The organism is Paenibacillus sp. JGP012 (assembly GCF_014203995.1).
Taxonomy (GTDB): domain Bacteria; phylum Bacillota; class Bacilli; order Paenibacillales; family Paenibacillaceae; genus Paenibacillus; species Paenibacillus silvae.
In genome coordinates this window covers 1-108,623 of record NZ_JACHKG010000021.1, presented here as the reverse complement: position 1 = coordinate 108,623, position 108,623 = coordinate 1, and the positions used below count along the sequence as shown (strand labels likewise).

The window sequence follows — 108,623 nt, the reverse complement described above, 5'->3', positions numbered from 1 at the left end:
AGTACATTGAGTTCTATTACAACCGCAAGCGAATGCATGGCGCGCTAGGTTATCTTTCCCCTGCTCGTTTTGCAATGAAATTTACGGACAAATCCATAGCGTAGTGTCTACTTTCTTGACATAGGTCCACAGGAAACCTTATTCGGGCGAATCAGAGCAAAAATAGGCATTCAACTCGTGTTTTCAGCGAAATAAGGTCTCTGAGAATCGTTACAATTCCAGAGAACCCTATTTCGCTCAAATAAGCTCATCTGGAATCGTTAAAATAGTTGGCGAACACTTCTCCTCCATCAAGCCCTCCGTCCAGTACTTTCAGCAAGTGCTTTCACCAAGCCCTCCATCCGACACTTTCATCCAGCACCTTTCATCGAGCACCCTTCATCAAGCTCTTTCACCAGGCTCACTTTCCACCACTTTCTTCAAACTCCTTCAGCCCGCTCCTCCACTCCCCCCTTATTCAAGCCCTTTCTAGACTCTACAGACACCCAGTCATAATAACGCTTACATATTAACGTTGACTCCTCTACCCACGCTCACCATAATACTAAATATGAGACCTACACACAGACCCCCTTTATTACGTAAATCTGACGGATTTCGTCGACAAAAACTAATTGTGCTCCCCGAATCACTGTTGCAGGAAGCTGCTGCTTCTCCAATCACATCAGGTTTATATGTGACAGACATCGGTTATTTTCATAAAGCCGAGCATCATTACCGCGACCGCCCGGAAGGATGTGATTCACACATCCTGATGTATTGCACGGAAGGCTCCGGGTGGTACTCCACTGGTTCCGGCAAAACATGTACCGTACAGCCCGGTAACCTGATCATTCTGCCAGCACTCGTTCCTCACGTCTATGGGGCCAACACAGAGGCCCCGTGGAGTATTTTCTGGCTTCACCTGCGCGGAAATCATGCCCACACATACATCGCACCCTTGTTAACACAGCAGGAGCAGATATCCACGATGCCGCCGGCGAAGGCGCAGCGATGGCTGGAGCTTTTTCATGAATGCTATGGTGTACTGGAGACCGGATATTCCTTACAGACCTTGACCTTTGCTTCCCAGATTGTCGGGTATATGCTCGGCCTGCTCGCTTACGGTCCTTATGCTCCTGGAACAGACAACGGTGTGATGAGCAGTAAACAGGCAGCAGAGCATTCCGTGCAATATATGCTGGAGCATCTGGAGAGCGGAGTGACACTCAAAGAGCTTGCAGCTCATGCCCGCTTGTCCGTTCCGCATTACTCTCAATTGTTCAAACAAGTGACAGGGCATTCACCAATCGATTATTTTTTGCGGCTGAAAATCCAGCATTCCTGCCGATATCTCGATTTTACCGATTGGACCGTCAAGCAAATCAGCTCCGAGCTGGGTTTCAGTGACCCGTACTATTTTTCTAGACTGTTCAGCAAAATCATGGGACGTTCGCCAACTGATTACCGAAACCAATCCAAAGGATAATGTTAAGGAAAATTGCAGCAACCTTTTGAGCAGAAGGGTCGTCTATAGGGGCAAATCACTTTAAAATAAAGGGAAAAGAACTTCCCTGGAAAAGCGAGGCGACACCCAGATGAAGAAAAATATCATTGCTGCTTTCACCGCAGGAGCTCTGCTCACGCTCACATTAAGTGCAGGTCCTCTCCATGCTGCGCCAGCCAAGTTTACTGATATTCAGGGCGTACCGGGGGCAGATAAAATTGAATCCCTCCATCAGGAAGGATTGATCAAGGGGGTCAGTGATCATTTGTTCAAGCCGGAAGAACAGCTGAATACAGCTCAAGGGGTCCAACTGATTGTGGACGGACTGGACCTCAACCTGAATGCGATTCGTTTTATCAAAATGCCTGTGCCTAGCGATTATTTCACGACTGTCAAAGACGGCGTCTGGTACAGTGATGCTTTTATCCGTGCACAGTACAACAGCATCAAGCTGCCGCAGGATATCGATCCGTCCAAACCGATGACTCGCGAACAGTACACCGTGTTCCTGATGCAGGCGATCGAGGCTAAAGGCGGTCTGCCGATGATCAAAATCCAGCCAGTAGATATTACGGACGAGAGCGAGCTTACCCCGGATGCCCAGGGTGCTGTACAACGTTCCCTTGTACTAAAAATCAGCACACTGGATGCGAACGGTCAATTCCATCCGCAACAAGCCATCACCCGCGCTGAAGCTGCGATAATGATGTATAACGCAATTGAGCACATGAACTCCTTCACGACACCGCAAATTCCAGAAACGCCGGAGAAATAGCATGTATCTTTGAATAAAAGGTTAAAAATCGCAAACCCCCGCATCTTTCTTCCCTAGGAAGGGTGCGGGGTTAATGGTTTGTGTTGTATATTATTTCGCAGAATATGAATCATCTTTCACGTTCTTCTTTAGCGAGCCATCCTCCTGAAACGGTTCTATAATCATCAACTGGTGTTCCACTAGAAATCGCATCAATACCGTTGTTATTGAAGTCACCTGCTGTCGATAGGACAGACTTTGCTTCTTTTTAACATCGTGGGATAACTGTATCTTGATATACTCCTACCTGACAAAAGCAAAAAGCGAGTACACCTCGTTAAGAGTAATGTACTCGCTGGGAATAAGCATCTATAATGTCCGAATCAAAGTTGGACTTTAGAAAGAACCTTTTACAACCACTTCGGACAGTGGGAAACGGCCTGACGGACGAGCCGGCTCAGCAGCTTTACCTACAGTGATCAGCAATGTTGGCACAAAACGTGCAGGAATGTTGAACGCTTCGATCAACTGCTGCGGATTGTATCCACCCATTGGGCAAGTGTCGTAACCGAGGGAGCGTGCCGCGAGCATAATGTTCTGGGAAGCAAAGGATGCATTGCGAATCGCTTCATCACGAGCAATTTGCGGGTTTTGGTAAGCACCGTTAATTTGACCCACCAATGCGTCACGAACTTCAGCAGGCAGTGCACCAGCTTCAACAGCCTGATCATAGATGAATGTATTGCGGTTTGCTTCCAGGTCACCCAGTACGGCAATCGTTACAGAGCTGTCAACAACTTGTGTTTGACCGTAAGCAATCGGAAGCAATTTTGCTTTGTCTGCTTCGGATTCAATCACAAGGAATCTCCAGTGCTGCAGGTTCCAGGAAGACGGTGCTTCGGAAGCTGCCGTCAGAATGGCATTCAGGTCTGCCTCAGGCATTGCAAAACCTTTTTCATACTTTTTAACCGCGTGGCGTTCGCTAATGACGCGAAGTGTTTCATTTTTTTCAGTAGCCGACATGTGTTCCACTCCTTAGTTCTGTTTGGATTATCTATTTTTTACGTTCGCAAAGCACGCCTTGAAAGCCAATCCGCCCCAAGCACAGGCCTTCCGAAAATAACATCAGCGCAGACGAACGCATCCGATCTGTGTTCACGTTATGCCCGGAATGACCGTCATTCAAATTCACCTTACACCGAGCATACGCCTGTCCTGCAAGTCACTTATAGAAATGATCTTTGGGCAGGTCAGCATCCTGTTATTAAAAATATTGTTAAATGCAAGTCCAGCCCAGCCGCACTCCGTCAAGACTTCTCTTGCTCTTGCTTTGGCCCTGAACATGCCTTCATGGACAAAGGACTTTCTCCACGCTCAATGCTTTGCTGCACGTCAAGAATCGATATGCGGTCGAAATAAGCACTCAGCGCCTCTTCCCCTCCATCGTATATGGCACCCATTACCCCCTGCATGTTGGAGGATACTTTACACGGTGAACCTGATTCACCCGAACACCAGCTCGGGCCAAGAGAACCTCCAGCTACGAGCCTGTACAGCTCCCCAAGCTTGATCTCCTCGCTCGGACGGCTGAGCAAATATCCACCATGAGCACCTTCCTTTGTGGTCAGGTAACCATGCTTGCGCAGAACACTAAGTACCTTGCGGACTCTGGCCGGATGTGTACCCACACTTTGAGACAGGTCTTCACTGTTGGCCATGCACTCGCTTCTCATGGATAGAAAAACAAGACAATGTACCGCAATGGTAAATTCGCTGTTCATAACTTACTCCCTTCCCGGCCTAATGCACCGATGAACTTCAATCCAAGGTAAGTATAACTGTCATTATAGGAATAACAGTTATGTTTGTCAACACTTGTATCCGGATATGCTCCAGGGATGAATTTTCCTGATATATCAATACTTACAGCCTCCTTGCGATCTGCTCAGAACTCCTGAAAATCTCGCTCCAAATCACGGCGCTCGAAAGCTCTTTGCACAAAAAAAGTGAGCCTTCCGCTGCGCGAAGGGCTCCAATAAGATAGACATATGAAAGGGCTTACGTGATTATTATAATCGGTAAATCGGGATTTGAAAACGCTTTTTTTGTAAAGTGTGATTTTATTGTTTTTTGACGTTTGGCTGAGCCCATTTTATAACTAACGAGCAGAATTCTAACGATTCTCAGAAACGTTATATGCCCGATATTCAGCGTTTTGGAAATCTAACGATTCCCACAAACGCTATTCCATCAAAAACAGGCTGGAATTGCTGAAATGAGCCGATAATCTATGAAATAAGGTTTCTACGAATCGTTACATTTCAAATAGATGGAAAATAAGGCAAATAAGCTTCCTGGGAATCGTTAGCGACATGAAGCATCTTGTGAGTCCTCTGTTACCTCACTATTACTTCACTTTTACTTCACTGTTACCTCACCGTCTCCTCCCTCATCCAGTCTCCCTTTTTATATCCACATCATCGAATAAACCCTCGCTACGCGGGAACAATAATACATATTTTTCAAATTGCAACAATGCTCATTTAAAAGCCAGCCGTTCCAAAGACATACATTCTAGCGGGCACTTCGGTTTGTGCTATAATAGGAACTGAAAAATCCGGTTACACCGCACTTCGGGAATTCCGGATTCCCGAATAAACATCTTATTCCAGAAAGAGGGCGTTTACGTGGCTCAAATCTCTCCGTTTTATTTGCAAATCGGGGCGACCGTTGGCATGCTTGTTATGGCTCTGCTGGCCATCTTCATCCGTATGAAAGCCAGCCACAGGCCAGTCACGATCCGTAAAATATTGATTCCACCGCTCGGCATGAGCACAGGCTTTTTTATGTTTGTTGTACCCGAGACCCATGTTCCGCTATTATGGGCGCTCATCGCACTGCTGGTGGGCTGGTTTATTTTCTCGTATCCGCTCATTCGCAGCACCCGGTTTGAACGCGTAGGCGAAGAGATTTTTGCCACACGCTCCCGCAGCTTTGCCTTTATTTTACTGGGACTGCTGGCTGTACGGCTCATCCTGCATGAAGTAATCCAGCAATATGTCACCATTCCGCAAACGGGTGGTTTGTTCTTCCTGCTGGCCTTTGGCATGATTGTGCGCTGGCGCGTATATATGTATAAGCATTACAAGGAAGTGCTGGCTGTTCAGCCCTAGACTTATATACAGATGCTTTCCAAACGACTGACAGATGCGTGAAGCTTCAGATGCATACAGCAAGAACTACAAATAAAGACACGTCCGCCGCACCCGCCGTGCGCATAGAACGTGTCTTTTTGCTGTTTCGGTTATATACTCTGAGATTTTTCTTATAAGAGTTTACTGTTTTGCGATTTGTGTTTGATCGTTCATACTTCTTATGGTTTACGGTTTACAGCTAAGGTTTGATGCTTGACCGTCTCTGACTCTCCTCAGCTCCTAACTTCTACTCAGGGTCAGCAACCTTCACCAGCTGCTTGCCCAGATTGTCGCCTGAGAAAAGACCCATGAATGCTTCCGGGGTGCGTTCGAAGCCTTCCACAATATTTTCCTCATATTGCAGCTTGCCTTCCTTGATCCATTTTGCCAGCTTCGCCCGGCCTTCCTTGAAGGACTTTGTATAATCTCCCAGCAGAAAACCTTTCATCAGCGCTGTATTGGTTAACAGCAGCGTTTGCGGACGCATGCCGATATCCGGCTTTTCCAGATTGTAAGACGAGATTTGTCCGCATAACGGAATACGCGCATTACGATTAATATGGCGCAACACCGCATCCGAGATGTCACCGCCAACGTTGTCGAAATACACGTCAACCCCGTTCGGGCAAGCTTTTCCAATGGCTGCCGACATATCCTGCTCCGTCTTGTAGTTGAGTACAACGTCGAAGCCCAGCTTATCTTTCAGATAAGCACATTTTTCGTCAGATCCTGCAATACCGACTACATGTGCTCCGACAATTTTACCGATCTGCCCCGCAATCATGCCCACAGCACCTGCCGCACCGGAGACTACAACCGTCTCGCCGTCTTTGGGCTTGCCGATATCCTCCATGCCAAAATATGCAGTAAGTCCCGTCAAACCCAGTGCACCCAGATAAACGGTAATCGGAGCCTCGTCTGTATCAATCAACGCCAGATCACCTGTATTCACAGCAGCATACTGCTGCCAGCCCCACATCCCGGTGACCAGATCGCCTTTACGCAGGTTGGGCTCGGATGACTCCACCACCTGTCCGATCGTTCCACCTTTGATTACTTCATTCAGCGCATATGGCGGCGCATACGATTTTGTATCCTTCATTCGTCCTCGCATGTACGGATCAACCGACAAATATAATGTACGCACCAGCACTTGTCCGGCTTCCGGCTCAGGAAGCGGTGCTTCTACAAAATTAAAGTTCTCTCGGGTAGGAGCACCTTCCGGGCGGGACGCCAGCACGATCTGTTTGTTTACTGTCATCAAAAACAACCTCCTGATTACCCAGCGGCTCTAAGGCAGCTCGATCAAGCCGCCATGAAACGACATACCGCTGGCTCTATGTCTAACCTGCATTGTTCAAAGCTTTATTGCTAAGGCTTCAAATCCTTCTTTGCTCAAGCTTCAAACCTTCATAATAGTTTAAACCGAAACAGGCGGATCACAAACGTGGGCCGCCTGGAAATATGCAAATATGTTGTGCCGATCAGAATACACTTGTATCAAACAACCCCAACTTTATTGTGCAGTCAGGATAACGGGCCCATCTGCCGTAATGGCAATGGTATGTTCATATTGAGCCGACAGACTTCCATCCAGCGTACGCGCAGTCCATCCGTCCGAATCGAGCTTGCTGCGGAACGTTCCGATGTTCAGCATCGGCTCGATTGTAATAACCATGCCCTCCTTGAGACGTGGTCCACGATGCGGCGGGCCGTAATGAGGCACCTGCGGCTCTTCATGCATCTTCTCTCCGATTCCGTGCCCGATAAATTCACGAACGACAGACAGTCCCTCACCTTCAGCATACACCTGAATGGCATTGGAGATATCTCCGATCCGGTTGCCCACAACCGCAAGCTCAATGCCTTTATACAGAGAGCTTTTGGTCACATCCAGCAGATGCTGTGCTTCTGGGCTTACATTACCTACAGCATACGACCAAGCCGAGTCAGCCAGCCAGCCGTTCAGATTAACGACCATGTCGATAGTAACGATATCGCCATCTTTCAGCACGTATTTTCCCGGGAAGCCATGACAGATCACGTCATTAACCGACGCACATGTCGCATAAGGATACCCGTTATACCCCTTTTGCTCTGGCGTGGCGCCATGTTTCTTCATAAATGCTTCGGCAAACTGATCGATTTCCTGTGTTGTGATCCCCGGACGAATCATTTTGGCAATCTCCCGATGGCACGCAGCCAGAATCTCGCCAGCTTTTCTCATATGTTCAATCTGTTCGTTCGTCTTTATAATAATCATTCCAACTACTCCTTGTCCGTTATGATCGTATCCTGTCTTCTATTGTAACGCGAAACACTGAAAATAAAAAATTCCGATGATAAAGCAAGCATCCTATTATACGCCAACCTGCCCGTGAATGAATACTTTTTTCTCATAAAAACACGAAACCCCATCAAGACAACCTGCGTATTAGCCTAAAACAGCTGAACACGAAAGGATGAACGCTCATGTTCAAGAAGATCATAGGCAAACTTATAGACTCCAAATCCTCTTCTCACCATAAACGCTACAGTTCCTCAGACAGACGCTCCTACAAAAAATACAGCAGCTCCTCAGGCAAACGCTCCTACAGGCGCTACTCCTCCTCAGACATGAAATACAGGGATCAGCGCCACGGTTCCGGTTATTACAAGAGCAGAAAGTACAGTTCCAGTTAAACAAACATCAAGACAAGCTCCTCTGAAAAAAACACCTCCCGCTCGTGATCCTGTCACTCAAGTTCAGACACAACAAAGGAGTGTTCCCTGCACCGTACTATACACGGTCAGCGGAACACTCCTTTATTATAAACATAGCACGTAATTTGTACCGTGCGTGGTTGTATTGTGTGCAGTTCGCATTCCCCCACTCAGAACTCGACTCCAAGCGAACTGCTTCGCTGTATAGTCGCATTTGGCCAAATTCAGCCCTTCTCTGTATAACTATTCACCTACAGCAGCAGCCTCAAACGATTCATTTCGCGCTGCAGCTCTGCTGCTCCTCCCTCGTACGCAGGACGTAGCCCGAGAAGCCGCTCCAGCATCTCATGTAAAGCAGGCGTAAGCCGAAGCTCTTCCTGCCAGCTGGCAGGCTCATGGCCTTTTTGCGGTTCATACGATGAATATAACAAGAAAAGCAGAAAATGACCGATATCCTGCAAGTCCTGATCCGGTACGGCTTGCTCGTCTTCAGGCTCAGGCACATCCTTCAACCGACGTTTCAGCTCAGGCAACAACGGCTCCCCCAAGCGTCTTGCCAGGCCAAAGTCGATCAGATGCACCCGCCCCTCCCGTAAAATAACGTTAGGAATCCGTACATCCCCGTGGATATATCCCTGCTCATGCACATGGGCTACAGGAGCCAGCAGCTGAAGGGCAAGCTCCACACATTCCCGTTCTGTATATTGCTGCCCCTGCTCAAAAATCAACTGCTCCAGCGTCTGTCCACGAACATACTCCGTCACCATATAGTGCCGTCTACGCACCGTAAACGTGTGCAGCAGCTCGGGAATCGTCGGATGCTGCAGATGCTGAAGCACATCCGCCTCCCGGTGTAACAGCTGTACAGCAAGTTTCCCCTTGCTGGGCTTCGCTTCCTTCAGAGCCACTTCCTCTCCCGTCTGCATATCCGTACACAGATAGGTCAGCCCGTAACTCCCCATGCCAAGCAGCTCCTGTATAACATAACGACTCCCTAATATCGTTCCCTGACGACCAGGACGGTCTGTCCACAGGCCAATCCACCTTTGCCAGACTCGACGCAGCTCCACATTGCCTCCTACGCCAGCTTCCGATCTCTGTCCCCTTTTCTATATTGGCAAACAGACAGATCAGCGGCTGGACTTCATGTTGTATTGGAGCCATTATATCAGGCTGAGCGGGTGAAATCACGATCAACGATTGAATAACGCCTAACACAAGTTTCCTTATGTCTCTGTATACTCCCTTTCGCTGGCTGTGCTTGCTCGTCGCCTCTTATGCTTCTTTCGCTTCACTGTACTTTCTCACTGCTCCTTATGCTTCCTTATGTTTTTTGGGCAGCAAGCCAAACAACATGCGAAGGGAAGAGATTTTGGACTTGCGCTTCCGGCCCTGATAACTGCGCAGATTCGTCACCAGCTCGCGGTCCCGTTCCTCCTCCAGCTTGTCATTCATCCATTGGCGCTGCTTCTCCATCTGCTCCTGAAGCGCAAGATGGGTTTCCGCGAGATGCTGAAGTGTTAGCTCCAACTCATCCACCCGGTGCTGGAGCAGCTGCACACGATCATCCTGTTTCGGTTCTACGGCACCATAGGTGACTTCACTTACAAGCTGGCCGAGCCCTTCGTAGGATCGAAGCTGTGCGTGCTGCTCCAGTCCTGACGGAGCTAACGAATCAGGCGACATGGTTTCTGACTGTTCCAACGCAGAGTCCTGCGAAGATGCTGCCGCAGGTGGCAGATCACTGGCGGCTGCACACTCCTGCTCCGAGCTTCCCTCCAGGACTTGCTCAGGTACACCTCCGTTCTTGCCTCCTGCCGGGGACAGCACAGTGACCACCGCATCCACCAGTGGCATATTATGCTCCCTGAGCTCTGTCATCAGACGTTCAATGCACTCGATATCATCGGATTTGAACAATCTGGATTTATTCGCAGACCGTTCGAAGCGATATCCCTGCTCCTCCAATGCTGCCGCATATTTACGAAGAGTACTGGCGCCTATTCCCAGGCTCTTGGCCGTTTCCGTTGTTGCTCCTGCTTCTTCAATCATCGTTAATTCCCTCCCGTAACAAAGTGTTTTCGGTACGCTTCCATGATATGAAGTTTTTTGGCTTCAACGTCTCTGTAACAAACTGTCATCGGATCGGGTAACCTTTCTCCTGCACACGAGTAGACCTGTAGTCAGATATATCTGCCCATCATCCATACGTGCACCTCTCTTGCTTGTCGATATGTATTCGTGAATTAATCTGCAGATCCCTTTGACGGTTTAGTTCTATTTCTGCGGATTGGTAAGAACTTTTGTCAGGTATATATTTCGTAAAAAAAGCCCTTCATCCGACAAGCTGCGGGAATGCTGTCATGTCGAAAAGGGGATATGCAAATGCCGTCTAAATTTTGGCATATGTATTTGATGTCAATATTGTTAACTCCATTACTCCAATACGCTCCCGCGACAGAGGGATTCATTGCTGTATTGCTTTTCCATGTGTTATCTTATGTAACGTGGAATTGAATTTTAGCATAAAATAAAGGACTATACTTAACATAATAATGATCAAGTAACGGATTAAATCCAATGTAAACGGAGGCTGAAGGCAGTGTTAGGCAAATCAGGTAAAGTAGCGGTGATCGGAGCAGGTCTGGTTGGTTCAAGTTGTGCATATTCAATGATTAATCAATCGATCTGCCGAGAAATTATGATGGTTGATCGGACGTATGATCGGGCTGTTGCACAGGCGTTGGACTTTTCCCATTGTATGGACTTCACGCATAACCGGACCAAGGTGTACGCAGGTACGTATGCTGATTGCGGCAGCATGGACGTGATCATTCTGACCGCAGGGGCTAATCCGAAGCCTGGACAGACGAGACTGGATGTGCTGGAGGAAGCGGAGTCCATTGCCAAAGACATCGTCGTTCCCATTATGAACAGCGGTTTCAACGGCATTTTTGTGGTCGCCGCCAATCCTGTAGACATCGTTACGTATATGGTATGGAAACTATCCGGGCTGCCGCGCGAGCGTGTCATTGGAACCGGAACCTCCATTGACTCATCCCGGCTCAAAACGCTGCTGTCCGAGGTATTCTCCATCGACCCGCGCAGTGTACACGGTTACGCACTGGGGGAACACGGGGAATCCCAATTTGTTGCCTGGTCTCATGTGACAATCGGTGGCAAACCGATCCTGCACATTCTGGAGCAGCACAAGGAGCGCTTCAAACATCTCGATCTGGACGATATCGCCAAAAAAACAAAGGATGCCGGCTGGGAGATTTTTACCCGCAAAGGCTCAACCCAGTTCGGCATCGGTAATGCCCTCGCCCATATTACCCGCTCCATCCTGAACGATGAGCATAAAATCATTGCCGTCTCCGCGATTCTGGAGGGAGAGTATGGACAACATAATGTCTGTGCAGGTGTTCCTGCCATCATTGGCGAAGGCGGCATACAGGAGATTATCGAACTGAATCTCGATGGAGCGGAATATGACAAGTTTAATCGCTCCTGTGAAATTTTATCAGGCAATATCAACCGTCTGACCATCGCCTGAATTCTGAGAATTGAATAGGGAGTCTGGGTAGGGAGCAGCCGCCCTCACTCCATGCGTACAATCAAAACAACCAAAACAACCTCAATATCCACCACACCGTCTGTGGATATTGAGGTTGTTTGATTCTATGTTAATTCGGAGCTAGCCGTGGTTCATCGGAAGGGCCCCATTGCTGCAAGACACGCTTTAACTCACTCAGCATCACCGGTTTGCTAATGAAATCTCGCATGCCGATTTCCAGACAAGCTTCCTTATCTTCTCGTTTCGTATTGCCTGTTACAGCGATAATCGGAGGAATCCGATCCTCCGGAATAAGCCTGTGTAACAGATCGGTGGCCTTGAGCCCATCCATTACAGGCATGTGAATGTCCATCAGCACGATATCATAAGCATTCTGGGAGATCGCGTCAATGGCTTCCACACCGTTGGTACACACATCGGCCTGATAACCCAGCTTCTCCAGATATTCCTGCAGAATTTTTCGATTGACCGGATGATCCTCAGCCACAAGAATACGCATGGCTACCTTGTCACTTTGACGTGTACGGTCATGCTGGAACTCACTTGCCGATTTCTTTCCAGAAGCTTCCACCCGTGCGGCAGGAATCGCGAATCGGAAAATGGAACCTTTACCCTCCGTGCTCTCTACACTGATCGTTCCACCCATAATCTCCACAAGCCTTTTGGATATCACCAGCCCCAGCCCTGTACCGCCGTACTTGCGGTTAATGACTGGATGCAGCTGGGAGAACGACTGGAACAGCTGATCCAGCTTATCCGCAGGAATCCCGATCCCTGTATCCTCTACAGCAAAATCAAGTACCGTATCTTCCGGTCTGCTGCCCTTGATCATATCAACCGTCACATCAATGCTTCCCTGATCGGTGAACTTGAGCGCATTGCCAACTAGGTTCACCAGAATCTGGCGGATTCGCATCGCATCCCCTGCCATGTAGTCAGGAATGCTTGGATTCAGACGGAAGCGAATCTCCAGATGTTTCTCATCTGCGCGCGGCTTGAACAGCTCCGCGACCTGCTCCAGCATCTTGCGCAGCGAGAACGGCTCATAGGCCAGTGCCATTTTACCGGATTCCAGCTTACTGAAGTCGAGAATATCATTCAGAATATTCAGCAATGCATCGCCACTCTCCTGAATGATCTGTGCGTACTCTCGTTGCTCCTCAGACAAGTCCGTGCCTACCAGCAGCTCGGTCATGCCCACGATGCCGTTCATCGGTGTGCGAATCTCATGACTCACAAGGGACAGGAATTCCGATTTTGCTTGTGCAGCCAGCTCGGCCGTCTCCTTGGCACGAACAATCTCGCGCTCTCCAGTAACGTCATTGAATACAATAACTGCACCACGAATCTGTCCCTCATCAATGATCGGAGTCACCTGATATTGAACCAGGAAGCTGCTGCCGTCTTTGCGCCAGAACACATCTTCCATCACCGACCGGGCATGTCCATCCATTACCGTCATATGGATCGGGCACTCTTCTTTAGGAAAATAGCTGCCATCGGCTCGGGAGTGATGGATAATAGGATGTGAGCTTTTGCCGATAAATTCATCGGCTTCATATCCAAACATTGAAGCAGCCGCCGGATTCATAAACATCGTAACGCCGTCTGTATCCAGGCCGTAAATGCCTTCCGTTACGGTATTCAGAATCAACTCATGCTGCTTGCTCAGCTCCTGAATCCTCTCCGTGTACTCCTTGCGCTCCGTAATATCGGATACAATGCCGTAAACACCGACCATTTCCTTATCTACAATAATCGGAACATTTGTTACTGATACTTCAATCTTGCGGCCGCTTGAACTAACAACGCGTGTCTCGTAATATTGAGGCTCTCCTTGCTTCACAAGCTCAAAGAAGGCCTCTCCTTTGTTCTTCTCACTCTTCTCCAGATTCGACAAGAATGATCGTCCGATCAGCTTGCTGCGCGGAATGTCCAGCATCTGCACCATATTGCTGTTCACTGCGCTGTACTCGCCTTCCAGGTTCAAGGAGTATACGGCAGCGGGATTGTATTCGAACAATGACTTGTACCTCTGGCGGCTTTCGCGCAGACGCCGATCTGCATCCTTATGCTGAGTGATATCGCGGCTGATGCTGACAATCTGGCTCACCTCGCCCTGCTCTCCCGCTACAGGCTTCGCCAGTGTCTCCATCCAGATATAGTGTCCTTCCTTATGCAGCACTCTCATCTTGCATCCATTTCCAACACTCGAAAGCGCCAGAAGATCAGGATAATCTCCCGGGTAACAGTAGGACTTGAGGGATTTTCCCGTAACTTCCCCCGGCTCGTATCCCAGCAGCGTATAGACCGATGGAGAAACATATAACAATGTGCCGTCCGTAGTACAGGTAGTTATCAGGTCTTGTGCATGTTCTGCGAGCACCTGATACTTCTCCTGTGTCTCCTGCAGTTCCCGTTCCATTTTCACCTTGTCGGTCACATCCTTGGCAATGCCGTAAATGCCGACAACCTCTCTATCTTCGGTTATGGGTATATAAGTAACCTGTGCATGCTTCACAGAACCGTCTTTATGATAAAACGCCATGGATTCACTGACCGAATGTCCAGCCAGCACCTCTTCAATGAATTGCTCTCGTCTTGTCTCACTTTCAGGCGGGCTGATGCGATCCCGACTCACCCCTGCAAGCTCTCCAATCTTGTAGCCGGATAACCGTTCGAATGAAGGGTTTGCATCGATATGGTTTCCTTCAATGTCCATGACATAGATGGCATCCGGGTGATTGAAAAACAATGACCGGTAAGAGCTTCCCTCAGAAATAATTCGTTTCAGGGTTTCCGTTTTATTCAATTCCAAAGGCCTACCCCTCTTTTCTCAGCCAAATCTTCTTTTCACCTTTATTTCATTATACGCCACTCTTGGCTGTAACAAGGCTTACCCTCGAATAACCATGTAAGACCGACTAGAAACAGCTTTTTTTATTTTACCAGATTCTTATCTCATTTTGCCTATATCCTATGATAAAATCCACAGCTATCATGATGAAAAAAATGGATCATCTGGAAGCTAACAATAAAAAAATCTCCTGAGATTGCCCGCATACGAATAACGATGCGGCAGTCCCAAGAGAGATATTGAATTTAGCAAAACCGTTGTGACAAGCCCTTTATACTTCCTTTTTGGAAAAATAGATCATGCCAATGGCGATAAACAGAACAGCACTGCCTCCTACTACCGATAAAAGTGTACTTAGCGGAACATTGTATGCCCCGAATCCTGCTCCCTCGATCGGAACCATCAGAATCATCGGCTGAGCCCATGGATAATAGGGTCCATACGTAGCTGAATTCGCAACCAGAATATTCGGAATGGTCAGTGCAAAATTTAATGCCAATGGTGCGGCGAAGCTGCTCCAGATCAGAGAGACAAACATCTGCAATGCAGCCAGCGGTACACAAGCCAGAAAACCGAGCAGCAATCTGCCCAAAATCAGACTCCATGGGATAGGATCTGCCATGCCCTGGATCATGCCTGTCAGCAGAATACTACCGAGCATCAGCAGCTGTGTGCCAGCAACCAGAGCCATTACAATGGTGAATTTCCCCCAATATACACCTGCTCGTGTAAGTGGTAGAACCAATAACTGCTTCCAGCCGCCGCCTGCATGCTCGAATCGGCATACAAACGAAGTGAAGACACCTGTCAACATCGGCAGCAGCAGCATCCCATGCAGCATAACCATCACTGACATCAAAGCATTCCAATCCCCCGTAGAGGACAACAGACCGATAAGCAAGGAAATGAGCGGACTGATCAGTACAAGGAGCCAAACCGGCGATTTAGCCATTTTCAAGCGTTCAGCAGAAAGAATACGAAAATAGGTCGTCGTAAAGCTCATGTCAGGCCACATCCTTTCTGCTGAAGTGCATCATGCCAATCAGCATAATCAGGATTCCCAAGCCTGCGCCCATGCCCGCGTACAAGTAGGGATTCGGTGAACTCCATGCCATTTGCGCCCAAGCCAGTGGAAAGTGTGGGGAGATGGATAAGGAGAACATGCCAGTAATGGCAAGAATAATGCCAAATGTAACCGGCAGCGCCTGGTTTTTGGATACCAGCGTAAGCCACAATTCAATGGACAATACCGGGAGCGCACCGGCCAGAGGCATTAGTCCGAGCTTCAGCGCCTGTGCCCAAGGTATTTCTTTGGCATCGAAGCCAAGCACCAGTCCTAATCCAACAACACCAGCCGTCAGCAGCAGACTGGAGATGATCAGCAGCACGCAAGCCAGCAGGAACTTTGCCAGATAGACCGCGGGTCTGGAGATGGGCAGTGCGAGCAGCTGCTTCCACGAGCCCTGCTCATGCTCGATTCCGGCAACCATGGAACTGAGAATCGTCGCACCCAGCATCAAAGCGAGCGGTACAAAAACAATAACGTTTTCCAGCAAACCTCCCCACAGATTGCCTGCGTACTGCTCTTTCAAATAATCCAGCCGTAAACCGAAATTCAAGGCCTGCATGGCCGTTAATCCGATCGGGGCCAGAAATACCAGAAACCAGATGCCTTTCCCACGTATCTTGAGCCAATCCGAAGATAATGCACGCCCGGTCATACAGACGCCCCCTCACCAATAACACGCAGGAACAGATCCTCAAGAGACTGGCGCTGTTCTTCCACCCGATACACGTCATGCTCCTGTTCAATCAGGCGGCGAATGAGAAGGGCAACTGCACTGTTGTCCATATAAGGGAATGTTAATGTTGCCCCCTGCTGCGAACCGAATTGTCCCTGCTCACGAGCCAGCTTCATTGCCGCCTCCGGCTCTGATACCATAAGTCTGATAGTGCTGCCAGTCTGGCTTTGCAGACTGGCAATGGTATCCTGCAGCACCATTTTGCCATCCCGGATGATGCCAACACGGCTGGCCATCTGCTCCACTTCACTCAGCAAGTGACTGGAGACCAGTACGGTAATGCCATGCTCCAGCGGCATACGTTTGATGAGCTCACGGATTTCCTGAATCCCCGCCGGATCAAGTCCGTTGGTCGGCTCATCCAGTATGAGCAATTCGGGATCACCCAGCAGTGCACTGGCAATACCCAGACGCTGCTTCATACCCAGGGAGTATCCTTTGACGGCCCGTTTGGCATCTTTGGTCAGATCGACAATAGACAATACCTCGTCAATTCTGGACTTGGGCACATTGATAATGCGGCGCAGCACTTCAAGATTCTCCACCGCATTCAGATGTCCATAATAGGATGGGTACTCCACCAGAGAACCTACACGGCGCAAAATATCCATACGTTCCTTGCGAATATCCTTGTCAAAGACACGGATGACTCCCTTGGTTGGTTTGATCAAGCCGAGCAGCATGCGGATGGTTGTTGTTTTACCGGCACCATTCGGACCGAGGAAGCCGTAGATATCTCCCTTTTTAATATGCAGATCAAGCTCACGGACCGCTGCACGGTCCTTGTATGTTTTCCATAAATTTGCCGTTTGAATAATATTTTCACTCACTATTAATCACCTCGGAACTATCGTAACCCTCCAAGGTTAAAGCAAGCCTACGTGCAAGTTTAAGTTTGGTTTAAAAAGAGGCTCGGTATAGAGGCGCGAAATGATAGAGCACTCGTTTATTCTCCTGAACGCTTATCCTTCTCTCCCACTGTACAGATAGGTACGGACACCCGCCTCGGAACTGTCTACCCGTTTGCGCAGGCCCATCTCGCGAATTAACAAATCGACGATCGACAGTCCAAGTCCTGTACCCTTCGTTCCTGAATCGGCCTGAATCCCCGGCCCATGATCCTCAATGACCACAGCGGTTTGGTCCTGCACCTGCTCGGTCGATATGCGGATATATTTGCCGCTCGCAGCGTGACGAACAACATTTTGAAACAGATTATCCAGTACACGCCTCATTCCCTGCTCATCCACATCCCACATCAACGGAGCTTCCGGCAGATCAATATCAATCTCAAAGTTCTCCTTCTCCCACACGGGATACCAAGAAGCCACAGCTTCTCTGACCATACGCAGCACATCCTTCTGCTCCAGCTTCAGCGTGTACCTTCCGCTCGTAAGCAGATTATAGGAAAGCATATTATCTATAAGCTCACTGAGATCCTGCATCTTCTTCTCCATGCGGCCTAGTGCTCGAATGCCCTGCTCGCTGAGATTTTCTTTGTGCAATGCATGCATGTGACCGCGGATAACCGTCAGGGGTGTGCGCAGATCATGAGAGAGACCCGCAACCAGCCGTTTGCGAAGCTGCTCTTCCTCCCGCTCCCGCTGGAGGCTGTCCGTTAACCGATACACCATCTGATTAAAGGATTCCTCCAGATGCCCGATTTCATCCGATCTTCGGATATGGACCGGATTCGGAATACCCTCATGATCCGGGGCAGCCATCGCCGTCTGAAGGCGAACGAGGCGCTTGCGGATTTGAGCGAAAAACAGAATAGACATCACGATGAATAAAACAAAAACAAGCAGCATAACTACGCCAAAATAAATGAATTCTACTACCCCGCTACTGGAAGTTTTTTGAATGAATTTTCGAGGGACCTCGATCACCATGAAACCTTGTCCTTTGTTTTCATTTCCACCTCCAATATAAGCAACAACGGTTAGCGGATTGCGATAGGGCGCCTTCTTCATGAACTGTATGGCATAATTCGCCGTCCATGCTGCAGGAATTAGGGTCTCTTCCTCCTCTCCAATTGCGGAAGGCCACTTCAGTGTGACATCGGTATCTGAGGTCCCGGGCATGACCTGTGAAGTGTGTGATGACTTTGACTTCAACACCCGGGCTTCTTCGCCACCAAGAATCAGCACCGTTCTGCCTTCTGCATTCACACGGTACATGGCCGATCTGGGATACTTCTCCTGCAGCTGTTTCATTCGTGTATTAATCATCTGATCCGACGCCCCATCCAGCTTTTTGGATTCACTAGCCCACAGATTGGTAATGTTATCAGCGTTACCGTAAGGTGCGTCTATACTATCGCTGGTATTGCTGATGACCACAATGAAAACCGATGCTACCAAAGGAACCACAACAGGCACAAACAACACAGCCGCCAAAATGAGAAGCATATATCTTGTCATCAAAGAACGTCCGAACTTCATTTTGGGCCGGACAGAGGGCTGTAATGTCGCGTTCCGTTCCATTCTCTTTGCTTTTCGTTGCCGGAGCCAGCTAATCATGGCTTCTTCACTCGGTATCCTACACCACGCACCGTCTGAATGATGACCGGGTTCGCCGGATCAAGCTCCAGCTTCTCCCGCAGATGCCGGATATGTACCATTAGTGTCTTGTCTCCATCCAGATAAGGTTCGTTCCATACCGCCTCATAGATCTGCTCTTTGGTACGGATCATCCCCATATTTCTGAGCAGATACGAGAAAATGTGAAACTGTTTGCCTGATAAAATAATTTCTTCTCCCGTCTGCTCGTTAACGATCCGGTTATCCTTCTCATAGATCGCCAGATGATCGAGCTTCAAGACATTATTGCTGGATACAGCCGCACCTGCCTTGCGCAGCTGCACCTCAATGCGGGCAGCAAGCTCGTCTGGATGAAATGGCTTGGTCACATAGTCATCGGCAAAATCAAGCCCATGCAGCTTGTCGTCAATCGACGTTCTGGCCGAGAGCATGACGATCGGCACAGCAGGGTACTCTTTTTTCAAACGCTGACCTATTGTAAATCCATCCAGTCCTGGCAGCATAACGTCCAGTATCACCAGAGAACAGCCCGCTGCCGCCTCAACAGCACCCTCTCCGCTGCCGAGCCACGTGACCTCATAACCGCGGTCCTCCAGATCCTCTCTTACCCACGCCGCAATCTCGGTATCGTCTTCAATGTATAACAATTTGTTTTTCATATATGTACTCGTTTCCTTTCACTACCCTTTGGGTTAATGATATATCTGGGCAGATTTGGCATATCCGCATCACTTCATCATTACAGATGACCTGCCTTCAGAGTTATTATAACGCAATCCGTGTTGACGTAATATTAACCGAAACATTCAGCTTCACAATAGTCGGATAAGCATTACATATACCACACTTGCTTCTGCATATCCTATACACATCTGACGGGAGGAATTTCACATGCTGCTCGAAGCCATCTTTCACCAACCCAAACGGAACTGGGCCTATGCCTATGACCAGGATACCATTCACCTGCGCCTGCGTGCCAAAAAGAATGACTTGACCGAGGTTTATGCCCTGACCGGGGATAAATATGCGTGGGAGGAAACACGGGATATCGTGCCGTTGACCAAATTCACGTCAGATTCCATGTTTGATTATTACGAGGGGGAAGTGAAACCTCCGTATCGTCGATTGAAGTATGCTTTTTTGCTTAAAAATGGGGATGAACAGATCTGGATGACCGAGACGGACTTCCAGGACGAGGAGCCGGATGATCCGGGCCGGATGTTTCAGTTCCCTTATATTCATGCAGGAGCTGTATTTACACCCCCGGCTTGGGTGAAGGATGCAGTATTTTATCAAATTTTCCCCGAACGCTTCGCGAACGGTAATCCTGCAATCAATCCCGAGAAGGCTGAACCATGGGGCGGTGAACCTACACCGTTCAATTTCTTTGGCGGCGACCTGCAAGGGGTGATGGATCATCTGGATTACCTTAGCGAACTGGGCATTAATGCAATCTACTTCACTCCCATCTTTGAGGCTACGACAAACCATAAATACGATACCGAAGACTACCTGCGCGTAGATCGCCACTTCGGAGATGCGGATACGGTGAAACGTTTGGTTAAGCTGTGTCACGAACGCGGCATTCGTGTACTGCTGGATGCGGTATTTAATCATTCCGGCAAAACATTTGCCCCATTCCTGGACGTGCAGAAGCACGGCGCGGCATCCAAATACAAAGACTGGTTTCATATCCACGAGTTTCCGCTGGACGTGAAGGAAGGCATTCCAACTTATGAGACGTTTGGCTTTGAACCACATATGCCCAAGCTGAATACCGAAAACCCCGATGTCAAAGCCTACTTGCTTGAAGTAGCCGAGTATTGGATCAAGGAAATCGGCACGGACGGCTGGCGTCTCGATGTAGCCGATGAAGTGGATGATGCTTTTTGGCGTGATTTCCGCCGTGTCGTGAAAGCAGCCAATCCCGACGCCTACATTCTGGGCGAAATATGGAATGAGTCCTCTGCCTGGCTGCAGGGCGACCAGTTTGATGCCGCGATGAATTATCCGTTTACGGCAGCTGTGAATGCTTTCTTTGTTGAAGATAAGATGCACGCCGAACAATTCGCCAACTCCATAGGCCGCCAGTTATCCCGCTATCCGCTTCAGGCCAGCGAGGTGGCGTTTAACTTGCTGGACAGTCATGATACCCCCCGCCTGCTTACCTTGTGCGAGGGAGATCAGCGCAAGATGAAGCTGGCCGCATTGTTCCAGTTCAGCTATATGGGAGCACCCTGCATCTATTATGGTGACGAGATTGGCCTCGACGGGGACCATGATCCGGGATGCCGCAAATGCATGGAGTGGGATGAAGCGAAGCAGGACCGGGAACTGCTCAGCTTTTATCAAAAGCTGATTGCCCTTCGTCATGCACATCCGGCATTGCGTGCAGAAGGCACGGTTCGCTTCCTGCAAGCCCGTGCGGGCGGCAGTCAGCTCGTTATGGAACGCAAGAGTGATACCGAGCGCATTCTGGTGCTGTTCAACCGCTCAGAGGAAACCGCCATCGTTGAGCTGGAGGCAGGCGATCAGCCCTGGACCGAGCTGTTTGAAGGCAATCACCGCACCGCTATAGACCAAGGGGTTCTCGCCATTGAACTGCCTGCCTATGGCTATGCCGTTATGCGTACGGAACTGGCGGAGCAATAATAATAGCCAGATTCTTCACCTGGCATGGATTAAGTATATGTTCACAACGACGCTACAGGTCGACAAACGGGGCAGACAGTCCATATAAAAAGCGTTCATCATAACCTGATCTGCTACACAGGTGGATGAACGCTCTTTTGTCATGTGTTTTTTTGTATTCGGTTTGTCTTGTTTTGCCTTAATCCGTACCTGGGATATCAGGTTTGTCTTCCGGCTCTGCCCGCTTCGCCTTCGGTTTCGCCAGCTTTTCCATCATTTTGCGGCCTGTAGGGGTCTGGGCAAGCCCGCCCTGCGCTGTCTCACGATGACGGCTAGGCATCGCACTGCCCACCTCCAGCATGACATCAATCACTTCATCGGAAGGAATGGCGCTGCGTACGCCTGCCAGAGCCATATCCGCCGCAGCCAGTGCGGTAACGGCGCCGAGTCCGTTACGCACGATGCATGGAATCTCTACCAGGCCAGCCACCGGATCACAGATGAGGCCCAGTGTATTTTTCAAAGCCAGCCCGACCGCATGCACGACCTGCTCCGGCGTGCCGCCGCGCAGCTCCACCATCGCACCCGCAGCCATACCGATTGCAGACCCTACCTCGGCCTGGCAGCCGCCCTCCGCACCGGAGATAAATGAGTTGTTGGCAATGACGTACCCGATAGCCCCGGCACAGAACAGTCCGTTCACCAGATGTTCATCCGTCCAGCCAAAGCGTTCCTGCGAGCTGATGAACACACCCGGAATAATACCGCAGGAGCCCGCTGTTGGCGTAGCCACGATACGCCCCATAGAAGCATTCACTTCCGATACACACAGAGCGTAGGCCATAGCAAGAGCAGAAGCTTCACCGGAGCAGGTCTCCCCCTGGCGAATGTATTCGGCCATCTTTTTCCCGTCTCCACCAGTCAGTCCGCTGCGTGATGTTGTATCCTCTGTAAGCCCCTTGCGCACCGCTTCCTTCATCACCTGGTAGTATTCAGACATCTGCTTCACCACGTCTGCCTCCGGTGTGTTCGTCTCCTGCACCTGCTCCTCAATCATTAGCTGCGCAATTGTTTTGGACTCGGCTGTGCAGATCGCGTTTAATTCATGCAAATGTTTAAACCGCATTCGGGTCAACCCCTCTCTTCAGATCAATCACTCGAATGTCCAGCACATGATCCAGCGAACGCAGTTTTTTCAGAACCTCTTCACTCGGAGGAGCATCCATCTCCATCGCCGTCAGCGCCTCTCCATCCCGTGCCTTTCGATCCACCTGCATATACCCGATGTTCACTCCAGAGGAGCTAATTGTTGAAGTGACCGAGGCCAGCACGCCTGCTTTGTCTGCATGACGCAATACTAACGTTGGAAATTCCCCACTGATCTGCACGCGAAAATCATTCAGCGCATGCACCGACACACTGCCGCCGCCAATGGAAGCCCCCATTAATGAGCACTGCCGTTCACCATGCCAGAGTTCAATCTTAACCGTGTTAGGGTGGGGAGCAGGTAGACCGCTCGTATAAAATTCAACCTCCATGCCCGCTTCGGCTGCATACTGCTCTGCATCCGGTATCCGCGGATCATCCGTAACATAATCGAGCAGGCCGCCAATGAGTGCCAGATCGGTCCCGTGTCCCTGGTACGTATCTGCAAATGATCCGTACAGTGTGAGCCGCGCACGCTCCGGTGTGCATCCCAGCCATTGGCAGGCAATACGGCCCAGCCTTGCAGCACCCGCTGTATGTGAACTGGATGGTCCTGTCATCGACGGACCGATAATTGAGAAAACATCTTTAAATCGCACGTTGTAACCCTCCAATTGGTTTCGTCATCGTTATCCAGACAAGACCCGCCATAATGTTCCTGATTTACTGAATGATGACATCAAAAAAGGACAGAAGAAGGCCGTTAGCCCTCTCTCTGTCCTTGATACCTGAGAGTTTCATGATCGCAGCAGCATCAGAACAAAGTCAAGTACGTTCCTGTACCAACCTGTTTTCCGAGCTGACCAATCATATTCCCCTTGGGTGGCGCTTCTTCTGCGCACTCTCCAGAGCTGCGTCCAACGATGGTACATTTACCTGAGAGATTAACCGCTATGCCGGGTGCATAACAGCTTGCTCCTTCGGTGCCTGAACCCGGCCTGTACATTATGTGCAGTCCGCTCAGGTCTCTCCCGCTCGTTATCATTCGCTGTATTCTGTTATTTCATTACGAATCACGCTTTTGGCATTCATTCAATCATATACAGATTAATATGTCGCTCAATTTATGTCAACTAAAGTGACGCAACATGCCTGTTGTAATAAAAAGGAATCCCTGACTGTCAGAAAGTAAGGATTCCTTCGTTTCTATAATAATATGCATTGTTCACTGATTTTGTTCAAGGCTCCCTATTCACAGGATATTATTTGCTTGACTTTGCAAGCTGGAGTGCATCCGCCCACAACTGCAGCTTCTCCTGTGTCCAGGAATCATTTTCTCCCATGATCGAATATCGCAGACCTGCCTCGCTCCATGACAAATTGCGAATCATCGCCATATACGAGCCCTCTGTCTCACGAACCTTCACGTTCTTTTCATCAGGCAGCAGTTTTTCATCTACATTTTCCTCAGGTGCCTGGAATACGGTTATACTGATCTCGGGCTTGTTATTCTTCACATAATATAACGTCACCTCATCCCGGCTTTCACTCACGGACGAAGTCATCTCGATTCTCGACAATTCCAGATCCTTCCCTGCATATTGCAGGAACGGCTGACCCACTGCCTTCTCTGCTTCTTCCAGTGTTATTTCCTTGTTATTCATCACATCATTCATCTTTTTGATCTCAACGTCTGCAGGGATGTCCAGCGTAAACGTCTTGTCCGTGAATTCAGGATTGTAATCAATCAGGTCATACAGCACCTCCGATTTGGTATCCCCGTACGTACTGGTCGCTTTAATAACCATCCACTTCTTGGGGTCTATCCAATATTCGGACGATATCGACAGGGATTTTTCATCCTTGGGTGTTAGTTCAATGTGGATTACCTCATGACCTTGAATCGTTTCCTGGCCCAGCGTCTTCACGTTGTGGGAATCACGCATCCGTTCCAGTTGATCGACAAGCATCTGCTTTTGGGTTTGGTTAGGTTCTTGCTGAAACGAGGAGGAGTCCATTGAAAAAGCGGTCTTGGCCTCTTTCTCATAAATCAGAATCTCTGATCCGTTATGAACTGCATAACTTACATTTCCATCTTCCTCTGTCTCAACCCGCTGCTGTCCTATTTTCCCGTCTACCCATTCCTTCACCTGTACAGTATTTGTGATTTCCCCATCCGTCCACATCTTCAAAAGACCTTCCGCATAGTAGGAAGCCGGCTCTGACTCGGCAGCAATAATCTTCTCAATCATGTCATCCCCTGACATGCCAAGCACCTCCTTTTCCGCACATCCTGCTAACATTGAAGTGGCAATCAAGGCAGCTCCGAGCAGCTTCCATCCTTTCTTCATCATAAACGATCATCCTCCTTCTATAATTTCTGTGTATCGTTACAGTTCCGGCAATCGGCACACAGCCGCAGTCCCGTATTGTTCCGAGGACCACATGCGCATATCCCCTCCATGCTTTAATGCAATCCTTCTGGCTATGCTTAATCCCAAGCCTGAGCCTCCTGCGAAGCCGTGCCTCTCCTGCTTGTGATATTGAACATACGGCTCGAAGATTCGCTTCAGCTGTTCTGGCGGAATTGCAGGACCTTCATTCTGAATCACCAGGATCGTTGCCCCGGTTCTGTAAGGGTCAAGCTCCGCTCTGAGTAACGGATCCATCCATTCGGGGAGTTCCTCCACTGAATCAATTACAGCGAGTCCGATTCTACCTTCGGGTGGAGTATAACGAAGTGCATTATGCACCAGATTATCGGTCAGGCGCATCAGTGATTCAGGATGAATCGAGTAGAGATGATTCGTGCGTACAGACACCTGCATGTTGTAATGATCACGTTCCGCAAGTCCTCCGTAACTGCCCAGCAGCATCTCGAAAAACTCTTCCCCTTCCACCTCAACCATAGCCAGTTCCGAATCACTGGAGCCAAGCGCTGTATACATCTCAAGCTCACCGATCATCTGTTTCATGCGCTCAACATTCCTTGCAATAACATCTTTATACTCCTGTCTCTCCAATCGTTCAGAACGGTTGTCCATACTGATTGCCTCCGCATAAGCACTGATGGACATCAACGGTGTTTTCAGGTCATGAGACAGAGACGCTACAATCATCTCTTTTTCTTTTTGCTGCTTCTCCACCTCTGCCTGAGTCTGCCTGACCGTTTGCTGCATCGAATCGAACTGCTGTAGCAGCGTACCCATCTCATCGTTCCGAATTTTTGCCCGTACACCATCCGGTTTTTCTCCACGGGCAAACGCATGCATCCTGTCCATCAACACTTTCATGGGGGAGAAAAGCTTCCGGGATAGCAGCCACAGCACCGTCCCATACAACAGTACAAAGAATAACACTGCTCCGCCGACAACCCAGGTTGTTCGAATCGATATGCCTTCAAGCCAATCCTGACGCAGCATCGTTATCTCATAAATGCCCACCAGTTCTCCATGATTCCAGACCGGCTTCTTCAGCGAAAATGTACGGTGACGAATCTGCAGGTTGTACAGGTTCCGGTATAATTCAGAGCTTCTTATCGTGTATCCACCTGATGACCATGTATCCCCGCCAGAACTGTACACCCGAATGCCAGAGGGCAGATACAGATTGAAACTCACCTGTTCACTGGCAAGCTCAGGGAGAATTTGATGATGCTCGGGAGACTGCAGCTGGTACAGCTCTGGATTATCCAGCGCCTTCTCTATGGGAGCGAAACGTCCGGATAACTCCACGTATTCAGCTACTGCGCGCTGACTTTCATAATAGTTATACAAGGAAAACAATGCCCAACCCGCGGCCACAGGCAAAAACATGACAATCAGGAACGCAAGCATCAGCCAATATTTCAGCTTCATTCGATCCGCTCCCCAATAAAGCGGTAACCGCTGCCCCATACCGTTTGAATCCAGCGCGGCTGATGCGGCTCATCTCCCAGCTTTGCCCGCAGGCTTTTCACGTGTACAGTGACTGTGCTTGAGCTTCCCTCTGCCGGCTGGCCCCACACATGTTCATAAATTTCCGTTTTCGTGAATGCCCGGCCTTGATGCGAAGCCAGCAGCATAAGCAGCGCTCCTTCTTTTCCTGTCAGCTGCAGCTCGGTACCATTAAGCATTACCTGCTGATTCAGCGGGTGGATGGATAAACCGTCATTGTACTGCTGAAGAACAGAACTGGATGAGGAACCGGGTTGGCTCCCCTGATATCTACGATATCTGCTCAGGTGGGCTTCAATCCGGGCTGTAAGCTCAGCCAGACTGAAGGGTTTCGTGATATAATCATCCGCACCCAGGCCGAGCCCCTTCAGTTTGCTTTCCTCCTGGTGACATGCACTCATGATTAATACGGGAACATCACTGATTAACCTGACATGTTTGCATACGGTGAATCCGTCCATCTCCGGCAGCATCAGATCAAGCAGAACAAGCTGATACTCCCCCTTTCTGAAGTCCTCCCAGCTCTCCAGTCCACTTGATGCCCAGGTTACGGCATACCCTTCACGGCGCAGATGATCCAGCAGAATACGGGCTATTTCCGGGTCATCCTCTACCAGCAGTATGTTATCCTTGTCTGTCATTGCGCTTTCATCCTCCCATGCCTAAAGTGTAGCGAACAATCCATAAGATTCTGTAAAGTTAATACTTTCTTTATAAATGCCTGTAGTTTTAGAAGGAAAACAACCCCATTACAATGCTTCAAGCCTCGCATTTTTGTCATTTCAGGCCAAATCTCATTATAGATGTTACCCCAAATGCTGGTAAAAGTTTATTGAATTTAGACAACTATGGTGTTAAGATAAATTTAAACAATGTTTTAAACATTGTTTAAATATGACAAGAAGGGAACAAAAAGCTGTGGACAAGAACAATGAAACCAAAGAAATTATTCTTCAAACTGCCCTTGAGATGATCAAACAGGAAGGATTCGAGAAGATCACCATTCGCAGCATTGCTCAACGTTCGAATACAAACGTATCACTGGTGAATTATTACTTTGGCTCCAAGGATAAGCTGATTAGCGAAGTGATACAGATTCTGCTCTCGGGTTTTCAGGAGTCTTTTGAGGTACTGGATGACCTTACTTTGCCACCCGAGCAACGCTTGAAGCGTTTTTTGCTGCATTATGTACAGGGGATAGAGCAGTACCCTGAGCTGCTGTCGCGGGTCATTACAATGGGCGCAAATTTATTTGCTTCACAACAGGAGTATGGAAAGTTTATGCGGATGACTGGATTCGACAAAATCAAGAGTCTGCTTAAAGAGCTGACCAACGAACAGGATCAAGACATTCTAATGATGATAGTGATGCAAGTCTTCGGTGCCGTGTTCATGCCTGCACTGATGAGACAGACTCTTGAGGCTGGCTCAGGCATCGAAATGAAGCCTGTCGAATGTCAGATTGACCTGCTGCTGGAACGTTATTTTTTCAAAAAATAAGATGTGAGGAGAGATTACTCATGAATATGCTGCGTAAATACTGGCCTGATCTGGGGATGCTGGTCGCGGCAGTAACCGCAATAGGCATAGTTATGAATCTTCGTTCCATGTCGGAACTAAGTATGATCTTGTGGCTTAGCTTCATCGCCATTCTGGTGCATCAATTTGAAGAGTATCGCTGGCCCGGCTATTTTGGCGGTTTATTCAACATCGTTATATTCAAAAGTGAACAACCCACACGTTATCCGCTGAACCCGCAGTCGGCCATGGTCATTAACCTGGTTATCGCCTATGTTTTTTATCTTCTGCCCGTCTTTTTCCCAACCTTCATCTGGCTGGCACTGGCCCCGATCTTTATGGGCTTTTTCCAGTTTATCTGGCACGGTCTATTCGCCAATATCAAAGCCAAAACATGGTACAATCCCGGCCTGTTCGCCGTGCTGGTTTTTCATTTTCCAATCGGAGGATGGTATCTGTATTACATTACAGAGCACAAGCTGGCTGGCACCACCGACTGGATCATCGGATTGGTGTACTTTGTAATCGCTGTGTATCTCCTCATTATTAAAGGAAATATGTGGCTGAAGGATATCCATTCACCATTTCATTTCTCCGACAAACAGCTGGGACCTTATCACAACAAATGACTGCATCATAAAATAAAAAATACCCCATAGAGAGACTTATCAAATGTCTGCTCTATAAGGTACTGTTTAAGGTGTTTTACTATGAAATTTCCTACACCAATCCAGCAATCATTAACCAAAACGACCCATAATATATTCCTGTGTCAAACGGTTGTCCGGATTGGTAAAGATATGCTCCGTATCCCCATGCTCAATCAGGCTGCCCAGGTAAAAATAAGCCGTATAGTCCGAGATGCGCGCTGCCTGCTGCATATTATGCGTAACAATGACAATGCGCAGCTCCTGCTTCAGCTCGGAAATTAATTCTTCTACCTTGCCTGTTGATACCGGGTCAAGGGCAGATGCCGGCTCATCAAGCAGCAGAATCTGCGGATCTACGGATAACGCCCGGGCGATACAAAGGCGCTGCTGCTGACCACCCGACAGTGCCAGAGCGGAATCATGCAGCCTGTCTTTTACCTCATCCCACAGAGCAGCGCGGCGCAAGCTTTTTTCCACAATCTCATCCAGTGCTTTCTTATTCTTTGTACCACGGTAGCGGGGGCCAAACGCGATATTGTTGTAGATGGATTTATGAAAAGGGTTAGGCTTCTGCCACACCATACCAATCTTCTGACGAAGCTTGATTACATCGGTACCCGGTTCATTCAGGTCGCTGCCATCCATCCAGATATGTCCCTCCGTGCGAGAACCGGCAATCTCATCATTCATCCGGTTCAATGAACGGAGAAAGGTGGATTTTCCGCAGCCGGAAGGCCCGATCAGAGCTGTTACACTGGACTCCGGGAAGGTAAGGCTGATCTGTTTAACCGCCTGGAAATGCCCATAATATATGCTTAACTGTTCCGTACCAAAAGGTATGGCCATGTCGGTTCCTCCTTATTTCGAAGCTGTCATCCGGCGGTATACAACACGGCCGATCCAGCGTGCACTCAGATTAAACGCAAGCACTAGAATAACCAATACGGCCGATGCACCTGCCGCGATCTCCTTGGAATCTGGTCCAATGCCCTCGCTGTTGACTTTCCAGATATGCACAGCCAATGTTTCAGCAGGGCGCAGCGGATTAATTGGCGATCTCGGGCTTGTCGGATTCCAATCCGTGAAGTCCAGCGGCGGGCTGCTCATTCCGGCGGTGAACATCAGAGCAGCAGCTTCACCGAAAATCCGCCCAGAGGCCAGAATCGTTCCCGTGATCAAACTTGGCAGTGCCACAGGCAGCAGAATTGACGTAATGATTTTCCATTTGGACAAACCAAGAGCGAGTCCCGCTTCCTTCTGCTCCTTCGGAACAGCACGGAAGGCTTGCTCCGTCGTACGCACCATCAGCGGCAGGTTGAAAATAGCCAGCGCCATAGCACCCGATAAGAGAGAGAAACCAAGACCGAACGTATTAACAATCAATAATAGTCCGAACAAACCAATAACGATAGATGGGAAGGAAGACAGCACTTCAACAACCAGACGAATGAAACTTGTAATCCGTCCCGGTTTGGCGTATTCCGCCATATAAATACCACCGCCCCAGCCGAGCGGGATCGTAATAATTAACGTGAGCACAAGCAAAAATATAGAGTTAAACAATTGCGGTCCAATACCGCCGCCGCCTTTGAGCAGTTGTGGAGCACTCGTCAGGAAATGCCAGTTGATCTGGCCGATTCCCCGGAAAAGAATGAATCCGAGCAACCCGAGCAGAAGCACCACGATGAAAAGAGCGAGTACAACAATGACACCTGTTGAAATTTTATCTACTGTTTTTGCCTTTAATTTCATACCCGGTTTCTCCTTTCAAGCAGGCGAACCAGAATGACAAAGACAAAGGTCATTACCAGCAGCACAAGCGCCATACTCCAAAGTGCATTGTTATGGACAGAGCCCATCGTGGTGTTGCCCATACTCAGCGTAATTACGCTGGTCAACGTAGACGCCGATTCAAGCAGCGATGTTGGTACATGCGGTGCATTACCGATAACCATCTGTACCGCAAGTGCCTCACCGAAGGCACGCGCCATGCCTAGAACAACCCCGGTAAGCAGCGCAGGCAGAACAGTCGGAATAATGACCCGATAGATCGTTTGCCAGCGTGTTGCACCCAGTGCATAGGAAGATTCACGCAGTCCTTTAGGAAGCGCGGACAGTGCATCTGCCATAATGCTGGTCACTGTTGGCAGAATCATGACGGACAATACAAGGCATCCGGCTGCAATCCCGACACCCGCACCGCCGAACATGCTGCGCAGCAAAGGTACAATGACACTAAGACCAATAAAACCGTAAACAACCGAAGGAATACCAGACAAAAGCTCGATCGCAGGCTGCAGTATTTTTTTACCTTTACCCGGTACGATCTCCGTCATAAAGAGTGCTGCACACAGGCTAAGCGGACTTGCAATCAATGCTGCCAGAAAAGTTGTAATAAATGAACCTGTTATAAAAGGCAACGCGCCATAGGCCGCAGGTTCTCCTGTTGGATTCCATGTTTTTCCTGTTAGAAAATCACTCATGCTTATGCCGTTCTGGAAAAATGTCGACAGCCCTTTGGAGGCTACAAAATATACGATGGAAAACATGACAACGATCAGGAAAACGACACAAATCGACGTATAGATTCGTCCCGTCCACTCTTCCCAGTAGTGCTTCTCTCTCAAGGGTCGGCGTGACTTCACCTTGCTATTCATTGCCGTTCCCCCTCCGGTCTGTTCCATAACAACCATCCTTCTATAGTGGAATTGATGCAAAATATGGGATATTTTCAGAGCAAACTGCGTAAAGAGGCAGGACCTGAGTCCGCCTCTCTCGCTATATGCGCAAGTTAAAGATTATTTCGTCACGTTACCTGCTGCATCGCGTTTAACTTTCATACCAGACACTGGAATGTAGCCCAGCTCCGTTACGTCTTTTTGTTGAATCTCATCACTCAGGATGTAGTCAAGGAACGCTTTGGTTGCAGCATCCGGCTCACCTTTCGTGTACATATGCTCGTATGCCCACACCGGATAAGCACCGGATTCTACGTTTTCTACAGTTGCTTCCACACCTTCATATTTCAGAACTTGCAGGCTGTCGTCCAGGTAGGACAGGGCCAGGTAACCAATTGCACCTGGAGTCTCAGCTACAAGCTTCTTAACTGTACCGGAGGAATCCTCTTGAATTGAACCTTGGATATCTTCAACTTTCGTACCCAGCGCAAATTTTTCAAATGTTGCACGTGTACCGGAGCTGCCTGGACGGTTTACAATAACGATCGCTTGATCTTTACCGCCAACTTCTTTCCAGTTCTTCACTTTACCAGAGAAAATGTCGATCAGTTGTTGTTTGGTCAGATCCGTCACACCTGCATCTTTATTGCTTACAGGAGCAATCGCAACTACAGCAACCTGATGATCTTTCAGTTCACTTACTTTAGCAGCGTCATCGATTTTTTCTTCTGCAAACACGTCAGAGTTTCCGATTGTAGCTTGTCCGTCAGATACTTGAGTCAGACCTGTACCACTACCGCCACCTTGCACTTGTACAGTCACGTTTTTATATTCATCAACTGCCATAAATTTTTGTCCAGCTTGATCTACCAGTGGCTGCAGTGCTGTTGATCCAACAGCCAGAATGTTACCGCTGAGTTCAGCTGCAGCAGTACCTTCTCCTGATCCATTGCTTGCGGCACCATTTGTAGTACCTGCGTCGTTTTTCGATCCGCATGCTGCAAGCACCAGTACGAACGTTAAGGTCATCAAAATAAACGGCAACTTTTTAAACATGTTTTGTTTTCCTCCCCCAATGTAGTGATGGCGTTTTGTAAATTTGTGTGATCACCATCAACTCTTTAATCATTGTAGTTTTGGTATGTCATCTGAAAATCAATGTTTTGTAAACGCAATGTTAAAAATTCGGGCTGGGTATGAATAAGATTGGAATAGCAAGATGTGTTTAAAATCGGACTTCGTGCAGTCGTTCCGGCTACGGATCGTTCTTCCGATCGCTGTTGTCTCCGAATTTTTATTGATTTTATTTTCTAAATGTAAACATTCGGAGACAAAGGCGACCGCTTCGCTTCTTCAGAATCGACTCCGTCCCCTCCACTATTTCACTCCGTTCACTAATCTAAAAGCATTCATCCCCAGCATCGTGGGGAAGTAATAAAAGCGCCAAGCGGCCGCTCCGGGAACGGACGTTGCTACAATCGCTGTTATCCCCGGATATATTGGATTCCATTCTCCCAAGGAATATATCCGTTGATAAAGGCGACCGCTTCGCTTCTCCACAATCGTTCCGTTCCCTTCGCTGCATCGGCGCTGGCTGCGCTCAGAATGCTTGAAGAAGAATTGGCTTCTTCTATATGAAAGTCTTCTATGTAAGGCAGATAGATCGAAAAAAATAGTTCAATAAACAGCAAAAAAGACTGTTTCACCCAAATGTGCATCGCACATCTGGTCAAACAGCCTTTTACGGAATCATATGTTCATTTTTAATGTTTAATATGATCAACGCATCTCTTTTACCCCAGAATCCACAGCCACAGTGCCAGCCCTGCCAAGGTAATCAGCAGCGTTGGAACGGTCAGGATGATGCCTGCCTTGAAATAGTATCCCCACGTAATCTTCACACCTTTGCGGGACAATACATGCAGCCAGAGCAAGGTTGCTAGTGACCCAATTGGTGTCATCTTCGGACCCAGATCGGAACCAATGACATTGGCATAGATCATCACTTCGCGTAGGATACCCTCGGTGTGTGCTCCTTGAATGGCGAGCAAATTAATCAATACGGTTGGCAGATTATTCATCACCGATGATAATACAGCGGCGATTACACCCATGCCCAATGATGCGGCCAGCAGGCCGTAATCGGCTATACCCTCCAGCCAACCGCTCAAATAATCGGTTAATCCAGCATTGCGCAGACCGTACACGACGATGTACATCCCCACCGAAAATACAACAATGGACCATGGCGCTTCCTTGATCACCCGCTTCAGATCAACCGCTTCGCTTTTACGTGCAAGAATACCGAACAGCAGCGCCACTGCGCCTACAATCACCGAGACAGGAATCGGCAGAAACTCACTGGAGGCATAAGCCACCAGCAGCAGTCCCAGCATAAACCAGGCGATTTTGAACACTCGCGGATCACGGATTGCTTCCTTCGGATCACGAGCAGCCGTGACATCATACGTAAGCGGAATGCTTTTGCGATAAAATAAAAACAGCATCGCCGTACTTGCCGCAATCGAGAACAGATTGGGCACGATCATACGTACCGCATATTCTACAAATGTAATTCCGAAGAAATCGGCAGAGACAATGTTCACCAGATTGCTGACCACCAGCGGCAGCGAAGTTGTATCTGCGATGAAACCACTCGCCATCACAAAAGCCAGCACCATACGCTCATCAAATTTCAGTGCACGCACCATCGCCAGTACGATCGGTGTCAGAATAAGCGCTGCTCCATCATTCGCAAACAAGGCAGACACAGCTGCTCCAAGTAAAATAGAGTACAGGAACAGCCTGCGTCCGTTCCCTCCTGCCAGCCGGGCCATATGAAGGGCAGCCCACTCGAAGAACCCGGTTTCATCCAAAATCAAAGAAATCATAATAATGCCGACAAAAGCAAGCGTAGCATTCCACACAATGGAAGCTACATCCGAAGCGTCATTTAAACTAACAACACCGGCTGCCAGTGCAAGAAGGGCGCCTCCTGAGGCACTCCAGCCTATCCCGATTCCACGCGGCTGCCAGATGACCATTGTAATTGTCAAAACAAAAATCAGTATCGCTACATATACCATAGTTCCTCCTGCTGCTATCCTGACTCGATATGCGTATCGTTCTATTAGTAAAAGTACAACGTACACTGGCTTGTAAGAACCAGACGATATATTTATACAGGTCCGCAGGAGGAATGTCTATCTTTATTTTCTGCAAGCTTATGAAAAAATGTACTTAGCCTGAATTCATCAGGACTTATCACTGTTTTTGGCTTTATCATCATTCATCTTGAACATACCCAGCAGACCTTGCAGCTGCTCTGCCATGTTATTTAAATGTGCAGAAGATGAGGCGATCTCTTCCACGGAAGCAAGCTGCTCCTGTGATGATGCCGAGACGGACTCGGTACTTGCAGCTGATTCCTGAGTGACATTTGATATGTCGTTCATCGTTTGCACAACATGGGAGGCACCCATCTCCAATTGTTTTGTCGTCTCTGACAGCTCATCCAGTGTGTGAACCGCATCCTCAACCGCTTCACGAATTTGAGCAAATGATTGTCCGGACGTATTCACAGCCTGGAGACCTTCAGCTACCCGGCTTTGAGCCGCATTCATCGCCATCAAAGCTGAATCCATATCTTGGCGTATATTGTGCACAAGCTCGCCAATCTGCCCTGCAGAGCTGCCTGATTCTTCGGCCAGCTTACGAACTTCGCCAGCAACCACAGCAAATCCGCGACCCGCATCTCCTGCTCTGGCTGCTTCAATGGAAGCATTCAATGCAAGCAGGTTGGTTTGCTTCGAGATCGATGCAATGACATCAACCATACCGCCAATTTCAGTGGTACGAATATGAAGGGATTGCACAACATGACCTAATTGCTCAACAGTCTCCTGAATAATATTCATCTGTTCCACAGCTTGTCCCGCTGCTTCATTTCCTGAAGAAGCTGCCCCGGATGTATCCCGCATCGAAGTTGTGATGGATTGTACTCGCTCTGACATCAGCCTCACATCTTCCGCCATATGATTCATCTCATCAGAGCCTTCCTTCACACTGTTTACCTGCTGCTCTGCTCCCTCGGCAAGCTCCTGAATCGCCATCGTTGAATGCTCAATCGCTTTCGTCGTTTGATCCGCACTCGCAGACAATTCTTGTGAGGATGCTGATACCTGCTCTGCTGTCTCCTGAACACCCAGAATCATCATTCGCAAATTATCTACCATACGTTCAAAGTACTTTGCCAGTTCACCGATTTCATCCTTGCGTGTACTGTCCATCTTCACTGTCAGATCACCCTTGCTGACTGCACGTGCATTTTCCTGAAGCCGTTTGATCGGACGGATCATGGAACCAGTGAACCAGATAATGTAAATGATCGCCAGAAGTACAGAAGCAAGCAAAACAATAAGCGTAGCCAAACGAATCTCCTTGCTTGCGTCCGTTACTTCACTTTTGAACATTGTTCCTGCAATTTTCCAGCCCGTTGCTTCATTGGTAGAGAAAATCATCATCTTGGCGCGTTTATCAAATATGTATTCGAACTGACCTTCTTTACTCTTATACATTTGATCCATTGCACCACTGGTATCCTTCGTGCCAACCTCCTGTACAGGGGAGACGACATAGTTCTGATTTGCATCAAGAATAATGACATATCCTTCATTACCTACCTTCATGTTGGCCTGTTCACGAAGATCTGTTAAGTCAAGTGACAGACCAATGACAGCAGATTGATCCTTTAACGTTTTGGAAATAAACACAACTGCTGCTCCGTCGGTATTTTTGGTGACCGGGGAGACTGCAACAGTGCCTGGCTGGTTCATCGCGAGTGTATACCACTCTCGTTCTCTGGGATCAAATGCTTCTCCGCGCTGACTGCTCTCTGTAGGTTTTCCCCGAACCATGACACCTTCTGTCGTACCTACAAAAATATTCAAAGCATCAGGATGTAATCCCAAATACTGAGCAAGCTTGGTCTGAAGCTCTGTACTATCATTTTCTCCTTTAATCAAAGCCGGATCGAGAGAGTCCGAGAAATAATTGATATCATAAATTTTGCTATTCACCTGACTCTCTATAATTTTATTCACGGTTTTCACGCTCTGCGTCGCACTATCGCTTAACTGCTCTTGTACCGTGTCCTCCGAGATCGTTAATGTCACGAAGCTGATTGCCAAACTTGGCAGAATCAAGACGATTAGAAAGGAAAGCAGCATTTTGTTCCGAATATTCCAGACAAATGCTTTTTTCTTACTCTTTTTATTTTTAACTGGTACTGGTTTGGATTTTTTTTCGGCTTTCCCTGCCTGATGATTCTGGATTTCATTCATTTGCATATCCCCCTTATAATTTCCAAGCCAATTTTTCTATCTATGTATGAAGTATCTTATGGCTTATGTTATATATCGGCTAACAACGAGATTTATTTGATAAAAAAGTACACGCCAAGCAGGCCACTTCCACAAGAAAGCGACCAGCTTGGCGTTACGGGATGTAACCGAATATTTATTTTGCCACTCTGTAGGACGGTCCCAGGTAAGGACCATCCGGCGGATGGGCTGCAGGTTTACCAAAATAATAGCCTTGAGCCAGCTCAATTCCTACGGAACGGCAGAAATCAAACTCTTCAATTCGTTCAATACCCTCGGCAAGTACTCTACCACCAAATTGGCTCGATACCTGAACGATATTAAGAATCTTTTGCTGTTTTGCCCGATCCTGATCACAATGATCAATCAGACTGCGGTCAATTTTGACAAAATCCGGCTCTAAACGGCTCATTAAATCAATCGTGGAATATCCTGCACCGACATCATCCAATGCTACGGACATACCGTTAGAACGATATACTTGAAAAATATGCTGCAGCGTAGACAGATGCTGGATCTGTTCGGTCTCGACAACTTCGAAAACAAAATCCTTTGGGTCCAGCGAAAGGCGTTCAATGGCTTTGAATGTATGTGTTAAACAATATTCAGGATTGTAAATCGAGGAAGGCAGAAAATTAACAAAACGTTTAACACCTTGAGGCAGGTGTCTGGCACTGGTTTCTATCGCTGTAATACGTGCAGTTCGGTCCAGAAATGAATGTAGCCCTGTTTCTCTAGCCGCTTCAAACAGTTCATATGAGCTAAAGGATCTGCCATGTTCACCCGGACGGAGCAAAAATTCAAATCCGATAATATGCTCTGAGGCATTTACGATCGGTTGCATATAGCTGCTGAATTGCCGCTCCAAAATAGTAGAAACAATATCCGCATGTTTGATTCTGGAGTGCTGCATGGATAAACTGATCCAATCCCCCCCAGCATCACTGAATGGTCTTTCCACAGCAGACTTTAACTGAACGCTCACAGCATTTGATAACGTTTTCTCCATCTCCATAATCTCTTCCAACCGATCCAGCAGATCTTGTGTGTCGGAAAAATGGAACCAGAGCATTTTCTCAGAATATTCAACATGCCTTCCCTTGGTTTGCAGCGCTTCCAGCAAAGCAGGGGAGACGGGACGCAGGTACAGCGTACCTTGACCCTCTATCGGATAGATTGGACTGCAGCCACTGCAATTCATGTAGAACCCCCTTGCCAGTTTATCAAGCTGTGTCATTAATGTTACCAGGTTTATACCCAAAGTTTGTAAATAGTATATCATGGGTCTTGAAATTAATCTCTAATGTTTTCATGACTTCTATACGACGGTTTTAGAAACAGATGTATGCGCTCATTCCACAAAAAAGACCAGCAGTCGGATGACTGCCAGTCTTCATCTGTACCCTTTATTAGACTCTATGAAGCAGGAATGACAATTTTTTGTCCAACCTTCAGGTTATGCACATTTGTAATTTGGTTTGCTTTAGCAAGTACACGCCAATCCACACCATATTTCAAGCCGATGCGGTACAGGTTGTCTCCTTTTTTCACAACATAAACCACTTTTGAATTCACTGCCGGTTTCTCCGGCTGCGGTTTAGGTGCTGGTGCAGGTGATGGTTCTGGCTTCGGTGTTGGTGCCGGATTGGTTTCTGGTTTTGGCGTAGTTGCAGCCTCCCCTGTCAGCTTCAATCCGTACTCCGCAAACCCATCTTTATTCGTACCGATAAAGGACATTGCCGGATTCGCTTCCACCAGTTCTTTCGCATCTGGAGAAGAAGCAAATACCACTTCAAGGTCATTCAGTGCTGCAGCGGTTACACCTGCAGAAGGTTTGATTGGTGCCAATGACCAGTTGCCATCTGCAGTAGGATTAATCGTTTTGTTCTCACGAATATAGTCGATAATCACTTGACGGTTTTCATCCGGTGCAGCCAGAACGATGCGTTTGCCGTCCGGGTTAGCCAGTTTGGATGAAGACGCACGATAGTTATTCGTAGCAACGATGAATTTTTGCTCTGGATCAACCGGTTTGCCTTCGAAGCTCAGGTTTTTGATACGACTTGCTGAAGCGTTGACAACCGTTGCTTTGCTGTCGTATTTAGCTGGCTGTGTGACATCAATCTGGTAGGTTACCCCATCGATAACATCGAAGTTATATGTCGGGAAATCCATATTGATCAACTGCTGCTGACCGCCTTTAGCCGGGTCGATCTGGTTGAACTGGCCTGCTGACCATTCCAGCCACTCTTTCAGCTCAGCACCATTAACCATTACAGCATGTACCGTATTTGGATATACGTACAGGTCTGCTACGTTTTTGATGGCAATTGTACCTTTAGGAATGTTGGTGTAGTATGATGCACCGGAACGTCCACCTGCTTTGAACGGAGCCCCGGCTGACAATACCGGAATATTTTCATAATCCGTACCTTGCAGCTTCTTCTCCACGTACCATTTCTGTGCATTGGTTACGATCTGAATGGATGGGTCATCCTGCACCAAAGCAAAGAAGCTATTGATTGGTGCCGTTGTTTCGCCAACCGGACCACGCACATATTCCAGCGTACCTTCATGCTCATCATGAACCGCATCCACAATCGCCTGGTCAGCATCTACCAACGGCTTTTTGTTTTCTGTGTCATAAATGGGGCGAGCTTCTGTTTTGGAATCGACAACTTTCCACTTGCCATCCACTTGCTCCAGATCCAGATCAATAATCCCGAGGTGATCACCCCAGAAACCTGGCTCCACCGCAGGAACGCCGTTAATTGTACCCTTCTCCAGGTCTACACCTTTTTTGTCTTTGAAGTCTGCACTAGGGAATACTTTGTGGGCATGTCCAAACAAAATGGCGTTAATGCCTTCCACTTGGCTCAGGTACAGGACAGAGTTCTCCATCAGATCGGTTTGAGGAATATCCTCAAAACCGGAGTGAGGAATAGCAACGATAATATCCGCACCTTCGGCCTTCATTTTTGGAATGAATTTTTTCGCGGTAGCGATAATATCCTTGGCAATGACCTTGCCTTGCAGGTTGGCGCTGTCCCATTGCATGATTTGTGGCGGTACAAAGCCGATCACACCTACTTTGATCGTATGCTCCTTGCCACTTTCATCCGTTACTTTTTTGTCCAGAATTTTGTATGGCGTGAAATAGTTTTTGTCATTGGTTTCATCCTGATCACCATCGTCTACATAGACGTTAGCGTTGATATAAGGGAAGTTGGCTCCCTCAAGCGTCATGTCAAGAAAATCGAGACCATAGTTGAATTCATGGTTACCGATATTGCCTGCATCATAATCAAGCAGATTCATCGCTTTATATACAGGGTGAGTTTCACCCTTTTTCAGAGGATCAATCTTCGCTACAAAATCACCCATCGGGTTCCCCTGAATCAGGTCACCATTATCGAACAGCAGGCTGTTCTTCGCTTCTGCACGGGCTTTCTTGATCAGCGTAGCTGTTTTCGCCAGACCATACTGATCTGTCGCTTTGTCTGAATAATAATCGTAGTTGATCAGATTGTCATGAATGTCCGTTGTTTCCATGATCCGCAATTTAACTTTGGCCGCATCTGCAGCCGACACAGGTACCGGAAATACCGCAAGCACGTTTAATGCAACGAAAGCGGCAGTCAGGCTTGATAATACTTTTTTACTCTTCTTCAAAATAACCCCTCCCGGTTATGTACATCGAATCATGCCATATTAGCAAACAACAGGCACAGAAAATAATAGATTTCATGCGTTGTGCATGCTGATAATCGGATGAGCATTCATCTGTAATTATCAGGTTAGTTTATCTCACATGAACATCTATTCATATCTGTGTGCGTTATTTACACTTCAAATCATAACGTAATGTTAAACGGTTGAAAAGCATTAATTTTTACATTATCCGTACATAGTTGGACTTGTTTATAATTTCATGCGTAATTTCGACAATTTTCTCGTTTTTTTAGCCAAAATATAGGGAATATTTCATTCAAATTTCAAATGTTACATCATTATAACACCACTTACGGATTGGTCATAATCTGCATACCAAAGAACCGCGAACCCATAAAGGGATCACGGTTGAACGGATTGATGTTATTCATCGTCTGACAACAAATCTGCGCAATCATTGAATCACAAAGACGTGGCTGTGAATTACTGCTCCCACACATGATGCTCGTGGTCTTTGCCTGTATATTCAATTCGTGAAGGGGTGATATCCAGAATGACATAGTTGGGATCATTAGGTCCATCGAACCAAGCTTTTAGCTCATCATTCCATACTTGCTCACGCAGACCTTCATTTTTGGTCACCTCACAGGTTCCCTCGATCTCCACAACTTCCTTGGAGCCTCCTGCCTCGTAACCAAGCAGCAGGCTGACATTCGGATTGTTTTCCAATTCCTCCACCTTATGTGTACGGCGGTTGGTCGCCAGGTGAATATTCAGACCATCGTTGAAAAGAGCCATATAGCGGGATTTCGGTTTTCCATTCTCAACGGTCGAGAAGCTGCAAAACGGGTTATTTTCCAAAGCCTTCACAATGTTTTGTTCCAATTCATTCTGGTTCATGGGATATGCTCCTTTCGGGTTGGGGGAATGTTTGAAAGCTTCGCTTTGAGGCTCACAACCAACAAACTTATGCAGGATGACCGTTACAGTGCCGAATCGTTCTTTCGATCGCTGATATCCCCGGATTATTATTGAATATTTTTCAGTGGGGCATCCGGTGATAAAGGCGAGCGCTTAGCTTCTCCAGAATCGATTTCGTCCCTTCCACTACTTCTGCATTGCTTCCAATGGTATAAGCAAATCAAAGCCCAAAAGCCCTTTAAACATCTTAGGTTTAATCTTGTAGTAGATTTACGTCTTCTAATCAGACATAGACTATCTGTTTAGAGTTAACAGTTACCTGTTTGATGTACAAACAGCTGTACTTATAGTGTACCCGCCTCACCTATGTTGAATCCCTGAACCCGAATGTATGCATAAACATGATGAAGATTTATTTTCATAAAAGGAACTTCTAGTTTAGATCCCCAAGATAAATACGCGGTTCTCCTTTTTTTAACAACAATTCACCGATCGTTTTGGGGTACAGGCGGATGTCCTTCAGTGCTTCAAGCGCAACCCATTCTACCGCCACCTGATGATCATCCGGATTCGAGCCTTCAAAGACAGAAGCCTTCGGATCAACCAGGCTGCATGCAAAATAAAATTCCACCTGATGGATATCCGCATCCCACTCGGCAAATTCATGATTGGCACCGATGTATTCGCGAATATGCAGCAGCTCTCCCACATGCACGGCCTGTCCGATTTCTTCCTGACATTCCCGCGCCACTGCATCCTTCAGCTCCTCGCCCTTCTCCTGCCCGCCTCCAGGAAAAACATAAGCATCGCCATACTGGTCTTTCAGACGAATCAGTAACAATCGGCCTTCCTGAACAATCACCGCTTTGGCCGAATTTCGTATGGGTTTCATCGTATATCATCCCTCCACTTTTCATATATATAAATTGAACTAAAGAAACGACATTATGCCGATTAACGGTTCATGCTCGTCAAAGAGCGCTGTAATAGGGTAAGAATACCAGCCTTGGCAGGTTGCTCAATTCGAAGATAGAATGCTAACGATCCCCATGGAGCTTATTTGCCCTGAATCGGGGACATTTGAAATCTAACGATCTCCAGAAAGCTTATTCCATTCAAAATCCTGAAAAATGAGCCTGATCAAGCTGATTTCAGCAGAATAGCGTCTCTGGGGATCGTTAGGATTTTCTAAAGCCCGAATATGCCGAAATAAGGCTTCTCCTGATCGTTAGCGCTCGCAGTAGAGTGTGGCAGACTTGCACTAGCCATGGGAGATGGGTGATATTTGACGAATGTGCCTGGATTGATGAGCATATCGGAGTGGATTGTGTACATTCTTTAGTTCAACTTATTAATCTTTATGCCATACCGCTATTTCGCTTTATAAGCAGTGACATCTACACCTTCAGCTTCCAGCATGTCACGGATCGTTTGAGCAAATGTCAAGGCATGCTCTCCATCACCATGAATGCAAACTGTATCTGCCTGAATAGGCACCTCAGCACCATCCAAAGTAATAACCTTGCCGTACTTAACCATTCGCAGCACCTGCGCCAGCGCCGCTTCCGGCTGTTCAATCAGCGCTCCATGTTGACTGCGGGGTGTTAATTTGCCATCTGAACGATAGGTGCGATCCGCGAAAACCTCACTCACACCACGCACACCGATTCGGTTTGCCGCCTTGATCAGCTCGCTTCCTGCCAGACCGTACAGATACAGCTCCGGCTGCACTTGATAAACCGCTTCGGCTATAGCCTCCGCAAGCTTGATATCGGCTGCTGCCATATTGTACAGCGCTCCATGCGGCTTCACATGATGCAATCGCCCCCCATTAGCACGAACGAAGGCTTCCAGTGCACCAATCTGGTACACCACCATATCATAGGCTTCCCGCGCTGTAATCTCCATCGTTCTGCGCCCGAACCCCTGCAAATCCGGCAATCCGGGGTGGGCACCGATAGCAATCTGATGCTTCATGGCTCGCTCTACAGTAAGCCGCATCGTTGCAGGATCACCCGCATGGAAACCACAGGCAATATTGGCTGAGGTGATTAGAGGCAGGATCGCTTCATCGGACTTCATCAAGGTACGGTAAGGCCCATAGCTCTCGCCGAGATCACAATTGATATCCAGCGTATAAGTACGCATCTATGCGCCCTCCATTTCTGCCATTTTTCTGCGAATCAGCTTATCCAGCAGCTGAATTTCCCGTTCCCTTTTTACATAGAGCCGGCGGGCTTCTTCATTGGTAATCTGTACAAAAGAAATCCGTGCCCCTGGCCTGACCTGGGCCAGAATCGGCAAATCCACGGCGGCAGCCTGTGCAATGACAGGATATCCCCCAATGGTCTGATGATCTGCCATCAGTACAATCGGTTGTCCATCCGGCGGGACCTGCACAGTGCCATAAGTAACCGCTTCGGATAAGCGATGCAGCGGTGTGTCCAGTTCCAGCCGCGGCCCCTGCATCCGATAACCCATGCGATCCGATTGAGGAGAGACCACATATGATCCGGTATAGAATTGCTCCACACTCTCCGAGCGGAAACAGGAGCTGTCTTGACCACGCATCACCCGAATGACAGGTTTACCGTAATAATCCGGCCGTTCTCGTTCCGATAAGAGCCAAGCCGGGGCTGCCATACATTTGTTTGTACCGAGATGCATTGTCATCCAGTGTATCCACTGCTGTACTTCGTCAGTAATCACCCCGGTTCCGAGCACATCCGAAGTACGCAGGGCTCTTCCGAGATAGCCGCCTAGTCCGGTTTTGAGGTCTGTACTTCGACTTCCCATCACTTGAGGCACATCAATTCCGCCAGCCAGTGCCAGATAAGCACGCAAGCCATGTCGACTTGTACCAAATCTCAATACACTACCAGCCCGCAGCAGCACAGGACGCCACATAGGCACAGGCTGTTGATCTGCCGTCACACTCAGATCGGCACCACAGATTGAGATCAACTGGTCCTTCAGCATGTGAAGCTCCGGCCCTGACATCGTAATCTCAAGTACAGCTTCATGCCGTGTATTGCCGACAAGCATGTTGGCTGCTCTGGACGCAAACGTATCCATAACCCCGCCCACAGGCACACCGTAACGGCGATATCCGATTCGGCCTTCATCCTGAACGGTTGTTAACATGCCGGGACGAATGACTTCAAAACCCATCATTCTCCCCCTTCCGCGCAAGTTCCGTGTATTGCTGCATAGTGATTGACTGAAACCGAACAACGTCTCCAGCTTCAAGCAGACTCGGTGGATTCTCTTCCGGGCGAAACAGACGGAGAGGTGTACGACCGATACACTGCCAGCCTCCAGGCGAGGTGACTGGATAGATGCCGGTCTGTGATCCGCCAATCCCCACCGTTCCCGCCTCCACTCGAAGCCGCGGAGTTGCCCTTCTGGCTGTAGCAATCCGCTCGGATAATCCACCCAGATACGGAAATCCCGGAGCAAATCCGATCATATGTACGAGGTAGTCTGCAGATGTATGTATCGCAATAACTTCCTCTATCGTTAATTGATTTTCTTCAGCCACATACTCCAGATCGGGCCCAAACGCTCCACAGTAACATACCGGAATAGTCACGATTCTGGATGCAGACGGAGCAACGCCCGTTTCCATGTCTTCAGACTTGCCAGGCTCACTATCCCTGTTGGGCTGACTCTGTTGATGTACGTGATTCGATTGATGCAGAAGCTGCAGCAACAGTCTGCATGTTTCCTCATAAGACAAACTCGACGGGTTGTAAAACAGTGTGACAGACAAATAAGAGGGAACCCATTCCACCAGTGATGTCAATGATCTATTTTCCAATAAGGCACACACTGCCATTACTCTCTGATGCACTTCTTCCGATAGTACATCACCACAGCGAATGACGATGGCCTGCTCTCCAAGTGGAGATAGCATGTCTTCGGTCCATGTATAGATGTTTGTCGTCACAGCTTCCCCCCTCTTCTTGTCTTTCCTTTAATCTTCTCTGCCGTCCATTTACAGAGTCCCTTCCCCTTGCTCCAGATGTATGCTGCAGTTATACAATTCACACTGCCACGTCTGATCGCGATGCACCATTCGTGTAATGGAGGTATTGTCCAGCTTCACGCTGATATCCTGCTCTGGCACCAATGCCCGCAGCGTATTTCGAAGCACCGCCCCGTGACTCACTACGATGACTCGTGCATCCGGGTGCTGACGAATAATTTCTTCAAGTATCTCTGTTCCACGCGCAGCACCTGAAGCCGGGTCTTCTTTGCCCAAATCGAGTAAACTCCAATCCGAACCCCATTTCACAATGCGTTCCTCTTCTGTCGTTCCTTCTAATTGGCCCCCGCCCATCTCGCGTAACCTCGGGTCCAGATGAATCTCCTGAATGCCCAGCCGCTCCCCGATGATACGAGCTGTCTCACTTGCTCGCTGCAGATCACTGGCATAGATGGCATCCCACTGTTCCTCGGCCAGTCTTGCTGCTAGCAAAACTGCCTGTTCTCTGCCCTCCTGGTCGAGCGGATTGTCGGTCTGTCCCTGCGAACGTTTTTCTTTATTCCACGCCGTGCTTCCGTGACGTATCAATGCAATCTCAGTCATTGTTGCTGTTCCCTCTTTCCCCTTCAGACATGGTTGCCGGTATCGCTTTTCTCTTCAGACATGGTTACCGGTATCGTTTTTCTCTATTGAAGCCCTGTTCTTATTGAAGCTCGTCCTCTGTAAAATGTTTTCGGGTCTTCGGCTTCGTAAACTTGCCCTCGTTATAACTGTTCGACCCGTTGCGCGGGATAGACAAACTATCCCAGGCACCTTGTTTCAGCATCTTGGCGGTATGCACAATCTGACCGACATGATAAGGATAATGAGCCAGCTGTCTCATAATTGCTTCCATTACAGTATGACCTTCGTTACGAATGTATATGATCTGCGACAGATGATCCGGAGTCAACGAGCGCAGAGCTGTCAGCAAACAGTTCCAGCCCTCTTCCCATTTGTATAGTAGCTCTTCCCGTGTATGAAAATCTCCTACAAATTCGGCATCCCGTTCACGCCAAGACTTCTCGCCGTCCGTTGTCAGCACATCGGTCCAGCGAGACAGCATATTGCCCCACAAATGTTTGACAATGACCGCAATGCTGTTGGTATCTTCATTCCACGTATGAAACAACTGCTCTGTCTCAAGCTGCTCCATAGCCCGTTCACCCAGCTGCTTGTAATACATAAACTGCTTCTCGGCAGTCTCCAGAAAAACCTGATTCATATCCATCCGTATCGCCCCCTATCGAATTATGAAATAGAAATGGAACATGCATTATGCCGGAAAAGAAAACGTGCCATCCGCATTTGGTTCAAAAACCATAACCTTGCTCACAGCATCCAGATTCAATTCACCATAGATGTGTGGAAAAAGCTCATTCAATTCATACAGATCTTCGTAGACCAGTTCTGCCTTCAAAGTGCGCTCCTCAATGCCAAGCAATAACAGATCGGTACGGCCCGCATAATACTGCCCGGCTACCCATGGAATCTGCTCCGCAGTGGAGCAATGAATGAAACCGTCCGTTTGCAGACTCTCGGGTGCATACGTGTCTCCTTTGGATACTTCCTCCCATAATGCCCGGGAAATAATACTGTAGATCATAGATTACTGCCTCCTTCGCCGCTGTCTTACAGCCTGTCTTTTATGAGAATATTATAGAACATCCCGAATGCGGGCGTACAATTTCTGGTCGGTAAATACACCTTTAATTTTCAACTGCTTACGTAACAATCCTTCTTGGACCATGCCTAGTTTCTCCATTACACGTGCCGAACCGATATTGCCCGCATTGCACTTTCCTTGGACCCGATTACAGTCCAACTGCTCAAAGCAATAATCCATAACAGGCTGCATCGCCTCCACCGCAAGCCCTTTGCCCCAATATGTACTGCCGATGGCATAGCCCAGTTCGCAGCTCTGCATGGATTCATCCAGATCGAAAATGCCACCTCTGCCAATCAGCGTGCCGGTTTCTTTCAGCACAAAGGCCCAGAGATATACCGTTTTCTGCTCATAGTTTCGCAGCACTCGCTCCAGGTACCCGATGGAATCCTCCTTGGTCTGATGGCAATGCCACAAGCTTTGCTCACTTACCTTGGGGTCGGACGCAAACGCATAATATTGATCGAGGTCATCCATCGTAAGGCGTCTGAGGTACAGCCGCTGTGTTTCAAATTCAGGTGATTCGGCAAAAAGCTTGTCAATATCCATTCCTAATACCTCCTGTTATGAATTTAAAGGCGCATGATCTTACTCAGCAAAAAACGATCCAATAGATAAACACATCCAATGCCGATCAGGTATCTGATCAAATCCATAACAAGAAATCCACGTCCCAAAATGAGAGCTCCCCATAAGGTTGAACGCAATTCGGTCAGCCAGGGCACCTGAATCATCTGGGAAAATTCAATAGACCAACTGAATATTACACTGTTCAAGACGGCTCTTGCACGACTCCACCGGATACATACCATACGTATGCCATAGTAGATCATGCCTGCCCAAAGAGCATCTCCAAAATGCTCGCGAACGAAGTCTGGCATTACGGCTCCATATGTTCTCGAAGCCAGTCCAGCTGCCATCGTAATGATTACGGCAACTAGGTACAAGCATCTTTGTTTAACTAACACCCTGTTCATGCTCTACCATCATAACCTTCCATCCAGAACCTGTGTAATAAACTCCGATTTGGCCGCCGTATACGCTTCTCTTCATTAGCTTCTACAACCTCTACGGATTCTGTTGCCCATGCAGGCCAGTTCTCCGGTTTCATCTCATCTTTCATGTCCATAATTACCCCTTAAAATGGTATTTTAAGTTCGAAAAAGGAGGCGTTATACACGCCTCCCTCCTATTATATATCATTGTTCCACTTCGCATTGACCGACATGAATCAACTCTGAAATAGAACAATATCGCTTCAATGGCCTTTCACCGCTGGCCGCAGAAGCCTTACTTGTGTTTATTATTTTACCGTTACAGGTATCGTTACTTTTTTATTGCCCCATTTGGCTGTGATGCTTGTCTTGCCTTTGGATACTGCGACAATTTTGCCATTGGCGACTGTGGCTACACCCGGTTTGGAGCTGCTCCACACCGCGCTGCTTGTCACCATCGTTGTTTTGCCAGTGTCATACTGAGCCATCACACCCAACGTTATACTAGATTGGGGAGACATCACCAGACTCTTCTGGCCCATAACCAGTTTCTGGAGCGTAGGCACTACGCTCACTGCTGCAGTTACAGTCTGGTTCTGATATGTACCTGTCAAAGTAACTTGTCCTTCAGTCAGCGCTTTGACCGTACCATTTTTCACCGAAGCTACACTCGGATTGGATGAAGTCCAAACGATGGATTTGGACAGATTAACCGTCTTGCCATTGGAGTAGGTTCCAATCACTTTCAGAGCCTTGGATTTCTTGAGGCTAAGCTCCATTGTTGCTGGTGTAACCTCCACTTTGGTGATGATATCAGTCACCGCGATAGGTACTTTAACGGTGGTCGAACCGTATTTCCCCTGCAGCAGCACCCGACCTGGTGTGACGCCTTTAATTTTACCATTTTCAAGCACAGCCAGATTATTGGATACGGCCCACACAATGTCCGAGGTAACATCCTCTTCCTTGCCATTGGCACGTGTAATCGTTACCTTCGGGAGTGTGCCTTCATTCCCTTTTACAAACGTATAGGAACTGGGTGATGCCTTGATGCTTTTGATCTTATCTTGTACCTGTACAGTGACCTGCGCTTTGACTCCGCTCACTTGCGCAATGATGGTTGCTTCACCTGCCGCGATCGCCTTGATTTTGCCCTTCGTCACCGTTACAACCTTCGCATTGCTTGTAGACCAGGTCACTCCTCCCGTAACATCCTGTTTGCTATCAAAACCTTCAACCGTCGCCATCACCTGATATGATACAGTCTCACCTACACTCATCTTCTGTGAACTGCCGCCGGTAATTTCAATTGAGATTACATCACCCGTCGCTGCCCAGGCAGACGATGGCACTGTAACGGTGAGTGCAAGAATCAGTGCAAGCATGCCTCGTAAAGCCCATTTCATTCTACTCATGTCCAGTCTCTCTCTCCTGTCATCTTTATTTTGCCTTCTCTTACATCCAATATTTTACTACAACTATACCTTATATCGGACAAGAGGTGGTTAAAGTTAAATACAGGATCAGAAAGAGGGATAGGACCCATTTCTGATTTTCATTGTATAATATACAAAAGTGACGAAATACTGTTTTAATACAAACCATGTAAGGAGGATGAGACTTGTATGATTGAGAAAAATTTGCTGGATATGGTTGCTGTTAAAAACACCAGGAAACGTATGAAGGCTATAACCTCCTCAACGTCTACCAAGATTCGCCCGGAAGATGAGATGATCTTATTGATGAAAACCGCCCGCAACCGTTTCGAAAAAGCACTGCAATCGGGACAGATCGAAATTATTAACGAACGCGAATGGAAGCTGCGTTAAGGGCATAAAGGAACGCGCGAAGATTTCGCGGGTTCCTTTATTCTTCTTTATCATGTTTTCCTCATCTTTATTATCTTTGTATCCCTTCATCTTTCTTTATCTTATACTCCTCATCGTCATATCTCTTCTTTTCGTTCCTCACCCTGCTCACACACCGGCAACACCAATCGTTCGAGTCCGCCCATGTATGGTCGCAGCGCTTTCGGAATATGAATGCTGCCATCGGCCTGCTGATGGTTTTCCAGCAGTGGAATCAGAATACGTGGCGATGCCACGGCTGTATTGTTGAGCGTATGGCAGTAAACCAGCTTGCCATGCTCATCCAGGCAGCGAATGTTCGAGCGGCGCGCCTGAAAATCATGCAGATTCGACGACGAATGAGTTTCGCCGTAAGCACCGCGGCTTGGCATCCACGTTTCGATGTCATACTGTTTGTACGTTTTCTGCGACATATCGCCTGTACATACGGCCACCACACGGTACGGCAGCTCCAACTGCTGTAGCAGTTCCTCCGCATGTCCCGTAATCTCCTGCAGCATACGCTCCGATTCCGCTGCGTCCGGTGCACACATAATCACCTGCTCCACCTTGGCAAACTGGTGCACACGGTACAAGCCTCGCACATCCCGTCCCCCCGAGCCTACTTCACTGCGGAAACAGGTCGATACGGCTGCCAGTTTTACCGGCTCCTTCACATCGATGACTTCATCCGCATAATACGAAACCAGCCGCACCTCCGATGTACCTACCAGCCACTTGTTCTCACCCTGCAGCTCATACACTTGATCCCGGCCAGTCGGGAAAAATCCGGTATTCACCAAAGCATCCTCTCTGACCATAAGCGGAACCTCAAGCGGTGTGAATCCGTGCTTCAGCAGCAGATCTAGCGCAAGCTGCTGTACTGCCCGGTGCAGCAGCAAACCAGCGCCCTTCAGCACATAACTTCGCGTTCCGCCAATTTTCACGCCGCGTGGAATATCAATCAGCCCATGCAGCTCCCCAAGCTCGACATGATCCTTTGCGGCATAGTCAAACTCGGGCAGCTCACCCACCCGCCGCAGCTCCACATTATCTTCATCCGACAGACCTGCAGGTGTATCCGGTGATACCACATTCGGCACCAGCCATTGCAGTCTGGTTACCTCCTCCTGAATCAACGCCAGCTCTGCCTCTTTCTGCTCCAACTCATCATTAAGCTGTTTCACCTGTGCCCGCATCGTCTCAGCTTGCTCCCGCTCTCCCGTCTGCATCAGCTTCCCGATCTCTGCCGACAATGTATTACGCAGACGCCGCCCTTCCTCCGTTTGCTGCAGGAGTGCTTTGCGTTCATTATCCCGCTGGATTAAAACCGCAATTTCCACTTTGATTTTTTTCCCGTCAGCTGCCGCCTGAACCTCTTCTGCATGTGCCCGAATCCACTTCATATCTAACATGGTCACCGTCTCCTTTGGCTAAAAAAATACAAAGAGCGCCCTCATCCCTTGGGACGAGGAGCGCTCTGCTCGCGGTGCCACCCAACTTGCCGAATCATTCAAATTCTTCTGATTCGGCCTCTTGGTCCGCGATAACGGGCGGTTCCGGTTAACTTGGGAAAGTTTCAATTCGCTCCCTGGCGAAAACGCCTCCGAGTTGGATTCTCTTCAACGGCATGATCCGATCTGTAATTGTGTTTACCAGTATATACGAAGACAGATTAAAATTGCAACTTCTCAAGCCCGATTTTAGTGAAAACCAGAAAAATGAGTTCTTACTGCTCATTGATCCCTGTTAACACAGGATCCTCTTACGCAGCTTTGCATTGTTAAATCAGATACAGTTATAATCATATAAAATAATTAAATGACTAATTTTCCACCAACAATTGTTTGCCTTCAGAAGGAAATACATGTTCTTTTTTGTAGTGTTTCTTGTTATTAGTATATTGGGATTTATATTTGGAGTTAGAGCGCTGTTAATCCCTGATTCCTGGCCGTTTAATCTGAATAAAAGAGAGCTCGATCACATGGATCTAACCAGCATTCGATTCAGAGGAATTTTTCTGATTGCGCTCTGTATCGTTTGCTTTACAGCTTCTCTCAGACAACTATTTATAAGTTGAACTAAAGATTTTACACAAACCACTCCGATGCCAGAATAACCTGGAGAGTAGCTGTTATCCCCAGTTTTTTTCGATTCCTTTTTCTAAAGGGGAAAATCCGGTGATAAGCGTATGCCTTCGAAGCAGCTTTCTTTCAGAAAGCTTTTAGGCGACCACTCCGCTTTTTCAGGTTTTTTCTGTCCTACGGTAAAAGGTCTGAACTCAAAATATTCCTCTATACAATAGAGTATATATTATAGAATGGAACTGTTTCTCGATGAACATGAATCCAAACAACCTGAATCCCTCAGAGGCCGAGGCTGCCAAACAAAGAGCAGATGAACTCGCCCAACAAGCTAAACGCAGTACATGGACAAGTGGCATCCTGACCACAATCGTTATTGCTGTAATTTTGATTGGCCTATTTTATTGGATTGCTTATATCAGAACTTCCTGAGTCACCCGCCTAAACAAAATTAATCTGATTTTCAAACGAAATCGGTCAATATAAATTGCCCAGGAAATACTGATAATCCACTCTTTTCCTGAGAGATAACCGCTCTATTCAACGATGGATTCAAGCAGATACAGCTGTTTTCCTGCTCTTGAACAATCTGCTGAACAAATATCGCACAAGCGGTCCTAAAACAAGCAGCTGCAATGGCAGAGCCAGACTAAAGTTACGTGCAACGGTATGAAAATACGCCCCGAATACAGATACACCATTTAATTGATCGGCAATAGAGGCAGTCACAATTCCATACAGAGACATGATCAGAACCATGCCGATGACCATAAGCAATGACATGGTGATGATGCCTTTTACTTTACCGGACTTGGCAAATGGAAGGGAAAAGGCAATTTTTTTCGCAGCAGGACCAACAATGAAGGATTCCACCAGAAATGCGATAATAAAACAGATCACGAATTGAAGCAGGATCTGCATCAAAGACATCTGGTCTAACATTCCCGTGTGCCACAGATTAAAGGTCATCATCACCAGGACCATTCCTGTACACATCATAATTCCAAAAATAACTTGTTCTTTCTTGCTTACTGGCATTACACTCATCCTTTCTATAACTTGGATCATTATAGACAATTGCACTCCCCTCTCATAAGTGAACATTATGTGAACGATTTGGCGACTAGACACATACTCGTCACTGGCCTATAATTACACCTAGTAATGCCCGTAACTTCATAGTTTCCCAGGGGAGTCGGAATTGGCCGGCTGAGAGTGTATCCCATCAAGATACTAACCCTTAGACCTGATCTGGATCATGCCAGCGTAGGAATCGGAGTATATTGCAAGAGGCACAGCTATAAGCTGAACGCCCTTCTCTCACACCTGCACGCGTCCCGGATTACGGGACGCTTTTTTTGTTTTCTTTTGACAAGCAGAAACAGAAAAATGTCGTCATCTGGATAACCCGCGAGGTATAAATCAGCCGATTTATGCAAAGGGATTGGATATGAAGCCAAGGAGTACCCCGTGCCACCCGGCCGGACAGAACGAAGGAGAGAGAATCGAATGAACTGGCGTAAAATGTTGGGAATGTTATTCATGTGTGTACTATTGGTGACCGTTGCAGCATGTGGCGGTAAAGGGGCCGAGCAGGCTGATCAGAACGGAAGCACTAGCACAGACAACAAAAGTGAAGACAGCAGCGCGGCACTGAAGGATGTCAAGGTTGTGCTCGACTGGACTCCAAATACCAATCATACAGGTCTGTATGCAGCCGTAGATCAGGGATTCTATAAAGCAGCAGGTCTGAATGTCGAGATTGTGCAGCCAGGAGCTGGCGGTGCAGATACAATGGTTGCTTCTAACGAAGTACCGTTTGGTGTCAGTTACCAGGAGAGTGTCACTCAGGCGCGCACACAGGACGTACCTCTCGTATCCATTGCGGCCGTGATTCAGCATAATACATCCGGGTTTGCCGCTCCTGTAGACCGCAAGATTAAATCGCCGAAGGATTTTGAAGGCAAAACGTATGGCGGTTGGGGCTCACCGGTTGAGGAAGCCGTGATGCAATCCATTATGGAGGGCGAAGGTGCTGACGTATCCAAAGTCAAAAATATTAACATGGGCGACGCGGACTTTTTCACAGCGGTCAAACGGGATATTGATTTTGCCTGGATTTTCTATGCCTGGACCGGGATCGAAGCAGAGCTCCGCGGTGAACCCATCGACATGTTATATGTAAAAGATTACTCCAAAGCGCTGGACTATTACACACCTGTGCTTGTGACTAATGAGCAGACGATTCAGAAGGACCCTGAATTGGTGAAAGCTTTCCTGAAGGCTACTTCCGAAGGGTATCAATATGCGATTGACCATCCTGAAGAGGCCGCGAACATTCTGATCAAGGCTGTACCTGATCTGGATAAGGAATTGGTGCTGGCAAGCCAGAAATGGCTCAGCCCGAAATACAAGGACGACGCACCGCGCTGGGGCGAGCAGAAGGAAGAAGTGTGGAAAAACTACACCGACTGGATGTTTAACAAGAAGCTATTAGATAAAGAGATTGACGTATCCAAGGCGTATACAAACGAATTTTTACCGCAGTAAAAATTTTCACTACCATTAATACCTTATGTAATATTATCGCTTCATGTAAAACGTAATTTGATATTTACACAGAAACGTAAAGTGTAGAAATACACTAACACAACTTGATAAGTTGACATTTTTGTACACCTAAACGAAGAATGTAGAACCTATTTGGAGAGCGCAGCGGTCGCCTGAAAACTCTAAGCAAGAAAGCTACATTGGAAGCTTACACTCATCCCAAAATCCCCCTTTCTATATAAGTTTAACTATTAGATTATACAAAAACGGAGAGGACAGAAAAAACCTGAAAAAGCGCAGCGGTCGCCTTTATCCCCAGATTTTCCCCTTTGGAAAAGGGTTCAAAAAAAATCTGGGGATAACAGCGATTGGAAGGTTATTCTGGCATCGAAGTGACTGTGTAAATTATCTTCAGTCAAACTTTTATAGAATGGATTCAAGGAATTTCGGGAGATAACAGCGATCGTAAGAGGGGACTGCAATCGGAGTGGCAACGTGTACAATCGCAACAACTTATCCCCCACACACGAAAGGAGTCTTGATCTCTCATGGCAAGCACGTTACTCAGCATTCAAGTGATACCGAAAACGCCAAACGGCGAGAATTCATACCCTTATGTAGACCGTGCGATTGAAGTGATTCAGCAGTCTGGCTTGAAATATCAGGTCAATGCACTAGACACCGCAATGGAGGGCGAACTGGAGGAACTGCTGGAAGTGGTCCGCAAAATGCACGAGGTGCTTGTGGAAGCCGGCAGTCCAAGCATCATCTCCCAGATCAAAATCGCACACAGTCCAGACGGGTTCAGCATGGATACACTGACGGAGAAATACCGCTAATGTCTGCCTATTTCAAAAATGTATGGCCGCCCCTTGTGGCGGTTATTCTCTTTATTGCGATATGGCAAGGGGCGGTTTCCCTGTTCCATATTGAGAAATGGATGCTGCCTGCGCCGTCCGACATCGCCCGTGAAGCAGCTTCACAGGCAGATCGTCTCGGCATGCACGCCTATGCAACGATCCAGTTAACCCTGATCGGCTTCGCGGCCGGAACAGCCGTTGGCCTGGTCATTGCGATGGTGCTGCATCTCATTCCTTTTCTCAAATCAGCCTTGTATCCTTTACTTATTCTTAGTCAAAATATTCCGACCATCGCGCTGGCACCGCTCCTGCTGATCTGGTTTGGCTTTGGCCTGCTGCCCAAGCTGATTACGATTATTCTGGTCTGCTTTTTCCCGGTAGCGGTCGCCGCTATGGACGGACTCACACGCACCGATGCTGCGATGATGAACTACATGCGTATGGCGGGTGCGAAGCGCCATCATATCTTCTGGAAGCTGGAGCTTCCTCATGCCCTGCCATCGGTATTTTCGGGCATCAAAATCGCCGCCACCTACAGCGTGATGGGTGCAATCATTGCCGAATGGATCGGTGCAGACAAAGGCATCGGCTATTATATGATGCTGCAGAAGTCAGCATACCGCACAGATCGTCTCTTTGTCGCGATCATGATTATTGTGGCGCTCAGCCTGCTGCTGTTCCTGCTCATTGCATTGCTGGAAAAGCTGCTTGTGCGCTGGCGCCCGCAAAAACGTTAAACCTGTACCACGAGTCTGTACTTAGGAGGTGATCACCGTATGAAACAGCTACAGGACAAACCAGATACAGGCGGAGAAGAGACCAAGCACGGTCACACAGCATTGACTGGAGCAGGCATATCCAATGCTCATGATGCTCGCCTTGCTTCTGTCGCCACTCAGGTTGCTGGTCCAACCGATGCTGCACCCGCGTCTAATTCAGCAGCTGCACCTGTTCCATCTGCGCTGGATATTGTGGATGTGCATGTAGCCTTCAAGGAACGGCGGCGTAAGCTGCCCGTGCTAAACGGGCTGTCCCTCACGGTGGAAACGGGGGAATTTGTCGCCATCGTTGGCCCGTCCGGCTGCGGTAAAAGCACCTTGTTCCACATCATTGGCGGTTTGTTGAATCCGCAGGCGGGCGAGGTGCGGATGAACGGCAAGCCGGTTACGGGGCAGCGCGGGCATATCAGTTATATGCCGCAGCAGCCCGCCCTCTTCCCTTGGCGGACGATTGAGGACAATGTGCTGCTCGCGGGCGAGGTGGCCTCTGCCGCAGCTTTTACTGCCTCCAATGCTCTACCGGCTCCGCGCCCCGAGGCACTTGCGGAGGCCAGGCATTGGCTGGGCAGTGTCGGCCTTGCCGGATTCGAGCGGGCATATCCTCATCAGCTGTCAGGCGGAATGCAGCAGCGTGTGGCTTTCCTGCGTGCATTGCTCAGCCCGCAGGAGCTGATGCTGCTGGATGAACCATTCAGTGCGCTCGATGCCCTGACCCGAAGCGACATGCAGCGCTGGCTGCTGGATATCTGGGAACAGAACCGCCGCTCGGTGCTGTTCATCACGCATAATATCGAGGAGGCGCTGCTGCTGGCGGATCGGGTGTATGTGTTATCCAATCGGCCAGCAGCTGTGCTGCACGAGGTTCAGGTTCCTTTTGACCGTCCGAGACGAGAGGAAATAACCGAGGACCCTGCTTTTCTCGAAAGCAAACGGCAAATTGCCCAGTGGATGAAAGAAGAACAGCAGAAAGCCCGCCTATCTTGATATTTGGATACGCGGGTTTTTTAGTTATTTTTTCCTCCATTAGGTGGTCCATGCAAGGGGAATTGGCGTTATATACTATGTAAACCGATACAAGGAGGATTCCCTCATGCACTCTCAAGCATTCGCACCGTTAATCGACGCTCATATTCATTTGGATAGATATACTCCAGAGGAACGGAATGAGCTGCTGCTCAGCTTGCCGAATCATCAGGTCGAAGCCATGATCGCCGTTTCTATGGATTTAGCTTCTGCCCAGGCGAACCTGGAGCTTGCCAAGCAGTATGCACGTTACATTTTCCCAGCCTTTGGATATCATCCCGAGCAGCCGCTGCCATCCGCAAACCAACAAGAGCAGCTCTTTCGCTGGATCGAAGAACACATTGAACATGCTGCAGCCATTGGAGAGGTCGGCTTGCCCTATTATAATCGTGAAGAAGCACGCCGAGCTGGCCTGAACTTTGATCAGAGTGGTTATGTAGATCTGCTGGAGCAGTTCATTTTGTTAGCCAAAAGGCACAATAAACCGATAGTTCTGCATGCTGTGTATGAGGATGCTGACATAGCCTGTGATCTGCTCGAAAAACATCAGTTTACGCGAGCACACTTCCACTGGTTCAAAGGAGCCAGGCAGACCATCCGGCGCATGGCGAACAACGGATATTTTATCTCCTTCACACCGGATATTCAGTATGAAACCGAGATTCGCGAGCTGGCACGGCAATACCCTGCGGAGCAAGTGATGGCAGAGACGGATGGGCCATGGCCCTTTGAAGGACCGTTTCAGGGACTTATGACACATCCGGTCATGACTCGCCAGGTGATTCAGGCCTGGAGTGAAATTACGGGTATGGGCACCGAGCGAGCAGCACGTCTGTTTTACCGAAATACGAAACGCTTCTACCGTCTGCCGGAATAACCAAAGGAAAAGCTGCCAGCATCAGCAGTCTAGCGATTGCAGTGCTATCGTACATCAAAGCAAATAGCCAGTCGATCTCATACTGAACTCTTTCCTAAGTTAACCGTTGGCAGAATCCAACGAACGAAGGGAATAGCATTCAGTCATGACCGACTGGCTCTTTTTCATCTTAAAGACAACCTCGCATTACCGCTTCAGGAAACCTCTGCGCTCCAGAAATGCTCGTACTTGCAGACGTGCCGGTTCGGTCAGACGCTTTGCCATCAATTCAGACCATGGGGTTGTGCGTTCCCCGTTCGTCCGCTCCTTCAAGTATTTCGTCGTTATAACATCGTACTCCTGAACCCCTTGCAAGCTCTGTTCAGGCTGGTAGCGGTTATGATGGAGTACAGCCTTGAGCGGCAGCCGTGGACGAATGCCCGTCTCCTGATCCGCAACTCCGATGCACATGCCATATACGGGGTATACACCATCTGGCAATTCGAGCAGTTCAGCCACTTCTTCAATACGAGTGCGAAGTCCGCCGATGTATACAATACCGAAGCCAAGGGATTCCGCTGCAAGTGCGGCATTCTGGGAGGCCAGTGCAGCATCAATTGTAGCTACCATGAAATTCTCGGTTGAATCCGCATATGTTTCCTTCTCGGGAAGGTGTCGTTTCGCTGCATCCTGCAGACGGTACAAGTCAGCACACCATACGAGAAACACCGGACATTCATTGATATAGGCTTGATTCCCTGCAAGCTCAGCCAGTTTGGCCTTCTGCTCTTGATCCGTTACAGCAATAACCGTATACGCCTGTACGTTGCTTGATGAGGATGCCATCTGTCCCGCTGCAACAATGGCAGCAAGCTGCTCTTCACTAACCGGGTCCGGCCTGAATTTGCGGACGGAGCGGTGTTTCATCATTAGTTCAATCGTTTCATTCATGGCTGTTCACTCCCAATCCTCGAAGTACGAACTCCACCGTCTGTTCGGCAAGCTCCTCTGTGTTCATGTCCTCATAATCAAAACCAAAACGGGAGTGCTTGGCCCGCTTGTGTGCGAGCGCCGCTCCCATAACCTGAAGCATGGCGTACGAAGCGGATTCAATTTTAAACAATCCCTCATCTTTGCCTTGCTGCAGGTATTCCTTCACTTTATTCCAGACCGGGTCAAGGTACTGAAATACGGTTGTGGTCCGGTGAGTGCGAAGCGTAATTTCCAGCTGCACAATGTCACTCATCTCGCGATCCGTCATCGTAAACCTCACGACCTCACCGACAATTCGGCGGATACCTTCAATTGGAGACAACGATTCTGCAGCCAGCATACTCAGAATATGCTCGGGGAAAAAATGCTCAAATAACGCGTCAAACACCTTTTCTTTGCCGCCGAAGTGATAAGATACCAGCGACACATTCGCTCCCGCCTCATCACAGATTTGACGAACACTCGTCCCGTCATACCCCTGCAGAGCAAAAAGTTTTTTGGCTGCAAGCAATATCCTTGTTTTAATATCCAATTCCGGTTCCGTCATTTGTTTCTCTCCTCTTATCCGTTCAGTGTCAGCTGCTTCAGCCCATCCCTCCGGCTTCAAGCCCTCACTTCATTCTATCTATTATATTACACCAAGCACCCCGATGAAAATCACCGGGGTGCTTGGTGTAAATGATGCGATTGCAACAGCATCTGCGCAGCTTAGCCGTTTGCTGGAGCCGGGCTTGGTGCAACCGCCGGTTTACGTCCTTTTTTCAACAATGTCACAGCCAGAGACAACACCACAGCAACGAGCAGTACAATCACGATGGAGCCTACTGCAGATTGCACGCCAGGACCTCCGAGCTGAACACTTAGAATGCCCTGAACTGCATAAGTCGCAGGCAGGTACTGACCAATTCCACTATAGAAGCTGTTCAGCAGTTCGCGTGGTACCATAGCACCCGATGATACCAGCTGAAGGGACAATGCGATGATGTTAAACAGGCTGCCTGCCGGACCAAAGCAAATCAGGAAGAACTGGGAGAAGAACATAAAGGTACACAGGAACAGCGCCTGGAATAACCAGAATGCAACAAACCCTTGTTCAATCTGTCCACCGAGAGCCACAATGAGGGAAGATCCGAGCAAGGATACCACCAGTGCAGAACCCACATTGATAACTGCCCTGGCACCGAACAGCGTTAGACGGGAAAACATCGAAGACAACATTCCCATTGCTATCTGCAAATTCATGCCCATGATCATCGCACCAACATAAGATGCGAGCACCATCATCATAGGTACCATCTGATTGTTCATGCCGTTCACCGGGTTGATGGATGTTGTTTTGCCTTCTACGCGGTTTGTCAGATTCGCCGCTGCCTGAGCGGCCTGATCCGCAGGAGCACCCGAAGCGGTCAGAACGGTCTGCACTCCTTGTGCAGAAGCTTGTTTGTTCATTGTGTTGGTTACGCTTTGTGACACACCTTGCATCATGCTTTTAATTGTCACCGGGTTGGCTTCGTTAATGGTGTATTTGATCTCGGCAGTGGAGCCAGCCGTCTGAAGGGACTCATTGAATCCGGCCGGAATGTCCAATACCATGTGCACTTGATGATGCTCCAACTGATCCAGCGCCTCAGCTGCACTCAGATTGGCAACCGTGTGGAATGGCAGCGTCTCTGCCAACCGATCGGCGATACCTTTGGATAACTCACCATCTTCGTTTACAATGGCTACGGTCAATTCATTGGTTCGGTCATTGACACCGGAATATGCAGTCATCCAGATCACGCTAAAAATAACCTGAAACATCAGTGCAGTAGCTATGCCTACAATCACTGGCGGTTTTTTAAATAATGTACGTAAAGCTTGCAGCATATAATAGGTTCCTCCATTTTTAAAATAGTTCTAATTTGATTTAAACATTCGTTTGAATCAAACAATCGTTTAAATTTTAAAGGCATATGTCTATATTGTCAATATATTTTCATGAAATCCAGAAAATTCATCATCGTTTTCATGAAATGATATGTTTATACCAAAACACTATTCTCCTTAACCCGGTTCCGATTCCATATCTTCTATCTTATCTTCCATTTGTAGTAAGAAAAATGCACGGTCCGCCGTGAAGCCAACCGCGCATTCCTATCAAGCTGTTATCCCGCTTGTTTTACACACTGTTTTCTTTACGTTTAGTGTTTTATCCGATTCAGCTTCAACCGCTGCAAACGCAGCGCATTCAGTACAACTGAAACCGAACTGAACGCCATTGCAGCACCCGCCAGCCAAGGAGCCAGGAACCCTGCTGCTGCAATCGGTATGCCAATGACATTGTAACCAAGCGCCCAGAACAGGTTTTGCTTGATATTCCCCATCGTACGGCGGCTCATCTCAATCGCATCTGCAATGCTGTTCAGGTCACCGCGCATCAGCGTAATATCTGCCGCTTCCATCGCTACGTCCGTTCCGGTTCCAATCGCCATGCCAATATCAGCAGTAGCCAGCGCAGGAGCATCATTGATACCATCTCCAACCATCGCTACCTTGCGGCCGCTCTCCTGTAATTTCTTCACTTCTGCTGCTTTGCCCTCTGGCAGCACTTCTGCCAGAACGCGCCCAATGCCCGCTTGTTCCGCTACAGCTCTGGCTGTTCGTTCATTGTCTCCTGTGATCATGATGACATCAATTCCCATAGCCTGAAGTCGTGCAATGGCTTCCCGGGAAGTATCCTTGATCGTATCCGCTACCGCAACGATACCCGCCCATTGCCCCCGAGCAGCAACGAGCATTGCTGTGCGTCCCTGCTCCTCCAGCTGATTCATCTGCTGCAGCATTTCCTCCGGCACTTCTACATTTGCATCGGCAAGCAGACGGCGGGTCCCCACCAGAATTTCCTCATCAGAAACCATAGCACGCACGCCATATCCAGGCATGTTCTCGAACGATTCTGCTGCATTCAAAAGCAAACCTTTCTCCCGAATGCCGCTTACAATTGCCTCGGCTAATGGGTGCTCCGAGCTATATTCCGCCGCTCCGACACGTTGAAGCAGCTCCGCTTCCGTCCAGTCCGGTGCGGTGATCACATCGGTTAACACAGGCTTGCCCTGGGTAACGGTTCCTGTCTTGTCGAGCACAACCGTTTGAATCTGCTGCGCAGATTCCAGATGCTCACCGCCCTTGAACAGGATGCCGTATTCCGCCGCCCGGCCTGATCCGGCCATGACAGAGGTTGGCGTTGCGAGCCCAAGCGCACATGGACAAGCGATAACGAGCACGGCGATCGCCTTTTCGAGCGAACCAGCAAAGTCACCCGGGCTTGCAAACAGATACCAGATCACAAAGGTCAGTGCCGCAATCCCTACAACAATGGGTACAAATATACCCGAGATTACATCGGCAATCCGCTGAATTGGCGCTTTCGAGCCTTGAGCCTGCTCAACCACCTTGATAATCTGCGACAGAGCTGTGTCCGAGCCTACCCGGGTTGCCCGGATGCGAAGAACACCGTTTTTGTTCAGTGTTGCGCCGGTGACGGAGTCACCAGGCTTTTTATCTACAGGCAGGCTTTCACCACTCAGCATGGACTCATCTACAGACGATAGCCCTTCTTCTACAATACCGTCCACCGGGATGCTGTCTCCCGGCTTGACCAGAACCAGCTCGCCCACAGCTACATAAGCCGCAGGAACCAGTACTTCCTCTCCGTCACGAATAACGCGTGCTTCACGCGGGGTCAATTCGATCAGGCTTTTGATGGCCTGTGAAGAGCGGCCCTTCGCCACAGCCTCGAACCATTTTCCAAGCAAAATCAATGTAATCAGAATGGCACTGGTCTCATAATACAGCTCCACCATAGGCATTGGAGCGGCAGCACCAGCAGCGCCCATATCACTGCCCATCGCCCCATGATCCATTCCTTGACCTGTACCGAGAGCAGGCAGATACCCACTCGTTAATGTCAGGTAAAGACTGTAGAAAAATGCGGCGCTGGTACCGAGTGCAACGAGCACATCCATATTCGCACTGCCGTTGCGGAGCGCCTTGTATGCACCCACATAGAACTGCCATCCGATCACAAACTGTACCGGGGTAGCCAGCAGCAGCTGGAACCACGGATTCATAAACAGCTCTGGCACATATATTCCCGAGGTAAACGAGAAATGCCCTACCATGGCCCACAATAACGGTACGGACAAGATTGCAGAGATGATCCACTTCCACTTCTTGCGCTGCAGCTCCTGCTCGCGAACCGAGGTCGATTCCTCCTGTGTTAACTGTAATTGTGCACCATAACCGAGCTGTTTGATCTTGGCCGTGATATCGGAAGGTTTGAGCGTTCCGGCGGCATATTCGATATGCCCTGTCTCCAGTGCCAGATTGACATTGGCCTGTGTCACGCCCGGCAGCCTGGACAGCCCCTTCTCGATCCGTGCAGAGCAGGCGGCACAGGTCATGCCCGTAATATCCAGATCCACGGATTCGGTCACCGTACCGTACCCCAGCGCCGCAACCTTGTCTCGCAGGGCGTTTACGTTTGTTGTTTTGGGATCATACGAGATCGTCGCCTGTTCGATGGCCAGGTTCACGTTAGCTTCATGCACACCTTCCATGTGGGAAAGACCCTTCTCCACACGCGTTGAGCATGCTGCACAGGTCATGCCCGTGATGTGCAGCGTTGTCTTCAGACCCTGCTGGGCCGCAGGGGTGTGAGCAGGCTCTGCTTGTTCGGATGCGTTCGTCATCATGTCATCTCCTTTCAAAAACTCCAAACCCCCACATACCCTGTAGGGGTATATTTCAGGCAGAAAATCAGGCTTAAACCGCCCTGTAATCATATGGCTTAAGCCTTTCACCGCTATAACGGCTATACATATTTATCTAATCTAAAATGATCCTTTGGACCACCTTACCACCTTACACCACGTCATATCCCTGGTCTTCAATTGCAGCTTTGATCTGATCTACTGTAACGGTCTGCTCATTATATTCTACAGCTACCGTTCCTGCAGCCAGATCCACCTGTCCACTTGCTCCAGCGCCTTTCACTGCTTCTTCAACGGACTTCACGCAGTGATTGCAAGACATTCCTTTGACATTCAACGTAACATTAGACATACTCTATTCCTCCCCGGATATGTTTGTATTTGGTTTTACAGCTCTATCAGCTGGTATCACCTGCGACTTACTTCATCAGCTTCCTGACAGTAACCAGCAATTCATCCACAACCTCGTGCTCACCAGCCTGGATACGTTCCACAATGCAGCTCTTCATATGCCCTTCCAGCAGAAGCTTGCCTACGGAATTCAGCGCAGACTGCGCTGCCGCGATCTGGGTCAACACATCATCACAATATGTGTCCTTCTCAATCAAACCTTTGATGCCGCGAATCTGGCCCTCGACCCGGTTCAAACGAGAGATCAGATTGCTCTTCATCTCCTGGGAATGGTGGCTTTGACGAACAGGCTTGCCGTCCTGATCGAGCTTCACCGCGTGGCATGTATCAGCTGCTTGCTGCTCAGACTGCTGTACTGAACCCGCCTGATCATTGGAGGCTGAAATTCCACCTTCATGTGCATTCGTCTGCACTGGTGCATCTGCTTGCATAACTTTGGCAGAACCCGCAGCAGCAGTGAATACACGCTCTTCGGGATGGCTTTGATGTTCCATCATAACACCCCTTTTCATTCATTCTTTCCTCAGCATAACATACCCCCATGGGGTATTCAAGAGTTTTTTATTCTTTTATAAATGAATGTTCTGTGTATGTATCGTATATCTACAACTCATATTCCATTCTGCTGCTGCGTACCTTCAGCCCCATCTGCTCATAGAAGCTCTGCGCATGTGAGTTAAACGTGGACACGGTTAACTCCAGGTGGTCTGCCTGCAGCTCTCGACCCAGATCCAGCATCGTTTGCATCAAGCGTTTACCCGTGCCATACCCCCTATGGGTAGAATCCACCACCAGTTCATGAATGTAGAGCATCTTGCGATCGGTAAAAAGGGGATGCTCCCGAATCACACTCAGCTGTGCGCTGCTGAATCCGATCAACTGCTTTGTTTCCACAAGCTCCGCGACATAACAATAGCGCTGCTCCATGGCAAGCCAATCCGCATATTCCTGCTCGCCCAGCCTGGGCTGTAAAGGCTTGTATATGTCCGGCCTTGCCTGCACATGCATCTCATGCAGATCATCCAGCAGCCTTGACACTCCGGTGTAGTCCGCCAATTGCGCACTTCGAATCTGTACGGCATTATCCATTTTCCTCTTCTCCACCCTTCCAATGATGTTTTCACAACATTATACAAGGATGAAAAAGCAGATACCACACTGGGGTACCTGCTCTGTCGATCTGTTATTCGAATAGACCTTATTTTTTGGAAGACGTCTGGTTCCCTTCATTAAAAGCAACCGGTGACGGCTTGGCTGCCCAATCATCTGCCTGCGGCTCAATATCCACACCGTTCAAAATCTTCTTTTTCTCCATCAAGGAATCTCCGTCTTCGTCCAGCTTGTTGCGAATCGCTGCTTCATCCTGAGGTTGATTGTTCTGTGTCATCGGGTGAGTCCTCCTTTTGCAATTTCATGTTGGATTCTGTTCCTGTATATAATTACCCAATGATTTCAATATCATTCGAAATACGCCAAATTGCACCCGCCCTTCTCCGCGTTCAATGGAGCAAAATTTTAACTTTTTTTGATGTAATTGATGTGATGTGTCACAAAAGCACTTCCTATAAGTGTTATATAGATGGATAGACAAATCATTATACATGGAGGTATTTATTGTGAAGCCAATCTACAAAGTCTTCAGTACTATGGCGTTAGCAGGAATCATCGCCACAATATCCATCGTCCCATTCTCCCCTTCAGCAAGCGCTGCAAAAGCAAAAGCTGAAGCATCCGCCACCGTTTCCACACCAGCAGCATCCAGCAAAACAACCGAAGCACCGGCAGCACTTATTAAAAAAGTAGAACAAACGCTCAAAAAGCTGACTCAAAAAACGTACAAGCTGGATAAAGGCAGCTATCTCGACGGCCTCGGTTGGGACTTCAATGTCCTTGGCACACCTTTCCCAAGCCAACTGCTGGTTGATCTGAAAGGCAATATTCACTCTGGATTCATTCAAGAGAATGAAATCTCCTTTTATTTTGACAACAACAAACTCAGCTACACCCAAGAGGACGTATCGATCAAGGATGTAGCCAAAGAGGACATTGAAGCAGCCGAAGAGGTGTTTGGCAAGCTTGATTTACCTGTGGATGAGTTGAACGGTGTAGTGCTGCAACACAAAGGGAACAAAGAAATTTACGAGTTTATGTATTCCAATGAAAAATACGGCACCTGGATCGGGGTGGATAAATCCTCGCATCAGGTTGTTGCTGTAAACGCAATTGGCCTCAGAGATGATATTTTTAACAAGGGGCAGGAGGTCGTAGATGAGTATCATCGAAAAATGAAGGCCATCACCGCCAGACAATTACAGGAAACAGGTGTAGCACAGGCAGAGCTGCTGCTCGGCATTGATCTGAATGGCCATATGGTGGAAAAGAAAGCTTTCCCTTCGGATGTTGCCATTTTCACAAAAGAAGGCGCTCCTACCGTGGAAGGCAACTTCAATTCCGATGGTGTTTTCTATTCCATCCATATCGTATACAACTAACAAACATCTCTGCTCGTAAAAGGTACAAAATAAAAATAGCGTCCCTGATCCGGTTCATAACGGTAGGGACGCTATTGGGCGTGCTCTGGTCTATTATTGTTACGACCGATCCTGACGAGCAAGCGCAGCGAGCGCACGAAGCGCTGCTTCGATCTCATGCTCTACAGCCTTGGCAACCGCATCCGTATGCGGATCATACTCGGCGGCAAGATCGCTGTCTGCGAAGCCGTCAATCGCCACGATCGCTCCAGCCCGCGCACCGCGCAAGGTGCTCACGATGTAGAGCGCTGCAATCTCCATCTCAGCTGCGAGCGCTCCAGCCTGCTTGTACTTGCGATGTGGAATGTCCTCCACACCTGTGAAGAACGCATCCAGCGTTACCGTAATGCCTGTGCCAACCTTGGGTGAATAAGCATCCACAGAAGAAGCTTCGTCCTCCGAAGCAATTTTACCGCTGCCCACTTCACGAACTGCCGCAACCAGTGCACTGGTCACGTCAATATTTGCAACTGCAGGGAATCCGTCGGGTACAAGCTGACGGGTCAGCCCGTCCGAGCGGACCGCTGCCGTGCTGACAATCACGCTGCCTGCCGGATAATCGGCAGTATATGAACCTGCTGTGCCTACACGAATCAGCGTTGTCACCCCGGCACGAATCAGTTCCTCGAAGCAAACGGCTGCTCCCGGTGATCCTACACCATGACTGACAACAGCAAGCTGAGCACCTTCATACGTTCCGACAAATGTGCGATATTCGCGACTGAATGCCAGCTCTCTGGCATCCTCGAGCTTGCGGGAAATCTTCTCTGCCCGGGCAGGATCACCACACACAATGGCATAAGCCGGCATATCTTCCGAATGAATCTGCAATATCGGCATCAACATGTTAATCAAACTCCTTCTTCGTCCACTCATCCTCAGGAATCGGCAGATCCTCGCCTGAGAAGCGCTGCTCCTTGAACGGGTCGGCAAAATGGTGGAAGCCATTGCTTTCCCAGAAGCCGTTGCGATCCTCTGTCAGAAATTCCAGGCCACGTACCCACTTTGCGCTTTTCCAGAAGTACAGCTGCGGCACAACCAGTCTCAGCGGGAAGCCGTGCTTGGGCGTGAGCGGTTCACCGTTATATTTGAACGCAAGCAGCACATCATCATGCATCAGCTCTTCGAGCGGTACATTGGTCTCGTAATCATGATCAGCATGGATCATGACATACTTTGCTTCCGGTTTAACCCCAAGCAGCTTCACAAATTCAGAGAACCGGATACCTTCCCACGGTGTATCAAACTTCGACCAGCGTGTAACGCAGTGAATATCACTGACTGTGTTCACCTGCGGCATCGCCTGAAGCTCCGCCAGAGAAAACACCTTCTCTTCTTGCACTTCTCCAAAAACCTTCAAGTCCCATGTGGAAAGGTCATACTCCGGCACTTCCCCTTCATGCAGAATCGGGAATTTCTCCGTCAGCACCTGGCCCGGCGGCAGCCGATCTCCGTAATCGACGCCTGCTTTCGGCGGGGGTGTTTTCGTTTTTTTCAAACGTTCAGCCTTGTTATGCATATCTCGTGATTCCTCCTTATTAACGCGAGCTTCCGCCAGCTTTCAATGCATCCTGCGCATACGTCCGGTCTTTGAAAAAGAACATCGCAACCAATGTTACAATATACGGCAGCATCATCGTGAAATGAGTTGGCAGGGAGAAGCCCTGCAGACGAATACTGAGTGCTTCCATGAAACCAAACAGCACACTGGACCCCATCACGCCGAGCGGATTCGCTTGCCCCAGCATTGTAGCAACCAGAGCGATAAAGCCGCGGCCCGCAGTCATGCCTTCCGTAAACATCGTTACCTGACCGAGTGACAGCTGTGCTCCAGCGAGTGCACACAGCACACCGCACATCAGAACCGCGCCATATTGAATGCCGCGCACCTTGATGCCGATGCTCTGTGCTGCGATCGGATTCTCACCCACGGAACGCAGGCGGAAGCCAGATACACTTTTAAATAGATAGAACTGCAGTGCAATGACAATAATGATGCCGAGATAAACGAGCGGGCTGTGACCAGAGAACACCGTACCTACCCAAGGAATATCCTTGATCAGCGGAATGTCCCATTTCGGTAGTCCCACCATATTCTTGTCGTAGTATGCACCTTTAACATCAAAGATCGCCCGCAGGGCAAACGTCGTGAGTCCCGCCGCCAGAAAGTTCAGCGATATACCGACCACAATGGCATTGGCCTTCAAGTTAATACTTATAAACGCGAAGAGTGCCGAGAATAACATCACAATGACAATCGAGAACAATACTGCCAGCAGTACGTTGCCAAACAGATAGTTACCAACAATAGCAGAGAACGCACCAATCAGCACAAGTCCCTCCAGACCCACGTTGAACAGACCGACACGCGAGCACAAAGCCCCGCCAAGCGCTGCCAGCAGAATCGGCGTCATGATGCGCAAGGTTGAGCCAAACATGGCTGCATCAAACAGTTGTTGCATTGGACTTTTTCTCCTTTCTCCGCTTCAGGAAAGAATAACCGATCTGTGCCGATACAAATAACGTCAAGACAGCCTGAATGACGCTGCCAACCTCCAGCGGTACATCCGTGTTCCGCTCCATACCCATCGCACCTGTTTGCAATGCTGCCAGCAAAATCGCGGCAAGAGCTGTGCCGAGCGGGTGAGAACGAGCGAGCAGCGTAGCCATAATACCGCTCCAAGCATAGCTGGCCGAGGATAACGAGCCGTCCAGAAAACGGTACTGTGTACCGAGCACTTCTCCGGCTCCTGCCAGACCCGCCAGACCACCGCTGATGACCATCGACAGCATCATCATGCGAATACGGCGCACACCGCCATATGCCGCAAAGGACGGATTGCTGCCCAGCATACGAATCTCATAACCGGTCACTGTTTTGTGTGTAAACCAGTAGATCAGAATCGCTGCTGCAACCGCGATGATAAAACCGGCATGCAGTCCCATGCCCTGAAACAGCTTCGGCAGCCAGATGCTCTGATCGATCATCGGTGTCTGTGCCATCGCTGCCGAGCCTGTCCGGTCTTTAAATGGATACGAAACCATGTACCCGCCAAAATAAGTTGCGATATAGTTAAGCAGCAATGTCGTAATTAACAGATTCATCCCGAAGCGCGCATCCAGCCAGCCTGCAAAAAGAGACCACACACCGCCAGCGATAATTCCCGCCAGGATGGCAGCAATACAGACGAACCAGCCCGGCCCTGGAAGATAAAGTGCCGTGAGTGCCGCACTGAGTCCGCCCAGAATCATCTGACCTTCCGCACCCATATTGAAAAATCCGGCACGGAATGCCAGCGCTACGCCAAGCCCGGCCAGAATAATCGGCGTTGCACGAGCCAGTGTATTCGTGAAGAAGTAGAAGTTGCCGAAGGCTCCCTTCCACATCTCTGCGTACGTATCTATAACGTTGCCGCCTACGACCAGAATGGCAATCGCCCCGGCGAGCAAGCCAATGAGTACGGCAAGCAGCGGCTGTACAAGTCCGCGAAGTGTTTCCTTTACCCGATTCATACCCGCTCTTTCCCTCCTGCCATCAGCAAGCTGATCTGTTCTTCTGTCGCTTCCGCTGCCGCAAGTTCTCCGGCAATCTCACCTTCGTACATCACAATAATGCGATCCGACAATTGCAAAATTTCGGACAACTCGGATGAAATGAGCAGAATGCCCGCCCCTTCATTACGTTTGCGCAGCAATTCGGCATGAATCGTTTCCATCGCACCGATATCCACTCCGCGTGTCGGTTCAGCTGCAATTAAAAACGGGGTATCCTGAGCGAATTCACGTGCTGCAATCAGCTTCTGTAAATTACCGCCCGACAGAAATTGAGCCTTCGTCTCCGCGGAGCCTGTCTTGATGCTGAACTGTTTAATCCAGCTCTCCACCAGAAGTTTGGCCGCTTTGGCCTTAATGATGCCCCGTCTCTGCAGACGGTGATGGTGCCCCATCAGTCCGTTCTCCTTCACGCTGGCATCCTTTGCTGCTCCCCACATGTATCTGTCCTCAGGAATATGGGCAAGTCCCTGCTCCCGAATTTTGCGAACCGGCCAATTTGTCGTATCTTGTCCCGATAAGAGCACACGCCCGCTATCCGGCTTCCGAAGCCCTGCAATCACCTGGATCAATTCAGATTGTCCATTACCCGAGATACCAGCAATCCCAACGACTTCACCTTTTCGAACATGCATATGAATATCCTTGAGTGCTGACCGATCCTTTGCTCCTGACAGCTGAACACCCTCCACCTGAAGCACAGCTTCACCCGGAACAGACGGCTGCTTGTCCATACGTACCAATTCACGTCCTACCATCAGGCGGGACAGTTCCTCTACATTGGTATCCTGAGCCTGCAATGTACCAGTGACTTGACCATCCCGCAGCACGGTAATCCGGTCTGCCACATCCATGACCTCTTGCAGCTTGTGTGTAATGAGCACAAAGGTTTTGCCCAGCTTCGCCAAAGACTTCATATTTGCCAGCAGCTCTTTTACTTCCAGCGGAGTAAGCACTGCAGACGGCTCGTCCAGTATAATGATGTCTGCACCCTGATGCAGCACCTTGAGAATCTCCACGCGCTGCTGCATACCCAGCGGGCATTCAGCTACTTTTTTCCACGGATCAACCGGCATGCCATATTGCCTGCCTAATTCGTCAACCTGAGCAGCAGCTTTTTTCCGATCAAACACCCCTGCTGCCGCAGGCTCACGCCCAATCACAATATTCTCGGCAACCGTAAAGGATGGAAACAGCATGAAATGCTGATGCACCATTCCGATCCCGCTGGCCATCGCCTGAGATGGTGTTGCAAAGCTAACCTCGCGTCCACGAACCTTGATCGTGCCTGATGTGGGCTGCTCCATCCCATACAGCATACGCATCAAGGTTGTTTTGCCCGCTCCGTTCTCCCCGACAAGCGCATGAATCTCTCCCTCGCGCAGATTAAAGTGGATCTCCCGGTTCGCCGTGAAGCTGCCATATTTCTTCGTAATCTGCTCCATCTCCAACAGCATATCTTGTGTTCGCTCCCCTCGGTTGATATCAGTTCAACGTGAAATGGTTACACTGGGCACTCCGATGACAGAACAACCTTTTGATCGCTGTTATCCCCGGATTTTTTTGAACTCCCTTTATAAGGAGAAAATCCGGGGATGAGCGTATGCTTCCGATGCAGCTTTCTTGCAGAAAGCTTACAGGCGAACGCTTCGCTTCTTCAGGTTTTTTCTGTCCTCTCCGTTATCGTGTAAACGTTAAGTCCAACATATATGGTCACTGTAAACAGTAGCAAAACCGGCTGCCTGGTTGGGCAGCCGGCTAACTAGATGGATTACACATTCATCAATTCATTGCTTATCCTTCATATGAAGTATGTCAGATCATATTCAAGAAGTGAGTTATATATCCTTACTACTGTTGCAAAGGATCCTTCACTACAATTTTACCGGATACGATGTCATCTTTGATCGCTTTTACTTTGTCGATAACCTCTTGTCCAACAAAAGCATTCAGCGGAGACTGACTGTCACGTGTAACGTATGTCAGGCCCACACCGTCTTCTTTCAGGCCGTAGTTCACTGCGCCTGCTTTGAAGTTGCCTTCTGCAAAATCCTTCACCGTCTCATAAGCAACCGTATCGGTTGATTTCAACTGGGAAAGCACAATATGCTCCGGATCCTCCACTGTACGATCTGTATCTTGACCCGAAGTGTAGAAGCCTTTTTCTTTGGCAGCTTCGAACACGCCGAGGTCGCCTACAGCAGATGCACCCGCAATGAAGTCAGCCCCTTTACCGAATTGCACCAGCGCCAGCTCTTTAGCTTTGGCCGGGTCATTAAATCCACCAACATAGTTCACCAGGAATTCTGCTTTTGGATTAACCGATTCCAGACCGGCTCTGAAACCTTCTGTATATTTTTTGATCAACGGCACGTCCATTGCGGCAATCATGCCCACTTTATCTGTTTTGGTAGAAAGTCCAGCTGCAGCACCCAGCAGATACGCGCCTTCATACTCACGGAAACCAACGCTGCGAACGTTAGGCAGATCAACGGTTGTATCTACAATCGCAAACGACTTGTTTGGATTCTCGGCAGCAACCTTTTTCAGTGCATCTTCTGCCTGGAATGTTGCTGTAATAATCAGATCATAGTTCTCGGCAACAGCCGCGCGAAGGTTTTGCTCAAATGCAGCAGGGTCAGTGGATTCAATCGTTTTGGTATCGACTTTGAACTCCTTGCCTGCTTTTTTGAAGCCTTCATCCATTTGTACAAAGAAAGGGTTGACCCCGATTTTTTCAGGAAGTACGAGTGCCATGCGCAGGGATTTTTCAGAATCGCCGCCTTGAGCGGTTTGAGTGGATTGTTCGTCTTTAGAAGCCGAATTCCCACAAGCAGCCAGCAAAATAGCAAGCATTACAATTGATAAGACGAACGATAAACCTCTTTTCATTTTCGAAAATTCCCCTTTTCAACATTCTTTTTTTATATCCTAGCGGATAATGTCGATCCTTGTCAATACAACTTTCAGCGTTTACACTCATATGGAACATCATCGTAAAAATAGGCTTTTCCAGCCTCTGGAAGCCTTGCCGTGAATGGCTTTTTTTTCGTTGACATCTGGCGCGACTCCGTGCTAAAGTCAATCCAATTATTATATTCTGATAGGTTTTGTCAGAATTATGGCATATTCATCTATTCTATTCAACTCATTTTTAAGGAGGCCTCTCATTTGAAAAAGTTCACGCAAATTACGCTGGCAGCCCTGCTGGCAGCTCCGGTAACACTCGGCAGCCTAAGTTTTAGTCTGCCTGCTTCTGCTGCCACAGCAACTCCGGTTCCGGCTGCACCTAAGGCTACCCTGACTGTACAAACACCAGCAGCCAAACCAGCCGCTGTCTACACCGAAAGCGCAGCAGATTTTGCTCAATTCCTGCAAGCCAAATATGGCATTCAATTGCCAAAGCAAACGACCAAAGGTGACTTTATTCAAGCGATTGCTGCCATTACAGAAGCAAACAGCACAGCCGACACTTCAGATAAGGATGCAGCACAGGCACCTGCCTTTAGCGATCTTAAACCGGGTGATGCAGCCTACGATGCAGCTGTTGCCCTGTTCCATAACGGAGTTTTGACCGGAACCGAGGTACATGCCCAGGATCAACTGAGCATTTACACAGCAGTATTCCTCGCCGTAAAAGCAGCGGGATTTAAAGAACTCGCATATACTTATCCTGCTGACAAAACAGCCAAAGCACTTGCAAAGGCTGGAATCAAGCCTAACCGTTTGCAAGGACAAGCAGGGCAGGAACTAGCTGCAGCAATTGATACAGGACTGGTTCCGGAGAGCTTGTATCCCGCGCTTGTTAAGGGCGGCGCTGCAAGCAAAGATGCAGCCAACATTTTGCTCGGCCGTGTGCTGATTAGCCAAGGTAAATATAAAAATGAAATTGGACGCTCCAATGATGCAGATATCTACTCCAAGTTGTATGCTGCCTATCGCACAGCAGATCTGATTGAAGCTCCCGAGCTGAGAAAGATTGTAGATCAGGCGCTCCGCGAGGATCTGGTTACAGGGTACAACCTTAAAGACAGCCGCTTCGACTCCAATTTTATTGATGAGCTGACGTTGACATACGGTCATGACAGCATCAACCATGCCGTGCAGCTGATCGGACTGCTTCGCAGTGAAGGCATTGAGGCGGATGTGCAGTTCCAACCGAAAACCTCTGCCTTCATTTATTTGAAAGAATGGGGCGAGCCCAAAGAAACACCGGACTACAAAGTTACACAGATTGACAATGGCAATTATATTGCCTATGCGAAGGAATATGACATTCAGTTCGAGTTCAATAACACAGCTGACAAAGCACGTTTTAACGATATCGTACTGAACTACGCCAAAAAGAACAGCAACAGCACCTCGCCGCTGATTATCAACTCCTGGTGGCAGCCGCTGTATTATTCACCAACGGCACTGGCGAACTTCCCGGTGATTACTAATAACAAAATTACGCTTGGTCATTATTATGCTCAATCCTTCTCACTGAAAGAAAATGCCAAAACGATTCAGGACGGCTTCCGCAAGCTTGCTCCTGAAGCAAAGATCACCTCGTATAACTTCTGGGTGGATCAGCCTTTCTTCAATTATTTGAATGGTGGCTCTGAATAATCAGCTTTCATATTTTTATGTCCGAACTGCTCTGTTTATAGCAAAAAATAACAACCGTGCTTACCGAATAGCATTCAGGTTTCGACCTATGTTTTCGGGAGCACGGTTTTTGTATATGGTTTTACAAAATTCTTTCTTAAAATCAGATGATCAATGCAGGAATTGCCAAAAGCAGGTCGAATTTCTTTAGGTACACAAACACGCAATCATCGTTGCGCATCTCCGCAAGAACAGGAGTTAATCATGGTATATGACGGTATTCTGATCGGCTTGATTGTTGGTCTGTTCAGAGGAGGTGTCCGATATGGACTCCACCAGTTCGCTACACTTCGGCTGCGCGGCGGCTGGATCTTCCCTCTGCTGCTGCTCTTTCAATTTGGCATTTTCTATCTACAGGAACGATGGAGCTGGATCGCATCTATTAATGGTTATCTGTTTGCTGCTGTATATGTCACCGGTCTTGTTTTTCTGTGGCTTAATCGACATCATCGGGGGTTTACACTAATCTGGATCGGGGTGTTTCTCAATTTTCTCGTGATGGCTGTCAATGGAGGCCGAATGCCTGTATCTGTGGAAGCTTCCGCAGTGCTTGGTCCCTATTATGTCGATCTGCTTCGGGAAGGTGGAGCTGTATCCAAACATTACATGATGGACGCCTCAACTCACCTGGCATTTCTCGGTGATATCATTCCGCTGTCCAATCCGTATCCACGAACACAGGTCATCAGCATCGGTGATGTTGTGATGAATGTGGGTATATTCCTGTTCATCCAATACATGATGGTGGATCGGGGCACGAAAGCGGTGCGATCCGCAAAGACAGAAACATCAGAAACATACCAACCTCAATGAACATCAGACAGACCAGACAGACTCCAAGGAAGGGAGGTCTTTCCATGAAGAAATTTGAGGGTATTAAATATTCCCGCATTGTCATCAACGCCATTATCGTAGCTTCTGTCGTTGTGGCATTAACTTCGGGATACAAGCTTGGCGGCTAGGTTCTACTGCCAACCAGACAAACAGGCTGCGAGCGGCCTGTTTTTTCTTGCTGGATTTTCGGGAGCGATCTTGTTATGTTAAACAACGTATAGTATAAACCTGTACAACAATAATCAATATAAATGCAACGAGTCACTCATACGTAAACGAGACGTTGTGCTGCAGCGTTCATTTATACCTAACATCACGAGATGACTAAACCCAAGCAGGAGATTTTTTATGAACTTTATTCGTAATCTTATCCGCAAAACAGATCGAAGCAAAATGTATGTTTTTTTGCTCAGCTGTACCGGGATTGGCGTTTTTATCTATACGAACCAGTGGTCCTATTTCCACCTGACTACAGCCGAATGGGTCATGGTCTATACTATGCTGGGAGCTGCGCTCATCCTCGACTATTTTACATTCCAGATTCCCCCGAAGGGCAATCAGCAATCCATGGATTCCTCAGTGTATCTTGCCTGTATATTTATGTTCGGCGGGGCCTTCAGTCTCTCGGTGCTGCTGCCGATCTCCATCATACTGTTAATCAAGGACCGCAAGCTCGCATGGTGGAAGCATGTTGTCAACTTCAGTATTTACAGTCTCATGATTACGGGAGCTTCCGCCGTGTTTGAGTGGACAGGCGGACAAACCGGAGCTATTGACGGGTATAACCTGCTCCCTTATTTTGCGGCCCTGGCAGCTTATTTTATGATTAATACCATCACACTGGGATTGTTCTTTCTTTTTTCAACCAAGGATGCATTGCAGCAGATGAAACGGGTATTTGTGACCGAATCCCTTCTGGTGTATCTGTGTACGCTTATTCTGGCGCTGGTGCTTACCATTCTGGTCGTGCATAACGGCATGCTCGGTCTGCTTTTATACCTGAGTCTCGGCATTCTGTTATCCCATGCCTTCAAGCAGCTGTTCATCATGTACCAGTCCATTGAAGAAAAGGCAAATTCGGATCAGCGAACAGGTCTGTTCAATCATAGTTATTTCGAAAACATGCTGGAGATCGAGCTGAATACAGCACGCACACAGGGAACACCGCTTTGTCTCGGACTGCTGGATATTGATGATTTCAAAAAATACAACGATCAGTTTGGTCACCTTCAGGGTGACAGCCTGCTGGCCTTGCTCGGAGATTTTCTGCTTCGCAAAACAGCGGGTACTCCCGTTACCGCTTTTCGCTATGGAGGCGAGGAGTTCACCCTGCTGATGCCAGGCATGGATCTCGATGAGTCCTACCGATTCATGAACAAGCTGCGCAAGCAGCTGAATGATACGCCATTTGAAGGAGTCGAGGTGCTGCCACATGGCTGTCTCTCCTTCTCCGGGGGAGTTGCCGCATATCAAGTGGATATGTATAACAAGTCTCAATTGGTGGATCAAGCCGACAAAGCACTCTACTATGCCAAAAAGCAGGGCAAAAACAACGTACATCGCCATGGAAGCAATGACGGCATGGAGCACGAGATCGATCTGGTTCAGGACGTTCGTGACATCGAGCAGCAACTTAACCTGTTTCAATATAAAGACATGGATACGTTCAAACATTCCAAGAGGGTCTACAAGTACGCGCTGGATATTAGCGAGGTGCTCAATCTGGACAATGCAGAGAAGCGGCGTTTTGTGCTCGGGGCCTTGATTCATGATATCGGGAAGCTGGAGATTCCGTGGTCCATTCTGAACAAAAAGGAAAAGCTGACCGCGGAAGAATGGGATACGATTAAAGGCCATGTGACCTGGGGCAAAAAAATGGTGATGACGAACGATCGCTTCGCCGATCTGATTCCGTATATCGAACTGCATCATGAGCGCTACGATGGTCAAGGATATCCTTATGGCCTGAAGGGGCAAGAGATTCCGAAGCTGTGCCGGATGCTGACCGTCATTGATTCCTTTGATGCCATGACAACCGAGCGCCCATATCAGGAGACAAAAAATATAGAAGAAGCCATTGAGGAGCTTCGGGCCTGCTCTGGCACACAATTTGACCCGGAGCTTGCGGAATTGTTTATCGGTTATATCGAGAAACGTACCGCTCATCAGCGATCACCGTAGACGCTCGGCTCCAAAACGCCAAAGCGCTATCCCATGCATACAGGGATAGCGCCATTTTCATTTTCATCGTGATGTTAATCTCATATCAGATGCATTGAATGCATGCTGGATTCAGTCCTGTGATGTTTCTTCGCTGCTCATCGTATTGAGTTCATGTGAGGTCTGATGCAGCTCTTTGATCATCTGCTGCAAAAACATGTTGTCCTGGCGACTGATCCCGTGCTGATTGTCTTGAATAAGCATCTGGTGAATGTTTTTCTTGAGCAATTCACTGCGGCGTTCCAATACTTCTTGACTCATGTTGTTGCGTCACTCCTTAACATGTTTTGTAATGATTTCTCGTTCTATATAAGTATAGAGGAGCTTCCTTCATAGCGAAAACGGGCAGAGCCCTCCTGAGAAGAGCACATCAAGCCTCACCTGGCCTGACAACATTTCACCCTGTGTCATTCTTAGATATGCTTCTATATACTCCATGATCCTGCCAGCATTCCTGCCAATGGCCTGGACTAGGGTCTTGGACAAGGTTGCGTTATAATGATCTGTATGAAAAAGTTACAGCCTGCTGCAGTATGATGTATCCAGCCCTTAAAAGGAGTTAAGTATATATGTCCTACAAACAGATTAAATGGATGATCCTGCTGATTCCCACGGTCACTGTGGGATTATGGGAGTATATTCGCCACCAGTTTCTGATGCCTTATCTATCGATGGATGCCGGAAACTGGCTGACACCTGTCATCGTTTACCTGGTCAGTGTAACGCTGCTGAGCCGGCTGTTCCGCATGCTGGAAAGTGCGAGGGCCGCTCTGGAGCAGGAACGAGCATCCAAAACTGCTCTTGCAGCCCGTGATCAGCTGGCGCGTGAACTGCATGATGGCATCTCACAATCCTTGTTCCTGCTCTCTGTCAAAGCCGACAAGGCAGGACGGAGCCTCAGCGGCACAAGTCACGAGCAGGAAATACGCGAGATTCAGAAAACGGTACACGAAGTCAATACATATGTAAGACAGGCAATTGCTCAGTTACGTTATGTACCTTCTCCCATCGCTGATCCTGAAGCGGTTGCCCTGCTAGCGCAGGTTGAATCCATCGTCAGCGATACTGTGCCTGAAGCAGACGTGCAATGGCATTGGACTGAAATTTCTCTCTCCCCCAAGGAACAAGTGGAGCTGCTGGCCTGTATTCGGGAAGCGCTGCTGAACGTACACAAGCATGCGAAGGCTACCAAGGTGCAAGTTCATGCAGAAGGCAACATCTCTGACTGGTCTGTTCACATACAAGACAATGGCATAGGTCTTCAGGGAGACCCGATGCTGCTCAAAGACCGCTACGGCCTGCGAATTACGAAGGAGCGAGCCGAGCAGATGGGCTGGATATTCCGGCTGGAATCCAGGCCCGGCGATACGCGAATGATCATTGGAAAGGGGCACACATAATATGGAACTGGTTCGTGTACTTGTCGTGGACGATCACGCGCATGCACGTGAAGCGATCTGCAGCATTTTATCCGAGGATAGCCTGTTTGAAGTCATTGGCACCGCGAGGAATGGACAAGAGGCACTAGAGCTGACGGAGCAATGGATGCCTGATCTTATCCTTATGGATGTGCAGATGCCTGATATGGATGGACTGGAAGCAACCAGACAGATCAAGCTTCGTTTCCCATACGTTATCATTGTGATGGTGACGGTATCCGATGATGTCACGTATCTCTTTGAAGCATTGAAGCAAGGTGCCCAAGGTTATCTGCGCAAAAATCTGTCTCCCTCCACCTGGCTGGAATACCTCCGGGCAATTGTCAGTGACGATGCACCGCTCAGCAAGGAGTTGGCCTATCGCATTTTGCAGGAGTTTCCGGCCCCTCGTCATGAGGAGGTACAGGAAAGCCCGTTAACCGCGCGTGAGCTGGAGATTTTACAGTGGGTATCAGCCGGCTATACCAATCGCGAAATTGCCGAGCAGTTAGGCATCTCCGATCAGACTGTGAAAAACCATTTGAAGAACATTCTGCAAAAGCTGCAGCTTGAGAACCGGGTCCAGCTTACCCGTTATGCGCTGGAGAGCGGGCTTGCCGGACGCAAGCCGCGTAAGTAAGCGAATGATCCGAACACACGAACACACGAACACACGAACACACGAACACACGAACAATGGATGATAACATGCGTTCAGCAGGTTATGCTGTGCACTATGTAATAGCGCAGCAGCAGCACACATGTCATTTCATGCATTTGTCACAATTATGTGGAAAACCATGATTTTTTATAGCCCAATGTAGTCATACGCCTTCATTTTGGACAAAGTTATAATGGTATAGATTGTGCGCGAATGAACAATCATGGGAATAATCTGCAAATCTATAACCCGAGGGTGATGATTTTTTGAATACTAAGAGCTTGACCCTGCGATGGAACAAGCGTCATTGGATACTGCTCAACAGCCTGCTGCTGGTGCTCTTCCTTGTGATGCCGCAATGGGCCTCTGCTCATGCTTACGTGGTCAAGGCGTCGCCGGAAGAAAATGAACTGCTCGTCACCGCACCACAGCGCTTGACGCTGGAGTTTAACGAATCACTGCAGACCGCCTTTTATGATATTAAAATTACCAGCCCGGACGGAAATCGGGCAGACGACGGCAATGTACAAATCGACCCGCAGCGCCCGCACATTCTGGAAACCGGTTTACGCTCCGGGCTAGGCGATGGCACCTACACTGCCAGCTGGAAAGCGGTATCTGCCGATGGCCATCCCATCTCTGGAGCGTATGTGTTCCATATCGGCGAACCATCAGGCTCACCTGCGGGTCTGAAGGACCTTGCATCCGGTTCGGGTGCAGCTGGCGGACCTCTGAAATGGATCGTCTCGTTTACGGACTGGATTCAATATCTTGGACTATCCGTTATGCTGGGTGTTCTGGCCTTTCTACTGCTGCGAATTGCCCCCGCATCGCTGCAGCGAGAACCGATGGATGCGCCAGGCAGTTACAAGCTGCTGTGGATCAGCTATGGTGCTGCATCCTTCGCCGCACTGGTAAGCCTTCCACTGAACACGCTGTACGAGTCTGGTGTCGATCTGAATCAATTCAGCTGGGCTCTGATGGGCAGCGCACTGAAGCTCACATCCTTCGGACAGATCTGGATGCTGCAGATGCTGATCGCCCTGCTGATCGCCGTAACGCTTTTATCCGGCTACGATCTGGACCGAACCATCCGTGTACGCATCTTGTCCTCATACGGGACATTGCTGCTTGTACTGGGCTGGCTGCTCACACACGCCATGACAGGGCATCCTGCAGCTGCTGAGCAGCGTGTGATTGCAGTGACTTTGGACTTCGCACATCTGGTGGCCGCTGCATTCTGGATCGGGGCTCTCACCGCCATGGCTGTATGCCTGCCGCTGCTTACAGATCGGCTTCCTGTCAAGGTACGTGGCGAGATTTACTGGGTTACTCTGCGCAGATTTATGACTTGGGGAATGGGTGCCGTAGCCGTTCTGGTCGCTACCGGCATCTATGGCAGTCTGGTTATTCTGCCGGCGCCAGTGCTAACCTCGCTCTTTACGACAGCCTATGGTCTTGTGCTGTTTGGCAAAATCGTGCTGCTTGTTGTGATGCTTGTATTCGCCGGGTACCATGCCAAGCGGGCAAGAGCAGCCACAGGAGCACGTCTATACCGCAGCCTGAAGGTGGAACTTGCTGCAGGTGCCATTATCCTTGCACTTGCGGCAATCCTGACCCATCTCTCTCCAGGCCAGCCAGCGTCAGCCGGACCTTACCAAGGGACAGAGACAACAGAAGACGGCTCGGTCATCACACTTCAGGTCAGCCCGAACGTAACGGGAGAGAATCAGTTTGAAGTCAGCATCAAGAGAGCGGACGGCAGTGTGGTCAAGGATCTTGAGCAGGTCACATTGTCCCTGACACATCTTGATATGGATATGGGCATCTACGAGATCACCATTCCTAAGAATGATACCGGCATCTACAAGGCAGATGATTACATCTCCATGCCCGGTAACTGGAGCATTAAGGTGCATGCTCTGACACGATCGCTCGATGCGATAGATGCCGAGTTCAATATCAAAGCAGCGAAGCCATAAAGTCATACCTTCGGTAATTAAGCAGCACAAGATATATTTTTCACAACGAATTGAGAGGGGTTTTATTTTTGAAGAAAACATCATGGGTATCCAAACTAACATCAACTGTAGCGGCAGGTGCAGCAGCATTTCTGCTGTTTGCCAGCTTTGCGAGTGCTCACGTCACCGTAAATCCATCCAATGCACAGACAAGTGCATGGCAGATGTACACCATTAAGGTGCCATCCGAGAAAGAACTGCCGACCACCAAAATTACACTGAAAATCCCGAAAGAGGTTGCGTTCAAGCAATATCAACCGCTGACGGGCTGGAAAATTTCTACCGAAAAAAATGACTCGAACGAAGTGACCTCCATTACGTGGGAGGTTGACGGAGATAACCAGGGTATTCTGGCTGGACAATTCCAGCAGTTCAACTTTGTTGCACAAAACCCGAAAAATGAAACAGAAGTGGCCTGGGATGCGTTTCAATATTACAGCGACGGAAGCATTGTGGAATGGACAGGCAAGCCTGGCGACAACAATCCGCACAGCATCACCACGATCAGTGAAGACCCGGCTGCAGCTGGAGATGACCACCACAGTTCAGGTACAGCAGGTGCCGGGCATGACAGCGCAGGTACCGCAGGCAGCAACTCAGGTAGCGCATCGAACGATACAGCCTCCGACACAGCAACGGATGGCAAGAAAGCAAATGATGACACCACTCTCGGAGATGCGCTCTCCGATACGGTAACAGGTCAACCTAACAACACGGATACGGATACGGGAACGCTGAAGCTGCAGCAAGCAACGCTGATCGTTTCCATTCTGGCTCTGATCATGTCCTTCCTGGGCATCGCACTCGCAACACGTCGCAAAAAGCGTTAATTCACAATTAAATATGCAGCTTCATTATTGAATGAACAGCTAACTCTCATGTAAAAAGGAGTCTGCGCCATATGGGAACATCCCTTTGGTGCAAGACTCCTTTTTTACATGAATGATGATGCGATGTATGCCACCCGCAATATGGCAGTACACGCTGGTTTTTAACGCTGCTGATCCGTTTGAATCATCACTTCAATGTACTGATTCAAGCTCCGCTTCTGCATTTCAATGGCTTGGATACGCTTGGCCAGGCCTGCGAAAAACTCTTCAATCTGCTGCCTCGTATGATCGGCAGATTGTCCTTTCCAATCGTTCAGACGGCTGTACAGCGCTCTTGCCTCCTGCTCATCCGCTTGCATGCGAACCAGCAGCTGTGACAGCTCTTTCTCCGCAATCCGCAGGTCATTCAGTTCCACCAGCAATTGTCCGCTCATCCGTGGTTCCCTCCCCCTCAGTGCACGTTCTTACCTTGAATGCTCATCTCTCCAGCCGGCCATCTAACATTAGTTAAAATGTACAGGGCTCTCATCAGCCTGCCGGAAAGCCTCCGCTTTTTCCTCAATAAAGTTCAGGAACTGGCTTGTATGCTTCATATGCCACGTGCTCAGCTCCTGGATGGATGCGTCTAACTGAGTCACAATAGGCTCCAGCCTGCGGCTGCGACTTGAATGTAAATATTGAGCCATACGTGTCCGCACCTGATTCAGCTCGGCATTGCATTGCTGGGCATTTTGTTTCCAGCGGGAAGCCACACTTTTCAGTTCTTCCGGCGTAACCTGGATTAGACCTGACCCCAGCGCTACTGCCATACCTCTGCCCGCACCGCCTCTTAGTCCCATCGGGCCTACCGCTTTGCTGAGCGGTCCGAGATTCTCCATAAGCCTTGGTGAATAACGTACTCGTTCACCCGTAATCGGATCATACAGCTCGTTGGAGATATAACCGTTCTTGAAGTCATACTGATCGAGGCTGTGGTAGTTTTCCCCGCCAAAGGTATTCTTGATTTTATCAATCAAACTTACGCCATTGTTGGCATCTGCATAATTTGAATCGATATAATACGTAGAACCTACATGACGATCATATCCGCCTAACGTTCCGCTAGCGACCAGATCGCCCGGACTCGCATAATTCACAACTTGACCATCGAGTTCGCCCGCTTCGACCCTGCGACGCATTTCGGGCGTCAGATTGCCCATAACCGAAGGTGCACTGAATGTAACCGCAGGAAGGCCGGTATAAGCAGAGGCATACTGTGCATCCCCACCGCCAAGAGAGTGTCCTGTCAGGGAGAAATTCAAGTCGCTGTACTTTTCTTTCATCCGGTTCGCATAATCCTCGGATTGATACATCTGGTTAGCCCAGCCCGTAGGAGACACGTTTTTTTCAATATCCTTCACTCGGTCGCCCGTCCAGTTCTGTACATCTCTTACCCGGTCTCCTGCCCAGCTCTCCACTTTGGAAACACCTGTGAAATCCTTGACATTCTGGACACTTTTATCAAGCCATCCCGGTGTCAGGTTGTCTACAACTCGTGCTGTCTCCTGCTGTCCCTTACGGATCAACTCTCCGCCCCCGATGCGTGCATCCATCACAAAGTCAGGCACCGAGCGATCCAAAGAGGCACTTCCCTCGGTTCCCCGGTAGGCAATGACTGCCTCCTTTGTCTCCGGATTATAGAACGTCACGGCATCGAAGCCGGAAAATTTATTGCTCTCTGTGCCCTCCAGCACTTGCCACCCGGGAAGCTCTGTCAGGCGGTCACCTGCCTTTTGATCCTGATAGGCTAACTCCGATAAAGTTTTATACGTTTCATCATCGATGTTCCTGCCGTTACCGTTACTCAATCACTGCACCTCCCCTTTTATTTGGCGTATGGATCATGACCTTTAGCTTTAATGACTTCTTCCAGCTCAGGACTGATCACAAGATTTTTGGTGATTTTTTTCTTGTAGTCGTACGATATGCCAAAGTTCTGATCCTCATGATCCTTCACATGCCCTTTAAGTCCGATCTGCGACATCGCCATCTCTGGCAGCAGTTCCTTGCTTGTCACCACCACATCCAGTTCAAACTTTTCTTTGAAATGCTGCACCACAACTTTCTCAGCCTCCTGGTACAACGCCTGCTTCTCACTTTCGGTCATCTTCTGACACCCTCCCAGCAATATAGTGAACACCATCATCAGTGCAAATAAACTTCTCATCCATTTCGTGCGCGGAATAGCAATTCCCCCTTTTGGCTCAAACCTATGTAAGTAAAGAGCGCCCCCTCCACCTGTTACATGCATCATAGTACAAAATCAACATAAGACACATCCGCTCACAGGAGCGTTTTCCTGAAACTTTTCTCCTAGATGATTCATGCCTATATTTGGGTGTATATTACCCGGTTCTAAGACTGTTGTACCAGTAAACCTCTAACTTTTTCCATATAAAAAACAAAAAACTTTCTTTTGAACACTGTTTGGTGTCAAAAAGAAAGCCTTCTTTGTTTGCTATGCTCCCCTGAAGCCCGAATGTTCTGAAAAGAGCCTGCTCTGCAAACGAGCGGCTCTTTTCATCTGCCAGCCAGATCGGCTCGGCCTTTCCTGTTATTCCAGTACCATCCGCAGCGCGGTCAGCACAACCCCGATAATAAATCCGGTTACTGCACCGTTAATCCGAATCCACTGCAGATCCTGCCCCACCTTGTCTTCAATCAGCGAGATGAGCGAAGCATTGTCCATTTTATCTACATTTTCACGAACGAGATTCCCGATTTTGGAATGGTTTTTCTCCAGCAGCGTGGTGACACCTTCTACAATCTTGGCATTCATACCTGTCATTAACGCTTCATCCGCACGCAGATCAGCCAGAACGTTCTCGATCGCAGGCAGCGCATACGTATCTACGTAACGACCATCCTCCATCGCCACCAGCGCTTTATCCCGCAGCTCGGTAAGCTTGTTCAGCACGGTTTCCTCGGCATTCCAGCCATCCAGCAGATTGTTCTTCCAGCCGTTAAGGCCATCCTGCACAGCTTCACTCACCGCAAGACGCATCGCCTGCGTACGCAGCATATTCAGCACTTTGTAGCGCAACGCACTGCCTTCCCGTTTCATATCCTCTACCCGGTCAAAAAGATATCCTTGAATAATGCTGCCCAGACGGTCTTCATTCAAATAACCCATAAACGCGTTCATCGCAAACTGCATGAGTCCGTTCATCTGGATACCACTGATTGCTTTCATGCCGCTTTCCCCCAGGAACAGAATGGTCTCCGGCTGCACCAGCCACTCTTCCGCCTGCTTGAGCGCATAATCCAGAGCCTGAGCATCATATCCTCGCTCCGTGACCTGTACTGCAGCCCGTTCCAGAATCGGCCCCAAGTCAAACGCCCCGGCCTGTGACTTGATCTCTTTGGCAACCATCGGAGCAATCTGCTCCAGCGGCAGTCCTGCCAAAATGCGTTTGCACAGCGTATCAATCATCGTTTTGATGCCGTCGCTGTGCAGCTCCCGCCCTAGTGTGTCCAGTACAAGCTCAGCTGCTTTGAAGCCAGCAATTTTCTCTGTAATGCTGTCCTTGTTCAGCAGATTATTCTCAACAGCAGAGACCAGACCTTCCGTCATCTTATCCCGGTTTTTAGGCAGCAGTGCCGTATGAGGGATGGGAATACCCAGCGGATGGCGGAATAGTGCCGTTACTGCAAACCAATCTGCAAGTCCCCCTACCAGCCCCGCCTCAAAAGACCCGACCAGAAGTCTACCTACGGGAACCCCCTGAAATGGCAAGGATGCTGCGAAGCCGGCACCCATAATAACGAGAGACCAGGCTGCTGCTGTTTTGGTTTTTTTAGGTTTAGCCATCATTCATCTTGCTCCTTTATCATTCATCTTGCGGCACGGGCTGTCCCCGAAATAACCGCATCTTGTCAGTTAGGATTATGTAAAAGCTTCCTGCCGCTCGACTGGACAGATCTCGATTCATGAAGAGCAGTTGTATCGAGTACGCTTCATTCTTTTTTACCGTATACTTCATCTTATCACCCGGAAGCGCTAAAACCAAACCTGCGGCTGCCGGAAAAGGATAAAACAGGAGTCTTTTCCCCTGTGACCTTACTATGCTTTTTCAAGTGCAGATAAACTTTAGTATAATAAGGGAGGACAGTCCGGTATACATACGATTGACTGCCAGTCTACAGGGTAATAACTTCCCAATTGCAGGGTAATAACATTATGTTGAACCGAAGAATCAAAGGAGGAATGACAGATCATGAAACACGTTCAGGACACAACAACACTTAATAACGGGGTCAAAATGCCTTGGCTTGGGTTTGGCGTATTCAAGGTGAAGGATGGAGACGAGGTCGTAAACGCTGTAAGAACAGCGGTAGAGGCCGGATACCGCAGCATTGATACCGCCAAAGTATACAATAACGAAGCCGGTGTCGCGCAGGGTATTCGTGAAGCCGGTGTTGCCCGTGAGGATCTGTTTATTACAACCAAGGTATGGAACAGTGACCAGGGGTATGAAAGCACGCTCGCTGCCTTCGAAGACAGCATGAAACGTCTGGAGCTTGATTATCTTGATCTCTACCTGATTCACTGGCCTGTCAAAGGCAAGTATAAAGATACCTGGAGAGCACTGGAGAAGTTATATAAAGAAGGACGTGTACGCGCCATTGGCGTAAGCAACTTCCAGACTCATCATCTGGAAGACCTCTTGATGGATGCAACCGTAAAACCCGCTGTCAATCAGGTTGAGCTTCATCCGCTTCTCACCCAGACAGAGCTGCGCGAATACTGCAGCAAACACGAAATCCAGATTGAAGCCTGGTCTCCGCTAGGGCAAGGTCATCTGATGGAGCACCCTTTATTGCAGGACATTGCTGCCAAATACGGCAAGTCCCCGGCACAAGTCATTTTGCGCTGGGACCTTCAGAACGGCATCGTGACCATTCCGAAATCCGTAACGCCTGAGCGTATTCGGGCCAATACCGAGCTGTATGATTTCGAGTTAACTGCTGAGGACATCGAACAAATCAACAGCCTGAACGAGAATAAACGTTTTGGTTCCGATCCTGACAATTTTAATTTCTAAATTATAATGATGTGATAGATTTTATAATCTCAGATGTATTCCATTTAATCACACCCGCCTTCCTTTCTGAAAGAGCGGGTGTTTTGGTATTTTGTGGAGTCCTACCGTCCGATTTGGACTACCGTCTCACTCCATTGCTTGTTCATACCCACGCCCGTTTTCCCAAAGTAAAATTAAAAGTTGTCTCTTCGATTTACGTAATAAATCAAGTGCTGAAGTAGACATCGGAATTGAGCCTATTGAGAAAACCATTGAATATTTTAATCAAGAATAAGTTTAGAAGGAGAGTAACTTGAATGCGTATAAAAGAGGTTAACTTGCTCACAGATCAAATAGAGGCCATGAAGGAGTTTTACGGTACGTTATTGGAGTTGGCGCTGCTGGAGGAGAGTACATCGTCGGTATCGTTCCGCGTAGGAGATTCCATCCTTGGATTACAGGAGGCTTCTGGTCAGGAAAAGCCCTTCTATCATGTCGCTTTCACGATTCCAACGAATACACTCGCTGAAGCCAAGAAGTGGATTCAAGCTCGAAACATCTCTTTGCTTTCCAAGGACAATAAGGATGATTTCTATTTTCCCTACTGGGATGCAACAGCTTTCTATTTCTATGACCCAAGCGGTAATTTGATGGAGTTCATCGCTCACCATTCGTTGGAAAATGCAGTCGAAGATGCCTTTGATTCCAGGCAGCTGCTATGCATTAGCGAGATTGGTCTGCCTGTGGATGATGTTCCTGATACCATAAGCCAAATGAAGGGACAGTATCACCTTGAACCCTTTGCCGGGGATGAAAAACAATTTGCCCCGATCGGTGACGCAGAAGGCATGTTTATTGTCATCGACAAAGAGAAGAAGGCCTGGTTCCCCGACGGGCGTATGCCTGGTGTTTTTGCCACTGAGGTAAAGGTTGCAACGGGGCAGACTGGGAGCATTTCGTTACAGAATGGTTTGTACTCAATTGTTTCGATTTAATTTGGAATGGTGAATTTTATGTGGACAGCTGGATGAGTAGTGACAATCCGAAGTGAGTAGCATACGCCAGCTAAATCTTTACCACGTCTGCAATAAACAGCACAATCACTACGAGCAAAAAATAATAAGAGCTGCTCAAATATCCCGATTCAGATGTCGAACATCTGGAATCGGGATATTTATTTTAGAGTGTCGAATATGCTTACCCTTTGGACACCAGCTTGAAATCATCAAAGTGAAAACCTGGTGCAACGACACAAGTAACCAGCACCGGCTCATCACCTAATGGACGTGCTGTCTGCCATACTCCAGCAGGAACAAGCACTTGCGGAGATTGTCCTGCAGCGATATCCATACCGAGAACAAGCACTTCCTCATTCTCAGGATTCTCGCCGCTGCCGCCCAATTTTAACTCAATTGGACTGCCGCTATGCCATAACCACAGCTCGTCCGACAGCACTGTGTGCCACTCGGAGATTTCATGAGCATGCAGCAGGAAATACGTTGAACTTGCTGAGAAACGCGGACCCGAGTATGCATCTGGCAGAACGGATTGCGGGATTTGATATGATGCCTTCCAAACTTCTTTATACCAACCACCTTCAACGTGCGGCTGCATATCAAGTGCAGCGACGAGCGGTGATAATTCATGTGTTGTCATAACGTCGTTCCTTCCTTCCAACTCGTTTTCGAGGGGCTCCCGATCCGGAGTCTGACCTCGTTCTCCTTACTCTAAAACAACATTCCCGATTTGTCACCTTGACAACCAGATTCCTTACACCCTCGGCCCTTATCCATAAGCCGTTAGGAGTCACCTGCTCTCCATTTTATTTTTGTATCACAAAATTCATGCAGCCCTTAATGATAGCGTTTACAAAAATATGAATTTTCCGTTATGATATGGATATCCACCTAAGAAGCGACTTGAACCCTGAAGTAGAGAGGAGCTGCATAATGAGTCTCATCGAAGATCGGATTGGACCCAAATATCGAATCGGTGAATACGCTTTTACCATTGAACATATGCGAAGACATGACGGGAGCGCAATGCCGCAGCCTCATGCCCATCCTTTTTACGAATTATATTATCTGCTTGAAGGAGAACGGGTCTACTCCATGAATGGACAGATTCTGCCTGCACGCAAAGGTGATCTTGTGCTTATCAACCCGCATGATGTACATACCACCTCCAAAGGTAACAAGCCTGGCTTCGAGCGGATACTCGTCGGATTCTCTCCTGCTTTTGCCACAGGCATGGAGCTGGGAATCTGCGGTCTGCTGCCATTCGAATGCTCCAGTCTGCTGCGCCTTCCCGAGTCCGATCAGCCTGAAATTGAACGTATTCTGTGGAAAATGCTCCAGGAGTGTAAGGAACGGCGGCCGCACTACGAGATTGCTGTCCGAAGCCTGCTGGCTCAGCTGCTTATTCTGATCCATCGAGTTCAAGCGGTTATACGAGAAGCTAATCCAGGCTCCCTGCATCCGATGCAGGACAAGATCAGTGAGATTGTAACCTATGTAAACCAACACTATACGGAACCCCTTACCCTGGAAGGTACGGCAGCCCGCTTCTATATCAGCCCTTCATATCTGAGCCGAATGTTCAGCCGTCTTACGGGGTTTCGATTCAGTGAATACCTGCGGATTGTGCGCGTGCGTGAGGCACAGCGAAGACTGCTTTCGACACAAGAACGTGTACAATTCATTGCCGAGAAGGTTGGCTTCGAGCATACAGCCCATTTTAACAAAACATTCAAACAAGTCACCGGTACAACGCCGCTTCGTTATCGCAAGGAGCATCGGTGAACGACACATCACTAAAACAAAATTCAAAAGGACAGCCGTGCTCCAGCAGGCCCCACTTCCCACTCACGGAGAAGCGACCCCACTTCTGGAGCTACGGCTGTTTATTAACAACGATGAAGCATTTATCTGCGAATGATGACGCCATTTCGAACTTCCGGCCCCACCGAGATCTGCCGACCTTCGGTATCTGCATCCGCTTCCCGGCATACAATACCTGCCGAATCAAGCCCGGTAACCAGCAGCAGCCTGCCATCGGCTCCCATTCCACGAATGCCCTCCAATGCCGCTCCCTTGCAATTATGCAGATGAATGAGCGGGCCTTCCGTAATATGTGCCTGAAGATTCGTAATCTGCAAATGTTTCGCCTGAGCACACTGGACACCAGTGCGAGCTTCAACGCTATACCCTTCAATGCTCACACTGTCCAGAGGCATCTCTGGCAGACCGCTGACAAACAGAGCCGTATCGGCACCAGCACAGACCACATCCGAGATTCGAATGTCTCTGAAGATCGGTGTCTCTTCACTGACCTCCTGCGCCAGATCACCACCCCGTGCAGAACCTTCCTGATTGGCATAGAAAAAGGAAAACGAGATCGCTTCCATAATAATATCCTTCATATAGATACGCTCGATCTGAATATCTTCTACAATACCGCCGCGTCCACGTGCGCTCTTGAAACGCAGACCGATGTCCGTACCGATAAACGTGCAATCCATCACCCGTACATGACGGACTCCGCCTGACATCTCACTTCCGATAACAAAACCGCCGTGACCATGGTACACCGTGCAATCCCGAATTGTGACGTATTCCGATGGCAGTCCAAGCTCACGCCCCTCCGCATCCTTGCCTGACTTCATGCAGATCGCATCATCACCAACATCAAATACACTTTGCTCCACCAGAACATGACGACAGGATTCAATATCAAGCCCATCCCCGTTCTGGGAAAACCATGGATTTCTTACACTCACATTTCGAATCGTTACATGCTCACATGCCCAAGGATGCAGATTCCAGGCAGGTGAGTTCTGGAACGTCGGCCCGTCCAGCAAAACCCGTGTGCAACGGCGCAAACTGACCATGTTTGGACGCAGAAAATCCCGAATGCCTTGGTAAACAGCGACATCAAGAATCTTCTCCCTATGCAGCTTCTCGGCAAGCGCTACGCCATCAAGCGCAGATTGAGAAGGCCACCAGATCTGCTCGTCTTCACCAGCCTGTTCTACAACCCCGCCTGAAGCAAGCAATCTTGTCCACTGGGAAGCAGTCATTTTGGAACGTTTAACCGGACGCCAGGCTTCACCGCCCCCATCCCAGATGCCTTCCCCGGTAATCGCAATATCTTCGAGTCCGTCGGCATCAATAGGAGATTGGCAGCGTACAGCCTGCCAGCCCTCAAAGCTTGATGCAATCAGCGGATATTGGTCAAAATCCCGACTGAAGGTGACCAGTGCCCCGGCCTCTACATGCAGTTCAATCCGGCTGCGAAGCTCAATAGGACCGGTAAGCCACACTCCAGCAGGAATGATAACTCGGCCTCCACCCGCATCAGCACATGCAGCTATAACGAGGCGAAATGCCTCTGTATTATCCGTAACGCCATCTCCAACAGCACCATAATCCGTAATGTGATACTCACGTTCAGGAATAACAGGCAGAGTCACTTCGTAAGCTTGAATATCAGACACGCTGCCTGATCCTGCAGACATTGGGGATTGATATATGTTCATGGTGCGTAATCATCCTCTCTACTGTGGTTATCTCGTTCCATCATATCAACGGCATACTGGTGCAAGGTTGAGCTTTTTTGCCATGTACAGGGTGAACTTGATGTTATTTGTTATATATATGCCTTTCTGATTAAGAAAAAGGACACCAATTAAAGTATACAATATACTTCAATTCCAATGTTTGTAATTCATTTAGAACTATTGATTCATTTTTCTGTCAAGATTCGTCACAAGTTTTCTGTTTACCTAACACATATATAACGTAATTAATGGCTATAGCCCTATAAAAACCATTACTTATGTCATGTTTTATCACAGACTAATTGCTATTGGCAGGATGACTATGTATGATTAAATAACTACTTTGCAATATTTCCTGTTTATTCCTTTTACTATCCATTGTAGAAAGGGTGTGTGTTCTTGATTGAATTCAAAAGTGTCCAAAAGCATTTTGGCCATTTCCACGTCCTCAAAGATATTGATCTTCGTATCGAAGAAGGAGAGGTCGTGGTCATTATCGGACCCTCAGGCTCTGGCAAAAGCACACTGCTCCGCTGTATCAACCGACTGGAAACCATTAGCGACGGCGAGCTCATCGTCAGCGGCATTCCCTTACATCAGAAAAAGGTGGATATCAACCTCTTCCGCCGCGACATCGGCATGGTGTTTCAACATTTCAATCTGTATCCCCACAAAAAAGTCATCGACAACATCACTCTTGCACCCGTAAAAGTACGCAAACAACCCAAAGCCCAGGCAGCAGCAACAGCCATGAAATATCTGGAGCGCGTCGGCATTGCCGATAAAGCAGACAGCTACCCTTCCCAGTTGTCCGGTGGACAGCAGCAGCGTGTAGCCATTGCGAGAGGGCTCGCGATGGAGCCCAAAATTATGCTTTTTGACGAACCCACGTCAGCCCTTGATCCCGAGATGATCGGGGAGGTGCTTGATGTCATGCGTTCCCTTGCCCATAACGGTATGACGATGGTTGTTGTTACACACGAGATGGGCTTTGCCCGTGAGGTAGCCGACCGGGTTATTTTCATGGACGAGGGCCGGATTGTGGAAGAAGCCTCCGCATCGGAGTTTTTTGACAATCCCAGAGAAGAAAGAGCGCAGCAGTTCCTTAGCCGTCTGATCCATCATTAATTTTTTGTTCATCAGAATTTCAATCTTGTTTCACAGGATTTAATCCAATTTCGAAAGGGGTCTTATACGGATGAAACTGAAAAATATATTGAAATGGCCGTCTTTGACGGTAATGTTGGTTCTTATGCTCTCGCTTGTCCTGTCAGGCTGTAACTCTGGCACAGATACACCTTCTGCAAGCGGCGGGGACGATGCAAAAGCCAAAGGAACGATCGAACAGATCAAGGAACGGGGCAAGCTCATTGCAGGTGTGAAATACGACACCAAATTGTTCGGACTCAAAGATCCGGCGAGCGGGAATGTGGAAGGCTTCGATATTGATATAGCGAAGGCGCTGGCCAAGCAGATCCTCGGAGATGAAACAAAGGTGGAGCTGAAGGAGGTCACATCCAAAACACGTATTCCGATGCTGCAGAACGGAGATATCGACATTATCATTGCCACGATGACCATCACGGATGAGCGTAAGGAGCAGGTCGATTTCAGTGATGTATATTTTGAAGCAGGACAGTCTTTGCTGGTGAAAAACGACAGTGACATCGCCGGGCTGGAGAGCCTGGATGGCGTAAAGGTGCTTGCCGTGAAAGGTTCCACGTCGGCACAGAATATTCGCGAAAAGGCACCGAAAGCGGAGGTGCTGGAGTACGACAACTACCAGGATGCCTTCACCGCACTGAAAGCAGGTAAAGGCGAAGCCCTGACAACCGACAATATCATTCTGATCGGTATGCAGCAGACGGACAACAATTACAAGCTGGTTGGCGGCAATTTTACCAGTGAACCGTATGGCATGGCAATCCGTAAAGGGGACACGGCCTTTGTCGAAGAGGTTAACAAAATGCTGAAAGAGCTGAAGGACAGTGGCGAGTATGACACGCTGCATGAGAAGTGGCTCGGCAGCAAGCCTGAGTAACGTTTTTACACCTGGAGAACGGAGGCTCTTGTTATGGGCACATTGGATTTTAGCGTACTGTTCAGGCACTCCGACCGGTTTATTGAAGGATTTCTGAATACGATTCAAGTAAGTGTGATGGCCCTGATTGGCAGCTTTGTGCTGGGGGCCGTTCTAGCAATCTTTCGGATCTCGCCAGTCAAACCTTTGAACTGGTTTGGTACTGCCTTTGTTGAGTTTATCCGCAACATTCCTTTGCTGCTGGTTGTGTTCTTCTTCTATCTTGGACTGCCTGCACTCGGCATTTCCTTGGATGGATTTGTCGCGGGCACACTGGGGTTAACGATCTACACAGCTGTATTCATCGCGGAAGCGATTCGGGCAGGTATTCAGACGGTGCCAAGGGGACAGATGGAAGCGGCACGCTCCTCCGGGCTGTCCTATGTCCAGGCCATGAACCTGGTCATTCTGCCGCAGGCCATCAAAATTGTACTGCCTTCCATCGGCAATCAATTTATCAATCTGGTTAAAAACTCTTCCATCCTGGCGGTTGTAGCCGGTATGGACCTGATGTATTTTGCCGACATTGTAAACTCGGATACGTTCCAGCCGTTAAGTGTATACACCATTGTTGCTTTATTCTATCTGACGCTGACCTTACCGCTCAGCTTTCTGGTGCATTATATGGAACGCAGATTTGGACAGAGTGATGCAGAGGCACGCAAAACCAAAGGCAAACCTGGCAAGAATAAACCCGTCGGGCAGGTTACGATGTAGGATGAATGGGTCGATGATGAATAAGGCTATGAGGCTGAATCGAGGATGATCGCAGCGCTCTTTACGCTGGCGCATGCTTCCAATCCCAGGTTGCTATGACTTTTTCGCACAGCGTGCAGCTCCCAGCACGCACTGCCCTGCTTCATGATAAGAGTGGTCAATCACTGGACATCGTTTCTTGACTCCATCACCGAACAGCATGTTTCGACTCATCTTTGGCTCATCTTTGGCCCATCTTTGACTCATCCAAGTGACTGCCTCTGTATACCGTTCATCCGCTGCAATCTGTTGAATTAAACGATTCGCCATTTGGAATTTCGCTTTGGCATTCATTGAAATTGATATCGCTCACCGAAGGAGGCATCTGATGTATGGATTTCAGCGGGGCCTATGAATGGCCTAACCTTCGTTTCCTGCTGCAAGGATTTTGGGTGACCCTGCAAGTCGCGGGGTTATCCATTGTGTTCAGCTTTATACTGGGTACATTGCTCGGAACGCTGCGTTATACACGTATTCCCGTCCTCTCACAGATTGTCGCTGTCATCGTGGACACCATTCGGAACCTGCCATTGCTGCTAATCATCTTTTTTATCCATATCGTACTGCCTCAGCTTGGTATCAAAATGCCAGCTTTCTGGTCCACAGTCGTGGGACTGAGTCTGTTTGAAGGCGCCATGATCGCAGAAATTGTGCGAAGCGGACTCAAGTCAGTAGAGCGCGGTCAGGTGGAAGCGGCCCGTTCCTCCGGCCTAAGCTACATGCAGACACTCAGCAGCATCATTATGCCGCAGGCTCTGCGCCGCATGTCTCCGCCAATGGTCAGCCAATTCATCTCACTGCTCAAGGATACATCACTGGCCATCATTATCTCCTTGCCGGAGTTGATGCGCAATGTGCAGATCCTTGGTGGTCAAAGCTTCGATTACATTATCCCGGCGTTGCTGCTGGCAGCAGTGCTTTATTTCATCATCAACTACTCCCTCTCCATCGTTGCAAGAAGGCTTGAAGCACGTATGAATTAGTGAGGAAGCGAAGTTACTCCGTTAAATGGCTGGCAGGCTGGAATTCTAACGATTCGAGATGACCTTATCTAGCCCGTTTGCAGGTATTTTGAAATCTAACGATTCGTACAAAGCTTATTTCGCTGATTATCCCCATTTCACAGGAGTTTCGGCCACTTTTCAGCGAAATAACGTTGCTAGGAATCGTTAGATTTTTCATGCCCGCCTTTTTGCCCAAATAAGGCTTCTGGGAATCGTTAGCGTTCTGCTACTCCCAATGGTTGCCACTGGTTGTCTTGTTCTTCGCTTTCGACCCTCCCCTTTGCCCCCTCGATCCTGCCTTACTGTCTTACTGTCTTACTGCCTTACTGTCTTCTCCCTCCTGCCTGCCATTCTACTTCCTCTTTTTTTCTACTTCCTCTCTTTTCTTGCTTTCTCTCTTTCCCTTATTTCCTGCTTTCTCTCTTTTGTTCGTTACCTCTTTTCCTCCCCGCACCCTTACATCACATCCTCGTTTTTTATATTTTCCCCTCCCAACATCCACCCACCCATCCTTCCATCCTTCCCACGTTCCTTAAGCCTCTTTCCTCCGTACACTCTTCACCCCGCATACATACATACATACATACATACATACATACATACATACATACTTAAATACATACCTCATTCGTTCTTCGCTTCGTCCCTTCGCTCTTTGCTTCTTTCATTCCTTCGCTCTCCGCTTCTTTCATTCTTTCTTCTTTGCTCGTTCGTTCCTTCCTTGATTCCTTCATTCCTTCGTTCCTTCCTTGATTCTCTACCACGTCCTCCCTCAGTTCCTCCCACCTCTCGCTCTGTCTAATGATCATCTCATTTCCATCCCGTTTTCCTCCCGCTCTCATCTCGTTCTCACCTCAGAACGCTACAACTCAGATCGCTGCACCACTGCGTCGCAGCTCCGTCTGCAACAGCGATATGGGCAGCATCGCAGGAGCAAGCTTCAGCTTCACTGCCAAAGCAGCCGCTGTGCCCGCAGCCTCTCCCGTTGCCATGCAGCTTGGGGTCAGTCTGGTGGTCGCATGGGCCTCATGTGTCGTAGAGATACATCGTCCTGCAGCCAGCAGATTGCTTATATTTTGCGAAAGGAGACAACGATATGGAATGTCATATGCTCCGTCACCCTGGATAAACGCCGCTGTCACGCCTTGCCCGGACGGATCATGAATATCAACAGGATAGCCACTTCTGGCGATCACATCGTCGAACTTCCGACCTGCAACCACATCCTCCTGCGTCAGCGCATAATGCCCGATCACACGCCTGGATTCCCGAATACCAATCTGTGGTGCAACAGCAGAGATGGAAGCCCGCTCGAACCCCGGAACGTCACGGCGCAGAAACTCGGCAATCATTAACACCTGCTTTCGCCCTTCCTGCTCTGCCACTGTCAAATCCATAACATCTGTTGCGTCCAGCCCCTGCACCCGGGTGCAGTTAATTAACACCTCATCTTCAGCTGGCCCGGTAAAAAATAAAACCTGATCGCGCCGAATCGGCACCGCCGCTTTCTTCCAATGCGAGTAGAAGCCGCTCACACCCGTTAACGGGATCGTGTCCAGCTCGGCAAAGGGCGTTTTCTCATAAAAATCCTCAGGATGCTCCTGCATGTACTGCTTCACACGCTCAAGATTCACACCACGCATGCGAAATTTCATGGTCATCGGCTGAGACTGGCTGTCTTCCTCCCGTCCCTTCGCTATAGCAGCACCAGCCAGATAAGCCACATCTGCATCACCACTCGCATCGACAAACACTTTCGCCTGAAGCTCCAGCTGACCGGATTTACTCGTCACTCGCACACCTTCTACCCGGTCGTCTACTACAGCAACGTCATCCACGAAGCTGTGCAGCAACAGCCGCACACCCGCTTCCTTCAGCATCTCTGCCGCAACCACCTGATAGACTGCCGGATCATATGGTGTCACACTGTGCACAAAACCAACCGTATCCCGCAGATGCCCCGGCGAACCTCCGCATGCCTGCAAGCGATCTACAATCTCCTGGGCAATCCCCCGAATGACCTGCTCACCCTGCTCCGTATGAAACGTCATCCACGGATAAACCATAGCGGCCGTTGACATCCCGCCCACGAAGCCGTAGCGTTCTATCAGCACAACGCGAGCACCCTGCCTTCCGGCGGCAATTGCCGCCGCTATTCCTGCTGGACCACCGCCAACGACGATTACATCCGATGACTCCCTTTTTACACGCTTATGCTCACCCATATGTTACCTCCCCTTTCCGCTTCTACTCCCTACTCCTGCTCCTACTTCCTACTTACTTATTCAGTCCCTCCAATCCACTTCCTCAATTCTGTCATCTCGCCTATTCCTTCAGCCCCGTCATCGCCACTCCCTCAATGAAACGCCGCTGTGCCAGAAAAAAAACAATTAATAGCGGCACGGTCGCCATCACGGTTGCACTCATTAAATACTGCCAGGCCGTTCCCACCTCATCCGTAAACAGGGACAACCCCAGCGGCAGCGTCATCAGCTCTCTCGAATTGATAAAAATCAACGGATCAAAGAATTCATTCCAGCTCGTCACAAATGTAAAAATAGTCAGCGTCGCCATACCCGGCTTGGCCAGGGGCAGCATAATCTGCGCGTAAATCCGGTACCGACTGCAGCCGTCAATCATTGCCGCTTCCTCCAGCTCAGTAGGCACCGTAAGGAAAAACTGCCGCATGACAAAGATGCCAAACACACCCCCAGCGCCAAAGATCGGCAGTAAAATCAGCGGAAGATGTGTATCAATCCAGCCCAGCTGCCGCATAAACAAGAACATCGGAATCGCAGTCACCTCATGCGGAATCATCATTGCACTCAGCAGGATGAGAAAGACCACATTCCGTCCCTTAAACGGAATCTTGGCAAAGGCATAGCCCGCAAGGGAGGCAAAAAACACCGTCCCAAGCACCACTAAGGCAGAGATATACACACTGTTCCCGTAAAAACGGTGAAATGGAATCAATCGAAACACATCGATATAATTCTGAAATTGCAAACTGTCCGGTATCCACTGCGGCGGATAGGTAAATATGTTTTGCGGTTCCTTGAGGGATGTCGAGATCATCCAGATCAACGGAACAATCATAATCAGCGAAACCACTGTTAGTACAACATATGTGCCCGCAGCGGTTCCAAACCTCCGGCCTGTCAATCTAGGCATCGCCTTCACCAAATACCCACCTCTTTCGGAGCTGCCATTGCAGCAGCGTCAGAATTAGTACAATCAGGAACAGCACATATGCGAGGGACGAGGCATAGCCGAATTGAAACAGCTTGAACGCTTTTTCCCAGATGTAATAGACCAGAACCTTCGTGCTGTTGCTCGGCCCGCCTTGGGTCATCACATAAATCTGTCCAAATACTTTGAGCGACCCAATGACAGTCATCACTACGGTCAGAAATACGGTCGGCGTAATCATAGGCAGGGTGACGTTGAAAAAAGAAGCCCTTCGACCCGCGCCATCCAGTGTCGCCGCTTCATAAAGAGAACGCGGGACTTGCTGAAGTGCTGCAATAAACAGCACCATATTCAGTCCGACATTTTTTAGCACACTGGTCACGATGACCGCCGGCATCGCCAGACTCGGATCGTATAACCAGGCTGGCCCCTTGATGCCCATCATCATCAGCAGCTGGTTAATTAATCCCGACTCTGTCGCGTACATCAGCTTCCACACGATCGCCCAGACAATTAATGACGTCATGACTGGCACAAAAATGGCCGTTCTGAACAAACCAATGCCCCGAAGGCTTTTGGAAAGCAGCAAAGCGAGCAGCAGAGCAAGTACAATATTCAGCGGTACCAGACCTGCCGTAAAGTAAACCGTATTGCCAAGCACTTCCCAGAACATAGCGTCCGTCATAATAGCCCGGTAATTGTCCAGTCCGATAAAATGATGATCCCCGAGCAGCGGCCAATCCGTCAGGCTCATATAAAAAGCAAGCCCCATCGGGAACAAGAGCAGCAGGGTAAAACCCAGCACCATCGGTGAAATAAACAGCCAGCCGGCAATCTGGGCTTCTCTGGCAAGCGGCCCTCCGCGCCTCAGCTTGTTAGAGCGGCTCACGACCCGTCCCTCCCTGAACCCGAACCATCCGAAAGTTTCGTAGGATCGGAATGGTCCATATGTCCAGCAAAAGATGATTTTGGGACAGAATGGCCGGCAGTCAACAAATCAGGAACAGACTGTTCCGATCCCGAAGGCTCCTTTTGCCCCAGACGATCTATCGCATTGCGGAAGCTGCTCACGGCTCTGCGCAGCTGATCCTCCGTCTTACCTGTGACGATGGCCCCGAGCATAATAGCCTTGATGCCGCTATGGTGCAGCACCGGCACATCCTCCGGCACCAGCTTGCGCTGGGAAGGAACCAGTACCGGCACCCCGGCCTTCAGAACAAGCTGCCGATAGTGAAGCACATCCGCGAAGCTTAGCGGCGTTCCGTATTCTTTGCCGGGTACAATTGAGGCCTCCAGCGCAGTGAAACCAAAGTGCGCAGCCGATTCCACAAGAGACACATCATAAGCATCGTTAATTGCAAACGTAGCTTCCATCCCCGGATCATGCAGCATAAAGGACGGCAGATGATGCGCATAGATCGAATAAAAGTTAAAGCCCAGACCGGCCAGGCGCTCCACATCCTCCCTGCGTGTTCCTTCAATGCTCCCTGATGGCACAACGCCGAACGGCCCTCCGAACTCTGAACGGATTGCACGAAATACCTCGGTGTATTCATCCAGCGGACCAAAATGGTTTCCACTGGCGCGATGCCCCACATTATAGTGAACCTTCAGTGCATCTGCGCCTTCCTCCTGTGCTGCCCGAGCCAGTATGAGATCATTCCCGGGCAGACTGACGATGAGTGACAGCGGTTTGTGAGCCAGCATCGTCTGTAATCGCGCCGTCTTTGAAATGTCCTCTCTATCCCAGAGATGAACAGCCTTTTGCGAATTCTGCATAATCTTGCACCTCCTGTGTCTGTTTCGTCTCCTGTGTCCGTTCTTCTTCTGGTCTGTTCTTCTTCTGTGTCTGTTCTTCTTCTGGTCTGTTCCGTCTGCTGCGGCAGCTGTACCTTTTGCATATCTGGCGGCGGCTTTGTCCGCCCAGGCCGCTCCTCATTTTCCTTTTACGATCTTTTACGATCTTTTACGATCTTTTACAATCTGTTACGACTTTTACGGTCTGTTACGATCTGTTCATCTCTCCAATATGTCCTGCTTTTTCTGCCTTGTTTTACGATTTTTCGTTTTGTCCTGGCTATGTCTCGTTACATCTATGACTTGTCACTGCTTTCACTGCCATTTCAGGGCTGTAGTATTTGCTGTACCTCAGCTTGCATCTGCTTGAGATTATCCTCGGGAGCCGCTGTCCGAGCGAATAACCGATCAAATCCTTGCAGCACCGCATTATCAATATCCTGCCAGCGAATATGCCCTGGAATCAGCCGCGCTTTTGGCATCTCATCAATAACAGCCTGCACGATATGCTCCTTGCTCGGATTGTTAGGCTGCTGGATGAAGGCATCAGAGTTCAGCACCGATGTACGTGCAGGCACAAAATACGTAGCGGTCGCCTGAGTCCCCTGTTCATTGGCAAAATACTTCAGCAGCTTCTTCGTCTCCTCCGGGTGTTTGCTATCGTTAAACATCGCATATCCCGCCTGCCCCAGCATCGGTACACTGCCCTGTGAGCCGGACGGCATAGGTGCAATGCTCCATTCAAAATCCTTAATCTCCCTTGCTTTGGACACATAGCTGTAGTTATCGAAGAACATGCCCACATTGCCTGCATCAAAGCTCACCTGCTCGCCCGCTTTCGGGTGAGATTCGTCGGTAAACATCATGCGCTCCAGCATAGCAAAGGTCTGTACACCGTACTCATCATTCCACGTAAACGCTGTCATATCTTCGTTGAATGGCCCGCTTCCATTCGACCAGGAGTAAGAGGAAAGCACCGCCCAAGTCTTCCAGTCCCGAAAAAAGTTAGCCCCATAGATGCGATTCGCCGCATCCTTGCTGGTAATCGCTTTGGCAGAAGCCTCAAACTGCTCCCACGTCCACTCTCCTTTGGCAGCCAGCGTGTTCGGATCGGTCAGCCCGGCCTTGTCAAACAGCGTTTTATTATAAAACATCACCACCGGCGGTGTGGAAAACGGCAAGCCTAACAGTTGATCTCCCTCACGGAAGAGATCCAGCGTGCTGGGAATGTAATCGTCCAGCTTAAACTGTGCATCATCCTTGAACGCCGACACGTCGGCCAGGATGTGATTGGACTTGAACTGCGGTATCATGCGCTCCGATACCCAGGCCAGATCGGGCAGCGAGCCACCAGCAGCAAGCACCGATATTTTCTGCTGATAATCGGCAAATGGTACAGATTCCATCGTTACCTTGATGCCTGGATTTTCTTTTGTAAAGCCATCAATCAGCTTGTTGTACACATCAATGTGTGCCTGGTTGCCCCACATCATGAACTTCAGCTCTACCTTGTCGCTATCTCCGCCAGAGGCGTTAGAGTTACCCGCCTTTTCACTGCTTGTGCACCCGATTAGCGCGGTAATCATAAGTAAGAGAATCAGCGTCAGTCCTGCTTTTTTCATGAAAAATCCCCCTTATGGACGTTATAGTATTCCTGTGCCACCCCAGTATATCGAAAGCGCTGCTTGCTCCTAAATCACGTCAGTTGCAGAAATGGTACGGAATTTAAAGAGGTTTTTTCGAACTGTATCCATCACGATACTCCCCTGCCGTACATCCCGCCTGTTGCTTGAACACCAGCATGAAATGTTTGGGACTATGATACCCCGATAACCTGGCAACGTCATAGATTTTGAGCCCTGTGTTGACCAGCAGCCATTTCGCTCGCTCCATTCGTGCCTCTGCGATGTAATCCGAGTAGTTGATGCCTGTCTCGGTTTTGAACAGCTGGCTCAGATAGGTCGGGTTCAGGTTGACCAGTGCAGCCATCGTCTGGAGCCGCAGATCACCATCGGGATGCTGGTGGATATGCTCCTTCACGATGCGAATAATTTTGCGAGGTTCCCCGTGATCCGGCTCTGCTGCGCAAGAGGATTCTGATATCGGAAGTGTAGAGCGGCCGTATCTGCGGTCGAGCAGCGATTGCATTTTTTGCAGACATTTTACCAGCTCATGACGTTCGATTGGCTTCAGCAGATAACTTAATACCCCGTGCTCCATCGCCCTGCGTGCATATTCAAACTCACCGTACCCGCTGATGATAAGCATCAGCAGATCAGGGTACATCTCTCTTGCCAGCGAAACCAGCGTCAACCCATCCATCTCGCGCATACGGATATCGGTGATTAATACATCGGGCACTTCGCAGCGCAGCACCTGCAGCGCCTCCGTCCCACTTGCTGCTTCCCCTACCACCTCAAACTGGGGTGAGGCCTGTACAATCAGCTCCCGTAATCCCTGACGGATCACCGTCTCATCTTCGACAAGCAGCACTTTATACATGTGTTTTAATCCCCTTTCGGTTGAAGGTGAATGGATAATGTCACAACCAGTCCTTGTCCAGGGCTTCCATCAACACTTAGTCCGCTGTCTTCCCCATATATCAAACGAAGCCTTTGAGCGATATTATGCAGCCCCAGACTATCCCCGGCGTGGCGATGCAAAACGGGATTGCTGGGTTGGGGGTGATCCATGCTCTGTCCAGAGACAAAAGCATTCAAGCGATCCAGCTCGTCCTGCTTCATGCCTTTGCCGTTATCCCGAACACTGATGAGCAGTTCCTGATCGAATAAAACGGCAGATACCCAGATCATACCGCCATTATTACCACCCGTGCTGCCGCCTGCTAGCCGTCCTTCAATCCCGTGGCAGATTGCATTTTCCACCAGCGGCTGCAGCAGCAGCTTGGGAATCGGACAGTCATGAACCTCCTCTTCGATGTCATAGATGATCTCCAGTTCACCGTTGTAACGCACCTGTTGAATTCGCACATAGGCATCGACAAATGCCAGCTCTTCCCGAAGGGGCACCATGCGATCCGCCTTATCTATGGTGTATCGCAGCAGCTTGCCAAGCGCCGTCACCATTGCAGATACCTCTTCATGTCTCTCACGGATAGCCATCATGTTAATGGACTCCAACGTGTTGTATATAAAATGAGGGTTAATCTGGCTCTGCAGTGCCGACAGTTCTGCCTCACGTTCCTGAATTTCGAGTAAATACACTTCACGGAACAGGCGATGAATCTCCTCCATCATACGGTTAAACCCTCGGCTGATCTGCCCAAGCTCGTCATTGCTGTAATGGGCAACCCGCTGGCTGAAATCACCCTGCTCCACACGAATCATGTGCTGTTTCAAGCGAATGAGCGGACGGGTAACCCTGTAAGATATCAGCACAGCAAGGGTCGCTACAGCCGTCATACATAGCAGTGCCAGTCCCATGGTGAAGGTAAGCATCTCCCTGGATTCCTTCTGAATAACAGCTATGGGCGTCAGGCTGATCACGGACAACCCGGAATACCCCGAAACATGCCTTACATGGAGATAGGACTGTCCATCCAGTTCTAGCTTTTGGTTCTCTGCATCATTCTTAAATTTTCCCTGAGATAATAAAGGCCCGTAAGCAAACAGCCCTTCTGTAGAAGCTCGCTCGAAAATAAGACGCTGCTGGCTGTCCACAATCATCAGGCTTGCCTTTTGCTCAAAATTCAGATTGGACAGCAGCTGCCCAAAGGCATCCGGGCGAATATCAATTAAAATGTAACCCAGCCGCCGAAGCGTGCCCGGATCACGCAGTTCTCTACCCACAGTGATGTATTGTACTTCCTGCTCACCTGCGTAATAGCCGGGGACATGTGGAGGAAGCAAGCGCCATTTTCCTTCCGTATCCCCAAGCTCGGCAAACCAGCTCTCCCGGCTCCCGTCCCAGACCGGTTTCACCGCAAGCGAGTCCAGATTGGAGAACAGGATACCGCTATTGCTCAGCAGATGAATGCCCCGAATCTCCGGGCGGTCATAGGCTTGAGCTGACGTGTACAGCTTCATTTTCAGATAATCATCCGACTTCGCCCACCTCCCTGAACCCATCGGGCCATCGTACTCTCGTAAAATATCAAGCACCGTCTGGTCATAGAGCGGCAAGAGCGACAAACGCTCGAAGTCCTTAAGCATCCGGTTCAGATTGGTATTGATCTGGCGCACCATATCGATGGTGAACTGCTCCGTCTTGCGATCCAGCGTCTGCGAAAAATGCGCGTAGCTCATCCCCCCCTGCAAGCTTAGCGGCAGCAGCGTCAGTGCCAGGAAGAGAAGCAGCAGCCTGGAGCGCAGATTCATGCTTTTTCGCATAGAGCTGAAGCCAAAGAAACCTCGAATAGAACGCAAAGCGCATTTGCAGCTGAAAGCATGCCTGAAACAGGTAAAGCGAAGCTTCCTGATGTAGTCCTGCAGCCTTTTTATCATGTTCATGTATCCTCCTCGCTGAGTTATTGTATGTGACCTCGCCGTGATTCCATGAGATCATTCAAATGGTTCATTCAATGCCACATTCAGAACGAATTGAGGTCATCATATCCAGTGTAGAGTCCTGCTCGCTATCCTGTAAGCTCTGGATTTGGTACGAGTTTTCAAGAAAAGATGCGGATTGAGGCAGACGCTTTGGGAAGTTTGGGGAAGAGATAGGCATACGGTTCGAGACAACACCAAAGAGCCGACTGCAAAATTGCAGCCGACTCCTTCGTTACACACATCAAAAAACCGACTGCATTACGCAGTCGGCTGTCTCTTCATATAACGCTTTTTATATTGAAATCGGTAATATTCATTGATCAATTCATCCAAAACCATGGACTGCTCGAGGACTTTATTATCCTGCATGCCATGATTCTCCGCCAAGCGACGTAACTCCTGTCTATTTCGCTCAATTCGATCTTTGATCTGCATCGGTTCACCCACAGCATGCACCCCCTCTTTCTTTCTACATCATTTTAGGATACATTGCTAAAAAATTCATATTTTATTCCTTTGCAAAGTCAAATGATTGTTTGCAAGGTAGTTTCATAAAATTTAAATTAATTCAAATCTCCTTATTGTATGATAATCAAAACAAAAAGAAATAGACCGCCCCGCTAAGGTAATGGTCTACTTCAGGTACCTATGCACAGCCACCGCGCTTAGAAGCGGCTGTTGTGAAGAGTAGGGATGTTAGCGCATCCTTGCTCTTTTTTTATTATCTCCAGTCTAGCACAGTTTGTTGCATATTTAACTCTTTACTAGTAATTATTGTCGCTCAATTTTGAGTAAAAGGGCAGTGATATAAGCATGTATTGTGCATAAAGGTTTATTACATCTTTAATGGCACACACCTCTCCCTACTTCACCTGCTCCAAAAACGCTAAGTCAGGATTCACTCCATCTCCCATTTCAATAAATGTATCATATGACCCACTAAAGGTTATTTTACCTTGATGAATAAAATGCAGAACACATTGGATATTTGCAATATCCTGCAAGTGATGGTTCGAGACCAGTACAGTGCACTCATTATGGAGTGCCAGCTTTTCGATCCTTTTTAAAATATGATAACGCATTTCAGGATCGATTCCCGCCAATGGTTCATCGAAGATGTACAATTTTCTCTTCATTAATGTGATTGCCAGAATACACAGATAACGTCTCTCCCCAACAGATAGTTGCCCAAACTCCATATTCCATACTCGCTGTACCAAATCAACCTCAGCTGGACTCATAGCTTCATCTACATAAGGTTCATTATTCACTTCAATACGGTTGGAGTGGTCAGAGTATAGAAAAAAGCGAAACAAATCCTTGGCCTTCAAGGTTAAAGGAAATAACAAGCCCTGTAGCTGGTATATGATTTCCTTCTCATCAGGGATACCTTGTATTTCTGACGGGCGTTTTATCACATTCGCGATCAAATCAAATAATGTCGTTTTGCCAGAACCATTTTTGCCAATGATCATATTAACGGTCTGTTCGGGAAACTCCACATGTAAATGATCCAGATTTTTGCGAGAGGCTTTGGGATAAGAAAAGCTCAAATCTTCAATTTTAATCATAGATCCTCCTGCTATGTCCGATGTGTTCTGGATATGACTTTCACAAACTTGAGTGCGATAAGTCCGCAGGTAACATAACAAAGTGTGATAAAGCTCATGTTGATCAGACTCAAATGTGGGAACGGGCTATCCATAAACCATTCTGCTAATAAAAAAGTTAGATTTCTTACGTATTCCATAGGGTTGATGAACACCAGAAGTAGACCATACTCTGTTGAATACGCCAGTCCCTTTGCAGATAGAAAAAACATGACCAGTAAACTCATACTGACCACCGCATTCAGCGACTCCTGCCTTACTGGAAGAAGCATGAGGATAAGCGTTAATAAAATGACCATTACAGACCCCAATATACAGCTTGTTAAAGACACGGCGAGAAACAAAGCAACCTGTCCAAAGCTACCCAGGAATATCACTCCCGATACTAGCGAGAAAAGAAGAATGGTCAAGAACAGAAAACCAATTTGGTTCAGAGCTTTTCCCCAGATAATAGGATATTTACTACCCGAGATAAATTTGAACATCTTGAAAAAACCGCTCTCCCTTAAAGAGATCAGGTTGGTCGTCACATCAATGGACATCACAAAAATAATATATGAAACAAATACACTCGTTTGGATATAGAACTCATTGATCTCAGGCCCCTGAGTAAACCATTGATAATTAAAAATAAAAAACGCAATGAGGGGAAATAACAGATACCATACGAATGCTACTTTGTTGCTTAACATCATTTTAGTAAACAGGCGGAAGTATTCACGAGTTATTTTCAAAATACAACCTCCAATTGATCCTTGATAATTAAACTGAGAAATACAATACATCAATTGCATGCTCTGTAATATTATAGAGGTTGCTACAAAAACACCTAGAACAACTTCAATAAAATAAAGCTGGATAGTATAGAAATTATTCTGTTAGATGATTTTCAACTACAAAGAGACCTAAAATCACATGTATGGACTTTAGGTCTTTAGTGTTAAATATTTATTAACACGCGTGTTGAATATCTAATTTATGTAAATTTATTTTGCTGAAACACCGAACTTAAAAAATGTTCATGTTGCATCACCAGTCGCCATTCGGC

At 48.6% G+C, this 108,623-nt stretch carries 102 protein-coding genes and 3 riboswitches; of the genes, 29 read left to right on the top strand and 73 right to left on the bottom strand.

Annotated elements, in window-relative coordinates:
- Nucleotides 1-616: 616 nt before the first annotated feature.
- Nucleotides 617-1,468 carry an AraC family transcriptional regulator gene (locus HNR77_RS21920; protein WP_184189132.1) on the top strand — a complete coding sequence of 284 codons (852 nt, stop codon included), beginning with the start codon at nucleotides 617-619 and terminating at the stop codon, nucleotides 1,466-1,468.
- Between the two features lie 109 nt (nucleotides 1,469-1,577).
- Nucleotides 1,578-2,261: an S-layer homology domain-containing protein gene (locus HNR77_RS21915; protein ID WP_184189129.1), complete on the top strand. Its 684-nt coding sequence runs from the start codon at nucleotides 1,578-1,580 to the stop codon at nucleotides 2,259-2,261.
- A 375-nt stretch (nucleotides 2,262-2,636) separates the two neighbouring features.
- Here HNR77_RS21915 and HNR77_RS21910 read toward each other — a convergent pair whose 3' ends face one another.
- Together HNR77_RS21910 and HNR77_RS21905 are read right to left on the bottom strand one after the other, a co-directional pair.
- Entirely contained in the window at nucleotides 2,637-3,263 is a 627-nt protein-coding gene (locus HNR77_RS21910; protein WP_111269259.1) for a nitroreductase family protein, read from the bottom strand.
- A gap of 284 nt (nucleotides 3,264-3,547) precedes the next feature.
- A complete protein-coding gene (locus HNR77_RS21905) occupies nucleotides 3,548-4,021 on the bottom strand; it encodes an RrF2 family transcriptional regulator (RefSeq protein ID WP_184189126.1) in 474 nt (157 codons plus the stop codon).
- A gap of 906 nt (nucleotides 4,022-4,927) precedes the next feature.
- Here HNR77_RS21905 and HNR77_RS21900 point away from each other — a divergent pair.
- A complete protein-coding gene (locus HNR77_RS21900; RefSeq protein ID WP_184189123.1) occupies nucleotides 4,928-5,413 on the top strand; it encodes a CcdC family protein in 486 nt (161 codons plus the stop codon).
- Nucleotides 5,414-5,681: 268 nt separating this feature from the next.
- On the opposite strand, the gene HNR77_RS21895 is transcribed toward HNR77_RS21900, so the two are convergent.
- The 4 genes from HNR77_RS21895 to HNR77_RS21880 form a co-directional block, all read right to left on the bottom strand.
- Nucleotides 5,682-6,695: an NADP-dependent oxidoreductase gene (locus HNR77_RS21895; RefSeq protein ID WP_184189121.1), complete on the bottom strand. Its 1,014-nt coding sequence runs from the start codon at nucleotides 6,693-6,695 to the stop codon at nucleotides 5,682-5,684.
- 255 nt (nucleotides 6,696-6,950) lie between these two features.
- On the bottom strand, nucleotides 6,951-7,697 hold the full coding sequence (gene map / locus HNR77_RS21890; protein WP_184189118.1) for a type I methionyl aminopeptidase: 747 nt from the start codon (nucleotides 7,695-7,697) through the stop codon (nucleotides 6,951-6,953).
- A 691-nt stretch (nucleotides 7,698-8,388) separates the two neighbouring features.
- Nucleotides 8,389-9,207, bottom strand: coding sequence for a serine/threonine-protein kinase (locus HNR77_RS21885; RefSeq protein WP_184189115.1), 819 nt, complete (start codon nucleotides 9,205-9,207; stop codon nucleotides 8,389-8,391).
- A 244-nt stretch (nucleotides 9,208-9,451) separates the two neighbouring features.
- Entirely contained in the window at nucleotides 9,452-10,189 is a 738-nt protein-coding gene (locus HNR77_RS21880) for a MerR family transcriptional regulator (RefSeq protein ID WP_184189112.1), read from the bottom strand.
- A 550-nt stretch (nucleotides 10,190-10,739) separates the two neighbouring features.
- Here HNR77_RS21880 and HNR77_RS21875 point away from each other — a divergent pair.
- Nucleotides 10,740-11,693, top strand: coding sequence for an L-lactate dehydrogenase (locus tag HNR77_RS21875; RefSeq protein WP_145405656.1), 954 nt, complete (start codon nucleotides 10,740-10,742; stop codon nucleotides 11,691-11,693).
- Nucleotides 11,694-11,823: 130 nt separating this feature from the next.
- On the opposite strand, the gene HNR77_RS21870 is transcribed toward HNR77_RS21875, so the two are convergent.
- The 6 genes from HNR77_RS21870 to HNR77_RS21845 form a co-directional block, all read right to left on the bottom strand.
- Nucleotides 11,824-14,532, bottom strand: coding sequence for a PAS domain-containing hybrid sensor histidine kinase/response regulator (locus tag HNR77_RS21870; RefSeq protein WP_184189109.1), 2,709 nt, complete (start codon nucleotides 14,530-14,532; stop codon nucleotides 11,824-11,826).
- Nucleotides 14,533-14,842: 310 nt separating this feature from the next.
- Entirely contained in the window at nucleotides 14,843-15,574 is a 732-nt protein-coding gene (locus HNR77_RS21865; RefSeq protein ID WP_184189106.1) for an ABC transporter permease, read from the bottom strand.
- Between the two features lies 1 nt (nucleotide 15,575).
- Nucleotides 15,576-16,292 (bottom strand): ABC transporter permease, encoded by a 717-nt coding sequence (locus HNR77_RS21860; protein ID WP_184189103.1) that lies wholly within the window; start codon nucleotides 16,290-16,292, stop codon nucleotides 15,576-15,578.
- On the bottom strand, nucleotides 16,289-17,203 hold the full coding sequence (locus HNR77_RS21855) for an ABC transporter ATP-binding protein (protein WP_184189101.1): 915 nt from the start codon (nucleotides 17,201-17,203) through the stop codon (nucleotides 16,289-16,291). The genes HNR77_RS21860 and HNR77_RS21855 overlap by 4 nt, the downstream gene beginning before the upstream one ends.
- Nucleotides 17,204-17,335: 132 nt before the next feature.
- Nucleotides 17,336-18,859: a HAMP domain-containing sensor histidine kinase gene (locus HNR77_RS21850; protein ID WP_260410756.1), complete on the bottom strand. Its 1,524-nt coding sequence runs from the start codon at nucleotides 18,857-18,859 to the stop codon at nucleotides 17,336-17,338.
- A 32-nt stretch (nucleotides 18,860-18,891) separates the two neighbouring features.
- On the bottom strand, nucleotides 18,892-19,575 hold the full coding sequence (locus HNR77_RS21845; protein ID WP_184189095.1) for a response regulator transcription factor: 684 nt from the start codon (nucleotides 19,573-19,575) through the stop codon (nucleotides 18,892-18,894).
- Nucleotides 19,576-19,807: 232 nt separating this feature from the next.
- Between HNR77_RS21845 and HNR77_RS21840 the strand changes: the two genes are divergently transcribed.
- Entirely contained in the window at nucleotides 19,808-21,568 is a 1,761-nt protein-coding gene (locus HNR77_RS21840) for an alpha-glycosidase (protein ID WP_184189092.1), read from the top strand.
- Between the two features lie 178 nt (nucleotides 21,569-21,746).
- On the opposite strand, the gene sdaAA is transcribed toward HNR77_RS21840, so the two are convergent.
- The 5 genes from sdaAA to HNR77_RS21815 all read right to left on the bottom strand — a co-directional run bounded on the left by sdaAA (nucleotide 21,747) and on the right by HNR77_RS21815 (nucleotide 27,269).
- Entirely contained in the window at nucleotides 21,747-22,673 is a 927-nt protein-coding gene (sdaAA, locus tag HNR77_RS21835; protein ID WP_184189089.1) for an L-serine ammonia-lyase, iron-sulfur-dependent, subunit alpha, read from the bottom strand.
- The gene (gene sdaAB, locus HNR77_RS21830; RefSeq protein WP_184189086.1) at nucleotides 22,663-23,352 is read right to left on the bottom strand and encodes an L-serine ammonia-lyase, iron-sulfur-dependent subunit beta; all 690 of its coding nucleotides are present in this window, start codon (nucleotides 23,350-23,352) and stop codon (nucleotides 22,663-22,665) included. Before sdaAB ends, sdaAA begins: the two co-directional genes overlap by 11 nt.
- 114 nt (nucleotides 23,353-23,466) lie before the next feature.
- Nucleotides 23,467-23,604, bottom strand: a riboswitch (glycine riboswitch).
- 4 nt (nucleotides 23,605-23,608) lie between these two features.
- A riboswitch (glycine riboswitch) is annotated at nucleotides 23,609-23,737 on the bottom strand.
- Between the two features lie 218 nt (nucleotides 23,738-23,955).
- A complete protein-coding gene (locus HNR77_RS21825) occupies nucleotides 23,956-25,047 on the bottom strand; it encodes a LolA family protein (protein ID WP_184189083.1) in 1,092 nt (363 codons plus the stop codon).
- Nucleotides 25,048-25,083: 36 nt separating this feature from the next.
- The gene (locus tag HNR77_RS21820) at nucleotides 25,084-26,550 is read right to left on the bottom strand and encodes a HAMP domain-containing sensor histidine kinase (protein ID WP_184189080.1); all 1,467 of its coding nucleotides are present in this window, start codon (nucleotides 26,548-26,550) and stop codon (nucleotides 25,084-25,086) included.
- Nucleotides 26,547-27,269: a response regulator transcription factor gene (locus tag HNR77_RS21815; protein WP_184189077.1), complete on the bottom strand. Its 723-nt coding sequence runs from the start codon at nucleotides 27,267-27,269 to the stop codon at nucleotides 26,547-26,549. The genes HNR77_RS21820 and HNR77_RS21815 overlap by 4 nt, the downstream gene beginning before the upstream one ends.
- 253 nt (nucleotides 27,270-27,522) lie before the next feature.
- On the opposite strand from HNR77_RS21815, the gene HNR77_RS21810 reads away from it, so the two are divergent.
- Nucleotides 27,523-28,128: a TetR/AcrR family transcriptional regulator gene (locus HNR77_RS21810; RefSeq protein ID WP_184189074.1), complete on the top strand. Its 606-nt coding sequence runs from the start codon at nucleotides 27,523-27,525 to the stop codon at nucleotides 28,126-28,128.
- 20 nt (nucleotides 28,129-28,148) lie between these two features.
- Nucleotides 28,149-28,775, top strand: coding sequence for an HXXEE domain-containing protein (locus HNR77_RS21805; RefSeq protein ID WP_184189071.1), 627 nt, complete (start codon nucleotides 28,149-28,151; stop codon nucleotides 28,773-28,775).
- A gap of 111 nt (nucleotides 28,776-28,886) precedes the next feature.
- Here the strand turns inward: HNR77_RS21805 and pstB are convergent, their stop codons facing one another.
- The 21 genes from pstB to HNR77_RS21700 form a co-directional block, all read right to left on the bottom strand.
- Nucleotides 28,887-29,642: a phosphate ABC transporter ATP-binding protein PstB gene (gene pstB, locus HNR77_RS21800; RefSeq protein ID WP_184189068.1), complete on the bottom strand. Its 756-nt coding sequence runs from the start codon at nucleotides 29,640-29,642 to the stop codon at nucleotides 28,887-28,889.
- A 12-nt stretch (nucleotides 29,643-29,654) separates the two neighbouring features.
- Entirely contained in the window at nucleotides 29,655-30,548 is an 894-nt protein-coding gene (gene pstA, locus HNR77_RS21795) for a phosphate ABC transporter permease PstA (RefSeq protein WP_184189065.1), read from the bottom strand.
- Nucleotides 30,545-31,480: a phosphate ABC transporter permease subunit PstC gene (gene pstC / locus HNR77_RS21790; protein ID WP_145405642.1), complete on the bottom strand. Its 936-nt coding sequence runs from the start codon at nucleotides 31,478-31,480 to the stop codon at nucleotides 30,545-30,547. The genes pstA and pstC overlap by 4 nt, the downstream gene beginning before the upstream one ends.
- 114 nt (nucleotides 31,481-31,594) lie before the next feature.
- Nucleotides 31,595-32,530: a phosphate ABC transporter substrate-binding protein gene (locus HNR77_RS21785; protein ID WP_184189062.1), complete on the bottom strand. Its 936-nt coding sequence runs from the start codon at nucleotides 32,528-32,530 to the stop codon at nucleotides 31,595-31,597.
- 428 nt (nucleotides 32,531-32,958) lie between these two features.
- Nucleotides 32,959-33,192: a hypothetical protein gene (locus tag HNR77_RS21780; RefSeq protein ID WP_184189060.1), complete on the bottom strand. Its 234-nt coding sequence runs from the start codon at nucleotides 33,190-33,192 to the stop codon at nucleotides 32,959-32,961.
- 75 nt (nucleotides 33,193-33,267) lie between these two features.
- Entirely contained in the window at nucleotides 33,268-34,560 is a 1,293-nt protein-coding gene (locus HNR77_RS21775; RefSeq protein ID WP_184189057.1) for an arsenic transporter, read from the bottom strand.
- Between the two features lie 168 nt (nucleotides 34,561-34,728).
- Nucleotides 34,729-36,816, bottom strand: a complete 2,088-nt coding sequence (locus tag HNR77_RS21770; RefSeq protein ID WP_184189054.1) for a methyl-accepting chemotaxis protein — start codon at nucleotides 36,814-36,816, stop codon at nucleotides 34,729-34,731.
- A 175-nt stretch (nucleotides 36,817-36,991) separates the two neighbouring features.
- Nucleotides 36,992-38,056, bottom strand: coding sequence for an EAL domain-containing protein (locus tag HNR77_RS21765; protein ID WP_184189051.1), 1,065 nt, complete (start codon nucleotides 38,054-38,056; stop codon nucleotides 36,992-36,994).
- A 215-nt stretch (nucleotides 38,057-38,271) separates the two neighbouring features.
- The gene (locus HNR77_RS21760; RefSeq protein WP_184189048.1) at nucleotides 38,272-40,527 is read right to left on the bottom strand and encodes a bifunctional 2',3'-cyclic-nucleotide 2'-phosphodiesterase/3'-nucleotidase; all 2,256 of its coding nucleotides are present in this window, start codon (nucleotides 40,525-40,527) and stop codon (nucleotides 38,272-38,274) included.
- 483 nt (nucleotides 40,528-41,010) lie between these two features.
- Nucleotides 41,011-41,427, bottom strand: a complete 417-nt coding sequence (locus HNR77_RS21755) for a pyridoxamine 5'-phosphate oxidase family protein (protein ID WP_184189045.1) — start codon at nucleotides 41,425-41,427, stop codon at nucleotides 41,011-41,013.
- A gap of 454 nt (nucleotides 41,428-41,881) precedes the next feature.
- A complete protein-coding gene (locus HNR77_RS21750) occupies nucleotides 41,882-42,340 on the bottom strand; it encodes an NUDIX domain-containing protein (protein ID WP_184189042.1) in 459 nt (152 codons plus the stop codon).
- A gap of 479 nt (nucleotides 42,341-42,819) precedes the next feature.
- A complete protein-coding gene (locus HNR77_RS21745) occupies nucleotides 42,820-43,596 on the bottom strand; it encodes a LamB/YcsF family protein (RefSeq protein ID WP_184189039.1) in 777 nt (258 codons plus the stop codon).
- Nucleotides 43,597-44,619, bottom strand: coding sequence for a 5-oxoprolinase subunit C family protein (locus tag HNR77_RS21740; RefSeq protein ID WP_184189036.1), 1,023 nt, complete (start codon nucleotides 44,617-44,619; stop codon nucleotides 43,597-43,599).
- On the bottom strand, nucleotides 44,609-45,397 hold the full coding sequence (pxpB, locus tag HNR77_RS21735) for a 5-oxoprolinase subunit PxpB (protein WP_311768658.1): 789 nt from the start codon (nucleotides 45,395-45,397) through the stop codon (nucleotides 44,609-44,611). The genes HNR77_RS21740 and pxpB overlap by 11 nt, the downstream gene beginning before the upstream one ends.
- 48 nt (nucleotides 45,398-45,445) lie before the next feature.
- Nucleotides 45,446-46,039, bottom strand: coding sequence for a histidine phosphatase family protein (locus tag HNR77_RS21730; protein ID WP_184189033.1), 594 nt, complete (start codon nucleotides 46,037-46,039; stop codon nucleotides 45,446-45,448).
- 100 nt (nucleotides 46,040-46,139) lie between these two features.
- Nucleotides 46,140-46,706 carry a DUF1572 family protein gene (locus HNR77_RS21725; protein WP_184189030.1) on the bottom strand — a complete coding sequence of 189 codons (567 nt, stop codon included), beginning with the start codon at nucleotides 46,704-46,706 and terminating at the stop codon, nucleotides 46,140-46,142.
- 45 nt (nucleotides 46,707-46,751) lie between these two features.
- Nucleotides 46,752-47,081 (bottom strand): DUF952 domain-containing protein, encoded by a 330-nt coding sequence (locus HNR77_RS21720; protein WP_111269294.1) that lies wholly within the window; start codon nucleotides 47,079-47,081, stop codon nucleotides 46,752-46,754.
- A gap of 51 nt (nucleotides 47,082-47,132) precedes the next feature.
- A complete protein-coding gene (locus HNR77_RS21715) occupies nucleotides 47,133-47,690 on the bottom strand; it encodes a GNAT family N-acetyltransferase (RefSeq protein WP_184189027.1) in 558 nt (185 codons plus the stop codon).
- A 23-nt stretch (nucleotides 47,691-47,713) separates the two neighbouring features.
- Nucleotides 47,714-48,118 (bottom strand): ribosomal maturation YjgA family protein, encoded by a 405-nt coding sequence (locus tag HNR77_RS21710; protein ID WP_184189024.1) that lies wholly within the window; start codon nucleotides 48,116-48,118, stop codon nucleotides 47,714-47,716.
- On the bottom strand, nucleotides 48,115-48,264 hold the full coding sequence (locus HNR77_RS21705) for a hypothetical protein (protein ID WP_184189021.1): 150 nt from the start codon (nucleotides 48,262-48,264) through the stop codon (nucleotides 48,115-48,117). The genes HNR77_RS21710 and HNR77_RS21705 overlap by 4 nt, the downstream gene beginning before the upstream one ends.
- Nucleotides 48,265-48,444: 180 nt before the next feature.
- Complete coding sequence (locus tag HNR77_RS21700) at nucleotides 48,445-49,551, bottom strand: Ig-like domain-containing protein (RefSeq protein WP_184189018.1); 1,107 nt, start codon at nucleotides 49,549-49,551, stop codon at nucleotides 48,445-48,447.
- 210 nt (nucleotides 49,552-49,761) lie between these two features.
- Here HNR77_RS21700 and HNR77_RS21695 point away from each other — a divergent pair, with 210 nt between their 5' ends.
- Nucleotides 49,762-49,965 (top strand): hypothetical protein, encoded by a 204-nt coding sequence (locus HNR77_RS21695; RefSeq protein ID WP_184189015.1) that lies wholly within the window; start codon nucleotides 49,762-49,764, stop codon nucleotides 49,963-49,965.
- Between the two features lie 116 nt (nucleotides 49,966-50,081).
- On the opposite strand, the gene serS is transcribed toward HNR77_RS21695, so the two are convergent.
- Nucleotides 50,082-51,398: a serine--tRNA ligase gene (gene serS, locus HNR77_RS21690; RefSeq protein ID WP_184189013.1), complete on the bottom strand. Its 1,317-nt coding sequence runs from the start codon at nucleotides 51,396-51,398 to the stop codon at nucleotides 50,082-50,084.
- Nucleotides 51,399-52,325: 927 nt separating this feature from the next.
- Between serS and HNR77_RS21685 the strand changes: the two genes are divergently transcribed.
- Complete coding sequence (locus tag HNR77_RS21685) at nucleotides 52,326-52,499, top strand: hypothetical protein (RefSeq protein WP_221443950.1); 174 nt, start codon at nucleotides 52,326-52,328, stop codon at nucleotides 52,497-52,499.
- A 120-nt stretch (nucleotides 52,500-52,619) separates the two neighbouring features.
- Here the strand turns inward: HNR77_RS21685 and HNR77_RS21680 are convergent, their stop codons facing one another.
- Nucleotides 52,620-53,105, bottom strand: a complete 486-nt coding sequence (locus HNR77_RS21680) for a DUF2798 domain-containing protein (RefSeq protein WP_184189007.1) — start codon at nucleotides 53,103-53,105, stop codon at nucleotides 52,620-52,622.
- A gap of 140 nt (nucleotides 53,106-53,245) precedes the next feature.
- A riboswitch (TPP riboswitch) is annotated at nucleotides 53,246-53,358 on the top strand.
- Between the two features lie 218 nt (nucleotides 53,359-53,576).
- On the opposite strand from HNR77_RS21680, the gene HNR77_RS21675 reads away from it, so the two are divergent.
- The 5 genes from HNR77_RS21675 to HNR77_RS21655 all read left to right on the top strand — a co-directional run bounded on the left by HNR77_RS21675 (nucleotide 53,577) and on the right by HNR77_RS21655 (nucleotide 58,156).
- Nucleotides 53,577-54,617 carry an ABC transporter substrate-binding protein gene (locus HNR77_RS21675; protein WP_184189004.1) on the top strand — a complete coding sequence of 347 codons (1,041 nt, stop codon included), beginning with the start codon at nucleotides 53,577-53,579 and terminating at the stop codon, nucleotides 54,615-54,617.
- 548 nt (nucleotides 54,618-55,165) lie between these two features.
- Entirely contained in the window at nucleotides 55,166-55,456 is a 291-nt protein-coding gene (locus tag HNR77_RS21670; RefSeq protein ID WP_184189000.1) for a thiamine-binding protein, read from the top strand.
- Nucleotides 55,456-56,214, top strand: a complete 759-nt coding sequence (locus HNR77_RS21665; protein ID WP_184188997.1) for an ABC transporter permease — start codon at nucleotides 55,456-55,458, stop codon at nucleotides 56,212-56,214. The genes HNR77_RS21670 and HNR77_RS21665 overlap by 1 nt, the downstream gene beginning before the upstream one ends.
- 39 nt (nucleotides 56,215-56,253) lie before the next feature.
- On the top strand, nucleotides 56,254-57,240 hold the full coding sequence (locus HNR77_RS21660; protein ID WP_184188994.1) for an ABC transporter ATP-binding protein: 987 nt from the start codon (nucleotides 56,254-56,256) through the stop codon (nucleotides 57,238-57,240).
- Nucleotides 57,241-57,346: 106 nt separating this feature from the next.
- Nucleotides 57,347-58,156 carry a TatD family hydrolase gene (locus tag HNR77_RS21655; RefSeq protein WP_184188991.1) on the top strand — a complete coding sequence of 270 codons (810 nt, stop codon included), beginning with the start codon at nucleotides 57,347-57,349 and terminating at the stop codon, nucleotides 58,154-58,156.
- Between the two features lie 186 nt (nucleotides 58,157-58,342).
- Here the strand turns inward: HNR77_RS21655 and nfsA are convergent, their stop codons facing one another.
- From nfsA to HNR77_RS21615, 8 genes are all read right to left on the bottom strand, one after another.
- On the bottom strand, nucleotides 58,343-59,086 hold the full coding sequence (gene nfsA / locus HNR77_RS21650; protein WP_184188988.1) for an oxygen-insensitive NADPH nitroreductase: 744 nt from the start codon (nucleotides 59,084-59,086) through the stop codon (nucleotides 58,343-58,345).
- The gene (locus tag HNR77_RS21645; protein ID WP_184188985.1) at nucleotides 59,079-59,675 is read right to left on the bottom strand and encodes a TetR family transcriptional regulator; all 597 of its coding nucleotides are present in this window, start codon (nucleotides 59,673-59,675) and stop codon (nucleotides 59,079-59,081) included. The genes nfsA and HNR77_RS21645 overlap by 8 nt, the downstream gene beginning before the upstream one ends.
- Before the next feature lie 161 nt (nucleotides 59,676-59,836).
- Nucleotides 59,837-60,997: a YhgE/Pip domain-containing protein gene (locus HNR77_RS21640; RefSeq protein ID WP_184188982.1), complete on the bottom strand. Its 1,161-nt coding sequence runs from the start codon at nucleotides 60,995-60,997 to the stop codon at nucleotides 59,837-59,839.
- Between the two features lie 314 nt (nucleotides 60,998-61,311).
- Nucleotides 61,312-63,861 carry a heavy metal translocating P-type ATPase gene (locus tag HNR77_RS21635; RefSeq protein ID WP_184188979.1) on the bottom strand — a complete coding sequence of 850 codons (2,550 nt, stop codon included), beginning with the start codon at nucleotides 63,859-63,861 and terminating at the stop codon, nucleotides 61,312-61,314.
- 172 nt (nucleotides 63,862-64,033) lie between these two features.
- On the bottom strand, nucleotides 64,034-64,234 hold the full coding sequence (locus tag HNR77_RS21630) for a copper ion binding protein (RefSeq protein ID WP_184188976.1): 201 nt from the start codon (nucleotides 64,232-64,234) through the stop codon (nucleotides 64,034-64,036).
- A 67-nt stretch (nucleotides 64,235-64,301) separates the two neighbouring features.
- Nucleotides 64,302-64,607 (bottom strand): metal-sensitive transcriptional regulator, encoded by a 306-nt coding sequence (locus tag HNR77_RS30695; RefSeq protein ID WP_397367337.1) that lies wholly within the window; start codon nucleotides 64,605-64,607, stop codon nucleotides 64,302-64,304.
- Between the two features lie 289 nt (nucleotides 64,608-64,896).
- Nucleotides 64,897-65,382, bottom strand: coding sequence for a GNAT family N-acetyltransferase (locus HNR77_RS21620; RefSeq protein ID WP_184188973.1), 486 nt, complete (start codon nucleotides 65,380-65,382; stop codon nucleotides 64,897-64,899).
- Nucleotides 65,383-65,491: 109 nt separating this feature from the next.
- On the bottom strand, nucleotides 65,492-65,680 hold the full coding sequence (locus HNR77_RS21615) for a hypothetical protein (RefSeq protein WP_111269315.1): 189 nt from the start codon (nucleotides 65,678-65,680) through the stop codon (nucleotides 65,492-65,494).
- 229 nt (nucleotides 65,681-65,909) lie between these two features.
- On the opposite strand from HNR77_RS21615, the gene HNR77_RS21610 reads away from it, so the two are divergent.
- A complete protein-coding gene (locus HNR77_RS21610) occupies nucleotides 65,910-66,785 on the top strand; it encodes a hypothetical protein (protein WP_184188970.1) in 876 nt (291 codons plus the stop codon).
- A 99-nt stretch (nucleotides 66,786-66,884) separates the two neighbouring features.
- Here the strand turns inward: HNR77_RS21610 and HNR77_RS21605 are convergent, their stop codons facing one another.
- From HNR77_RS21605 to HNR77_RS21580, 6 genes are all read right to left on the bottom strand, one after another.
- Nucleotides 66,885-67,670: a nucleoside phosphorylase gene (locus HNR77_RS21605; protein ID WP_184188967.1), complete on the bottom strand. Its 786-nt coding sequence runs from the start codon at nucleotides 67,668-67,670 to the stop codon at nucleotides 66,885-66,887.
- A gap of 1 nt (nucleotide 67,671) precedes the next feature.
- A complete protein-coding gene (locus HNR77_RS21600; RefSeq protein WP_184188964.1) occupies nucleotides 67,672-68,343 on the bottom strand; it encodes a sulfite oxidase-like oxidoreductase in 672 nt (223 codons plus the stop codon).
- Between the two features lie 19 nt (nucleotides 68,344-68,362).
- Entirely contained in the window at nucleotides 68,363-69,286 is a 924-nt protein-coding gene (locus HNR77_RS21595; protein ID WP_145405604.1) for an ABC transporter permease, read from the bottom strand.
- Nucleotides 69,270-70,337, bottom strand: a complete 1,068-nt coding sequence (locus HNR77_RS21590; RefSeq protein ID WP_111269319.1) for an ABC transporter permease — start codon at nucleotides 70,335-70,337, stop codon at nucleotides 69,270-69,272. The genes HNR77_RS21595 and HNR77_RS21590 overlap by 17 nt, the downstream gene beginning before the upstream one ends.
- Complete coding sequence (locus tag HNR77_RS21585; RefSeq protein ID WP_184188962.1) at nucleotides 70,334-71,833, bottom strand: ABC transporter ATP-binding protein; 1,500 nt, start codon at nucleotides 71,831-71,833, stop codon at nucleotides 70,334-70,336. The genes HNR77_RS21590 and HNR77_RS21585 overlap by 4 nt, the downstream gene beginning before the upstream one ends.
- A 394-nt stretch (nucleotides 71,834-72,227) precedes the next feature.
- The gene (locus tag HNR77_RS21580; RefSeq protein WP_184188959.1) at nucleotides 72,228-73,268 is read right to left on the bottom strand and encodes a BMP family lipoprotein; all 1,041 of its coding nucleotides are present in this window, start codon (nucleotides 73,266-73,268) and stop codon (nucleotides 72,228-72,230) included.
- A 279-nt stretch (nucleotides 73,269-73,547) separates the two neighbouring features.
- Here HNR77_RS21580 and HNR77_RS21575 point away from each other — a divergent pair, with 279 nt between their 5' ends.
- The 3 genes from HNR77_RS21575 (at nucleotide 73,548) to HNR77_RS21565 (ending at nucleotide 78,041) form a co-directional block, all read left to right on the top strand.
- On the top strand, nucleotides 73,548-74,987 hold the full coding sequence (locus HNR77_RS21575; RefSeq protein WP_184188956.1) for a hypothetical protein: 1,440 nt from the start codon (nucleotides 73,548-73,550) through the stop codon (nucleotides 74,985-74,987).
- A 243-nt stretch (nucleotides 74,988-75,230) separates the two neighbouring features.
- Nucleotides 75,231-75,839, top strand: a complete 609-nt coding sequence (locus HNR77_RS21570; RefSeq protein WP_184189142.1) for a DUF5317 domain-containing protein — start codon at nucleotides 75,231-75,233, stop codon at nucleotides 75,837-75,839.
- 369 nt (nucleotides 75,840-76,208) lie between these two features.
- Nucleotides 76,209-78,041 carry a bifunctional diguanylate cyclase/phosphohydrolase gene (locus HNR77_RS21565; protein WP_184188954.1) on the top strand — a complete coding sequence of 611 codons (1,833 nt, stop codon included), beginning with the start codon at nucleotides 76,209-76,211 and terminating at the stop codon, nucleotides 78,039-78,041.
- 111 nt (nucleotides 78,042-78,152) lie between these two features.
- Here HNR77_RS21565 and HNR77_RS21560 read toward each other — a convergent pair whose 3' ends face one another.
- Complete coding sequence (locus HNR77_RS21560; RefSeq protein WP_111269325.1) at nucleotides 78,153-78,341, bottom strand: hypothetical protein; 189 nt, start codon at nucleotides 78,339-78,341, stop codon at nucleotides 78,153-78,155.
- 308 nt (nucleotides 78,342-78,649) lie between these two features.
- Between HNR77_RS21560 and HNR77_RS21555 the strand changes: the two genes are divergently transcribed.
- The 4 genes from HNR77_RS21555 (at nucleotide 78,650) to HNR77_RS21540 (ending at nucleotide 83,010) form a co-directional block, all read left to right on the top strand.
- The gene (locus HNR77_RS21555; RefSeq protein WP_184188951.1) at nucleotides 78,650-79,480 is read left to right on the top strand and encodes a sensor histidine kinase; all 831 of its coding nucleotides are present in this window, start codon (nucleotides 78,650-78,652) and stop codon (nucleotides 79,478-79,480) included.
- A 1-nt stretch (nucleotide 79,481) separates the two neighbouring features.
- Nucleotides 79,482-80,138: a response regulator gene (locus HNR77_RS21550; protein WP_184188948.1), complete on the top strand. Its 657-nt coding sequence runs from the start codon at nucleotides 79,482-79,484 to the stop codon at nucleotides 80,136-80,138.
- A 287-nt stretch (nucleotides 80,139-80,425) separates the two neighbouring features.
- Nucleotides 80,426-82,141 carry a copper resistance protein CopC gene (locus HNR77_RS21545; RefSeq protein WP_184188945.1) on the top strand — a complete coding sequence of 572 codons (1,716 nt, stop codon included), beginning with the start codon at nucleotides 80,426-80,428 and terminating at the stop codon, nucleotides 82,139-82,141.
- A 68-nt stretch (nucleotides 82,142-82,209) separates the two neighbouring features.
- Nucleotides 82,210-83,010: a YcnI family copper-binding membrane protein gene (locus tag HNR77_RS21540; protein ID WP_184188942.1), complete on the top strand. Its 801-nt coding sequence runs from the start codon at nucleotides 82,210-82,212 to the stop codon at nucleotides 83,008-83,010.
- A 161-nt stretch (nucleotides 83,011-83,171) separates the two neighbouring features.
- Here the strand turns inward: HNR77_RS21540 and HNR77_RS21535 are convergent, their stop codons facing one another.
- The 4 genes from HNR77_RS21535 to HNR77_RS21520 form a co-directional block, all read right to left on the bottom strand.
- The gene (locus HNR77_RS21535) at nucleotides 83,172-83,444 is read right to left on the bottom strand and encodes a hypothetical protein (protein WP_111269329.1); all 273 of its coding nucleotides are present in this window, start codon (nucleotides 83,442-83,444) and stop codon (nucleotides 83,172-83,174) included.
- A 69-nt stretch (nucleotides 83,445-83,513) separates the two neighbouring features.
- Nucleotides 83,514-84,857, bottom strand: coding sequence for a Tle-like phospholipase domain-containing protein (locus HNR77_RS21530; RefSeq protein WP_221443949.1), 1,344 nt, complete (start codon nucleotides 84,855-84,857; stop codon nucleotides 83,514-83,516).
- 17 nt (nucleotides 84,858-84,874) lie between these two features.
- Nucleotides 84,875-85,156: a hypothetical protein gene (locus HNR77_RS21525; RefSeq protein ID WP_111269330.1), complete on the bottom strand. Its 282-nt coding sequence runs from the start codon at nucleotides 85,154-85,156 to the stop codon at nucleotides 84,875-84,877.
- A gap of 447 nt (nucleotides 85,157-85,603) precedes the next feature.
- Complete coding sequence (locus tag HNR77_RS21520; RefSeq protein WP_184188939.1) at nucleotides 85,604-86,860, bottom strand: DUF445 domain-containing protein; 1,257 nt, start codon at nucleotides 86,858-86,860, stop codon at nucleotides 85,604-85,606.
- A 406-nt stretch (nucleotides 86,861-87,266) separates the two neighbouring features.
- Here HNR77_RS21520 and HNR77_RS21515 point away from each other — a divergent pair, with 406 nt between their 5' ends.
- Together HNR77_RS21515 and HNR77_RS21510 are read left to right on the top strand one after the other, a co-directional pair.
- A complete protein-coding gene (locus tag HNR77_RS21515; protein ID WP_221443948.1) occupies nucleotides 87,267-88,094 on the top strand; it encodes an aldo/keto reductase in 828 nt (275 codons plus the stop codon).
- 296 nt (nucleotides 88,095-88,390) lie between these two features.
- On the top strand, nucleotides 88,391-89,068 hold the full coding sequence (locus HNR77_RS21510; RefSeq protein ID WP_184188936.1) for a VOC family protein: 678 nt from the start codon (nucleotides 88,391-88,393) through the stop codon (nucleotides 89,066-89,068).
- Between the two features lie 202 nt (nucleotides 89,069-89,270).
- On the opposite strand, the gene HNR77_RS21505 is transcribed toward HNR77_RS21510, so the two are convergent.
- Nucleotides 89,271-89,729 (bottom strand): cupin domain-containing protein, encoded by a 459-nt coding sequence (locus tag HNR77_RS21505; protein ID WP_111269332.1) that lies wholly within the window; start codon nucleotides 89,727-89,729, stop codon nucleotides 89,271-89,273.
- A gap of 293 nt (nucleotides 89,730-90,022) precedes the next feature.
- Here HNR77_RS21505 and HNR77_RS21500 point away from each other — a divergent pair, with 293 nt between their 5' ends.
- Nucleotides 90,023-90,874 (top strand): helix-turn-helix transcriptional regulator, encoded by an 852-nt coding sequence (locus HNR77_RS21500; RefSeq protein WP_145405591.1) that lies wholly within the window; start codon nucleotides 90,023-90,025, stop codon nucleotides 90,872-90,874.
- A 122-nt stretch (nucleotides 90,875-90,996) separates the two neighbouring features.
- Here HNR77_RS21500 and HNR77_RS21495 read toward each other — a convergent pair whose 3' ends face one another.
- Nucleotides 90,997-92,610, bottom strand: coding sequence for a glycoside hydrolase family 28 protein (locus HNR77_RS21495; RefSeq protein ID WP_184188933.1), 1,614 nt, complete (start codon nucleotides 92,608-92,610; stop codon nucleotides 90,997-90,999).
- Between the two features lie 420 nt (nucleotides 92,611-93,030).
- On the opposite strand from HNR77_RS21495, the gene HNR77_RS21490 reads away from it, so the two are divergent.
- From HNR77_RS21490 to HNR77_RS21480, 3 genes are all read left to right on the top strand, one after another.
- A complete protein-coding gene (locus tag HNR77_RS21490; protein ID WP_184188931.1) occupies nucleotides 93,031-93,759 on the top strand; it encodes an amino acid ABC transporter ATP-binding protein in 729 nt (242 codons plus the stop codon).
- 70 nt (nucleotides 93,760-93,829) lie between these two features.
- The gene (locus tag HNR77_RS21485) at nucleotides 93,830-94,672 is read left to right on the top strand and encodes a transporter substrate-binding domain-containing protein (protein WP_397367304.1); all 843 of its coding nucleotides are present in this window, start codon (nucleotides 93,830-93,832) and stop codon (nucleotides 94,670-94,672) included.
- A 33-nt stretch (nucleotides 94,673-94,705) separates the two neighbouring features.
- Nucleotides 94,706-95,428: an amino acid ABC transporter permease gene (locus tag HNR77_RS21480; RefSeq protein WP_184188928.1), complete on the top strand. Its 723-nt coding sequence runs from the start codon at nucleotides 94,706-94,708 to the stop codon at nucleotides 95,426-95,428.
- Between the two features lie 93 nt (nucleotides 95,429-95,521).
- Here the strand turns inward: HNR77_RS21480 and HNR77_RS21475 are convergent, their stop codons facing one another.
- Nucleotides 95,522-95,737 carry a hypothetical protein gene (locus HNR77_RS21475; RefSeq protein WP_184188925.1) on the bottom strand — a complete coding sequence of 72 codons (216 nt, stop codon included), beginning with the start codon at nucleotides 95,735-95,737 and terminating at the stop codon, nucleotides 95,522-95,524.
- Between the two features lie 62 nt (nucleotides 95,738-95,799).
- On the opposite strand from HNR77_RS21475, the gene HNR77_RS21470 reads away from it, so the two are divergent.
- The gene (locus HNR77_RS21470) at nucleotides 95,800-96,450 is read left to right on the top strand and encodes an amino acid ABC transporter permease (RefSeq protein ID WP_184188922.1); all 651 of its coding nucleotides are present in this window, start codon (nucleotides 95,800-95,802) and stop codon (nucleotides 96,448-96,450) included.
- Nucleotides 96,451-97,082: 632 nt separating this feature from the next.
- Here the strand turns inward: HNR77_RS21470 and HNR77_RS21465 are convergent.
- The 11 genes from HNR77_RS21465 to HNR77_RS21415 form a co-directional block, all read right to left on the bottom strand.
- Nucleotides 97,083-97,280, bottom strand: a complete 198-nt coding sequence (locus HNR77_RS21465) for a hypothetical protein (RefSeq protein ID WP_184188919.1) — start codon at nucleotides 97,278-97,280, stop codon at nucleotides 97,083-97,085.
- Nucleotides 97,281-97,340: 60 nt separating this feature from the next.
- A complete protein-coding gene (locus HNR77_RS21460) occupies nucleotides 97,341-98,696 on the bottom strand; it encodes an FAD-dependent oxidoreductase (protein ID WP_184188916.1) in 1,356 nt (451 codons plus the stop codon).
- 100 nt (nucleotides 98,697-98,796) lie between these two features.
- Complete coding sequence (locus HNR77_RS21455; protein WP_184189135.1) at nucleotides 98,797-99,642, bottom strand: carbohydrate ABC transporter permease; 846 nt, start codon at nucleotides 99,640-99,642, stop codon at nucleotides 98,797-98,799.
- On the bottom strand, nucleotides 99,635-100,468 hold the full coding sequence (locus HNR77_RS21450; RefSeq protein WP_260410761.1) for a carbohydrate ABC transporter permease: 834 nt from the start codon (nucleotides 100,466-100,468) through the stop codon (nucleotides 99,635-99,637). The genes HNR77_RS21455 and HNR77_RS21450 overlap by 8 nt, the downstream gene beginning before the upstream one ends.
- 77 nt (nucleotides 100,469-100,545) lie before the next feature.
- Nucleotides 100,546-101,439 carry a hypothetical protein gene (locus HNR77_RS21445; protein ID WP_260410752.1) on the bottom strand — a complete coding sequence of 298 codons (894 nt, stop codon included), beginning with the start codon at nucleotides 101,437-101,439 and terminating at the stop codon, nucleotides 100,546-100,548.
- Nucleotides 101,440-101,783: 344 nt separating this feature from the next.
- Complete coding sequence (locus tag HNR77_RS21440; RefSeq protein ID WP_184188910.1) at nucleotides 101,784-103,079, bottom strand: ABC transporter substrate-binding protein; 1,296 nt, start codon at nucleotides 103,077-103,079, stop codon at nucleotides 101,784-101,786.
- A gap of 103 nt (nucleotides 103,080-103,182) precedes the next feature.
- Nucleotides 103,183-103,959, bottom strand: coding sequence for a response regulator transcription factor (locus HNR77_RS21435; protein ID WP_184188908.1), 777 nt, complete (start codon nucleotides 103,957-103,959; stop codon nucleotides 103,183-103,185).
- A 5-nt stretch (nucleotides 103,960-103,964) separates the two neighbouring features.
- The gene (locus tag HNR77_RS21430) at nucleotides 103,965-105,806 is read right to left on the bottom strand and encodes a cache domain-containing sensor histidine kinase (RefSeq protein ID WP_184188906.1); all 1,842 of its coding nucleotides are present in this window, start codon (nucleotides 105,804-105,806) and stop codon (nucleotides 103,965-103,967) included.
- A gap of 417 nt (nucleotides 105,807-106,223) precedes the next feature.
- The gene (locus tag HNR77_RS21425; RefSeq protein ID WP_311768657.1) at nucleotides 106,224-106,412 is read right to left on the bottom strand and encodes an aspartyl-phosphate phosphatase Spo0E family protein; all 189 of its coding nucleotides are present in this window, start codon (nucleotides 106,410-106,412) and stop codon (nucleotides 106,224-106,226) included.
- Between the two features lie 416 nt (nucleotides 106,413-106,828).
- On the bottom strand, nucleotides 106,829-107,536 hold the full coding sequence (locus HNR77_RS21420; RefSeq protein WP_184188904.1) for an ATP-binding cassette domain-containing protein: 708 nt from the start codon (nucleotides 107,534-107,536) through the stop codon (nucleotides 106,829-106,831).
- Nucleotides 107,537-107,547: 11 nt separating this feature from the next.
- Nucleotides 107,548-108,309 carry a hypothetical protein gene (locus HNR77_RS21415; RefSeq protein ID WP_184188902.1) on the bottom strand — a complete coding sequence of 254 codons (762 nt, stop codon included), beginning with the start codon at nucleotides 108,307-108,309 and terminating at the stop codon, nucleotides 107,548-107,550.
- Between the last annotated feature and the right edge of the window lie 314 nt (nucleotides 108,310-108,623).

What these genes read in the sequence shown, in the direction of transcription:
- HNR77_RS21500 (WP_145405591.1), top strand. Translation starts at nt 90,023, where the DNA reads ATGAGTCTCATCGAAGATCGGATTGGACCCAAATATCGAATCGGTGAA.
- HNR77_RS21445 (WP_260410752.1), bottom strand. Translation starts at nt 101,439, where the DNA reads ATGCAGAATTCGCAAAAGGCTGTTCATCTCTGGGATAGAGAGGACATT.
- HNR77_RS21560 (WP_111269325.1), bottom strand. Translation starts at nt 78,341, where the DNA reads ATGAGTCAAGAAGTATTGGAACGCCGCAGTGAATTGCTCAAGAAAAAC.
- HNR77_RS21440 (WP_184188910.1), bottom strand. Translation starts at nt 103,079, where the DNA reads ATGAAAAAAGCAGGACTGACGCTGATTCTCTTACTTATGATTACCGCG.
- HNR77_RS21745 (WP_184189039.1), bottom strand. Translation starts at nt 43,596, where the DNA reads ATGCGTACTTATACGCTGGATATCAATTGTGATCTCGGCGAGAGCTAT.
- HNR77_RS21510 (WP_184188936.1), top strand. Translation starts at nt 88,391, where the DNA reads ATGCGTATAAAAGAGGTTAACTTGCTCACAGATCAAATAGAGGCCATG.
- HNR77_RS21710 (WP_184189024.1), bottom strand. Translation starts at nt 48,118, where the DNA reads ATGAACAGGGTGTTAGTTAAACAAAGATGCTTGTACCTAGTTGCCGTA.
- HNR77_RS21700 (WP_184189018.1), bottom strand. Translation starts at nt 49,551, where the DNA reads ATGAGTAGAATGAAATGGGCTTTACGAGGCATGCTTGCACTGATTCTT.
- HNR77_RS21755 (WP_184189045.1), bottom strand. Translation starts at nt 41,427, where the DNA reads ATGAACCAGAATGAATTGGAACAAAACATTGTGAAGGCTTTGGAAAAT.
- HNR77_RS21505 (WP_111269332.1), bottom strand. Translation starts at nt 89,729, where the DNA reads ATGACAACACATGAATTATCACCGCTCGTCGCTGCACTTGATATGCAG.
- HNR77_RS21480 (WP_184188928.1), top strand. Translation starts at nt 94,706, where the DNA reads ATGGGCACATTGGATTTTAGCGTACTGTTCAGGCACTCCGACCGGTTT.
- HNR77_RS21485 (WP_397367304.1), top strand. Translation starts at nt 93,830, where the DNA reads ATGAAACTGAAAAATATATTGAAATGGCCGTCTTTGACGGTAATGTTG.
- HNR77_RS21630 (WP_184188976.1), bottom strand. Translation starts at nt 64,234, where the DNA reads ATGTCTAATGTTACGTTGAATGTCAAAGGAATGTCTTGCAATCACTGC.
- HNR77_RS21585 (WP_184188962.1), bottom strand. Translation starts at nt 71,833, where the DNA reads ATGCTGTTGGAGATGGAGCAGATTACGAAGAAATATGGCAGCTTCACG.
- pstC (WP_145405642.1), bottom strand. Translation starts at nt 31,480, where the DNA reads ATGGAACAGACCGGAGGGGGAACGGCAATGAATAGCAAGGTGAAGTCA.
- HNR77_RS21715 (WP_184189027.1), bottom strand. Translation starts at nt 47,690, where the DNA reads ATGGATATTGACAAGCTTTTTGCCGAATCACCTGAATTTGAAACACAG.
- HNR77_RS21840 (WP_184189092.1), top strand. Translation starts at nt 19,808, where the DNA reads ATGCTGCTCGAAGCCATCTTTCACCAACCCAAACGGAACTGGGCCTAT.
- HNR77_RS21860 (WP_184189103.1), bottom strand. Translation starts at nt 16,292, where the DNA reads ATGACCGGGCGTGCATTATCTTCGGATTGGCTCAAGATACGTGGGAAA.
- HNR77_RS21640 (WP_184188982.1), bottom strand. Translation starts at nt 60,997, where the DNA reads ATGCTGCAAGCTTTACGTACATTATTTAAAAAACCGCCAGTGATTGTA.
- HNR77_RS21495 (WP_184188933.1), bottom strand. Translation starts at nt 92,610, where the DNA reads ATGAACATATATCAATCCCCAATGTCTGCAGGATCAGGCAGCGTGTCT.
- HNR77_RS21515 (WP_221443948.1), top strand. Translation starts at nt 87,267, where the DNA reads ATGAAACACGTTCAGGACACAACAACACTTAATAACGGGGTCAAAATG.
- HNR77_RS21555 (WP_184188951.1), top strand. Translation starts at nt 78,650, where the DNA reads ATGTCCTACAAACAGATTAAATGGATGATCCTGCTGATTCCCACGGTC.
- HNR77_RS21420 (WP_184188904.1), bottom strand. Translation starts at nt 107,536, where the DNA reads ATGATTAAAATTGAAGATTTGAGCTTTTCTTATCCCAAAGCCTCTCGC.
- HNR77_RS21605 (WP_184188967.1), bottom strand. Translation starts at nt 67,670, where the DNA reads ATGTTGATGCCGATATTGCAGATTCATTCGGAAGATATGCCGGCTTAT.
- HNR77_RS21820 (WP_184189080.1), bottom strand. Translation starts at nt 26,550, where the DNA reads ATGAAGCTGAAATATTGGCTGATGCTTGCGTTCCTGATTGTCATGTTT.
- HNR77_RS21620 (WP_184188973.1), bottom strand. Translation starts at nt 65,382, where the DNA reads ATGGATAATGCCGTACAGATTCGAAGTGCGCAATTGGCGGACTACACC.
- HNR77_RS21470 (WP_184188922.1), top strand. Translation starts at nt 95,800, where the DNA reads ATGGATTTCAGCGGGGCCTATGAATGGCCTAACCTTCGTTTCCTGCTG.
- HNR77_RS21850 (WP_260410756.1), bottom strand. Translation starts at nt 18,859, where the DNA reads ATGGAACGGAACGCGACATTACAGCCCTCTGTCCGGCCCAAAATGAAG.
- HNR77_RS21680 (WP_184189007.1), bottom strand. Translation starts at nt 53,105, where the DNA reads ATGCCAGTAAGCAAGAAAGAACAAGTTATTTTTGGAATTATGATGTGT.
- pstA (WP_184189065.1), bottom strand. Translation starts at nt 30,548, where the DNA reads ATGAAATTAAAGGCAAAAACAGTAGATAAAATTTCAACAGGTGTCATT.
- nfsA (WP_184188988.1), bottom strand. Translation starts at nt 59,086, where the DNA reads ATGAATGAAACGATTGAACTAATGATGAAACACCGCTCCGTCCGCAAA.
- HNR77_RS21460 (WP_184188916.1), bottom strand. Translation starts at nt 98,696, where the DNA reads ATGGGTGAGCATAAGCGTGTAAAAAGGGAGTCATCGGATGTAATCGTC.
- pstB (WP_184189068.1), bottom strand. Translation starts at nt 29,642, where the DNA reads ATGGCCATACCTTTTGGTACGGAACAGTTAAGCATATATTATGGGCAT.
- HNR77_RS21475 (WP_184188925.1), bottom strand. Translation starts at nt 95,737, where the DNA reads ATGGCGAATCGTTTAATTCAACAGATTGCAGCGGATGAACGGTATACA.
- HNR77_RS21815 (WP_184189077.1), bottom strand. Translation starts at nt 27,269, where the DNA reads ATGACAGACAAGGATAACATACTGCTGGTAGAGGATGACCCGGAAATA.
- HNR77_RS21465 (WP_184188919.1), bottom strand. Translation starts at nt 97,280, where the DNA reads ATGATCATTAGACAGAGCGAGAGGTGGGAGGAACTGAGGGAGGACGTG.
- HNR77_RS21615 (WP_111269315.1), bottom strand. Translation starts at nt 65,680, where the DNA reads ATGACACAGAACAATCAACCTCAGGATGAAGCAGCGATTCGCAACAAG.
- HNR77_RS21535 (WP_111269329.1), bottom strand. Translation starts at nt 83,444, where the DNA reads ATGAGCGGACAATTGCTGGTGGAACTGAATGACCTGCGGATTGCGGAG.
- HNR77_RS21595 (WP_145405604.1), bottom strand. Translation starts at nt 69,286, where the DNA reads ATGCAACAACTGTTTGATGCAGCCATGTTTGGCTCAACCTTGCGCATC.
- HNR77_RS21635 (WP_184188979.1), bottom strand. Translation starts at nt 63,861, where the DNA reads ATGACGAACGCATCCGAACAAGCAGAGCCTGCTCACACCCCTGCGGCC.
- HNR77_RS21455 (WP_184189135.1), bottom strand. Translation starts at nt 99,642, where the DNA reads ATGCCTAGATTGACAGGCCGGAGGTTTGGAACCGCTGCGGGCACATAT.
- HNR77_RS21450 (WP_260410761.1), bottom strand. Translation starts at nt 100,468, where the DNA reads ATGGTGCTGGGTTTTACCCTGCTGCTCTTGTTCCCGATGGGGCTTGCT.
- HNR77_RS21910 (WP_111269259.1), bottom strand. Translation starts at nt 3,263, where the DNA reads ATGTCGGCTACTGAAAAAAATGAAACACTTCGCGTCATTAGCGAACGC.
- HNR77_RS21580 (WP_184188959.1), bottom strand. Translation starts at nt 73,268, where the DNA reads ATGAAAAGAGGTTTATCGTTCGTCTTATCAATTGTAATGCTTGCTATT.
- HNR77_RS21785 (WP_184189062.1), bottom strand. Translation starts at nt 32,530, where the DNA reads ATGTTTAAAAAGTTGCCGTTTATTTTGATGACCTTAACGTTCGTACTG.
- HNR77_RS21765 (WP_184189051.1), bottom strand. Translation starts at nt 38,056, where the DNA reads ATGAATTGCAGTGGCTGCAGTCCAATCTATCCGATAGAGGGTCAAGGT.
- HNR77_RS21805 (WP_184189071.1), top strand. Translation starts at nt 28,149, where the DNA reads ATGAATATGCTGCGTAAATACTGGCCTGATCTGGGGATGCTGGTCGCG.
- HNR77_RS21660 (WP_184188994.1), top strand. Translation starts at nt 56,254, where the DNA reads ATGAAACAGCTACAGGACAAACCAGATACAGGCGGAGAAGAGACCAAG.
- HNR77_RS21880 (WP_184189112.1), bottom strand. Translation starts at nt 10,189, where the DNA reads ATGATTGAAGAAGCAGGAGCAACAACGGAAACGGCCAAGAGCCTGGGA.
- HNR77_RS21915 (WP_184189129.1), top strand. Translation starts at nt 1,578, where the DNA reads ATGAAGAAAAATATCATTGCTGCTTTCACCGCAGGAGCTCTGCTCACG.
- HNR77_RS21720 (WP_111269294.1), bottom strand. Translation starts at nt 47,081, where the DNA reads ATGATCTACAGTATTATTTCCCGGGCATTATGGGAGGAAGTATCCAAA.
- HNR77_RS21865 (WP_184189106.1), bottom strand. Translation starts at nt 15,574, where the DNA reads ATGAGCTTTACGACGACCTATTTTCGTATTCTTTCTGCTGAACGCTTG.
- HNR77_RS21435 (WP_184188908.1), bottom strand. Translation starts at nt 103,959, where the DNA reads ATGTATAAAGTGCTGCTTGTCGAAGATGAGACGGTGATCCGTCAGGGA.
- HNR77_RS21740 (WP_184189036.1), bottom strand. Translation starts at nt 44,619, where the DNA reads ATGGGTTTTGAAGTCATTCGTCCCGGCATGTTAACAACCGTTCAGGAT.
- HNR77_RS21685 (WP_221443950.1), top strand. Translation starts at nt 52,326, where the DNA reads ATGAATCCAAACAACCTGAATCCCTCAGAGGCCGAGGCTGCCAAACAA.
- HNR77_RS21645 (WP_184188985.1), bottom strand. Translation starts at nt 59,675, where the DNA reads ATGACGGAACCGGAATTGGATATTAAAACAAGGATATTGCTTGCAGCC.
- serS (WP_184189013.1), bottom strand. Translation starts at nt 51,398, where the DNA reads ATGTTAGATATGAAGTGGATTCGGGCACATGCAGAAGAGGTTCAGGCG.
- map (WP_184189118.1), bottom strand. Translation starts at nt 7,697, where the DNA reads ATGATTATTATAAAGACGAACGAACAGATTGAACATATGAGAAAAGCT.
- HNR77_RS21780 (WP_184189060.1), bottom strand. Translation starts at nt 33,192, where the DNA reads ATGCACATTTGGGTGAAACAGTCTTTTTTGCTGTTTATTGAACTATTT.
- HNR77_RS21590 (WP_111269319.1), bottom strand. Translation starts at nt 70,337, where the DNA reads ATGAATCGGGTAAAGGAAACACTTCGCGGACTTGTACAGCCGCTGCTT.
- HNR77_RS21670 (WP_184189000.1), top strand. Translation starts at nt 55,166, where the DNA reads ATGGCAAGCACGTTACTCAGCATTCAAGTGATACCGAAAACGCCAAAC.
- HNR77_RS21655 (WP_184188991.1), top strand. Translation starts at nt 57,347, where the DNA reads ATGCACTCTCAAGCATTCGCACCGTTAATCGACGCTCATATTCATTTG.
- HNR77_RS21675 (WP_184189004.1), top strand. Translation starts at nt 53,577, where the DNA reads ATGAACTGGCGTAAAATGTTGGGAATGTTATTCATGTGTGTACTATTG.
- HNR77_RS21825 (WP_184189083.1), bottom strand. Translation starts at nt 25,047, where the DNA reads ATGATGAAGAAAGGATGGAAGCTGCTCGGAGCTGCCTTGATTGCCACT.
- HNR77_RS21525 (WP_111269330.1), bottom strand. Translation starts at nt 85,156, where the DNA reads ATGACCGAAAGTGAGAAGCAGGCGTTGTACCAGGAGGCTGAGAAAGTT.
- HNR77_RS21810 (WP_184189074.1), top strand. Translation starts at nt 27,523, where the DNA reads ATGACAAGAAGGGAACAAAAAGCTGTGGACAAGAACAATGAAACCAAA.
- HNR77_RS21565 (WP_184188954.1), top strand. Translation starts at nt 76,209, where the DNA reads ATGAACTTTATTCGTAATCTTATCCGCAAAACAGATCGAAGCAAAATG.
- HNR77_RS21730 (WP_184189033.1), bottom strand. Translation starts at nt 46,039, where the DNA reads ATGACTGAGATTGCATTGATACGTCACGGAAGCACGGCGTGGAATAAA.
- HNR77_RS21550 (WP_184188948.1), top strand. Translation starts at nt 79,482, where the DNA reads ATGGAACTGGTTCGTGTACTTGTCGTGGACGATCACGCGCATGCACGT.
- sdaAA (WP_184189089.1), bottom strand. Translation starts at nt 22,673, where the DNA reads ATGCGGTTTAAACATTTGCATGAATTAAACGCGATCTGCACAGCCGAG.
- HNR77_RS21725 (WP_184189030.1), bottom strand. Translation starts at nt 46,706, where the DNA reads ATGGATATGAATCAGGTTTTTCTGGAGACTGCCGAGAAGCAGTTTATG.
- HNR77_RS21600 (WP_184188964.1), bottom strand. Translation starts at nt 68,343, where the DNA reads ATGCATAACAAGGCTGAACGTTTGAAAAAAACGAAAACACCCCCGCCG.
- HNR77_RS21895 (WP_184189121.1), bottom strand. Translation starts at nt 6,695, where the DNA reads ATGACAGTAAACAAACAGATCGTGCTGGCGTCCCGCCCGGAAGGTGCT.
- HNR77_RS21570 (WP_184189142.1), top strand. Translation starts at nt 75,231, where the DNA reads ATGGTATATGACGGTATTCTGATCGGCTTGATTGTTGGTCTGTTCAGA.
- HNR77_RS21770 (WP_184189054.1), bottom strand. Translation starts at nt 36,816, where the DNA reads ATGAATGAAATCCAGAATCATCAGGCAGGGAAAGCCGAAAAAAAATCC.
- HNR77_RS21775 (WP_184189057.1), bottom strand. Translation starts at nt 34,560, where the DNA reads ATGGTATATGTAGCGATACTGATTTTTGTTTTGACAATTACAATGGTC.
- HNR77_RS21750 (WP_184189042.1), bottom strand. Translation starts at nt 42,340, where the DNA reads ATGAAACCCATACGAAATTCGGCCAAAGCGGTGATTGTTCAGGAAGGC.
- HNR77_RS21430 (WP_184188906.1), bottom strand. Translation starts at nt 105,806, where the DNA reads ATGCGAAAAAGCATGAATCTGCGCTCCAGGCTGCTGCTTCTCTTCCTG.
- HNR77_RS21905 (WP_184189126.1), bottom strand. Translation starts at nt 4,021, where the DNA reads ATGAACAGCGAATTTACCATTGCGGTACATTGTCTTGTTTTTCTATCC.
- HNR77_RS21520 (WP_184188939.1), bottom strand. Translation starts at nt 86,860, where the DNA reads ATGGCTAAACCTAAAAAAACCAAAACAGCAGCAGCCTGGTCTCTCGTT.
- HNR77_RS21845 (WP_184189095.1), bottom strand. Translation starts at nt 19,575, where the DNA reads ATGAAAAACAAATTGTTATACATTGAAGACGATACCGAGATTGCGGCG.
- HNR77_RS21695 (WP_184189015.1), top strand. Translation starts at nt 49,762, where the DNA reads ATGATTGAGAAAAATTTGCTGGATATGGTTGCTGTTAAAAACACCAGG.
- HNR77_RS21665 (WP_184188997.1), top strand. Translation starts at nt 55,456, where the DNA reads ATGTCTGCCTATTTCAAAAATGTATGGCCGCCCCTTGTGGCGGTTATT.
- HNR77_RS21705 (WP_184189021.1), bottom strand. Translation starts at nt 48,264, where the DNA reads ATGAAAGATGAGATGAAACCGGAGAACTGGCCTGCATGGGCAACAGAA.